The organism is Nocardia coffeae (genome assembly GCF_019890715.1).
In the GTDB taxonomy this organism is placed as follows: domain Bacteria; phylum Actinomycetota; class Actinomycetes; order Mycobacteriales; family Mycobacteriaceae; genus Nocardia; species Nocardia jiangxiensis.
In genome coordinates, this window is the sequence record NZ_JAINZY010000003.1 from 400,122 (window position 1) to 515,464 (window position 115,343).

105 protein-coding genes (2 of these 105 cut by a window edge) are annotated in these 115,343 nt (G+C 67.4%); 59 read left to right on the plus strand and 46 right to left on the minus strand.

What is annotated here, in order from left to right; all coding sequences use genetic code 11:
- The 3 genes in view from K7711_RS15250 to K7711_RS15260 are tightly spaced (at most 28 nt apart) and all read left to right on the plus strand, a layout consistent with a single transcriptional unit that may run on beyond the window.
- Window positions 1-944 carry the 3' portion of an alanine racemase gene (locus K7711_RS15250; protein ID WP_222969922.1) on the plus strand. It extends 394 nt beyond the left edge of the window, so 944 of the gene's 1,338 nt are visible here — the last part of the coding sequence; its start codon lies off the left edge, out of view; the stop codon is at window positions 942-944.
- Window positions 945-972: 28 nt separating this feature from the next.
- Window positions 973-2,043: a PLP-dependent cysteine synthase family protein gene (locus tag K7711_RS15255; protein WP_222969923.1), complete on the plus strand. Its 1,071-nt coding sequence runs from the start codon at window positions 973-975 to the stop codon at window positions 2,041-2,043.
- Window positions 2,043-3,431: an MATE family efflux transporter gene (locus K7711_RS15260; RefSeq protein ID WP_222969924.1), complete on the plus strand. Its 1,389-nt coding sequence runs from the start codon at window positions 2,043-2,045 to the stop codon at window positions 3,429-3,431. Before K7711_RS15255 ends, K7711_RS15260 begins: the two co-directional genes overlap by 1 nt.
- 241 nt (window positions 3,432-3,672) lie before the next feature.
- Here K7711_RS15260 and K7711_RS15265 read toward each other — a convergent pair whose 3' ends face one another.
- Window positions 3,673-4,341 (minus strand): response regulator transcription factor, encoded by a 669-nt coding sequence (locus K7711_RS15265; protein ID WP_040819040.1) that lies wholly within the window; start codon window positions 4,339-4,341, stop codon window positions 3,673-3,675.
- A gap of 108 nt (window positions 4,342-4,449) precedes the next feature.
- On the opposite strand from K7711_RS15265, the gene K7711_RS15270 reads away from it, so the two are divergent.
- Together K7711_RS15270 and K7711_RS15275 are read left to right on the plus strand one after the other, a co-directional pair.
- Complete coding sequence (locus K7711_RS15270) at window positions 4,450-5,826, plus strand: sensor histidine kinase (protein ID WP_235747205.1); 1,377 nt, start codon at window positions 4,450-4,452, stop codon at window positions 5,824-5,826.
- A gap of 309 nt (window positions 5,827-6,135) precedes the next feature.
- Window positions 6,136-7,449: a cytochrome P450 gene (locus tag K7711_RS15275; RefSeq protein ID WP_222969925.1), complete on the plus strand. Its 1,314-nt coding sequence runs from the start codon at window positions 6,136-6,138 to the stop codon at window positions 7,447-7,449.
- Between the two features lie 16 nt (window positions 7,450-7,465).
- Here K7711_RS15275 and K7711_RS15280 read toward each other — a convergent pair whose 3' ends face one another.
- From K7711_RS15280 to pdxR, 6 genes are all read right to left on the minus strand, one after another.
- Window positions 7,466-8,305: an ABC transporter permease gene (locus K7711_RS15280; protein WP_222969926.1), complete on the minus strand. Its 840-nt coding sequence runs from the start codon at window positions 8,303-8,305 to the stop codon at window positions 7,466-7,468.
- Window positions 8,302-9,039 (minus strand): ABC transporter ATP-binding protein, encoded by a 738-nt coding sequence (locus tag K7711_RS15285; RefSeq protein WP_222969927.1) that lies wholly within the window; start codon window positions 9,037-9,039, stop codon window positions 8,302-8,304. The genes K7711_RS15280 and K7711_RS15285 overlap by 4 nt, the downstream gene beginning before the upstream one ends.
- A gap of 15 nt (window positions 9,040-9,054) precedes the next feature.
- Window positions 9,055-9,537, minus strand: coding sequence for an MTB12 C-terminal domain-containing protein (locus K7711_RS15290; protein ID WP_222969929.1), 483 nt, complete (start codon window positions 9,535-9,537; stop codon window positions 9,055-9,057).
- 97 nt (window positions 9,538-9,634) lie between these two features.
- On the minus strand, window positions 9,635-10,441 hold the full coding sequence (locus tag K7711_RS15295) for an SAM-dependent methyltransferase (protein ID WP_222969931.1): 807 nt from the start codon (window positions 10,439-10,441) through the stop codon (window positions 9,635-9,637).
- Window positions 10,442-10,458: 17 nt separating this feature from the next.
- Window positions 10,459-11,526, minus strand: a complete 1,068-nt coding sequence (locus tag K7711_RS15300) for a hypothetical protein (RefSeq protein WP_222969933.1) — start codon at window positions 11,524-11,526, stop codon at window positions 10,459-10,461.
- Between the two features lie 88 nt (window positions 11,527-11,614).
- Window positions 11,615-12,985, minus strand: coding sequence for a MocR-like pyridoxine biosynthesis transcription factor PdxR (gene pdxR / locus K7711_RS15305; RefSeq protein WP_222969935.1), 1,371 nt, complete (start codon window positions 12,983-12,985; stop codon window positions 11,615-11,617).
- A gap of 69 nt (window positions 12,986-13,054) precedes the next feature.
- Here pdxR and K7711_RS15310 point away from each other — a divergent pair, with 69 nt between their 5' ends.
- Window positions 13,055-13,729 (plus strand): pyridoxamine 5'-phosphate oxidase family protein, encoded by a 675-nt coding sequence (locus K7711_RS15310; RefSeq protein WP_222969936.1) that lies wholly within the window; start codon window positions 13,055-13,057, stop codon window positions 13,727-13,729.
- Window positions 13,730-13,922: 193 nt separating this feature from the next.
- Here K7711_RS15310 and K7711_RS15315 read toward each other — a convergent pair whose 3' ends face one another.
- Entirely contained in the window at window positions 13,923-15,164 is a 1,242-nt protein-coding gene (locus tag K7711_RS15315) for a hypothetical protein (protein ID WP_235747206.1), read from the minus strand.
- Window positions 15,165-15,379: 215 nt separating this feature from the next.
- A complete protein-coding gene (locus K7711_RS15320) occupies window positions 15,380-16,147 on the minus strand; it encodes a crotonase/enoyl-CoA hydratase family protein (protein ID WP_222969939.1) in 768 nt (255 codons plus the stop codon).
- A 93-nt stretch (window positions 16,148-16,240) separates the two neighbouring features.
- Between K7711_RS15320 and K7711_RS15325 the strand changes: the two genes are divergently transcribed.
- The 3 genes from K7711_RS15325 to K7711_RS15335 all read left to right on the plus strand — a co-directional run bounded on the left by K7711_RS15325 (window position 16,241) and on the right by K7711_RS15335 (window position 20,016).
- Window positions 16,241-16,915, plus strand: coding sequence for a TetR/AcrR family transcriptional regulator (locus tag K7711_RS15325; RefSeq protein WP_222969940.1), 675 nt, complete (start codon window positions 16,241-16,243; stop codon window positions 16,913-16,915).
- A gap of 9 nt (window positions 16,916-16,924) precedes the next feature.
- Window positions 16,925-18,547 (plus strand): acyl-CoA dehydrogenase family protein, encoded by a 1,623-nt coding sequence (locus tag K7711_RS15330; RefSeq protein WP_222969942.1) that lies wholly within the window; start codon window positions 16,925-16,927, stop codon window positions 18,545-18,547.
- Window positions 18,548-18,636: 89 nt separating this feature from the next.
- Window positions 18,637-20,016, plus strand: a complete 1,380-nt coding sequence (locus K7711_RS15335; protein ID WP_222969945.1) for a DUF1731 domain-containing protein — start codon at window positions 18,637-18,639, stop codon at window positions 20,014-20,016.
- A 10-nt stretch (window positions 20,017-20,026) separates the two neighbouring features.
- On the opposite strand, the gene pgi is transcribed toward K7711_RS15335, so the two are convergent.
- Both pgi and K7711_RS15345 read right to left on the minus strand, forming a co-directional pair.
- Window positions 20,027-21,664, minus strand: a complete 1,638-nt coding sequence (gene pgi, locus K7711_RS15340; RefSeq protein WP_222969947.1) for a glucose-6-phosphate isomerase — start codon at window positions 21,662-21,664, stop codon at window positions 20,027-20,029.
- A gap of 100 nt (window positions 21,665-21,764) precedes the next feature.
- A complete protein-coding gene (locus tag K7711_RS15345; RefSeq protein WP_222969949.1) occupies window positions 21,765-22,061 on the minus strand; it encodes a hypothetical protein in 297 nt (98 codons plus the stop codon).
- Between the two features lie 219 nt (window positions 22,062-22,280).
- On the opposite strand from K7711_RS15345, the gene K7711_RS15350 reads away from it, so the two are divergent.
- Window positions 22,281-23,732 (plus strand): NAD-dependent succinate-semialdehyde dehydrogenase, encoded by a 1,452-nt coding sequence (locus K7711_RS15350; protein ID WP_222969951.1) that lies wholly within the window; start codon window positions 22,281-22,283, stop codon window positions 23,730-23,732.
- Between the two features lie 89 nt (window positions 23,733-23,821).
- On the opposite strand, the gene K7711_RS15355 is transcribed toward K7711_RS15350, so the two are convergent.
- Window positions 23,822-24,115, minus strand: a complete 294-nt coding sequence (locus tag K7711_RS15355; RefSeq protein ID WP_222969953.1) for a chorismate mutase — start codon at window positions 24,113-24,115, stop codon at window positions 23,822-23,824.
- A 355-nt stretch (window positions 24,116-24,470) separates the two neighbouring features.
- Here K7711_RS15355 and pcrA point away from each other — a divergent pair, with 355 nt between their 5' ends.
- Window positions 24,471-26,939: a DNA helicase PcrA gene (gene pcrA, locus K7711_RS15360; RefSeq protein WP_308014784.1), complete on the plus strand. Its 2,469-nt coding sequence runs from the start codon at window positions 24,471-24,473 to the stop codon at window positions 26,937-26,939.
- Window positions 26,940-26,986: 47 nt separating this feature from the next.
- Here the strand turns inward: pcrA and K7711_RS15365 are convergent, their stop codons facing one another.
- Window positions 26,987-28,141: a M23 family metallopeptidase gene (locus tag K7711_RS15365; RefSeq protein ID WP_222969957.1), complete on the minus strand. Its 1,155-nt coding sequence runs from the start codon at window positions 28,139-28,141 to the stop codon at window positions 26,987-26,989.
- 605 nt (window positions 28,142-28,746) lie between these two features.
- Here K7711_RS15365 and sucC point away from each other — a divergent pair.
- From sucC to purH, 6 genes are all read left to right on the plus strand, one after another.
- The gene (sucC, locus tag K7711_RS15370; RefSeq protein WP_222969959.1) at window positions 28,747-29,913 is read left to right on the plus strand and encodes an ADP-forming succinate--CoA ligase subunit beta; all 1,167 of its coding nucleotides are present in this window, start codon (window positions 28,747-28,749) and stop codon (window positions 29,911-29,913) included.
- A 12-nt stretch (window positions 29,914-29,925) separates the two neighbouring features.
- Window positions 29,926-30,840 (plus strand): succinate--CoA ligase subunit alpha, encoded by a 915-nt coding sequence (gene sucD, locus K7711_RS15375; protein WP_222969961.1) that lies wholly within the window; start codon window positions 29,926-29,928, stop codon window positions 30,838-30,840.
- A 379-nt stretch (window positions 30,841-31,219) separates the two neighbouring features.
- Window positions 31,220-32,326, plus strand: a complete 1,107-nt coding sequence (locus K7711_RS15380) for a DUF5336 domain-containing protein (RefSeq protein ID WP_222969963.1) — start codon at window positions 31,220-31,222, stop codon at window positions 32,324-32,326.
- Between the two features lie 346 nt (window positions 32,327-32,672).
- Window positions 32,673-34,319: a cell division protein PerM gene (locus K7711_RS15385; protein ID WP_222969964.1), complete on the plus strand. Its 1,647-nt coding sequence runs from the start codon at window positions 32,673-32,675 to the stop codon at window positions 34,317-34,319.
- Window positions 34,320-34,421: 102 nt separating this feature from the next.
- Window positions 34,422-35,042 (plus strand): phosphoribosylglycinamide formyltransferase, encoded by a 621-nt coding sequence (purN, locus tag K7711_RS15390; RefSeq protein ID WP_222969966.1) that lies wholly within the window; start codon window positions 34,422-34,424, stop codon window positions 35,040-35,042.
- A complete protein-coding gene (gene purH, locus K7711_RS15395) occupies window positions 35,039-36,667 on the plus strand; it encodes a bifunctional phosphoribosylaminoimidazolecarboxamide formyltransferase/IMP cyclohydrolase (protein WP_308014736.1) in 1,629 nt (542 codons plus the stop codon). The genes purN and purH overlap by 4 nt, the downstream gene beginning before the upstream one ends.
- 788 nt (window positions 36,668-37,455) lie before the next feature.
- Here the strand turns inward: purH and K7711_RS15400 are convergent.
- From K7711_RS15400 to rpmB, 5 genes are all read right to left on the minus strand, one after another.
- The gene (locus K7711_RS15400) at window positions 37,456-37,917 is read right to left on the minus strand and encodes a hypothetical protein (protein WP_222969968.1); all 462 of its coding nucleotides are present in this window, start codon (window positions 37,915-37,917) and stop codon (window positions 37,456-37,458) included.
- Window positions 37,918-38,027: 110 nt separating this feature from the next.
- Window positions 38,028-38,282: a 30S ribosomal protein S18 gene (gene rpsR / locus K7711_RS15405; RefSeq protein WP_222969970.1), complete on the minus strand. Its 255-nt coding sequence runs from the start codon at window positions 38,280-38,282 to the stop codon at window positions 38,028-38,030.
- 40 nt (window positions 38,283-38,322) lie between these two features.
- Window positions 38,323-38,646 carry a 30S ribosomal protein S14 gene (gene rpsN / locus K7711_RS15410; protein WP_222969972.1) on the minus strand — a complete coding sequence of 108 codons (324 nt, stop codon included), beginning with the start codon at window positions 38,644-38,646 and terminating at the stop codon, window positions 38,323-38,325.
- The gene (rpmG, locus tag K7711_RS15415; RefSeq protein WP_222969974.1) at window positions 38,646-38,810 is read right to left on the minus strand and encodes a 50S ribosomal protein L33; all 165 of its coding nucleotides are present in this window, start codon (window positions 38,808-38,810) and stop codon (window positions 38,646-38,648) included. The genes rpsN and rpmG overlap by 1 nt, the downstream gene beginning before the upstream one ends.
- Entirely contained in the window at window positions 38,810-39,046 is a 237-nt protein-coding gene (rpmB, locus tag K7711_RS15420) for a 50S ribosomal protein L28 (RefSeq protein WP_222969976.1), read from the minus strand. Before rpmB ends, rpmG begins: the two co-directional genes overlap by 1 nt.
- Window positions 39,047-39,146: 100 nt before the next feature.
- Between rpmB and mrf the strand changes: the two genes are divergently transcribed.
- Genes mrf through rpmF form a run of 3 tightly spaced genes read left to right on the plus strand, consistent with a single transcriptional unit; the run spans window position 39,147 to window position 40,961 of the window.
- Window positions 39,147-40,502 carry a ribosome hibernation factor-recruiting GTPase MRF gene (gene mrf / locus K7711_RS15425; RefSeq protein WP_308014737.1) on the plus strand — a complete coding sequence of 452 codons (1,356 nt, stop codon included), beginning with the start codon at window positions 39,147-39,149 and terminating at the stop codon, window positions 40,500-40,502.
- Window positions 40,499-40,786, plus strand: a complete 288-nt coding sequence (locus K7711_RS15430) for a type B 50S ribosomal protein L31 (protein ID WP_222969980.1) — start codon at window positions 40,499-40,501, stop codon at window positions 40,784-40,786. The genes mrf and K7711_RS15430 overlap by 4 nt, the downstream gene beginning before the upstream one ends.
- A 1-nt stretch (window position 40,787) precedes the next feature.
- Entirely contained in the window at window positions 40,788-40,961 is a 174-nt protein-coding gene (gene rpmF, locus K7711_RS15435) for a 50S ribosomal protein L32 (RefSeq protein ID WP_222969982.1), read from the plus strand.
- Window positions 40,962-41,274: 313 nt separating this feature from the next.
- Here rpmF and K7711_RS15440 read toward each other — a convergent pair whose 3' ends face one another.
- Complete coding sequence (locus K7711_RS15440) at window positions 41,275-41,670, minus strand: hypothetical protein (protein WP_040819093.1); 396 nt, start codon at window positions 41,668-41,670, stop codon at window positions 41,275-41,277.
- 303 nt (window positions 41,671-41,973) lie between these two features.
- On the opposite strand from K7711_RS15440, the gene K7711_RS15445 reads away from it, so the two are divergent.
- On the plus strand, window positions 41,974-42,168 hold the full coding sequence (locus K7711_RS15445) for a hypothetical protein (RefSeq protein ID WP_222969984.1): 195 nt from the start codon (window positions 41,974-41,976) through the stop codon (window positions 42,166-42,168).
- Entirely contained in the window at window positions 42,162-42,683 is a 522-nt protein-coding gene (locus K7711_RS15450; protein ID WP_222969986.1) for a hypothetical protein, read from the plus strand. Before K7711_RS15445 ends, K7711_RS15450 begins: the two co-directional genes overlap by 7 nt.
- A 134-nt stretch (window positions 42,684-42,817) precedes the next feature.
- On the opposite strand, the gene K7711_RS15455 is transcribed toward K7711_RS15450, so the two are convergent.
- The 5 genes from K7711_RS15455 to K7711_RS47585 form a co-directional block, all read right to left on the minus strand.
- Complete coding sequence (locus K7711_RS15455; protein WP_222969988.1) at window positions 42,818-43,645, minus strand: MHYT domain-containing protein; 828 nt, start codon at window positions 43,643-43,645, stop codon at window positions 42,818-42,820.
- Window positions 43,646-43,899: 254 nt separating this feature from the next.
- Window positions 43,900-44,487 (minus strand): GTP-binding protein, encoded by a 588-nt coding sequence (locus tag K7711_RS15460; protein WP_308014740.1) that lies wholly within the window; start codon window positions 44,485-44,487, stop codon window positions 43,900-43,902.
- Window positions 44,468-44,839 carry a DUF742 domain-containing protein gene (locus K7711_RS15465; RefSeq protein WP_040819095.1) on the minus strand — a complete coding sequence of 124 codons (372 nt, stop codon included), beginning with the start codon at window positions 44,837-44,839 and terminating at the stop codon, window positions 44,468-44,470. The genes K7711_RS15460 and K7711_RS15465 overlap by 20 nt, the downstream gene beginning before the upstream one ends.
- Window positions 44,840-44,846: 7 nt before the next feature.
- Complete coding sequence (locus K7711_RS15470; protein ID WP_222969992.1) at window positions 44,847-45,257, minus strand: roadblock/LC7 domain-containing protein; 411 nt, start codon at window positions 45,255-45,257, stop codon at window positions 44,847-44,849.
- On the minus strand, window positions 45,254-48,439 hold the full coding sequence (locus tag K7711_RS47585; protein WP_235747209.1) for an ATP-binding protein: 3,186 nt from the start codon (window positions 48,437-48,439) through the stop codon (window positions 45,254-45,256). The genes K7711_RS15470 and K7711_RS47585 overlap by 4 nt, the downstream gene beginning before the upstream one ends.
- 442 nt (window positions 48,440-48,881) lie before the next feature.
- Between K7711_RS47585 and K7711_RS15480 the strand changes: the two genes are divergently transcribed.
- From K7711_RS15480 to K7711_RS15505, 6 genes are all read left to right on the plus strand, one after another.
- Window positions 48,882-49,574 carry a response regulator transcription factor gene (locus tag K7711_RS15480; RefSeq protein ID WP_040819097.1) on the plus strand — a complete coding sequence of 231 codons (693 nt, stop codon included), beginning with the start codon at window positions 48,882-48,884 and terminating at the stop codon, window positions 49,572-49,574.
- A gap of 143 nt (window positions 49,575-49,717) precedes the next feature.
- Window positions 49,718-51,097: a HAMP domain-containing sensor histidine kinase gene (locus tag K7711_RS15485; protein ID WP_083895446.1), complete on the plus strand. Its 1,380-nt coding sequence runs from the start codon at window positions 49,718-49,720 to the stop codon at window positions 51,095-51,097.
- A 203-nt stretch (window positions 51,098-51,300) separates the two neighbouring features.
- Window positions 51,301-53,277 carry a S1C family serine protease gene (locus tag K7711_RS49300; RefSeq protein ID WP_372460141.1) on the plus strand — a complete coding sequence of 659 codons (1,977 nt, stop codon included), beginning with the start codon at window positions 51,301-51,303 and terminating at the stop codon, window positions 53,275-53,277.
- Between the two features lie 95 nt (window positions 53,278-53,372).
- On the plus strand, window positions 53,373-53,867 hold the full coding sequence (locus K7711_RS15495) for a MogA/MoaB family molybdenum cofactor biosynthesis protein (protein WP_083895422.1): 495 nt from the start codon (window positions 53,373-53,375) through the stop codon (window positions 53,865-53,867).
- A 659-nt stretch (window positions 53,868-54,526) separates the two neighbouring features.
- Complete coding sequence (locus K7711_RS15500) at window positions 54,527-55,204, plus strand: MspA family porin (RefSeq protein WP_222969994.1); 678 nt, start codon at window positions 54,527-54,529, stop codon at window positions 55,202-55,204.
- Between the two features lie 66 nt (window positions 55,205-55,270).
- Window positions 55,271-55,951 (plus strand): MspA family porin, encoded by a 681-nt coding sequence (locus tag K7711_RS15505; RefSeq protein WP_222969996.1) that lies wholly within the window; start codon window positions 55,271-55,273, stop codon window positions 55,949-55,951.
- Window positions 55,952-56,041: 90 nt separating this feature from the next.
- On the opposite strand, the gene mscL is transcribed toward K7711_RS15505, so the two are convergent.
- From mscL to K7711_RS15525, 4 genes are all read right to left on the minus strand, one after another.
- Window positions 56,042-56,479 carry a large conductance mechanosensitive channel protein MscL gene (mscL, locus tag K7711_RS15510; RefSeq protein ID WP_222969998.1) on the minus strand — a complete coding sequence of 146 codons (438 nt, stop codon included), beginning with the start codon at window positions 56,477-56,479 and terminating at the stop codon, window positions 56,042-56,044.
- A gap of 144 nt (window positions 56,480-56,623) precedes the next feature.
- Window positions 56,624-57,340, minus strand: coding sequence for an SAF domain-containing protein (locus K7711_RS15515; RefSeq protein ID WP_222970000.1), 717 nt, complete (start codon window positions 57,338-57,340; stop codon window positions 56,624-56,626).
- Window positions 57,341-57,459: 119 nt separating this feature from the next.
- Window positions 57,460-57,777, minus strand: a complete 318-nt coding sequence (locus tag K7711_RS15520) for an FmdB family zinc ribbon protein (RefSeq protein WP_222970369.1) — start codon at window positions 57,775-57,777, stop codon at window positions 57,460-57,462.
- Window positions 57,778-58,091: 314 nt separating this feature from the next.
- Entirely contained in the window at window positions 58,092-58,703 is a 612-nt protein-coding gene (locus K7711_RS15525; RefSeq protein ID WP_308014786.1) for a 5-formyltetrahydrofolate cyclo-ligase, read from the minus strand.
- Window positions 58,704-59,105: 402 nt separating this feature from the next.
- Between K7711_RS15525 and K7711_RS15530 the strand changes: the two genes are divergently transcribed.
- The 4 genes from K7711_RS15530 to sepX all read left to right on the plus strand — a co-directional run bounded on the left by K7711_RS15530 (window position 59,106) and on the right by sepX (window position 63,452).
- Window positions 59,106-60,044 (plus strand): UTP--glucose-1-phosphate uridylyltransferase, encoded by a 939-nt coding sequence (locus K7711_RS15530; RefSeq protein WP_222970004.1) that lies wholly within the window; start codon window positions 59,106-59,108, stop codon window positions 60,042-60,044.
- Between the two features lie 57 nt (window positions 60,045-60,101).
- On the plus strand, window positions 60,102-61,355 hold the full coding sequence (glp, locus tag K7711_RS15535) for a molybdotransferase-like divisome protein Glp (RefSeq protein WP_222970006.1): 1,254 nt from the start codon (window positions 60,102-60,104) through the stop codon (window positions 61,353-61,355).
- A gap of 13 nt (window positions 61,356-61,368) precedes the next feature.
- Window positions 61,369-62,019, plus strand: a complete 651-nt coding sequence (locus K7711_RS15540; RefSeq protein WP_222970008.1) for a GNAT family N-acetyltransferase — start codon at window positions 61,369-61,371, stop codon at window positions 62,017-62,019.
- Window positions 62,020-62,339: 320 nt separating this feature from the next.
- Complete coding sequence (sepX, locus tag K7711_RS15545; RefSeq protein ID WP_222970010.1) at window positions 62,340-63,452, plus strand: divisome protein SepX/GlpR; 1,113 nt, start codon at window positions 62,340-62,342, stop codon at window positions 63,450-63,452.
- A gap of 80 nt (window positions 63,453-63,532) precedes the next feature.
- Here the strand turns inward: sepX and K7711_RS15550 are convergent, their stop codons facing one another.
- Window positions 63,533-64,078 (minus strand): DoxX family protein, encoded by a 546-nt coding sequence (locus tag K7711_RS15550; protein ID WP_222970012.1) that lies wholly within the window; start codon window positions 64,076-64,078, stop codon window positions 63,533-63,535.
- 279 nt (window positions 64,079-64,357) lie between these two features.
- Here K7711_RS15550 and K7711_RS15555 point away from each other — a divergent pair, with 279 nt between their 5' ends.
- Complete coding sequence (locus K7711_RS15555) at window positions 64,358-65,239, plus strand: CHRD domain-containing protein (RefSeq protein ID WP_222970014.1); 882 nt, start codon at window positions 64,358-64,360, stop codon at window positions 65,237-65,239.
- On the opposite strand, the gene K7711_RS15560 is transcribed toward K7711_RS15555, so the two are convergent.
- The 5 genes from K7711_RS15560 to K7711_RS15580 form a co-directional block, all read right to left on the minus strand.
- Window positions 65,240-66,541, minus strand: coding sequence for an enolase C-terminal domain-like protein (locus K7711_RS15560; protein WP_222970016.1), 1,302 nt, complete (start codon window positions 66,539-66,541; stop codon window positions 65,240-65,242). It lies immediately after the preceding gene.
- Between the two features lie 245 nt (window positions 66,542-66,786).
- A complete protein-coding gene (locus K7711_RS15565) occupies window positions 66,787-68,241 on the minus strand; it encodes an aldehyde dehydrogenase (NADP(+)) (RefSeq protein ID WP_222970018.1) in 1,455 nt (484 codons plus the stop codon).
- A 45-nt stretch (window positions 68,242-68,286) separates the two neighbouring features.
- Window positions 68,287-69,423, minus strand: coding sequence for an L-talarate/galactarate dehydratase (locus K7711_RS15570; protein ID WP_222970020.1), 1,137 nt, complete (start codon window positions 69,421-69,423; stop codon window positions 68,287-68,289).
- A 14-nt stretch (window positions 69,424-69,437) separates the two neighbouring features.
- Entirely contained in the window at window positions 69,438-70,352 is a 915-nt protein-coding gene (kdgD, locus tag K7711_RS15575; protein WP_222970022.1) for a 5-dehydro-4-deoxyglucarate dehydratase, read from the minus strand.
- Between the two features lie 50 nt (window positions 70,353-70,402).
- Complete coding sequence (locus K7711_RS15580; protein ID WP_235747211.1) at window positions 70,403-71,311, minus strand: LysR substrate-binding domain-containing protein; 909 nt, start codon at window positions 71,309-71,311, stop codon at window positions 70,403-70,405.
- Between the two features lie 230 nt (window positions 71,312-71,541).
- On the opposite strand from K7711_RS15580, the gene K7711_RS15585 reads away from it, so the two are divergent.
- The 8 genes from K7711_RS15585 (at window position 71,542) to K7711_RS15620 (ending at window position 80,762) form a co-directional block, all read left to right on the plus strand.
- Window positions 71,542-72,381: an IclR family transcriptional regulator gene (locus K7711_RS15585; protein ID WP_222970024.1), complete on the plus strand. Its 840-nt coding sequence runs from the start codon at window positions 71,542-71,544 to the stop codon at window positions 72,379-72,381.
- Window positions 72,382-72,427: 46 nt separating this feature from the next.
- The gene (locus K7711_RS15590; protein ID WP_222970026.1) at window positions 72,428-73,231 is read left to right on the plus strand and encodes an NAD-dependent epimerase/dehydratase family protein; all 804 of its coding nucleotides are present in this window, start codon (window positions 72,428-72,430) and stop codon (window positions 73,229-73,231) included.
- Window positions 73,232-73,389: 158 nt separating this feature from the next.
- Complete coding sequence (locus K7711_RS15595) at window positions 73,390-74,790, plus strand: sugar porter family MFS transporter (RefSeq protein ID WP_222970028.1); 1,401 nt, start codon at window positions 73,390-73,392, stop codon at window positions 74,788-74,790.
- Window positions 74,787-75,809: a lactonase family protein gene (locus tag K7711_RS15600; RefSeq protein ID WP_222970030.1), complete on the plus strand. Its 1,023-nt coding sequence runs from the start codon at window positions 74,787-74,789 to the stop codon at window positions 75,807-75,809. Before K7711_RS15595 ends, K7711_RS15600 begins: the two co-directional genes overlap by 4 nt.
- A gap of 104 nt (window positions 75,810-75,913) precedes the next feature.
- Window positions 75,914-76,705 (plus strand): aldose epimerase family protein, encoded by a 792-nt coding sequence (locus tag K7711_RS15605; protein ID WP_308014741.1) that lies wholly within the window; start codon window positions 75,914-75,916, stop codon window positions 76,703-76,705.
- A 412-nt stretch (window positions 76,706-77,117) separates the two neighbouring features.
- Complete coding sequence (locus tag K7711_RS15610) at window positions 77,118-78,101, plus strand: AraC family transcriptional regulator (protein ID WP_222970032.1); 984 nt, start codon at window positions 77,118-77,120, stop codon at window positions 78,099-78,101.
- A 355-nt stretch (window positions 78,102-78,456) separates the two neighbouring features.
- Window positions 78,457-80,259, plus strand: coding sequence for an FUSC family protein (locus tag K7711_RS15615; protein WP_222970034.1), 1,803 nt, complete (start codon window positions 78,457-78,459; stop codon window positions 80,257-80,259).
- A complete protein-coding gene (locus tag K7711_RS15620) occupies window positions 80,256-80,762 on the plus strand; it encodes a MarR family winged helix-turn-helix transcriptional regulator (RefSeq protein ID WP_040819130.1) in 507 nt (168 codons plus the stop codon). Before K7711_RS15615 ends, K7711_RS15620 begins: the two co-directional genes overlap by 4 nt.
- A gap of 112 nt (window positions 80,763-80,874) precedes the next feature.
- Here the strand turns inward: K7711_RS15620 and K7711_RS15625 are convergent, their stop codons facing one another.
- The 3 genes from K7711_RS15625 to K7711_RS15635 form a co-directional block, all read right to left on the minus strand.
- Window positions 80,875-82,047, minus strand: coding sequence for a glycosyltransferase family 4 protein (locus K7711_RS15625; protein WP_222970036.1), 1,173 nt, complete (start codon window positions 82,045-82,047; stop codon window positions 80,875-80,877).
- Between the two features lie 407 nt (window positions 82,048-82,454).
- Window positions 82,455-83,951 (minus strand): sodium:solute symporter family protein, encoded by a 1,497-nt coding sequence (locus K7711_RS15630; protein WP_222970038.1) that lies wholly within the window; start codon window positions 83,949-83,951, stop codon window positions 82,455-82,457.
- Between the two features lie 37 nt (window positions 83,952-83,988).
- A complete protein-coding gene (locus tag K7711_RS15635) occupies window positions 83,989-84,279 on the minus strand; it encodes a DUF3311 domain-containing protein (protein WP_222970040.1) in 291 nt (96 codons plus the stop codon).
- Window positions 84,280-84,715: 436 nt separating this feature from the next.
- Here K7711_RS15635 and K7711_RS15640 point away from each other — a divergent pair, with 436 nt between their 5' ends.
- The 5 genes from K7711_RS15640 (at window position 84,716) to K7711_RS15660 (ending at window position 87,284) form a co-directional block, all read left to right on the plus strand.
- Entirely contained in the window at window positions 84,716-85,096 is a 381-nt protein-coding gene (locus tag K7711_RS15640; protein ID WP_040819135.1) for a hypothetical protein, read from the plus strand.
- A gap of 116 nt (window positions 85,097-85,212) precedes the next feature.
- Window positions 85,213-85,887 carry a F0F1 ATP synthase subunit A gene (gene atpB, locus K7711_RS15645; protein WP_235747298.1) on the plus strand — a complete coding sequence of 225 codons (675 nt, stop codon included), beginning with the start codon at window positions 85,213-85,215 and terminating at the stop codon, window positions 85,885-85,887.
- A gap of 45 nt (window positions 85,888-85,932) precedes the next feature.
- The gene (locus K7711_RS15650; RefSeq protein WP_040819136.1) at window positions 85,933-86,190 is read left to right on the plus strand and encodes a F0F1 ATP synthase subunit C; all 258 of its coding nucleotides are present in this window, start codon (window positions 85,933-85,935) and stop codon (window positions 86,188-86,190) included.
- 6 nt (window positions 86,191-86,196) lie between these two features.
- Complete coding sequence (locus K7711_RS15655) at window positions 86,197-86,706, plus strand: F0F1 ATP synthase subunit B (protein WP_222970044.1); 510 nt, start codon at window positions 86,197-86,199, stop codon at window positions 86,704-86,706.
- Window positions 86,703-87,284: a F0F1 ATP synthase subunit B family protein gene (locus K7711_RS15660; protein WP_051192723.1), complete on the plus strand. Its 582-nt coding sequence runs from the start codon at window positions 86,703-86,705 to the stop codon at window positions 87,282-87,284. The genes K7711_RS15655 and K7711_RS15660 overlap by 4 nt, the downstream gene beginning before the upstream one ends.
- Window positions 87,285-87,616: 332 nt before the next feature.
- On the opposite strand, the gene K7711_RS15665 is transcribed toward K7711_RS15660, so the two are convergent.
- The gene (locus tag K7711_RS15665) at window positions 87,617-88,747 is read right to left on the minus strand and encodes a metallophosphoesterase (protein WP_308014743.1); all 1,131 of its coding nucleotides are present in this window, start codon (window positions 88,745-88,747) and stop codon (window positions 87,617-87,619) included.
- 423 nt (window positions 88,748-89,170) lie between these two features.
- Between K7711_RS15665 and K7711_RS15670 the strand changes: the two genes are divergently transcribed.
- The 3 genes from K7711_RS15670 to K7711_RS15680 all read left to right on the plus strand — a co-directional run bounded on the left by K7711_RS15670 (window position 89,171) and on the right by K7711_RS15680 (window position 92,520).
- Window positions 89,171-89,728: a TIGR03086 family metal-binding protein gene (locus K7711_RS15670; RefSeq protein WP_222970046.1), complete on the plus strand. Its 558-nt coding sequence runs from the start codon at window positions 89,171-89,173 to the stop codon at window positions 89,726-89,728.
- A gap of 100 nt (window positions 89,729-89,828) precedes the next feature.
- Complete coding sequence (locus K7711_RS15675) at window positions 89,829-91,331, plus strand: alpha/beta fold hydrolase (RefSeq protein WP_222970048.1); 1,503 nt, start codon at window positions 89,829-89,831, stop codon at window positions 91,329-91,331.
- 220 nt (window positions 91,332-91,551) lie between these two features.
- Window positions 91,552-92,520: a DUF8017 domain-containing protein gene (locus tag K7711_RS15680; protein WP_222970050.1), complete on the plus strand. Its 969-nt coding sequence runs from the start codon at window positions 91,552-91,554 to the stop codon at window positions 92,518-92,520.
- 6 nt (window positions 92,521-92,526) lie between these two features.
- On the opposite strand, the gene K7711_RS15685 is transcribed toward K7711_RS15680, so the two are convergent.
- The 3 genes from K7711_RS15685 to K7711_RS48915 form a co-directional block, all read right to left on the minus strand.
- Complete coding sequence (locus K7711_RS15685) at window positions 92,527-93,585, minus strand: alpha/beta hydrolase (protein WP_372460143.1); 1,059 nt, start codon at window positions 93,583-93,585, stop codon at window positions 92,527-92,529.
- Window positions 93,586-93,694: 109 nt separating this feature from the next.
- Window positions 93,695-93,997, minus strand: a complete 303-nt coding sequence (locus K7711_RS15690) for a WXG100 family type VII secretion target (RefSeq protein WP_222970051.1) — start codon at window positions 93,995-93,997, stop codon at window positions 93,695-93,697.
- A gap of 60 nt (window positions 93,998-94,057) precedes the next feature.
- The gene (locus tag K7711_RS48915; protein WP_040819153.1) at window positions 94,058-94,381 is read right to left on the minus strand and encodes a WXG100 family type VII secretion target; all 324 of its coding nucleotides are present in this window, start codon (window positions 94,379-94,381) and stop codon (window positions 94,058-94,060) included.
- Between the two features lie 671 nt (window positions 94,382-95,052).
- Here K7711_RS48915 and K7711_RS15700 point away from each other — a divergent pair.
- Window positions 95,053-96,126 carry a glycosyltransferase gene (locus K7711_RS15700; protein ID WP_222970053.1) on the plus strand — a complete coding sequence of 358 codons (1,074 nt, stop codon included), beginning with the start codon at window positions 95,053-95,055 and terminating at the stop codon, window positions 96,124-96,126.
- A 19-nt stretch (window positions 96,127-96,145) separates the two neighbouring features.
- Here the strand turns inward: K7711_RS15700 and K7711_RS15705 are convergent, their stop codons facing one another.
- The 4 genes from K7711_RS15705 to K7711_RS15720 form a co-directional block, all read right to left on the minus strand.
- A complete protein-coding gene (locus K7711_RS15705) occupies window positions 96,146-97,735 on the minus strand; it encodes a serine/threonine-protein kinase (protein WP_222970056.1) in 1,590 nt (529 codons plus the stop codon).
- Between the two features lie 98 nt (window positions 97,736-97,833).
- Complete coding sequence (locus tag K7711_RS15710) at window positions 97,834-99,078, minus strand: DUF7373 family lipoprotein (protein WP_222970058.1); 1,245 nt, start codon at window positions 99,076-99,078, stop codon at window positions 97,834-97,836.
- Entirely contained in the window at window positions 99,075-100,271 is a 1,197-nt protein-coding gene (locus K7711_RS15715) for a DUF7373 family lipoprotein (protein WP_222970060.1), read from the minus strand. Before K7711_RS15715 ends, K7711_RS15710 begins: the two co-directional genes overlap by 4 nt.
- Window positions 100,272-100,386: 115 nt before the next feature.
- Window positions 100,387-101,598 carry a DUF7373 family lipoprotein gene (locus K7711_RS15720; RefSeq protein WP_222970062.1) on the minus strand — a complete coding sequence of 404 codons (1,212 nt, stop codon included), beginning with the start codon at window positions 101,596-101,598 and terminating at the stop codon, window positions 100,387-100,389.
- A gap of 191 nt (window positions 101,599-101,789) precedes the next feature.
- On the opposite strand from K7711_RS15720, the gene K7711_RS15725 reads away from it, so the two are divergent.
- Window positions 101,790-103,100 (plus strand): FHA domain-containing protein, encoded by a 1,311-nt coding sequence (locus K7711_RS15725; RefSeq protein ID WP_222970064.1) that lies wholly within the window; start codon window positions 101,790-101,792, stop codon window positions 103,098-103,100.
- Window positions 103,101-103,471: 371 nt separating this feature from the next.
- Here K7711_RS15725 and K7711_RS15730 read toward each other — a convergent pair whose 3' ends face one another.
- Window positions 103,472-104,911, minus strand: a complete 1,440-nt coding sequence (locus K7711_RS15730) for a neutral zinc metallopeptidase (protein ID WP_222970066.1) — start codon at window positions 104,909-104,911, stop codon at window positions 103,472-103,474.
- A 109-nt stretch (window positions 104,912-105,020) separates the two neighbouring features.
- On the opposite strand from K7711_RS15730, the gene K7711_RS15740 reads away from it, so the two are divergent.
- From K7711_RS15740 to K7711_RS15775, 8 genes are all read left to right on the plus strand, one after another.
- Window positions 105,021-107,960 (plus strand): FHA domain-containing protein, encoded by a 2,940-nt coding sequence (locus tag K7711_RS15740; protein WP_235747212.1) that lies wholly within the window; start codon window positions 105,021-105,023, stop codon window positions 107,958-107,960.
- Window positions 107,961-108,069: 109 nt separating this feature from the next.
- On the plus strand, window positions 108,070-109,815 hold the full coding sequence (locus K7711_RS47595; RefSeq protein ID WP_268929291.1) for a hypothetical protein: 1,746 nt from the start codon (window positions 108,070-108,072) through the stop codon (window positions 109,813-109,815).
- A 201-nt stretch (window positions 109,816-110,016) separates the two neighbouring features.
- On the plus strand, window positions 110,017-110,460 hold the full coding sequence (rplM, locus tag K7711_RS15750; protein ID WP_040819166.1) for a 50S ribosomal protein L13: 444 nt from the start codon (window positions 110,017-110,019) through the stop codon (window positions 110,458-110,460).
- Window positions 110,457-110,984, plus strand: coding sequence for a 30S ribosomal protein S9 (rpsI, locus tag K7711_RS48410; protein ID WP_222970068.1), 528 nt, complete (start codon window positions 110,457-110,459; stop codon window positions 110,982-110,984). Before rplM ends, rpsI begins: the two co-directional genes overlap by 4 nt.
- 488 nt (window positions 110,985-111,472) lie before the next feature.
- Window positions 111,473-112,840 carry a phosphoglucosamine mutase gene (glmM, locus tag K7711_RS15760; protein WP_222970070.1) on the plus strand — a complete coding sequence of 456 codons (1,368 nt, stop codon included), beginning with the start codon at window positions 111,473-111,475 and terminating at the stop codon, window positions 112,838-112,840.
- A gap of 132 nt (window positions 112,841-112,972) precedes the next feature.
- The gene (locus K7711_RS15765) at window positions 112,973-113,296 is read left to right on the plus strand and encodes a hypothetical protein (RefSeq protein WP_040819171.1); all 324 of its coding nucleotides are present in this window, start codon (window positions 112,973-112,975) and stop codon (window positions 113,294-113,296) included.
- Window positions 113,293-114,744 carry a hypothetical protein gene (locus K7711_RS15770; protein WP_222970072.1) on the plus strand — a complete coding sequence of 484 codons (1,452 nt, stop codon included), beginning with the start codon at window positions 113,293-113,295 and terminating at the stop codon, window positions 114,742-114,744. The genes K7711_RS15765 and K7711_RS15770 overlap by 4 nt, the downstream gene beginning before the upstream one ends.
- On the plus strand, window positions 114,731-115,343 hold the 5' portion of the coding sequence (locus K7711_RS15775) for a DUF8176 domain-containing protein (protein WP_222970074.1). Its footprint extends 380 nt past the window's final position; the window shows 613 of its 993 coding nt (coding positions 1-613); its start codon is at window positions 114,731-114,733; the stop codon falls past the right edge of the window. The genes K7711_RS15770 and K7711_RS15775 overlap by 14 nt, the downstream gene beginning before the upstream one ends.

Consider the following 115,343-nt stretch of genomic DNA (forward strand, 5'->3'; position numbering starts at 1 on the left):
CCGCCCGGCACGAATGCCTGATCGCGATCGACGATCTCGATGAGCTGGAGCGGCTCGTCGACGTCGGCCTCGCCGCCCGGATTCTGCTGCGGGTACTGCCGCCCACCGGTCCGAACAGCCGATTCGGGTTGGATCCCGAGCAACTCGACCGCGCCCTGGAACGTTGTGTGCAGCTGCGCGAGGACATCACGATGGACGGGTTCTCCTTCCATCTCGACGGCTACCTGCCGCAACCGCGGGCCGAACTGGCGAACGAGCTGATCGACCGCTGCCTGGACGCGCGGGCGCGCGGACTGGCCGCCACGGCGATCGACATCGGCGGCGGATTCGCCTGCGACTACGTCGATCCCGAGGACTGGCGACGTTTCCAGGACGACTATTCCGACGAATGGTTCCACGCCGCAAAGCAATTCAACCGCTTCTACCCCTACCATCAGGCGCCGGTCGGGGCGGATATGCTCACCGCCGTCCTGGCACGGGTCGGAGCGCGTTTCGTCGAGACCGGCACCCGGCTGCTGTGCGAACCCGGGCGGGCGCTGCTCGATCAGGCGGGGTTCACGGTGTTCCCGGTGCAGGGGTGCAAGGCGCGCGGTGATCATTTCGCGGTCACCGTCGGCGGACTCAGCATGAGCATCTCCGAACAGTGGAAGGGCAGTGAATTCCTGCCCGATCCGCTGCTGTGGCCCGCCGCCGGCTCCGCCACCGCCGATGGCCCGATCGCCGCCTTCATCGGCGGTTCCAGCTGCCTGGAGTACGACGTATTGACCTGGCGCAAAATAGCTTTCGAGCGAGCGCCGCGATACGGCGACCTGATCGTCTACCCCAACACCGCCGGATATCAGATGGACAAGAACGAGAGTGGCTTCCATCAGTTGCCGCTGCCGCCCAAGGTCCGCGTCCACACCCGGGACGGTCGGTACACCTGGTCGATCGACTCCCACTGATACCGCCGCGATTCGGAGGAACGCCACCATGCTGACCACGCTCAGCCGATCGACCGCCGCCATCGCGGATCACGCTTCCGCGCTCGTCGGCGATACGCCCCTGCTGGAGCTCACCCGCACCGGTTCGGGCACTCGGTTGCTGCTCAAACTCGAACAGTTCAACCCGACCGGCTCCGGCAAGATCCGGATGGCCCGGCAGATGGTTCTCGCGGCCGAACGCACCGGCCAGTTGCGGCCGGGCGGTCACATCGTCGAACCGACCTCCGGCAACACCGGTCTCGGACTGGCCATGATCGCGCTGGAGCGGGGATACCGCTTCACCGCGGTGGTGGACGCGCACGCCGCACGCGACAAGTTGCGGGCCATGGCCGCGATGGGCGCGGAACTGGTCCTGGTCGACAGCGATGCCACCGGCGGGCCGAGCACCGTGGAGCGCCGCCGGGTCGCGGACGAGATCGCCGCTCGCACCGGGGCCTTCCGCCCCGATCAGCACAACAATCCCGCCAACAACGACGGATACGCCGAACTCGCCGGGGAATTGACCGACGCGCTCGATCGGATCGACTATCTGATCGGCGCGGTCGGCACCGGCGGATCGCTGTGCGGTACGACCCGGGAACTGCGCAGCCGCGGCGTGCCGGTCACCACCATCGGGGTCGAGCCGGTCGGTTCGATCATCTTCGGCGGTCCCGGCGGCAGCTACTGGCAGACCGGCGCGGGGAGTCCGCCCGGATTCACCGTGGGCAGCAATGTCGACTACGGCTGCATCGACGAAGGCGTGCCGGTCGGGGATGTCGCGGCCTTCACCACCGCACGGGTCGTGGCTCGCCGCACCGGTCTGCTGATCGGCGGAACCGCCGGCGCCGCAATCAGTCTCGCACTGCGCCGCCTGGCCCTGGTGCCGGCCGGAAGCACGATCGTGGTGCTCGTCTGCGATGCCGGGGAGAAATATCTGGACACCATGTACGACGACGACTGGCTCCGCGCGCGCGGACTGCTCGACGAGGCCGCCCATCGGCGGCTGCACCGGCTGCTCGACGCCTACGCCGATTCGGTGGACATCGCGGCCGCCGATCTGTGCCGGAAGGCGGGCGCGTGATGTCCGCACTGCTCGGCAATCCCACGGGCCGATTGCGCGAATACCGGCCCGTCATCGCGCTGGCCTCTCCGATCGCGGGGATCCAGCTGGCCCAAGTCGCCTTGACCACGGTCGATCTGGCGATGATGGGCCTGCTCGGCGTCACCGCCATCGCCGCGGGCGGGATGGCCATCCTGCTCTACAACCAGTTGCGCACCATGAGCGTCGGCATGGTCACCGGAATCGGCAATCAGATCGCCGGTGCGGTCGGTCGGGGTGAGAAGCGCACCGGCAGTGACGAACTCGACGATGAGGCGCGCACCGAGATCCGGGAACTGGTCCGCGCCGGACTGTTCGTCGCGACGCTGGTCTCGATGCTGGCCGCGGTGATCCTGATCGGGCTCGGATTCGCGCTGCCGCTGTTCGGGCAACGCCGCGAAGTGGTCGACATGGCGCGGCCGATGATGATCGCCCTGGCTCCCGGGCTGGTGCCGATGCTGTGGCTGAATGTGTTGCGGCAGTTCACCGTCGGCATGCGCCGACCTGGGTCGCTGCTGCGCGTCACGCTGGTGTCGATCGTGGTCAACGTGCTGCTGGACGCCGCGTTCATCTACGGCTGGCTCGGCCTGCCCAAGCTCGGGGCGACCGGTATCGGCCTGGCCACCACGCTGGTTCAGGTGTTCACGCTGGTCTCGCTGTACCTGCAGATCCGGCGGGACGCGCAGCTGACCGGACTGCTCGCGCTGAATCTGTGGAATGTCGACCGGGCGACCGTGCGCCGCGTCGTCAAGATGGGCACCCCGATCGCGTTCACCTACGGCAACGAGGCCGCGATCACCTCCGTCGCGACCGTGCTCATGGGCATCTTCGGCCCGGAGCTGCTGGCCGCGAGCAATATCGTCAACCAGCTCGCCTATATCGTGTATCAGCTGAACATCGGTCTGTCCCAAGGATCTTCGATACTGGTCAGCCGCAGCGTGGGGCGCGGTGACCGCGACGAGGCCGGGCACATCGCGCGCCGGGTGCTGACCGTGAGCGTGGTGACCATGACGGCGTTCGGACTGCTGTACTGCCTCGCGCCTCGGGCGGTGCTGGCTCCGTTCCTGCACAACGACAGCGCCGCAGTGGTGGCCACCGCGAGCGCGTTGCTCTGGTTCGCCATCGCGCACCAATATCTCAAAGGCGCGCAGAACATCTGCGTCGGATTGCTGCGCGGTCTGGGGAACACCACCTCGAGTCTGCGCATCACGCTGATCAGCTATTGGGGCGTCGGAATTCCGGTCATGCTCATCGCCGCCTATCTGCTGCACTGGCGCGGATACGGGATCTGGCTGGGCTTGTGCGCCGGATTCGGGGCGACCGCGGTGCTGCTGCTCAGGCAGTTCCGCGCCGATCTGCGCGCCGAGTAGACCAACCGCCCGTCGGTCCGGAGTCGAGTGAAGGTGTTCGGTGTCGAGTGTGCTTTCGGCGCCGACACTTTCGCCGTAGCCGAGCCGGACCGTGGGCGGTGCGCGATCGGTCGGTTGAGGGGCCGCTGTACGGAATTCGGCCGGGTGCTGCCCGGTTCGCGTCCCGGGGCAGCGGCGATGAGATCGGTCGCGGCCATATCCGTCGCGGGTCGCGGATGCCGGTTGCCCGACTGTGCCGGATCTAGTCGGCCAACTGGTATCCGACCCCGCGATGGGTCTTCAAAGTCGTTCTGTCGAAGGGGATATCGATCTTGCTGCGCAGGTACCGGATGTAGACGGCCACCACGTTGTCCGGACCGTCGTAGTGGCTGTCCCAGACGTTGCGCAGGATCTCCGACTTGCTCACCACCGCGCCGGGATGTCGCATCAGGAATTCCAGCAATCCGAATTCCCTTGGTGTCAGAGACAATTCGACCTCACCGCGACGCACCGACCGTTGGCTCGGGTCCAGGGCCAGATCGCCGACGGTGAGAATCTCCTGCTGCTGTGGTGACTGCCGCCGCATCAGGGCGCGCAGCCGGGCGATGAGCACCACGAACGAGAACGGTTTGGTGAGGTAGTTGTCCGCGCCCATGTCGAGGGCGTCGGCCTCGTCGAGATCGCCGTTCTTGGCGGTCAGCATGAGCACCGGCGTCGTGACGTCCCCGGCGCGGATTCCGCGCAGGACTTCGTATCCGCTCAACCCCGGCATCATGATGTCGAGCACGATCGCATCGAAGTCGTACTCGGTCGCCATCCACAGTCCGTCGACGCCGTTGCCCGCGATGTCGACGTGAAACCCCTCCTGCTCGAGGCCGCGGCGAACGGTTTCCGCCAGACCCGCCTCGTCCTCGACTACCAGCACACGCATGACCCGTGCACCCCTTTCCGGCCCCGCAAACCCCCTGATGGTGACTCGACCCGACGTTTCACCTTAACTTAGGCTAAGCAAACTGTGCACGTGTGGTGAGGAGTCGGTATGCGACGGCAGATGCGAATCCGCGAACGCCTCGCGGGGTTGTGGCCGCCGTCCCGCTGGGGGTTGCGGCTGCGCTCGGCGCTGGTCGCCACGGCCGTCATCACGATCGTGCTCGGCTTCGGCGAGGGGCTCATGCTGGTGCTGCTGGGGCGATCGCTGCTCGGCACGGTCGACAGCGCCGCCACCGCACGGCTCGACGACGTCACCGCGCAATTGCGCACGACCCCGCCGATGACCGCGAGTCCGGCGCTGCTGGTCCCCAACGGATATGTCAGCATCGTCGAAATCTCGGACAGCTCAGGGCGATTGCTGCGATCCTCCGCGCGGCCCGGCACCCACCCACGGCTGGTTCCGGCCGCGGACGACGTCGTCGGGCAGTCGCTGGGCAGGGATTCGGATCTGCGGCTGTCCGCGCGTCGGGTCGACTCTCCGTGCGGGCGCGTCACGGTGCTGGTCGCGGCTGATATCCAGCCCATCGAGGACACCATGGGGGAGGTGGCGCTCGCCTTGGCGATCGGCACCCCGGTTGTCGTCGCGGTCGCCGCCGGAGCGACCTATGCGCTGGTCGGGCGTTCGCTGCTGTCGGTGGAGGCGATCCGTTCGCGCGTCGCGGGGATCGGCAGTACCGGGCTGTCCGAACGGGTGCCGGTGCCCTCGGCCCGCGACGAGGTCGCCCGGCTGGCCGCCACCATGAACGAGATGCTCGGCCGGATCGAGGCCGGCCACCTTGCCCAGCGGCGTTTCCTGTCCGACGCGTCCCACGAACTGCGCAGCCCGCTGGCCACCGTCCTGAGCGGACTGGAACTCGCCCGCGACCATCCCCGGGCATTCGACACCGACCTCGCCGCCCGCACACTGCTTCCCGAGGCGGAACGGATGCGCTACCTCATCGATGACCTGCTCATGCTCGCCGCCGCCGACGAGAACGGCCTCACCGTCCCGCTCACCGACGTCGACCTCGACGATGTCGCCGCCATCGCGCTCGAGGCGACGCGTCATCCCGCCGATGTGACACTCGCCAGACAGTTCAACCCGGTCAGAGTGCGCGGCGACGCACGATCGCTGACGCGGGTCGCCCGCAATCTGCTCGGCAACGCCATCACCCACACGCGCTCGATCGTCACCATCCGCACCGTGCGAACCCTGTCCGGCGCGCAGTTGATCGTCGACGACGACGGTCCGGGAATCCCGGTGTCCGAACGGGAACGGGTCTTCGAGCGCTTCGTCCGCCTCCAGGACGACCGCGGCCGCGACAGCGGCGGAACCGGGCTCGGACTCGCGATAGTCGCGGAAATCGTTGCCGCACATCGCGGTACCGTCACCATCGAGGATTCGCCCTACGGGGGTACGAGAGTGGTCGTGAAGCTCGGTACTTGAAACTCGAGCTCGGGCCGGGCCGAGGTCCCGGCTGATGTAACGTATTGATGGACAACAGGCCTCAGTGATCCAGCTCGGTTGTCACCTATCAGGAGTCTTCGCGTGGACGATCGGAGAAGTCCGAGACCGAGGCAGGTTTGCCGGGGGTTGTGCGGAGATCGTTGCCCGACACGCTGATCCAGGAGTTGGCTATGACCGATCTGGTCGGAAGGCCCGCTTCTCGTAGCCGAGGCGTCCAGCGGCATCGGCCGGACCGTGGCACAGCGTTGTGCCGCCGACGGGTTGGTGGTGCAAGAAAGGCGGCATGCAGTGGATCTTCGTGACGTCCCGTGCGGGCCCGGACGTTTGCCGGTTCTCGGACACGGTTGGAGAATATGGCGTGATCCGGTCCAGTTCATGGTGGATCTGGCCAGCGTCGGGAAAATAGCACGTGTCGATATCGGCAATCTCGTCGTCTATGTCATTACCGACTTCGAACTACTCCACAGGGTGTTGGTGGAGAACTCCGACGCCTACGAGCGAGGGCTCCTCTTCGAACGCATCCGGCTCATATTCGGGGAATCGTTGATCGTCGCGGATGGTCAGCGACACAGGGATCTTCGTCGTATGCTCCAACCCGCGTTCCATCGAACAGAGTTGGAAAGCTATGCGCACGTCGTAAAGCGTAACGCGGATGCGTTGGCGAGTTCGTGGCAGCCAGGCCAGATCATCGAGGCCCGTTCCGTACTGTTGGATTTGGTGATCGCCGACCTGCTCGGGTCGATGTTCTCGCACGAACCCGATACCGAAGAGCTGCAACTCATCTCGAGTCTGGTCGGGGACATAGGCGCAGGTGCCGTAGTGGGCAGTGTGCTGCCGAAGAGGGTTGCGAGTCTGCCATTGCCGGTGAACCGCAAATTCCTGTCGGCCGGAACGCAACTGCGGGAGTACTGCCAGGGCCTGCTTGTCGCGCGCCGGAACAGCGGTGACCGCCGGAACGACCTGATCGACATCCTGCTGAGTTCGTCAGATGATGAATCGCGTAGTGACAAGTTCCTGGCAGAGCAGGCCGTGACCATTCTCTTCGGCGGGATCGACGCCTCGACCGCCATGTTGACCTGGGCTCTGTACGAGTTGTCCCAGCGTCCGGAGGTGGCTTCGAAACTGCGGCAAGAGATCTCCGCCGCGGGAGATATCGGCCCCCGAGGCCTCGACCAGCTCGACTACCTGAACCGGTTCCTGAACGAGGTCACGCGGATCCATTCGCCACTGCTGCAGACCAGACGCAGCGTCACCACGGTCGAACTCGACGGTTTCACATTTCCCGCTGGAACCGATATCGGCTACAGCATTGCGGCGATTCACCGCAACCCGCATATTTTCGCCGATCCGAACACTTTCGACCCCGATCGGTGGTCGGCCTCCCGCTCCGGGGCGAAATGCAGGAGCTTCGTTCCGTTCAGCATGGGCAATCAGATGTGTATCGGCAACAATTATTCCTGGATGGCACTGCAGACGACTCTGCACAGTCTGCTGTCGAAGTGGGAGTTCCAGCCGGTGACAACCAAGAAGCTCCCGCGAGCCATGGGTCCGATCCCGGTGATGGGAAGGCTTCCGCTCGAGGTTCGTCCGGTTTCTGTGTGATCGCGCGGGGCTTGGCTCAGGTTGTGCTTGATCTGGTGAGCGTCGTTCTGCGATATCCGGATATCCGGCGAATGAGGACCGGTAGGACGGCTGTGCCGACGAAGAGGGTGACGGCGATGAGGATGAAGTAGAGCAGAGATCCATTGCGGCCGAAGCGAGGGAGGAAGGCGACTTCCTGGCCGGTTGCGGCGACGGCGTTGAGGAACGGCGCGTAGGCCTGCAGGGTGTACCCATGGGGTAGCAGATTGATGGCGTTCTCGGCCACATAAACCCAGAACAAGAGGACGGCGACGGCGGCGGACGGCGTGCGAATCAGTGACCCGACCGCGACACCCACTCCACATGCGGCGAACGCGTAGCTCGGGACGGTCCAGAGGAACCGGATACCAGCGGAGTCGGTGATGTCCACTGCCCCATAGATTTGCGGGAACTGGTGTGGCAGCGTGACCATGACGACGACGAGCAGGACGACTGTCATTATCGCCGTGATGACGCCGTAGTAGATCCACCGGGCCAACGCGACCGGCCAGGACCGGGGAAACAGGAAGGCATTGAGATCGCTTGTCTGACCGCGCCATTGGGTGGCGTGGGCGTAGGCGGTGGTGACCATCATGACCGACACGGACAACGTGATCACCCAGTACACGGAGTTGGTGGTGGAGGCCTTGGCTACGTAACTCTGTCCGGGGAGGGTGGCGAGTCGTTCTGCGACAGCGGCGATTCCGAAGGTGATGACCAGCGGCAGAACGAAGGTGAGGGGGACGGCGGCGGTCCACAGGAAGCTGCGTCCGGTGGTGCGGGTCCATTCGGCGGCGATGCCGCGGCGGATCAAGGTGGCCGGGCCGGGACCGTTCATGGGGCCACTCCGAACGCGACATCGGCCGGCAGTCCGGCGATTCGCAGGTAGGCGTCTTCGAGGCTGGTCTCACCAGGACCCAGGGTTTTCATGAGCTGGGCGAACGGCTGGTCGGTCAGAATGCGCTGGTTGCCGAGGACGACGATGTGGTCGGCGTTGCGTTCGACCTCATCGAGCAGGTGCGAGGCAACCAGGACACAGGTCCCGGCATCGGCGAGGTGGCGCAACAGTTCACGTATCCAGCGGATGCCCGCGACGTCGAGACCGTTGAGAGGTTCATCGAGCAGCAGGGTTCGAGGCTCGGAGAGCAATGCGGCGGCGATGCCGACACGTTGGAGCATGCCGAGCGAATAGTGCCCCAGCCGGCGATCGGCGACCCGGACGAGGTCGACCATCTCGAGGACGTCGCCGACCCGGCCGGTGGGCAGTCCACGAGCGCGGGCGATCCAGCGCAGGTGCCGACGTGCGGTGTGGCGTGGGTCGAAAGCTCGGTAGTTGAGGTGCATTCCGAGAGTTGCCGGTGTGGTGTGATGGGCCCGGATGAGGGTGTCGTCGACCCGGACGGTGCCGGTAGCTGGCGCGATGATGCCGCAGATACACCGCAGCAGCGTGGTTTTGCCGGTGCCGTTGAGACCGATCAGGTAGGTGAGTGCCCCGTCTGCCACGGTCAGTTCGGGGACTTCGAGGACGGTCACGCCCGAGTAGCTCAGGGTGAGGTCACGAATATCGATCACGGCGCACGGAGCCGATCAGAAGTCGCAGGCCATCGCCAGCCCCACGGCCTTGACGCCCTCGCACACGGAACTGTTGGACAGCTTCCAGACACCATCGATACGCTTCCAGACCACGCGCGCAACCAGATCCGGTCGTCCCGCTGTCTTGCTGCGCAGCATTGCGGTGTGTACGTTGCCGTTCTGGGTTTCGGGACCGGTGATCTGATTCGATCCGAGCGGAGCCCGGAACAGACCGAGGTTGTAGAGGGTGCGCGCGACCACGACCGCCTTCATGCCGCCTTCCAGATTGGCGGCCTTGGCCTCGTCGGAGGCGGGTGTTTCGATCAGGAACGCGACTTGGGCGTGGAGATCCTCCAGGGTGGGGACCTCTCGGGTGATGAGGAACTTGCCGGGATCGGCGAAGGCGACAGGGGCACCGACAACCGAGGTGCCGGTCGTGACGATGGCGACCGCTGCGATCGTCGACACGACACCAGCGACAGTTTCGAGGGTCTTCATCACGTCATCCTCTGATCGACTGGGAAAGCACCTGATGCACGCTCGAATGTGCAGGCGGCCAACAAGTATTCGAGACTACTCCTGTTCCTGTCGGCCCTCAGGGTTTGCGGCCGATGGCACCGAGCATGACCATTCGAGTCTCCGGCAAGTCGGGGCGCAGCCACTGCTGCACCGGCACCACGCCAGGTTCGAGCAACTCGAAGCCGGCGAAGAATGCCTCCGTCTGCGCTGTGGACCGAAAGGCGACCTGGGCTGAACTGTCATTGGTGCCGGTGAGCACCTGGAGTATCGCCGGGTCGGAATCGAGGGAGCCATGACCGATCGCCAGGTAACTGCCTGGTGCCAACTGATCCCGGAAGGCGGCGACGATCTCGGCGGGGTGTTCGGAGTCCATCACGTAATGCAGCACACCGATGAGCGTGATTGCCACTGGCTCGTTGAAATCGATCAGGGTGTGGTTCTTCAGCTGATCGAGGATGTCGTCGGGACGACGAATGTCGCCCAGCAGCGCAGAGACATCGCGTGGTTTTGCCAGCAGCGCGTCGCAATGGGCGTGCACGACCGGGTCGTAGTCGACATACACCACCCGCGCTGACGGCTCGATCTTCCGAGCCACCTCATGCACGTTGGGCGAGCTCGGGATCCCCGAGCCGAGATCGAGGAACTGACGGATACCGGCTGCCGCGGCCATCTCGACCGCTTTGAGCATGAAACTCCGGGTGAACCAGGCCAAGGTCTTGAGTTCGGGTGCGCGAGAGAGCATTTCATCGGCCATGTCGCGGTCGATCTCGCGATTGTCCTTTCCGCCCAGCAGATAGTCATACACCTTGGCAGAGTTCAGCTGACCGGGGTTGAACGGCTGCGGCGTTCGGTTGTTCTCCGCCGCAACATGATCCGAATTCATAGGTTCTTCCGGCCGTTTCACGAATCTGTTTCAGCCAAGGCGACTGCGTGTGCTACGGCGGACCGCGCCCGGTCGACGGTCGTATAGCGGCCCAGACCGCATGGGGACGCGACGTCCAACAGACCGCCGTAGGCCGACTCCGCCGCTGCCAGTGCCTGTCGTGCTTGCGCGAGCGGCTGCGCCGGATGTGCGAGCCCGGCGATGACACGCGTGCCGGCAGGCAATTCGAGGCGTTCCAGGGGCGCGTAGTACCGCGGCCGAACCGGCGCCTGTTTGCCGTCGCCGATGGGGAGGTGGACGAAATCGAGATGCCTTCCCGCAGGCCAGTATCGCGCTATCGCGTTGGCCAGCGCGACGACCGAGGCCATCGATCTCGGCGCCACGGCCGGCTTGTCGTCGAGGCTCCCGTAGCACAGGTGCACACCGAAGCGGGCGTTATGGGGTGCCCGTGCGACGAGGCGTGCGATCGCGCGACCCGCCACGGTGGCCGGGCCCTGCCGCACGCCCGCAGGTGTTTGTGCGCACAGAAGCGTCTCCGCTGCCAGTTCGAGTTGGAATACGACGTTGTCCCGCAACGCCTCATGGATACGGACGATCTCCCTGACGGTGGCGTCGACGATCGGGCGGTAATAGGGGAAGCCTCGGTCACCACGGCCGGCCGAGCCTCGCCGCCACATGAGCATCCGCGCCTCGAAGGCGATGAAGCCGATGACAAGGGGCGTCGGTATGCCTACCTGCAAGCGAAGTCCGGGATCGGTCCGGCGCATGTCGACCAACGCGTCCATGGCACGCCTGGCCTCCTGCGCATAGCCGAGCGCGTGGTCGATATCGTCTTCGCCCAGTGATCGGCCCCCCCGAAGCCGAAAGGTGTCGCGGGAGCGCAGTGTCGACCAATCACCGCGGCGCGCGGGCGCCAGCGCCGGGACGCTGTCGAACCGGTCGATGATGGGTCTGACGTACCACTGGGCGCGATATGGATCCGCCTCACCGCCCGGAACCATGCCGTCCAGGAATTCACCGGCTGTGTCGACAGCGAACGCCATTGCCTTGTCTGGACTGTCCAACTCCGCGGGCAAGCTGCCCACGAAGTGAACCCTACGCTTGGGCTGCACCGCGCCAGTGTCGCACATCGGCCATCCCTGAGACATGGGCGTTCCCCGGCTATTTCGGCGATCATGCGCTTGCGATGCAGTCGGCGGCGATTCGGGCTGCGGTGGCCAGGTCGGCGGGTGGAAGGGTGGCGTAGCCGAGGGGGATGCCGAATTCTCGGGGTGGGCCGCTGTGGTGGCGGGCCAGGCCGTCGAGCAGGACGCCGTGGGTGCGGGCCGCGGCGACGGCGCGTTGTTCGTGGGCGGCGGTGGGGAGCGGCACGGTGACGTGGGAGCCCGCGTCGTCGCCGCTGACGTCCAGGCCGTGCGCGCGCAGTTCGTCCACCAGAAGCGCTCGGCGAGGGGGCATTTCGCGGCGGAGGCGGCGCAGGTGGCGGGCCAGATCGCCGTGGCGGGCCAGCTCCACCAGAACCCGCTGTCCGGCGGGAGCGGGATGGGTGCCGATCCATTCACGTTGTGCCACTACGGCATTCGCGATCTCCGGCGTCGCGACCAGCCAGCCGACGCCCAATGTGGTGGACAGGATCTTCGATGTGGTGCCCAGGTGGATCACCACATCGGGAGCCAGTGTGGCCAGCAGTGGGAGCGGAGCGGTGTCGTAGCGCAGTTCGCCGTCGTAGTCGTCCTCGATCACCAGGGCTCCGGTGCGGCGGGCGAAGTCGACCAGGGCGACGCGGCGGGTGGCGGGCAGGCGCGCGCCGAGCGGAAACTGGTGTGCCGGTGTGCAATACACGGCGCGAACATTCGGCGGTATCAGGTCCACCCGGAGGCCGTCGGCATCGAGTGGGACGGGCACCACCCGGATGCCCGCGGCCCGCAGCGCGCCGACCGCACGCAGATATCCGGGTTCCTCCACCGCCACCGCATCGCCGGGGCGCAGCAGCGCGGACGCGAGTTCGCTGACGGCCGAGCCGGTTCCATTGGTGGCCAGCACCACGGTTTCACTGCCCGCGCCCAGGCCGCGGTGCCGCAGCAGATGTTCCGCGACGACCTCGCAGTAATCGGGCTCACCCGCTCTGTTCTTGTGCGCCGCGGGAATTCGATCTCCGGCCGCGCGCCACGCCCGTCGCCAGGCCGCTCGGTCGATCGCCGCGACGCACGGGGTGCCCGGGACGAGGTCGAGCAGATCCGCGGCCGGATCCTCGGCGGTGACGGAAGCGGGGCTGTGCGGTGCGGCGGCGGGCGAGGCGGTGAGATAGGTGCCCGAACCGTGGCGACCGCTGAGCCAGCCCTCGGCGTGCAACTGGTCGTAGGCCGCGGTGATCACCGTGCGGCTGACGCCGAGCTGGGCGGCCAGCGTGCGCGAGGAGGGCAGCCGGTCGCCGCCGCGCAGTCGGCCCTCGGTGGCGGCGCCGCGCAGGCCGTCGGCGACCTGCACGGCCAGCGGTGTCGCCGACGTGCGGTCGATCAGGAGTGGCAGATCCGGCTGGCCCATTAAGTGGTCTTTCGAAAGAGTGCGTAATTGGCCATTCGATAATGCCACTGGTGCGAGGAGTCTGAAAGTATGACCGAGTCAGTCGCCACCCGCACTCCGCTCTCGCCGACGCCCCGCAGCACCCTGACCCGGTACCGGGGCCAGCGCGACGCCACCGACCGCGCCGCGCTGGACGCGATCCTCGACGCCGCCACGATCTGCCATCTCGGCGTCCTGATGCACGGCGCTCCGGTCGTGCTGCCCACCATCTACGGACGCGACGGAGACACTCTCTACCTGCACGGATCCACCGGAGCGGGCAATCTGCGCGCGGCCATGACGAGCGATGTGTCGGTCGCGGTCACCCTCGTCGACGGCATCGTCTACGCGCGGTCGGCCATGCACTTCTCGATGAACTACCGCTCCGCGGTCGTGCACGGCCGCCCGGTCGAACTCACCGATCACGACCAGCGCCTGCACGCCCTGCGCGTCATCGTCGAACACGCCGCCCCCGGCGCCTGGGACACCGTCCGCTCACCCACCAAGAAGGAACTGGCCGCCACCACCGTCCTGTCCCTCGACCTCACCGAAGCCTCGGTGAAAACCCGCGCGGGCGATCCCGGTGACGACGAATCGGACCTCACCGCGAACGTCTGGGCGGGCGTCCTGCCCACCCGTCAGATCTTCGACGCACCGATCCCCTCCGCCGACCTGGTCCCGGGCATCGAGATCCCGCAGCACGTCCTGGACCGCCTGGGGCAGTAGCCCATTCGTCGATCGCCGACGGTCGCTCGGGCTGCTGGGCAGCGTCCCTCGCGGAAACCGGATGCGCATCGTCCGATCGCCCCGGCGCTGCGCTGGGGACTTCGCGGATCGTAGCGAGTCGGGGCACGTCGCCGGTGAGATCCACCGCTGCGTGCGGGGACTGCGGCGGCCGGGTCGATCGTGTTCGGACGGGCTACCAGAAGGTCGGCGTCAGGTCGTGCGTCGCGAGGACGGATCGGGCGAGATCGCTCAGGGCCCTGGGGGATCGGATGTGGGCGGGGTCCAGCGAGGTGAGGGCGAGGGTGTAGGTGTCGGCGAGGCGGGAGAGGTAGGCGGACAGGCGGGTTCGGGGGAGTGGGGGTGTGAGGCCGGGGTGGATGGCGCGGGCGGCGACGCCGCGGCAGTGATGTGGGCCCAGGTGGGACAGGGTGTTCGGCAGTCGTCCGATGTTGGAGCACAGGATGTCGCGTTCCCCGGCGCCGCGGGTCAGAGCGTGGGCGGCGCGGGCGGGGAGGACCTGGAGGATCTCCTCGGGCATGCCGCCGGGGCTGGACATGCGGTATTCGTATGCGGCACGGCACTTTTCGCGCAGAGCGGCGACGGTGTCCGAGCGGGTGACGGTGACCGAGGTCATCGCCATGTCGTTGTCGACGCGCGGTTCGCCCCGGGTATCGACCGGAATACTGGCCGAGATCTCCGAACCGTCGAATCCACTGTCCCACAACATCTGTGCGATCAGGTGGACGAACAGGCTGTTACCCGTCGCGGCGCGTGCGGTGGCGGCGAGTTCCCAGTCCGCCACCGGAATCTCCAGTACGACACCGCAGGTGTCGGCCGGGTCCGAGCGGCTCGGTGCGGTGCTCGCGCGTTCCGGCACACCCTGTCGCAACGCCCGCGCCGCACCGCTCAGAACGATGCCCCACTGTCGTCGCGCGTCCACCCAATCCGACTGTGGTGCTGTGACTTCCGCTGACGCGGCGCCCGAGAGCGCCTGATCGACCGCGATCGTCAGACCGCGCCCGTCGGCCAGGACGTGGGAGCAGGTCAGTGCGACGACCGAACCCCCGTCCGCGAGCGCCGCGGTGGCCAGTCGCCACCCCGGACCGTATTCCGGATCCAGATCGAAACCCTGGGTATCGGCCCAGTCGAGCACCTCGTCCGCGCGCAGCACCCGCTCGGCGATCTCCAGCGGATGCGCGCTGAGATTCGCCCGCCAATACGGCCGCGCCCCCGGAATCCGAGCCCGCACCACGCGCCGACCCAGCGGCCCCGTCCGCAGGGCGGCATGCACCTGTTCCAGCACTTCCGGCCCGACCCGATCGGCGGTCCGCCACAGCCCCTGCAACGCGATCGGCGTGCCCATACCCCGATGGGTGCGCAGAAAGATCTCGTCGACGACGCCGAGTCGGCTCATCGGGCGCTGATCGGCAGGCATGTCGTCATCGTGCCATCGCCGCACGCCGTGCGTTCGGCGGGATGTCGCCTCCGGGCCGCGCAGTCGTATCTCGCGTCACACGCGCCGTCTCGGACGGCCGTAGCTGGGCTCATGGCGGTTCGGTGGGCGTCGAGTCCGTCGTGTCGCTGGGCATCGGCGTCGGGGCGTTGTCCCGTGCGTTGTTCGGCCGAATGTCACCCTCGACGCCGACCGGGTCAGGCAGGGCGGCCGTGGCGGCCCTCGCCGGAGGCGAAGCGTTGTGCGCCCGCGAGCGCGCCGTCGGCGTCGGACAGGGCGTTCATGCCGTGGCGGAATTCGTTCGCGATGGCGGAGGTCTCGTCCAGGCCCTGCTGTTCGAGTGCGGACATCCGGTCCGAGCGCAGGCAGGTCTGCGGGAGCGCGGCCAGCTCTCGTGCGAGATCCTCTGCGGCACTGCGTGATTCGCCATTGGGTACGACGCGGTTCACCAGGCCCGTCTGCAATGCCTCGGTGGCGCCGACGGCGCGGCCGGTCAGGATCATGTCCATGGCCCGGCCCTCGCCGATGATGCGCGGCAGCCGAACCGTGCCGCCGTCGATGAGCGGAACGCCCCAGCGTCGGCAGAATACGCCGAAGGTGCTGTCCTGCTCGGCAATTCGCAGATCGCACCACAGCGCCAGTTCGAGTCCGCCGGCCACCGCATACCCCGAGACCGCGGCGATCACCGGTTTGGACAGGCGCATCCGGGTCGGGCCCATCGGCCCGTCGCCGTCCGGCGTGACGTGATTGGACCGCTCGGTGCCCAGACCCTTGAGATCGGCTCCGGCGCAGAAGGTTCCGCCCGCACCCCACAGCACCGCGACCGCGGCCGCCGGATCGGCGTCGAACTCCCGGAACGCATCCGCCAGCGCGTCCGCCGTCGGACCGTCGACCGCGTTGCGAGCCTCCGGCCGATCCAGAACGACGGTGAACACCGGCCCGCTGCGCTCGATTCGGACGCTCACGTTTTCTCCTCGCTGGTTGTCCTGCCGACACCCCGACGATACGTCCCCGAACCGCCCTTGCGTCAAGAAATGAATTTGTGATTCACTTCTTGTGTGGCCTACCGCAGAACCCCCGCTGTACAGGCCCGTCTCGACAAGCAGGCGGGTGTGATCGTGCATGCCGCCACGCGGGTGCTCTCGCGGGAGGGCTTCGCCGGGCTGTCGATGGCTGCGGTCGCGGCCGAGGCGGGCGTGGCCACGGGCACGGTGTACAAGCACTACAGCGGTAAGGCCGAACTGGTCACCGCGGTGTTCCGCGAGGTCGTGGGGCGTGAGGTGGCCGCCGTGGCCGAGGCGGGCGGGTCGGGTGGCGTCGTCGAGCGCGTCACCGCATCCGTGGAGACCTTCGCCGGGCGCGCGTTGAAGAATCCGAAACTGGCGTACGTCCTGCTCGCCGAGCCGGTGGATACCGCCGTGGACGCCGAACGGCTGCGCTTCCGCCGCGCCTTCGCCGAGATCTACGAAACCGCCGTCGCCGAGGGGGTGGCCGGTGGCCAGTTGCCGCCGCAGAATCCCCGTGTCAGCGCCGCCGCACTGGTCGGGGCCATCGGCGAGGTGCTGGTCGGGCCGCTCGCGGAGGCCCGGCAGAGTGAGTCGGTGATTCCCGAACTGGTGGATTTCGCCTTGCGCGCGTTGGGATTTCACGACATTCGCAATACGGACAGCGCGCGTGGAGATGCGCGCATCCCGCAGACCCGCGACGACCGCACTCCGGCGTCGCCCGAATAGGAGTTCCGCATGCCCACCCACGAGGTGTTCAACCAGGTTCCGAATATCGTTCCGTTCGACAACTCGCACAATCCGGCGCTGATCGAGGGCCTGCACCGGGAGGGCGCTGGCTGGGTGGAACCCGAAGTGCGCGAATTGGGCGCGCTCGCAGGCGGATTCGAGGCCCAGGAGTGGGGCCGGGTGGCCAACGAGTACCCGCCGGTGCTGCACACGCACGACCGCTACGGCAATCGGGTCGACGAGGTGGAGTTCCATCCGTACTGGCATCGGCTGATGGACGTCGCGGTGACACACGGCCTGCACGGCTCACCCTGGCTGGACGAACGTCCCGGCGCGCACACCGCCCGCGCGGCCAAGTTCTACACCTGGGGCATGGCCGACGCCGGGCACATGTGCCCGATCTCGATGACCTACGCGATCGTGCCCGCCCTGCGGCACAATCCGGAGCTGGCCGCCCGCTACGAGCCACTGCTGGGTTCGCGCACTTACGATTTCGGCCTGCGCGAGCCGTCCACCAAGGCCGGTCTGATCGCCGGAATGTCGATGACGGAGAAGCAGGGCGGCTCGGACGTCCGCGCGAACACCACCGCCGCCACACCGCAATCCGACGGCAGCTACCGCCTCGTCGGGCACAAGTGGTTCACCTCCGCGCCGATGTCGGACATGTTCCTGACCCTGGCTCAGGCGCCGGGCGGGCTGTCCTGCTTCCTGCTGCCGCGCGTCCTGCCCGACGGCAGCCGCAATGCCCTTCGCCTGCAGCGTCTCAAGGACAAACTGGGCAACAAGTCCAATGCCTCCTCGGAGATCGAATACGAGAACGCCGTCGGCTGGCTGGTCGGCCAGGAGGGCGCGGGCGTCAAGACCATCATCGAGATGGTCAATATGACCCGGCTGGACTGCGTGATCGGTTCGGCCACCGGCATGCGCGCCGGGCTCGTACAGGCGGTGCACCACGCGCGCCATCGGGAAGTGTTCGGCGCCAAGCTGATCGATCAACCCGCGATGCGCAACGTGCTGGCCGATCTGGTGATCGAATCCGACGCGGCCACCACCGTGATGATGCGTCTGGCCGGGGCCACCGACCGGGCCGGGAGTGATCCCGCCGAGGCGGCGCTGCGCCGGATCGCGCTGGCGGTCACCAAGTACTGGGTGTGCAAGCGCGCCCCCGCACATGCCGCGGAAGCGTTGGAATGCCTGGGCGGCAACGGATATGTCGAGGATTCGGGCATGCCCCGGTTGTTCCGCGAGTCCCCGTTGATGTCCATCTGGGAGGGTTCGGGCAATGTCGCGGCGCTGGATGCGTTGCGCGCCATGGGACGTCAGCCCGAGAGCGTGGAGGCGTACTTCAACGAGGTCTCCCTCGCCCGTGGCGCGAATCACCACCTCGACGACGCGATCGACCGAATCGGCAAGGAACTCACCGACCTCGGCGAGATCGAATACCGCGCTCGCCGCGTGGTCGAACTGATGGCGCTGGTCCTGCAGGGCGCGCAACTGGTTCGCCACGGCCATTCCGCCGTCGCGGATGCCTTCTGCGCCAGCAGGTTCGGCGGTGACTGGGGTATCGCCTTCGGCACCCTGCCCACCGGTGTGGACACCGCAGCCATCCTGGCACGCGCCTACGTCGACTGACCGGGCGCGCGGCCCGGCATGCCGCTGCCCGGCGACACGTGAGCAGCGACACGCTTCCTGGCTTGTACCAGGGGGATTAGCGTCGGGGTATGGCACGTACAACGGCGTACACACAATTCATCGCGCTGCCGCCGGAACGATTGTGGGCGGTGCTGGCGGATCCGGTTCGCTGGCCGGAATGGAATCCAGCCGTCGTCTCGGTGCGGCTGCGGGAAGCGCCCGGGGTGGGAGTGCAAGGCGATTATCTGCCCAGCGGCCGGGTGAACGCGGCCGTGCACGGCAGGCTGGCCCGGCCCTTCACGATCACGAGTTTCGTACCCGGCCGGGAACTGGTCGTGCAGCAGCCGGAACCGGCCGGGGTGATGCGGATCTCCTGGACGTTGACGCCCCGCCCCGGCGGCACCGAACTGGTCCAGCGAGTCGGCCTCGTCGGTGCCGGCGCGCCGATCTTCTGGTCCGTCATCGGCGGGCGGTTGCAGGCGCACGCCCGGGTCGGTTTCGCCCGGCTGGCCCGGCTCGCCGGGATCACCCCGGCCGACGGCGCGCTGACCGTCGTGATCGCCGGCGGCAGTGGGGCTCTGGGACGCAATATCGCGGCCGATCTGACCTGTCGTGGGCTGCGGGTGCGCATTCTGACCCGTCGCCGCGATCCCGAGCTGCCGTTCGAACAGGTGGAATGGGACGGCCGCAGCGTCGGGGATTGGGCAGGCGCGCTGCGTAATTCGGGCCCCACCGCAGTGATCAACCTGGCCGGGAAGCTGGTGGACTGCCGCCCGACCGAAGCCAATGTCGTCGAATTGCGCCGCAGCCGCGTCGATCCGACCGCGGCCCTGGTCGCCGCGTCCGCGACGCTGGACCGCCCGATCGCTCACTGGATCCAGGCCAGCACCACCGCGATCTGGTCCGACGCCGGTGAGATGCGGTGCACCGAAACGACTCCACTTCCGCAGGGACTGCCGCAGATGACCGGCGTCGCCCGGCCGTGGGAGCAGGCTTTCGAGGGCGCGAACGCCGAACACCACACGATCCTGCGCACCTCGATCGTGCTGGACTCGGATTCCCCTGCCCTGCAACGCCTGTGCGATCTGACCCGCGCCGGGCTCGGCGGCCGCGTCGGCCCGGGTGACCAGTGGTTCAGCTGGATCCACGTCGAGGACTGGCTGGCCCTGATCCGCGCCGCCCTCGGGCTCGACCCCGAGGTGCGCCTACCCGACGGAATCCTGGTCGCCGCAACGGATTACCCGGTCCGCAACCGCGACCTGATGATCGTGCTACGGCGTCACCTGCACCGTCCGCCCGCGCCCCCGACCCCCGCACCGCTGCTGAAGCTCGGTGCGGTCTTCCTGCGCACCGACCCGGCCCTGGGCCTCACCGGTCGTCATGCGACCTCGGAAGTCCTGCCGCACACCGGATTCCGATTCCGCTACCCGACCCTGGACGAAGCCCTGGGGAATCTGCTCCCACACTGAAACTCCGCGATCAGCGGTGCTCGCGGTACCAGCCGATGAGGGCGTCGGTGGACGAATCTCCCTGGGAGGCAGGATCTTCGTCGGAGGTGAGCAGCGGGGCCAGTTCGAGCGCCTGCTGTTTGCCGAGTTCCACGCCCCACTGGTCGAAGCTGTCGATGCCCCAGATGGTGCCTTCCACGAAGACCTGATGTTCGTAGAGGGCGATGAGCTGGCCCAGGACCGAGGGGGTCAGCTCGGGGGCGAGGATGGCGGTGCTGGGCCGGTTGCCGGGCATCACCTTGTGCGGCACCACGTTCGGGTCGGTGCCCTCCGCGGCGATCTCCTCGGCGGTCTTGCCGAACGCCAGCACCTTGGTCTGCGCGAACAGGTTGCTCATCAGGATGTCGTGCATGCTGCCGGTACCGTCGCGGGTCGGCAGATCGTCGGTGGGCCGGGCGAATCCGATGAAATCGGCCGGAATCAGCCGGGTGCCCTGATGCAGCAGTTGATAGAAGGCGTGCTGGCCGTTCGTGCCGGGCTCACCCCAGAAGATCTCACCGGTGGAGGTCGTGACCGGGGAGCCGTCCGCGCGCACCGATTTGCCGTTGGACTCCATGGTCAACTGCTGTAGGTAGGCCGGGAAACGGGCCAGATCGTTCGAGTACGGCAGCACCGCCCGCGACTGCGCACCGAAGAAGTTCGAGTACCACACGCCGAGCAGACCCAGCAGCACCGGCGCGTTCTCCGCCAGCGGCGTATGCGCGAAATGCTCATCGACACTGTGCATTCCGGCCAGGAACTCCGCGAATCGCTCGCGTCCGATCGTCGCCATCACCGACAGTCCGATCGCCGAATCCACCGAATAGCGGCCGCCGACCCAGTCCCAGAAGCCGAACATGTTGGCGGTGTCGATGCCGAACGCCGCCACCCGCTCGGCGTTGGTGGACACGGCGACGAAATGTTTGGCCACCGCGTCCTCACTCAGTGCCGCCACCAGCCAGCGGCGCGCGGCGGTGGCGTTGGTGAGCGTCTCCAGCGTCGAAAAGGTCTTGGAGGCAATGATGAACAGCGTCGAGGCCGGATCGAGGCCGTCGAGTTTCGCGGTCAGATCGGCGGGGTCGACATTGGAGACGAACCGCGCGGAGATTCCGGCGTCGACGTAGTGCCGCAGTGCCTGGTACGCCATCACCGGGCCCAGATCCGAACCGCCGATGCCGATGTTCACCACCGTCGTGATGCGCTCGCCGGTCGCGCCGCGCCACTGCCCGGAGCGCAGCGAATCGGTGAAATCGCCCATGGCGCGCAGCACTTCGTGCACTTGCGCGCCCGCGTCCTCGCCGTCGACGAGCTGCGCGGTCCCCGGCGGCAGCCGCAGCGCGACGTGCTGCACCGCGCGATCCTCGGAGGTGTTGATGTGCTCGCCGCGGAACATCGCGTCGCGGCGCTCGGCCACCCCCGCGACCTCGGCCAATTCGACCAGCAGATCGAGGGTTTCGCGGGTCACGCGGTGCTTGCTGTAGTCGATGTGCAGATCCGCGATCTGAACTGTCAGCTCGCGGCCGCGCTCGGGATCCTGGGCGAAGAGATCCCGCAGTGTCCGGTCGGCGATCGCCGAGAAGTGATCGTGCAGTTTCCGCCAGGCCGCCGTCGCGGTGATGTCGCTGCTCACCGATCCGACATTACCGCCAGACCCGGGCCCGCGTCGGCAATGCATCCGATGTCGCCGGCCGCGGCGACGGGGTCGTCGCGGCCGAGGCGATCGCTCGGTCCTACTGGCAGACCCACATCCAGTGCGTGCCGTAATGCTCGGCGGCACTGCCGTCCAGATGGACCCAGGCCTTGTGGCCCGGCTTGTTTCCACCGGCCCGGCACGGGTCGCCGACGTGCTCGCCGTTGGGCGGCGCGGGTGGGGTGCTGCTGTCCGGCGGAGTCTGGGTGCCCATCCCGCCGCTCCCGCTGGCGATGGGGCCGAGGTCGATTCCGGCGATGGTGGCGGCACCAGCCGCGCCCGCCGAGAAGGCGGCGAGGGCGAGGGTCATGACTGCTACGGCAGCCGTTTTCTTCACGATTGGATCTTCTCCTCACACGATCTTCGTTCGATCTTCGTTCGGTGTTCATCCCGGGCCGCGAACGCTGTTCGACAGGGCAGAGCGCATCCGGGACCGACTGCCATCAGACCACGATCGAGGCCGGTCCGCAGTAACGACGACGTCGGGCCGGACCCCGCCGACCGAGGCGCATCCGAACCTCCCGGAGGGTTGGACAACCGGGCATAGGCTGGTCACATGGTGTCCGAACGTGAACTACTCGCATCCGTCCCCACACAACTCTGGATCGGTGGCCCGGTGGATGCCACCGGTGGTGCCACCTTCCCGGTCGAGAATCCGGCGACCGGCGAAACCCTCGTCGAGGTAGCCGACGCATCGCCCGAGGACGCGATGCGCGCCCTCGACGCCGCGGTCGCGGTGCAGGACGAATGGGCCGCCACCCCGGCCCGTCAGCGCGGTGAGATCCTGCGCGCGGTCTACGAGCGGATCATCGAGCGCACCGAGGATTTCGCGCTGCTGATGACCCTGGAAATGGGTAAAGCCCTGCCCGAGAGCCGCAACGAGGTGCGTTACGGCGCGGAGTTCTTCCGGTGGTTCAGCGAGGAGGCCGTGCGTATCCACGGTCGCTATCAGACGGCGCCGACCGGCACCGGTCGCATCATGGTGCACAAGCAGCCGGTCGGGCCGTGTCTGGCGATCACGCCGTGGAACTTCCCGCTGGCCATGGGAACTCGCAAGATCGGCCCCGCGCTCGCGGCGGGCTGCACGATGATCGTCAAACCGGCCTCGGCCACTCCGCTGACCATGCTGCTGCTGGCGCAGCTGTGCCGCGAGGCGGGCCTGCCCGACGGTGTGCTGTCGGTGATCACCAGCCGCCGTTCCGGCGCGGTGACCGCACCGCTGATCAACGATCCGCGGCTGCGCAAGCTCACCTTCACCGGTTCGACGGAGGTCGGCAAGAAGCTGGTGGAGTCCTCCGCGCACGGTCTGCTGCGCACCTCGATGGAACTCGGCGGCAACGCCCCGTTCGTGGTGTTCGACGACGCCGACGTCGACGCGGCGGTCGCGGGCGCGATGCTGGCCAAACTCCGCAACGGCGGGGAGGCGTGCACCGCGGCCAACCGCTTCCACGTGCACAACTCGGTGATCGAGGAGTTCACCGAGAAGTTCGTCGCGGCGGTCCAGGAGACCAGACTCGGTGCGGGTGCGGATCCGGACACCACGCTGGGCCCGCTGATCAACGCCGAGCAGCTCGACACGGTCAGCGAACTGGTCGAGGACGCGGTGACCAAGGGTGCGCAGGTGCGCACCGGCGGTAAGGCGCCCGGCGGTCCCGGATACTTCTACCCGGCCACCGTGCTGTCCGATGTGCCCTCGGACGCCCGCATCCTGAGCGAGGAGGTGTTCGGACCGGTCGCGCCGATCATCGGCTTCGAGACCGAGGAGCAGGGCCTTGCCGCGGCCAACGACACCGAATACGGCCTGGTCGCCTACGTCTACACCCGGGATCTGGATCGGGCGCTGCGGATCGCCGAGGGTCTGGAGAGCGGCATGGTCGGCATCAACCGGGGCGTCATCTCCGATCCGGCCGCACCCTTCGGCGGGGTGAAGGCATCGGGCTTCGGCCGCGAGGGCGGCACCGAAGGTATCGAGGAATATCTCTCGACCAAGTACATCGCACTGCCGTAGCCGGACAGCGAAAACCGCCCCGGGACCCGTGCCCGGGGCGGCCCGATGCGAAATCTTTTGTCGCCGAGTCGATCTCGGCTATCGTGGACTCAGCGGCCGAGACGGCCGCGGCCCAGGCGCAGCAGCAGCATGGCGAGCGTGTGGCCCTCCTGGCCCAGCTCGCTGAAACGCTCGAGGACCTTCATCTCGCGGGAGTGGACCAGCCGCGTACCGCCGTTGGCCATCCGGGTGCGGCCGATGATGCGCGAGATCTCGGTGCGCCGCTTGATCGCGGCCAGGATCTCGGCGTCGAGCCGGTCGATCTCCTTGCGGAGCTTGTCGATCTCCGCCTCGCCGCTGGGCAGCGCGGCATCGGACCCGGTCGTAGTCGTAGAGGTGCTCATACTTCTTCTCCTCGTGTCAGAACTTCGATCGGCGGGTGACCTCTGGCCGTTACCGATGGGTTCCTTCACCGTGAATCAGGCCCGGTGGGCCATATATTCCCCCCTTCGACACCCATACACTCAAATGCGAAATCGGCGACCGGGGTGGACAGCGGTCAGCCGGGCTGCAGTGGTTGCGCGAGCGCTGGACATGTGGTCAGTCTGCCATGCTCGGCACAGGGGCTACAACCTTGTCGGTGCTCGCCGGTAGCGTGGTAGGGCGATGGAGACCACGGTGGCTGACAAGAGGCATCCGCAGGCGCGGACGGGGCAGACAGAGGATGCGGGGCATGCGGCGGACGCCCCGCACGATGCGGTGGCGGAGGCGGTCGAGCGGCTACTCGAGGGCCTGAATCCGCAGCAGCGCGCGGCGGTGGTGCACAGCGGCACACCTCTGCTGATCGTCGCGGGCGCGGGTTCGGGCAAGACCGCCGTGCTGACCCGGCGCATCGCCTATCTGCTCGCCGCCCGCGGCGTCACCCCGGGCCAGATCCTGGCGATCACGTTCACCAACAAGGCCGCCGCCGAGATGCGCGAGCGGGTGGCCGGACTGGTCGGCCCGCGCGCGGCGAGTATGTGGGTGTCCACCTTCCACTCCAGCTGCGTGCGGATCCTGCGCACCCAGGCCGCGCTGCTGCCCGGCCTGAACACCAACTTCTCCATCTACGACGCCGACGATTCGCGCCGGCTGCTCGCGATGATCGGCCGCGATCTGGAGCTGGACGCGAAGAAGTACACCCCGCGCCTGCTCGCCACAGCCATCTCCAATCTCAAGAACGAGCTCATCGATCCCGAGCAGGCCACGATCGATGCGGAATCCGACGAGAGTCAGCTGCCCCGCATCGTCGCGCAGGTGTACACCGAATATCAGCGTCGGCTGCGCGGCGCCAACGCGATGGACTTCGACGACCTGATCGGCGAGACGGTCGCACTGCTGCAACGTCATCCGCAGGTTGCCGAGTACTACCGCCGCCGGTTCCGGCACGTGCTGGTGGACGAGTACCAGGACACCAACCACGCGCAGTACGTCCTGGTCCGCGAGTTGGTCGGCCATCACGCGGCGGGTCCGGCCACCGAGGCGGACGATGCGGATGCCGGTGCGGCAGCGGTGGATCCGGAGTTCACCCCGGCTCGGCGCGAGGACGCGGTGGCCCCGAGCGAGCTGTGCGTGGTGGGCGATGCCGACCAGTCGATCTACGCCTTCCGCGGTGCGACCATCCGCAACATCGAGGAGTTCGAGCGCGACTTCCCGGATGCGGAAACCATTCTGCTGGAACAGAACTACCGCTCCACCCAGCACATCTTGTCCGCGGCGAACGCGGTCATCGCGCGCAACGAGGGCCGCCGCGAGAAGAAGCTGTGGACCGATTCGGGTGAGGGCGATCTGATCGTCGGCTACGTCGCGGACAACGAGCACGACGAGGCGTCGTTCGTCGCGCGCGAGATCGATCGCCTGGTCGATCAGGGCGATTACAACTACGGCGAGGTCGCGGTCTTCTACCGCACCAACAACAATTCCCGTGCGCTGGAAGAGATCTTCATCCGGATGGGGCTGCCGTACAAGGTGGTCGGCGGTGTCCGCTTCTATGAGCGCAAGGAGGTTCGCGATATCGTCGCCTACCTGCGCGTCCTGGAGAATCCGGAAGATGCGGTGAGCCTGCGCCGGATCCTGAACACCCCGCGCCGCGGCATCGGCGATCGCGCCGAGGCGTGTGTGGCCGTGCATTCCGAACAGCGCGGCATCGGTTTCGGCCAGGCGTTGCGCGATGCCGCCGACGGCAAGGTGGCACTGCTCAATACGCGTGCCCAGCGCGCCATCGCCGGTTTTCTGGATCTGCTGGAGGAGATCCGCGCGGCGGGCGTGCAGGAGGATCTGGATTTCCCGGATGTGGGAACCGTGGTCGAGGCGGTGCTGGACCGCTCCGGATACCGCGGCGAACTCGAGGCGTCCGACGATCCGCAGGACGGCGCCCGCCTGGACAACCTCAATGAATTGGTCAGCGTCGCACGAGAATTCAGCTCGGAGGCGCGCAACAGTGTCGAGGCCGCCACGGCGGAGGGATTGTTGCCCACCGCCGCCGAGGGGGAGCCGGATCCGGGGTCGCTGGCCGCATTCCTCGAGCGGGTGTCGCTGGTCGCCGATACCGATCAGATTCCCGACGAGGGTACGGGTGTGGTCACCATGATGACCCTGCACACTGCCAAGGGGCTGGAATTCCCGGTCGTCTTCGTCACCGGCTGGGAGGACGGCCAGTTCCCGCACATGCGCGCCCTGGGTGATCCGACCGAACTGGCCGAGGAACGTCGCCTCGCCTACGTCGGCATCACCCGTGCTCGCCGCCGCCTGTACTTGTCCCGCGCGGTGGTCCGCTCCGGCTGGGGCCAGCCGGTTTCGAATCCGGAATCCCGTTTCCTCCAGGAGATTCCGGGTCATCTGATGGACTGGCAGCGCCTCGAGCCGGCCAACTCGCCCGGTCTCCGCGGCATGCGCCGCCGCGGCGAGAGCGACGGTCCGGGGCGGGACTGGACTCGCGGCGACGGCTGGTCCGATCGTCCCGGCGTGCGCGGCGGCGACCGCCGCCCCGCCCCCGGCGGCGCCAAGCGTGGCAACACCAATCTCGTTCTGGCCGTGGGCGATCGGGTGAACCACGACAAGTACGGACTGGGCCGGGTGATCGCCGCCGAAGGTACGGGCCCGATCGCGAGCGTCACCATTGATTTCGGCACCGCGGGCAAGATCCGACTCATCCCGCAATACAGCGGCGGGGTGCTGGTCAAACTGTAAGAGGTTCCCGGCCGGGGGCGTTCACGTCCCCGGCGGGATTTCTCCGCTCAATCCTCTTCGGGGCCCAGGGAAATGCCGCGACTCGCCAACCAGGGCAGCGGGTCGATGCGATCGGTCCCGTGCAACCACACTTCGAAGTGGCAGTGCGGGCCCGTGGAGAAGCCGCGGTTGCCGATGGTGGCGATCTGATCGCCCGCCATCACGTGCTGGCCGACCGACACCGTGGTGGTGTTGACGTGCCCGTAGACAGTGATGGTGCCGTCCTCGTGCCGCACCCGCACCCACATGCCGAAGCCCGACGCCGGCCCCGCGTCGATGACGGTGCCGTCCATGACCGCGTAGATCGGGGTGCCGATCGGGCCCGCGATGTCGACCCCGGGATGCAGCACGCCCCAGCGGGTGCCGTACCCGGAGGTGAAGGTGCCGCTGGCGAACTTCACGAAGACCGGCCGGAGTTTGGCGGCGGCCTGGGCGGCGAGGCTCTCGGCGAACTGCTGCCCGTGGTGCAGCACATCCTGGAACTGGCTGATATCGGTCACCGGAGCGGCGTCGAGCAGCTGCGGCGATTGAGTCGCACTCGCGGCGCCATTGGTGGGTGCCGAGGCCGCGACCTGACGGATCTCACCGGTCGTCGGCGCGTCGGCGGTGGCGGGGTGCTGACCTCCGAGATGTTGCGCACCGGCCTGACCAGCGGCTACGACCGCGCCCGCGGCGACAGCCACGACGGCCGCGCGGCCCTTGAGGGCTGCGGGCGGAACGGGCATCCGGTGCGCGCCCGGGACACGGGCGGGCCGGTGATCGGCATTGCCGCGCAGGCCGCGGGCGCCGAGTGCGGTGGGCGGGAACGGTTCGTCGGGCTCGTCGTAATCGGCCTGCTCGGCCGCGGACGGCTCGTCCGAACCCCAGGGGTCCCACTGCGCATCCTCGGAAGGCTGTGCACCCCAGTGGTATTCGGGGGACTGCTGCCACTCGTCGGGTTCGGGGGCGCCCCACGCATCCACGGGCGCATTCCACGTGTCACCGACAGGCACGTCCCAGGTGGCTGCCGTGCCCGAGCCCGACCAGCTGTCGGCGCGGCCCGCGGGCGCGGCATAGCCGCCGAACGAGGCCGCATCGCCGAGGTTGTTCAGACCATCGCCCTCGCGCCGGTAACGCAGGGCGGACGGAGCGCGATGTCCTGGCTGAAACGGATCGCCGCTCATTACCGAATTCCCGAGGAGAAGTGCTGCCGTGCTGTCGACGGGTCGCCTGCGACGCGGCTCTCTACCTGCGGAGCGCTGTGCTGCAACAAGCCTGCCGTCCTCCTGTACCCGTCAGCGGCGGAATGTGGTCGCCCGGTGTAACCCGGTCGGGAGTACAGAGACTACCGCGTCGGACGCCCTCGTTCATGCCGGTCCTGTGACCTTGTTGTGACATCGGTCGCATCGACGGTAACGAAACGATTGCGACCCGGCAAGCGCTCCCGGGCATCTCTGTCCGCATGTGAGATTCATCACAGGTTTTCCTGGGAATAGCGCGTTCGGCGCGATGGTGGATATGTCGGATTTAAGTACGACGCCACGTAGTATTCCGATCGCCGCGAACCGCTCGAACCCGTGGTCCCGCCGCCGCCGCGGCAACCTACTCGCCAGTAGCAGTGGCCAGCGGTTTTCCCCTCCCGGGTGCGGGCCGGTGACCTGTGCCACTTAGGCTGTATGCGGCTGATTTCCCGTGCTCGCGAGTGATTAGAGTCCGATTCGACCCGCCCTGGAACGACGGGACGCCAACAAAGTCGTTGTCACCACAACGCAGACGAGACGGTGAGTACATGGATCTCTTCGAATATCAGGCGAAGGAGCTCTTCGTGAAGCACGGAGTGCCTTCGTCGGAAGGCCGGGTCACGGACTCGGCCGAGGATGCGCGTGCGATCGCGACCGAAATCGGCAAGCCGGTCATGATCAAGTCCCAGGTCAAGGTCGGTGGCCGTGGTAAGGCCGGTGGCGTCAAGTACTCCGCGACCCCCGACGACGCCTTCGCCAACGCCCAGAACATCCTCGGGCTGGACATCAAGGGCCACGTCACCAAGAAGATCCTGGTCGCCGAGGCCAAGGACATCGCGGAGGAGTACTACATCTCCTTCCTGCTGGACCGCTCGAACCGCACCTACCTGGCGATGTGCTCGGTCGAGGGCGGCATGGAGATCGAAGAGGTCGCCGCGACCAAGCCCGAGCGGCTGGCCAAGGTGCCGGTGGACGCGGTCAAGGGTGTCGATCTGGCCTTCGCCCGCTCGATCGCCGAGCAGGGCCACCTGCCCGCCGACGTCCTGGATGCCGCCGCGGTGACGATCCAGAAGCTGTGGGAGGTGTTCATCGGCGAGGACGCGACCCTGGTCGAGGTGAATCCGCTGGTTCGCACCCCCGAGAACGAGATCCTGGCTCTGGACGGCAAGGTCACCCTCGACGAGAACGCCGAGTTCCGCCACAAGGAGCACGCCGAGTTCGCCGACATCGACGCGACCGACCCGCTCGAGCTCAAGGCCAAGGAGAACGACCTCAACTACGTCAAGCTGGACGGTGAGGTCGGCATCATCGGTAACGGCGCCGGCCTGGTCATGTCGACCCTGGACGTGGTCGCCTACGCCGGTGAGAACCACAACGGCGTCAAGCCCGCCAACTTCCTGGACATCGGCGGCGGCGCCTCGGCCGAGGTGATGGCCAACGGTCTGGACGTCATCCTGAACGACGCGCAGGTCAAGAGCGTGTTCGTGAACGTCTTCGGTGGCATCACCGCCTGTGACGCGGTCGCCAACGGCATCGTCAAGGCGCTGGAGATCCTGGGCAGCGAGGCCAACAAGCCGCTGGTCGTCCGTCTCGACGGCAACAACGTCGACGAGGGCCGCCGGATTCTCGCCGAGGCCAACCACCCGCTGGTGACCCTCGCGCAGACAATGGACGAAGGCGCCGACAAGGCCGCCGAACTGGCCGCGGCCAAGTAAGGAATCAGGGCAATGTCAATCTTCCTCAACAAGGACAACAAGGTCATCGTCCAGGGCATCACCGGCGGCGAGGGCACCAAGCACACCGCCCTGATGCTGAAGGCAGGCACCAACGTGGTCGGCGGTGTCAACGCGCGCAAGGCGGGCACCACTGTCAAGCACGTCGACAAGGACGGCAACGACGTCGAGCTGCCGGTGTTCGGCTCGGTCGCCGAGGCCATCGAGAAGACCGGCGCGGACACCTCGATCGCGTTCGTGCCCCCGGCGTTCTCCAAGGACGCCATCATCGAGGCCATCGACGCCGAGATTCCGCTGCTGGTCGTCATCACCGAGGGCATTCCGGTGCAGGACAGCGCGTACGCCTGGGCCTACAACGTCGAGAAGGGTGGCAAGACCCGGATCATCGGCCCGAACTGCCCCGGCATCATCACCCCCGGTGAGTCGCTGGTCGGCATCACGCCGAACAACATCACCGGCAAGGGCCCGATCGGTCTGGTGTCCAAGTCCGGCACCCTGACCTACCAGATGATGTACGAGCTGCGCGACTTCGGCTTCTCGACCGCCATCGGCATCGGCGGCGACCCGGTCATCGGCACCACCCACATCGACGCCATCGAGGCGTTCGAGAAGGACCCGGAGACCAAGGTCATCGTGATGATCGGCGAGATCGGCGGCGACGCCGAGGAGCGGGCCGCGGCCTACATCCAGGCCAACGTCAGCAAGCCGGTCGTCGGCTACGTCGCGGGCTTCACCGCTCCCGAGGGCAAGACCATGGGTCACGCGGGCGCGATCGTCTCCGGTTCGGCCGGTACCGCCGCCGCGAAGAAGGAGGCCCTCGAGGCCGCAGGCGTCAAGGTCGGCAAGACGCCGTCCGAGACCGCCGCGCTGGCTCGGGAGATCCTGGAGAAAGCCAGCATCGAGGCCTGATAGCGGCGCGCAGCGTCTCCGTTGAGGGTGGTGGCGGGGACGAGGCGGGCCTGATCCGGCCCCAGCGCACTTCGATTCACGAAGGCCGCCAACCGAATTCGGTTGGCGGCCTTCGTCGTTGCCGGACAGTGTTCACGGTGCTGGGAATACGTGGCACAGACCCAGGGCGCGGACCACGGTGCAGAACATTTCCGAAAGATTCACGGCAAACCTCCTTTTTCTCCTCCCCTGGGCACGATCCACGTGCTCACCTGGTTCATCGGGCATATATCCGGCCGACTGCGCGGTTTGCGGTAGCCGTGACCCGGGCGGTTTCGTGCAGTAGCGTCAAGAGCAGATTCAGTCTTGACAACGAGGGACTCGACAAGGAGACGACGACATGTCATACCCGTCCGGGGGCTCCGGGTACAACGCACCCGCGCCGACACCACCCACTTCCACGCCCGGTTTCGCGCAGCAGCCGGCCGCTGGTTCCGGCAGTAAAGCGGGTAGCCCGGAATCGGGTGCCATGGGGTTGCCGTTCTACCTCACGGCGGGTGCCGCGGTGCTCGGCATCATCAACTTCCTGTTGGGTTTCGGGCCGTTCTTCTCCACGAGCGAGGGGTCTTCCGGCGGCGGGACCGGCCTGTTCACCCTGTTCGCCGCGTCGGCGCTGATCGCGCTGGTCGCGGGTGGTCTGCTGGCGGGACTGTCGTTGCTGCCCAAGCAGAATTGGCTCGGAGCCTCGGCGGGGATTTCGGCGGCCGGTTTCCTCGGGCTGATCTTCCTGATGGTGAAGCTGCCCGACGGGGTCAGCGTGGGCTGGGCTGCGTGGGTGGTGCTGTTCCTGGCGCTCGTGCAGACCGTCGCGATCGTCGTCGTGGTGCTGTTCGAGAGTGAGATCCTGTCCGTGCCCGCACCGAAACCGGCTGCGCCGCAGGCTGTTCCGGGTGCTCCCGGGGCGCCCGGATACGGCCAGCAGAGCTATGGTCAGGCTCAGCAGGGGCAGTACGGTCAGCAAGGGCAGCAGGCCCAGTACGCGCAGGCTCAGCAGGGGCAGAGTCAGCCGTCCTACGGGCAGTACGGTCAGCAGCCGGGGCAGGCGCAGTCCCCCTACGGTCAGGCCCAGCAGGGCGGTCAGTCGCCGTACGGGCAGCCCGGTCAGCCGTATCCGCAGTACGGCCAGCAGCCCGGTCAGGCGCAGTCGCCCTACGGTCAGCAGCAGTACGGCCAGCAACAGTACGGTCAGCAGCCGGGTGGATACGGCGCTGCGCAACAACAGCAGCAGGCGTCGAATCCGAGCGGCGAGGCCGCCGGCGGCCAGCAGCCGCAGTACGGCTCGCTCAACTTCGGCCAGCAGCAGGCCGGTCAGGGTGCCGCGGCCGGTCAGTCCGGGCAGTCGGCGAGCACACCCAAGCCGGCCAACCCCTTCGGTGAGGAGCGGCCCGCCAACCCCGCCGCCGACCCCACCACCGCATTCCGCCCCGGCGACGACGACAAGAAATAGGCTGTATTTTCGGCCTTCGCTTCGCTCCGGCGTGTTCGCGGCCCCTGGAGTCTCACCGGTCGGCCTCGGGTTGGGTACTCGTTCCTCGCACCCGCCACGCGTCCGACCCGCGAGACGGGCCGCGAACCTCGGAGCTGGTGTTGTCCAGGGGTATTGGAGCCAGGTGGGTGAGGGTTGGATCGGCGAGTCCGGTGCGCTTCGGCGCGCCTGACTCGCCGATGTCGTGGAAGGTGCCACCCTGGGGTGTCGTGAGGTAGCGCTGTGGTGAAAGTTGGCGCGCCGACCCGTCGTGAGGGGAAGTCGTGACAGTCGCATCCGATGCCGGACGTCGCGGGAGAGTCGGACCGTGAAAGCTTCTCCCGTCCGGTGGGATCCCCGCGATTCGCGCCCGCCGCGTGACGAGAACGGCCGCGGCGCAGGGCGCTCGGGGCCCGAGGACAATCTGTTCCTGTCGCTGAGTCCGGATCGGGCTCGGGTACTGCTCATCGTCGCCGCACGGGCGACCAGTTACACGATCGTGGTGATCGTGGCGCTGGTCCTGGTGACGTTGTTCGCCTCGGGCAGCGCGATGACCGGAGCCTCGGGCGCGATCGCCGCGGGTTGGCTTGCGGTACACCAGGTTCCGCTGGTGATCGGCCGGACGACGTTGAGTCTGCTGCCGCTGGTCCCGACCGGCCTGGTGTTGTGGTTGACCACCCGCGACTGTGCCCGCGCGGTGGAACCCGAATCCTCCCGCGCGGACCTGGGCTGGATCCTGGGTGCGGCGCTGGCGGGACCGCTGCTGGTCACCGCGGTCTGTCTCGCGGTGGCCGAGGACGCGGCATCCGTGGTCGCCCTGCAGCCCCCGCAGGCGCTGGCCGCTTTCGCCTGGGTGGGCGGGTTGCATCTGGTTGCGGCCCTGGTCGGCCTGGCCGTACGGCCCAATCCGTTGCGCGACCGGGTGATCGCGCGAATTCCGCTGTGGGTCGAGTCCGCGACCCGGATCGCGGTGCGCGCGGTGTGGCGGCTGCTGCTGTGTGCGGCGGTGCTCACCGTGTTGTCCTTCCTGCTGCACTGGTCCCGGATCGGGGAGACCTACCGCGCGTCGGGGAACTTCGGCGGTGTGGTCGGACTGTCGCTGCTGTCGCTGGCCTATCTGCCGAATACGGTGATCGGCGCGACGGGACTGCTGATCGGCGCGCAGGTGCACATCGGCGTCGGCGGGCTGAGCGTGTTCTCGGTCTCCGGTGCGCCGGTTCCCGCGCTGCCCATCCTCGCCGCGGTGCCGACCGGTCCGGCGGCCGGATGGTGGCCGATCGTGTTGGCCGTGCCCGCCGCGGTGGGTGTGCTGACCGGGCGGGATTGCGCGCGCGGCACCTACGATCAGCCGCTGCGGCCCTGGGCGACGTTGACCGCGGCGGGGGTCGGCGCGGTGATCCTGGGTGTGCTCGGCGGGATCGCCGGCGGTGAGGTGGGTTCGTTCGATGAGATCGGGACGGGCATCTTCCTCTTCGGCGGTGTGAGTTTCGCCTGGCTGGCGGTCGCCGGATATCTCGGCTTGATCGGTTCGCGCTGGTTCCTGGCCATCCCTGCCGCCGAACTCGTCGACGAGCATGAATACGTGCATGCGGGATATGCCGACGAGGGTTATCACGACGACGAATACGGCGAGGAGTACACCGAGGACGGCTATCCGGACGAGGTCTATTACGAGCGCAGCGGTGACGAATCCGGGGAATACGAACTCGACCGTGGTCGTGACGACCGGGATTACGACGACCGCGGCTACGACGGCCGAGGTCAGGATGGCCAGGGTTACGACGAGAGCGGCTACCACGACCTCGACTACGACGACTACGCCCGGTACGGCGGCCCGCACGCGGTCGAGGAGATCGACGGTGAAGTCGTCGAGGAGCAGGCAGCGCTCGAACCGGCCGTCGATCCGGACGACATTCTGGACGCCGAGGTGGTGGAGACGGACCTGCCGGAAGGTCGCCGGTGGGACGGTAGCTAGGCTCTACAGCGGCGGTCCTCGCATCCGCCGCAAATCCTGCAGTCTCGACGCACAGGGAGTAGAGCGCTGACGACTCCGCCCGCCCAATTGGTGCCCGCGGCCGTGCCCGCGACCGTCGTCGTGCTCGCCTCGGGGACCGGATCGCTGCTGCGTTCGCTGATCGAGGCCGCCGCGGAACCCGGTTATCCCGCTCGCGTGGCCGCCGTCGCCGTCGACCGGGCTTGTGCCGCAACCGATCACGCGGACGCCGCCGGGATTCCGCATTTCCGTGTCGCGCTGGGGGATTACTCCGATCGTGAGTCCTGGGATGCGGCGCTGACCGAGGCGGTCGCCGCGCACGCACCCGATCTGGTGGTGTCGGCCGGTTTCATGAAGATCCTGGGTCCGACCTTCCTGGCCCGTTTCGGCGGCCGCATCATCAACACCCATCCTGCGTTGCTGCCCTCGTTTCCGGGCGCGCACGGCGTGCGCGACGCGCTCGCCTACGGGGTGCGGGTGACCGGCTCGACCGTGCATCTGGTCGACGCGGGCGTCGACACCGGGCCGATCCTCGCGCAGGAGGCGGTCGCGGTGCAGCCCGAGGACGACGAGGACTCCCTGCACGAGCGGATCAAGGTCGTCGAACGGCGGTTGCTGGCGCAAGTGGTCGCCGCTGTCGCGACGCGAGGCATTGTCTCCGATGGACGAAAGGCAGTTATCCCAGATGAGCGAGTACTCCGGTGAGTGAACGCAGCGAACGACCCGCGAATGAGGCCGAGCGCAGGCCGATCACCCGGGCGCTGGTGAGCGTCTACGACAAGACCGGACTCGTCGAGTTGGCCAGTGGGCTGCATGCGGCGGGCGTGGAGCTGGTGTCGACCGGTTCGACCGCGGCGCGGATCGCGGACGCGGGTGTCCCGGTGACGAAGGTCGAGGATCTGACCGGTTTCCCGGAGACGCTGGACGGCCGGGTCAAGACACTGCATCCGCGGGTGCACGCCGGGATCCTGGCCGATCTGCGCAAGCAGGAGCATGCCGATCAGCTGGTCGAGCTCGGTGTGGAGGCGTTCGGTCTGGTGGTGGTGAACCTGTACCCGTTCACGCAGACCGTGGCCAGTGGCGCGAGTCCGGACGAGTGCGTGGAGCAGATCGATATCGGCGGTCCGTCGATGGTGCGTGCCGCGGCGAAGAATCATCCGTCGGTGGGCGTGGTGGTGAACGTCGCGGATTACGATCGCGTACTCGATGCGGTGCGTTCGGGCGGATTCACCCTTGCCGAGCGAACCGAGCTGGCGGCCAAGGCATTTCAGCACACTGCGAGCTACGACGTCGCGGTGGCCAGCTGGATGACGAATGTGCTGACCGCGGACCAGGATTCGGCGACACAGGAGTCGGCCGAGTCGGATTCGGTTGCCGCAGTGCGGTTCCCGGCGTGGCTCGGTGCGAGCTGGACCCGCGAGTCGGTGCTGCGTTACGGGGAGAATCCGCATCAGGCCGCCGCCCTGTACACCGATGCGGCCGGTGCGCCGGGTCTGGCGCAGGCGAAGCAGTTGCACGGCAAGGAGATGTCGTACAACAACTACACCGACGCCGATGCGGCGTGGCGGGCCGCGTGGGATCACACCGCGCCCGCCGTGGCGGTGGTCAAGCATGCCAATCCGTGCGGCATCGCGGTCGGTGAGGACATCGCGTCGGCGCATCGCAAGGCGCACGCCTGCGATCCGGTGAGCGCGTTCGGCGGGGTGATCGCGGCCAATCGCGAGGTGACCGTCGAGATGGCCGAGCAGGTCGCGGAGATCTTCACCGAGGTGATCGTCGCGCCCGGCTATGCCGATGGTGCGGTGGAAGTGTTGCAGCGCAAGAAGAATGTGCGCATCCTGATCGCCGAGCCGCCCGTGCGCGGCGGTGTGGAACTGCGGCCGATCAGCGGCGGGGCGCTGCTGCAGCAGCGCGATATCGTCGACGCCGAGGGTGACGACCCGGCCAACTGGACCCTGGCCTCCGGCGAGGCCGCCGACGCGGCCACCCTGGCCGACCTCGAATTCGCCTGGCGCGCCTGCCGTGCGGTGAAGTCGAACGCGATCCTGCTGGCCCATGACGGTGCCTCGGTGGGCGTCGGCATGGGGCAGGTCAACCGGGTCGACGCAGTCCACCTCGCGGTCCTGCGCGCCGATGATCGCGCCAAGGGTTCGGTAGCCGCCTCGGACGCCTACTTCCCCTTCCCGGACGGCCCCCAGCAGCTCATCGCCGCGGGCGTGAAAGCCATTGTGCAACCGGGAGGTTCGGTCCGCGACCAGTTGACCATCGACGCCTGCCGCGAAGCCGGCGTCACGATGTACCTCACCGGCGCCCGCCACTTCGCACACTGAGCGAACTCCGGCCCGGGGACGAGACCCCGGGCCGGAGAAGCGGGAAACCCGAACGGACACAGCCGATTCCGAGGCCGCGTGATCCGAAGTGATGAGCTGCCAACTGCGCATACACCCAGGTTCGCGCACCTCGGAAAACGCCAACTCCAAGGCCCGTGTGCCCAGTTGATTCCAGCCCGGCTCAGCGCCCCATTCGAGGTTACTGAGGCCCGTTCACCCGAACCACGGCACTCCGGTGATCACCTGGCCTCGTTCGCCTCGAACAACGGCACTCCCCTGATCACCCAGGCCCGTTCACCCTGGGTAACGCCAACACCAAGGTTCGCGGCCCGTCTCGCCGGTCGGACGCGTGGCGGGTGCGAGGAACGAGTGCCCGACACGGGGCCGAACGGTGAGACTCAGGGGCCGCGAACACGCCGCAGCGAAGCGGAGGCAGAAAATACAGACCACCCCTGCGCGGGGCTGCGGTTCCCGCGCAGGGGTGCTCTTTTCATCCAGGCACCGGGCCGTATACATCCCGGGTCCCGGGTTTCGTCATCCCGGCGGACGCCGGGAATCGGTCTGGGGTTCCCCTTGTGCCGGACGGGAATTCGGAGTAACTCGACGGATGCGTCGCGAGGGGGAAGTGCGTGACATGAGTGCTCTGTGGGTGTTGGACGGCCTGGAGTTTCTCTACGTAACGCTTATGTCACGCAACGTATCACTTCCGAAGTATTGGCGCTTCAGATAATTCTGCTATAACTGCTGGTGAGAATGTTTTGTGATCGACATCACAGTAGCTGGCGAACTTATTGTGCGCTGAGTACTTTTCGGTTGCCGAGGGGTTGCTTCAGCTGGACGTCGAGGGTGCCGAATACCGCGATCATGGTGCACATGCGGCCTTGCGCCTCCGGCAGGCGACCCGAGCGCAGGGCGATGGTGACGGTGCTCGAGGTCTCGGTGGTGGTGACGTCGACGCCGAAGCAGTCCGGCGATCCGATCTGGAAGTTCACCGCGATCCGATCGGCGGCCAGCGGGCTCCAGCTGTCGAAGGTCATCGCGTGCGCGTCGACGATGGCGGGATTCGCGGTGAACGTGCGTCCCGGATCGGGGGTGGCCTGTTCGGTCGGGGTGTTCGGCCCCGAGGACGTGCTCGTGGTCGTATCCGCCTGTGTGCCACCGTTGTTCGCCTGTTCGCAACCGGCCGCCAGCAGCGCCAGCAGGGTTGCGGCGGCCGCGCCGGCGCGGCGCGGTCCCGAATTCGCCTTCATGCGCCACACCCTAGTGGGCGATGTCGCCGAGCCCGTGGTGCGCACGGCGCGGCGCAACGCGAAGAGCCCCGGTGCGCACCGGGGCTCTTCGCGTCTGGCCGAGGGGGCGGTCAGCGACTGGTGAACGGCAACAGGGCCATCTCGCGGGCGTTCTTCACCGCGATGGCGACCTGGCGCTGTTGCTGCGGGGTCAGGCCGGTGACCCGGCGGCTGCGGATCTTGCCGCGGTCGGAGATGAACGTGCGCAGCAGGTTCACATCCTTGTAGTCGACCACCTCGACGCCCGCGGCGATCAGGGGGTTCTTCTTCGGACGCCGCGCCTGCTCGGCCCGGATCTTCTTGGACGGTGCTCGTTTGACTGCCATATCAGTACCCTCTCTCGGTGCGAGCTCTGGGCTGGGTGGTCTACCAACTCGATTTGTGCACACCAGGCAGTTCCCCGCGATGGGCCAGCTCGCGCACACGCACTCGGGAAAGGCCGAACTTCCGCAGATACCCACGTGGGCGGCCATCCGTAGCATCCCGATTGCGCAATCGTACCGGACTGGCGTCACGCGGAAGCCGCTGAAGCGCTGCGTACATGGCCTCCGCTTCGCTGCGACCGCGAACTGGTGCTTCGGCAGCGGCAGCGCGGCGGGCGGCCTCCTTCAGTTCGGCGCGTCGCTCGGCATTGCGGGCGACGACCGCGGCGCGCTGGGAGTTCCGGGCGATCTTGGACTTCTTGGCCATTACCTGTCCTCCCGGAAGTCGACGTGCTTGCGCAGGATCGGATCGTATTTGCGCAGCACCATCCGGTCCGGATCGTTGCGGCGGTTCTTGCGGGTGATGTAGGTGTAGCCCGTGCCCCCGGTGGAGCGCAGTTTGATCTTCGGGCGAATCTCGTTGCGGGCCATCAGATCCGGACCCCCTCGCGGCGCAGTCGCGCGACGACCGATTCGATGCCCTCGCGATCGATGGTCTTGATGCCCTTCGCCGAGACGGTCAGCGTGACGCGCCGGCCCGCACTGGGCAGGTAGTAGGTCTTGCGCTGGACGTTGGGGTTCCAGCGGCGGTTGGTGCGCTTGTGTGAATGCGAGACAGCCTTGCCGAATCCGGGCCGGCGCCCGGTGACCTGGCAGTGTGCCGACACGGTGATCCTCCTGAAGATGAAAATCATTTTCGACATTGGACGTCGGACACTGTACCGTTGGCGGCCTGTAAATGAAAATCATTGTCGAAAGGGGGCTCCGGTGGCCGCACCTCCCGAGCGCCGCACACCCGTGGTGTTACTGGCCGACGCGTCCAACGAAGCCGAACCGGGCGCACCCGTGGGCGCGGGTCTGGCCCGCACCGCCCGCGCGATGCTCGATACGCCCGGCACGGTGGTCATCCGCCACGACCTGACCGCCCTGCGCGAGGGTATCGTGCACCGGACGGTGTGGTACGGCACGCCGATCGGGCACGATGTCGCGAATCCCGCCGTGGATCACCACGCCGTGACGTCCGTGCACGAACTCGCGCACGGCTGCGTGTCGTGCACGCTGCGTGCCGATCTGCTGCCGCTGCTGTGCCTGCTGGCCACGCGGGATTCGGTGCGGCGCATCGTGATTGCCCTGGATCCCGCCTTCGAGGCCGAGGCGGTGTGTCATGCCATCGAGCACGTTCCGGTGGTCGGGGTCGCCGGTCGGGTGGACGGGCCCGCCGGGCGCAGTGTGCGGATCGAGGCCGTGGTCACCGGTCTGGACGCGCGGACCTGGCTGTCCGACGCCATCGGCGCGGAGACTCTCGCCGAACGTGGTCTGGGCCCGGAAGACGAGCGCACGGTGGCTCAGGTCGCGGTGGGACAGGTCGAATTCGCCGATGCTGTCCTGGTTTTCGGCGGACAGGCGGTGGCCGGTGCGGATCGCGCGCGCCTGACCGCGATCCTGGATCGGCTGATCCCGCAGGCCCCGATCGATTGGGCGCACGGTTCGGTGATCGAGGAGCAGGCGCGGATCGGTCGTCTGCTCGCCTGCGTACCGGCCGATTCGCGGCGCGGCCGGATCTTCGGCGCGCACGCGCCGCTGTTGCGCGGCCGACCCCCGCTGCACACCGAATTCGGGGTCACCCTGGTCGAATTCGCCGCGGGACGCCCGTTCCATCCGGCCCGGCTGCACGACGCGCTGGATGTGCTGTTCGAGGGTGTGGTCACCGCGCGGGGCCGGGTGTGGCTGGCCACTCAGCCCGACGAGGTGGTGTGGCTGGAATCCGCGGGCGGCGGCCTGCGGGTCGGCAACGCGGGCCCGTGGCTGGCCGTACTGCCGCCTGAGCAGGCCGCCGCTGCCGATCCGGACCGCCGCGCTCTGGCCGCGATGCGCTGGGACGAGCACTTCGGCGATCGCGACGTCTCGCTGACCGTCCTGGTCTGTGACGCCGATCCGGACGAGATCCGGCACGCGCTGCACTGGGCTCTGGTCGACGATGCGGAATTCCATCTGGTGCGCACCGCGCCCGAGGTCGTCGCGCAGTGGGACGACCCGTTCGGCGACTGGCATGAAGACCCTTGTGAGACCACCGAATCCACCGTGACGCCGCAGGGCGTCCAGGACAGGAAGGCAGATCAGTGAAGGCAGGTACCCACCCGGATTATCATCCGGTGATCTTCGAGGACGTGAGCACCGGCAAACGATTCCTCACCCGATCCACCGCCACGAGCGTGCGCACGGCGGAGTGGACCGACGGCAACAGCTATCCGTTGATCACCGTCGAGGTCAGCGCCGACTCCCATCCGTTCTGGACCGGTGCGCATCGCGTCCTGGACACCGCGGGACGGGTGGAGAAGTTCGAGCGCAAATACGGTCGGCGCACGCCGGGCCGTCGCGGCGGCGAGCAGAAGGGTGCGGTGAGCTGAGATGGCGGTTCCCAAGCGGCGGATGTCCAGATCGAATACCCGTAGCCGGCGGGCGAATTGGAAGGCGACGCCGCCGGATCTGGTGCCCGTGCGCGTGGGCGGCGCGGAGTATCGGGTGCCGCGGCGGCTGGTGGTCGCGGTGCAGCGGGGTCTGATCGATCCGGCTCGGCTCTAGATCGCGTCGCGAGATCCGGTGTGGCACTGGAGGTTGTTCACGGTGTTTGTCCGGATTCGGCGACCTGCGGGCAAATGTCGAGATGGGTTCCAACAGTGCTTGTCTCGTCAATTATGATTGCGATGAAGTAGCTGTCGGGTGAACTACCTACTGCCAGTTGGTTTTTGAGTGTGAAAAAGTCCACGTGAAGTGATGAATTCGTGCTCTTGTGCCGGTAGCCTCATTCGGGAGGGCGGGTTCCCTCGGAAATCCTGGGAACCCGCTCATCGCCATTTCTGGGGGGGAGTTCCCGCGAAGACGCCCGCGGTCGACGTTACGAATGTTCCGATCCGCCGCCGCGTCCGAGCGTCTCGGGCAGCAGCGCTTCCAAGCGGGCGACCTGTTCGGCCAGCAGCGTCAGCGGCCCCTCCGCCAGGGAGAGCGGCCACGGCAATCGCGGCTGCGACAGACCTCGCACCTGCTCCTCGAGTTCGGCGATCGTGGCTTCCAGATCGCCGACTTCCGTGCGCAGTTCGGAAATCTGCGTCAATGCGGCGGCGACGGCGTCGACCAGGGATCGGTGCCGACCGTCCTCGTCGGTGCCCAGCTGTGGCCATCCGGCCAGGTCGGGGCCGCGCAGCTGAGTCTGGATATCGCGGAGTACCGCCACGTGATCCTGGGGTGCCTGCGACGCGTCGGTCTCCTCGGCGTCATCCGGGCGGGATTGCATGAGGCCACTGTAATTCGCTCCGTCGGTGCGGCGCTCGGGATCGGTTGTGCCCCTGCCGGTCCGGAGCGGGGGGAGGCTGACGATCCGCCGCATCCGGAGATACCCCGAGGAGGTATTCGAACTGCGGTTTTCTGTCGCGGTTGTCCGAATTTGCAGGTTATTAACATGATTGCGGCAATTTTGCCGACTTATTGACGGGCAATGTTACAGCTTCGTAATAAGCACAGGCGACTCTCTGTCTGGGTCGCATTTCCGGACCCGCGTCCCCGGCCTCCGGGGGCGTGCACTGCGAGGAAAACACTGATGGGGATCGTTATGAAGAAGATGACGTACGCGGTATCACTGGCGACGTTCGCGACGACCGCCGCCGTTGCACTGGCCACGGGTACCGCGTCGGCCGCCACTCCCGGCGCGGATGCGCCCGTCGTGGATCCGCACACGATGAGCGTGCCGATCTGCAGTACACCAGCAACACCACCGACCGGTCCACGGTGCTGACCACCCCGCTCGGGACGCTGACCACGCTGGGTGGGCAGATCCAGCTGAACGACGCCAAGGGTGCGACGGTGTACGGGCAGAAGACCTTCACCGCGCTTCCGAAGGCCGCCAGCACCCTGCCCGCGGCGCCGAACGCGCCGACGGCCCATCAGGTCGACGCGGCCGTGCCCTCGCCGAAACCGGTCGACGCCTCGGCGCACGATCCGCAGGCGGACTTCAACAGCGCCCTGGGTACCGCGGCCACCCAGTTCGGCCTGGCCACCGGTGTCGGCGGCATGGTCGGCGGTGTCGGCGGAGCGCTCATCGGCTGCCCGCTCGGCGTCGTCACCGGCGGCGTGCTGACCTCGGCCACCATCATCGGCACTCCGCTCGGCATCATCGGCGGCTGCATCCTCGGCGCCTCTGCGGTCGGCGGGGTCGGCGCGATCCTCGGCGGCGCGACGCTGGGCATCCCGGTCGGCATCGCCAGCGGTGTGCAGATGTACAACACCCTGCACGCGCAGGGCGACGTCTAGAACCAACCGAAATACCAGGGCCGCAACGGTTTCGGTGACCAGCGGCCCGACGGGTTCGGGCCGGATCGCTCTGCCGGGGGCGATCCGGCCCGATTCGTTCTGTTACCGCTCTCGGGACCGTCCGGGCGAGCCGCTCAGCCGACCGGTTCGGTCTTGCGGGCGGTGTCGGCAGTGCGATTCGGGCCGGCGATGCGGCGCTTGCGCGGGTCCTTGGGCACCCGTTTGGTGCGCGCCTCGGGCTGCAGCCGCCCGGTGCGGTCCGGTGCGACCAGGACCGCGGTGATCGGGATCGCGAGTGACATCGTCGCGACGACGAAGATCGGGATGAACATGGTGAACAGATCCCGCCCCGCGGGCTGCGACATGGCCGGATCGATGTGGACCGACAGCCCGGACAAGCCGAGATAGTGGATGGCGATTATCACGCCCGCATACACCACGGACACCCCGACCAGGGCCGTCGTCACGCGCATCCGCGTCGCCCACAGCAGTCCGGCGGCCAGCGCCAGTAGCAGTACGCTGCATCCGGCGATGATCGAGGGGCTGATCGTGGTGCTGCCCTGCACCGCCAGCGAACTCAGGCCCAGATAGTTCATCAGCGCCAGGCACAGTCCCGCGACCAGCGCACCGAGCGCCAGGCGCACGGGCTTGCGATCGTCGCCCGCGATGATCAGTCCGGCCAGAATTCCCACCGGCGCCACCACCAGCGCGATGATGCGCTGCATCACGTCGTAGCGAACCACCCCGCTGGACAGTCCGACGCCCAGCATCGCGACCGACATCGCCACCTGCGACCCGATCGCGCCGATGCACACCGCCGCGGCGGTCAGCCACACGAGCCGGAACTTCGCGGTCACCGACAGCCTCGACTGCCGGATACAGATCAGGCCCACCAGGGTGCCCGCCCACGCCACACCGAGCGCCAGCACGAGCACCCAGGTCCCCATGGTGAAGTACTGCACGCAAACCCCCTACTCAGGTCGAATGAATTCTCTTCTGCTTACCTACGTTCGGACCGCCGACCACCGGTCGCCGTCCCGAGTCACCTTGCCATCTCCACCGCGCCGTCTCCGCCGCAATGCCATGGTGACAACTGATTTCGTGAGCACATGGGTAACTCCCCGGGCACGTCCAAAAGGTGATTTCACCTGAACCGCCGGCCCGAAACGCAAATCCTCGACTTCCCAACGACACGCTGAAGTCTCGGAGAGGCGGTCTAGCGCTCCGTGAGGCGGGCGATGGCGTATTCGGTTACCGCTGCCAGGGACTGGCGCACCTGGACCGGATCGCGGGCGTCGATGTCGACGATCGGAACGCCCTCGCGGATGGACAGCGCCTCGCGCAGTTCGGTCGCCGGGAACCGGGGCGAATCGGGAAAACGGTTGACCGCCACCAGGAACGGCAGCTGCCGCGCCTCGAAGAAGTCGACCACGGCGAAACTGTCCTCGATCCGGCGGGTGTCCAGCAGCACCACCGCGCCGATCGCGCCCCGCACCAGGTCGTCCCACATGAACCAGAATCGGCGCTGGCCCGGGGTGCCGAACAGGTACAGGGTCAGATTGCCGGGCAGGATGATGCGGCCGAAATCCATGGCGACCGTTGTGGTCTCCTTGCTCGGTGTGGCCGACAAGTCGTCCACGCCGTCGGAGTAGCCGGTCACCATGGCCTCGGTGCGCAGCGGCACGATCTCCGAGACCGCGCCGACGAAGGTGGTCTTACCCGCGCCGAAACCACCGGCCACCACGATCTTCGTGGAGGCGGTGCGAGTTTCGGCGTCCGAGACGTCAGAGAGCGCGGAGTCCACGCAGGGTCCTCTCCATGAGCGAACGGCGCTCATCGTACGTGGCGTTTTCGCTGAGCGTGGTGTGTACCCGCAGCGTACCGGCGACGACCAGATCACCGATGACGACGCGGACCATACCCAACGGCCGCTGAAGATGGGCGGCGATCTCCGCGACCGAGAGCCTGCCACCGCCGAGGCGCAGGATATCGGTCCGGACATCGCCTGCGGGCCAATCGAATCGACTCGCATACGGCAGGGTCTCCACGACTGCCTCGAGCGGCAGGTCGACCGCGGGCTGGGTGCGCCCGGCGGTCAGCGCATAGGGGCGGACGCGTGTTGTCGGCCGGGGATCGGCTCCGAAGGAACTCGACATCGCACCGTCAGACCGACGAACGGGCAGTGGCCTGGACGACCGCTCCGACCCGATCGGACAGTAGGGCCATCTCGTAGCCGATGCGGCCGATATCGTGCTGCTTGTTGGCCAGCACCGCCAGGTGTGACCCGTTGCCGACGCTCATCACCAGCAGATAGCCGCGTTGCATGTCGACGATCGACTGCATCACCTTGCCGCCGTCGAACAACTGGGCGGCCCCGGAGGACAGGCTGGCCAGTCCGGCGGTCACCGCGGACAGCTGTTCGGCGCGATCGGACGGCAGGTGCGGGCTGGTGGCCTGCAACAGGCCGTCGGCCGATACCAGCACCGCGTGCGAGACGCCGGGGACCTCGCGCGTGAAGCGCGTCACCAGCCAGTTGAGATTCTCGTCGGTGGGGGGCTGCTCGGTATCGGTCATACGTGTCCTCCATCGTTGTACTGCGCGTCGTGATGTTCGAGCCCGCCGCCGGACCGAGTTCCGTTGTACCCGTTTTCATCGCCGTACGACGCGAGGCCCGCGCGTCCGCTGCGCACACCGCTCAGGTGCCGGGACAGGTTGCTGCGGATTTCCTCGGGATCGGGGGCGCCGGTGTCGGAGGGAGGCGTCAGGCCGCCCGGAACGAGCTGTGCGCCCGGGTTGCGGATGGGAAGTCCACCGGAGGTGCGATGGTCCATGGTCGGTTTGCTGGCCTCTTCGGCCGCGGCCCAGCCCGCATCGGCGGGGGAGGACCAGGCCGCGCCCGTTTCGTTCGCCGACGGCTCGACCAGCCACTCCGAGACCATGCGCTGGTAGATGGGTGATTCGGCCGGTTCGGGTGTGCCGGGCTGCTGCACCGGCAGGGTCGCGGTCTGCGCCCACAGGTCCGCGGGCTCGGATTCCCAGGACGGGGCGCGTGCCGGTTCGGCGGGCGCGGGGGCCGGGACGTTGGCGGGCATCGGCGGGAATTCCCCCGAGGGCCAGGGCTCCGCCGCCGGGCGGCGGCGTCGCGGGCGCAGGATCTGCTCACCACCGAGGCCGGGCCGGGATTCGGTCGTCGAGTTCGCGGAATCCGTCCTGCCCCATGGCTGTTCGGATGCCGGGCTCGGCTCGGGGCGCGCGTCGGCCCAGAACTGTTGCGCCGGTTCGGATCCGGTCTCCTCCCAGCGCACCGCGCCGGACCACGAGTCGCCGCTCTTCCAGCGGGCGACATCCGGACCCTGCTGGTACTGCGGCTCCTCGGTATCCCAATCCTGCTCCGCCGAAACCGATTCCGGCGGCGTCCAACTCGATGCCGAGTTCGACCAGTCCTGCACCACCGGCTCGTCGTCGTCCTCGTCCCGGTCCGCCGGCGACAACGCCGATCGATCCGGGACCGCCCACGGGTCGCGCGCGGTCTCGCCCGCGTGGGCGAACGGGTTCTGCTCCTGCTCCTGCGGCTGGTAGCCGATCACACCGTCGGCGGCCGGCTCCGGATCCTGATGCGAGACGAACAATCCGGTGGGTTCGTCGTCGGGGACCGGTTCCGGATCGTGTTGCGAGATGAACAATCCGGTGGGCTGGTTGTCGGCGCCGGGCGATTTCTCCGGGCCGGCGGAATCGCCGGAGTCCTCGCGTGCCGGGCGGCGTTGCGGGAGCGGAGTCACCGAGGCCGAGGAACCGAACAGCGGCACCGGGGCCGGGATCTCCTCGGGCGCCGCATGAGCCGGGGTCGAGGTCGGCGCGGCGGGCAGCGGGGCGCCCGGGAATTCGCCGGACTCCGGCTTGTCGGAGACGATCAGCGATTTCGGCAGATGGATCGTGGCGGTGATGCCGGGCTGCTGCGCCATCGTCGAGGTGCGGCGCAGGCTGACGGTGACCGTATGCCGCTTGGCGAGCCTGCCTACCACGTACAGGCCCATGCGGCGGGCGGTTTCGACGGTCACCTCACCGCCGGAGGCCAGCCGGTCGTTGATCTCGTGTAGATCGTCACCCGACATGCCCAGGCCGCGGTCGGTGATCTCGATCAGATAGCCGCCCTCGGGCGCCGCGGACACCGACACCGCGACCGGAGTGCTCGGCGGCGAGTACCGCAGCGAGTTGTCGATCAGCTCGGCCAGCAGATGTTCGATGTCGACCGCGGGCTCTCCGGCGACGATGCCGTCGGGCACCGCGCCGATCTCCACCCGCTGATAGTCCTCCACCTGGGAGACCGCACTCCAGAGCATGTCCGAGAGCGGAACCGGGGGGAGTTGGCCGCGGCGCAGCGCGGTTCCGGCCAGCACCAGCAGGTTGTCGCCGTTGCGGCGCATGCGGGTGGCCAGGTGGTCGAGGCGGAACAGGCTCTGCAGGCGGCCCGGATTCTCCTCGTCGCGTTCGAGATCCTCGATCAGCGTCAACTGCTGTTCGACCAGCGATTGGCTACGCCGCGAGAGGGTTTCGAACATGCTGCTGATCAGCAGTCGCAGGCGGGCCTGGTCGGCGGCCAGGTGCAGCGCCTGCCGGTGCATGTCGTCGACCGCGCGGGCGAGCTGGCCGATCTCCTCGGTGGTCTGCACGTCGACCGGGAGAATCTCCGGGGTCGCACCGCCCTCGCGCACCACCGACAGCTCGGCGGGCAGGTCGACGTGGGCGACCTGCAGTGCGCCGCGACGCAGTCGCCGCACCGGCACGACCAGTGAACGCGCCACCGCCAGCGCCAGCGCCAGACCCGCGAGCAGGGTCAGGACCACGGACGCGACGTCACGCAGCACGGTGCTACGCGCATCGATCGAGGTGCGGCTCAGACCGGAGGTGATCAGATCGTCGACATGGCTGATCGCCTCGGTGTAGGTGGCGGTGCTGCGCTGCAGCGAATCGTTCACGCCGACGATCATCATGGGCTCGGCCGAGCTCTGGCTCAGCGCGCGCAACCGGGTCTGCTGAGCGTCCAGCAGGATGTCCGGCTTGTACGCCGAGGTGGGCTGGACCACGGCGTACTGGTTGATCATGGTGAGTTCGGAACCGGTCGCGGTGAGCGCCTGCGCCCGCATTGCCGGATTGTTGCTGATCTCGCCGCTGCCGATGATCAGCTGCTGCTGCAGGAACATCCGACGAGCGATGGTGAGATCGCCGAGCTGGGTGTAATACCGCTCGAGGACCGTCTCCTTGGGCGTGATCAGCGTGGTGACGGCGTTGCTGATGTGCGTCGCGACCTCGTCGGCCTGGGTGCCGACCACCTGGGCGGCGCTGCCGTGCAGGCTGTTGCGCATCCCGCGTCCGGTGGACAGCGCATCGCTGATCTCGGTGCTCACCTGCTGATCGACGCGGGCCAGCGGAAGTGCCGACTGCAGATTGGCCGCCGCCTGGTCGAAGCGTGCGGAGACCTGGTCCAGGGTCGCCTGCCCGATGTGGTCGCCGACGCCGCCGGTCCCCGCGGCGACCGCGAGATCATCGGCGGCGGAACCGAAGTCGAGCAGCGGCCGGATGATCTGCGCCTGCTGCGTCGCGGTGTTCAGCTGGGAGATGGTGCCCAGCTCGTCCCGGATTCGTAGGACGGCGAAGACCGAGGCCAGCACGACGGGCAGGAGCAGCACGATGCCGACCTTGCTCGTTACCGAGAGGTTGGACAGATTTCGCTGCCATGGTCGCGGTCCAGTTCCCATCCCGCTTCCGTCGCCTCCGCTCGCGCATTCGCCCTGCGAGTCCCACCGCGGCCGGTTCCCGGCTCACAGTCTCACCTCGCAGGTGCTCGGCCGCGCTGTGCCGAAGGCGCTGTATCCTCGGCCAGCTCTCGAGCTCCCTCGCGGTAACGCAGATCCGGTAGTGCTCGAATTTGCGCAATGTGAACTGACGTTCTTCGGGTCCAACCGCCGGAGAACCGACTGCAGGTCTTCTTTTACGGCAGGCAACATACCGCGTGAACTTGGCCACGGCAATTCGGACTTCCCCGCTCTGAAATTCGCTAATTTCGCCACGCACAAGGTGTTTCATGTGCTTGCCTCCGCGCGAGCGGGTAAAGCGACTGGTCATCGGCTCGCGGTGGATCGGCGTGTCGAATGGGGGCTTCTCAGTGGACTCTCAGTCGGTACGGTCAGACTGGACCGCATGCGCATTCTGGTAGTCGACGACGACCGCGCGGTGCGGGAATCACTGCGGCGGTCGCTGACGTTCAACGGCTACTCCGTCGAGCTGGCCGTGGACGGGCTCGATGCGCTCGAACAGGTGGCCGTGCAGCGGCCCGACGCGCTGGTACTCGATGTCATGATGCCCCGGCTGGACGGCCTCGAAGTCTGCCGCAGACTGCGCAGCACCGGCGACGACCTGCCGATACTCGTTCTCACCGCACGGGATTCGGTCTCCGAGCGCGTCGCGGGCCTGGATGCGGGAGCCGACGACTACCTGCCCAAACCGTTCGCCCTCGAGGAACTGCTGGCCCGGCTGCGCGCGCTGTTGCGCCGCACCTCCGCCGATCCGGCGGGCGCCGAGGAATCCGAGACGATGACGTTCGCGGATCTGTCGCTTGACCCGATCACCCGCGAGGTGTCCCGCGGCGAACGCGCCATCAGTCTCACCCGCACCGAGTTCTCACTGCTGGAAATGTTGATGGCCAACCCGCGCCGGGTGCTCACCCGCAGCCGCATCCTCGAGGAGGTCTGGGGCTACGACTTTCCCACCTCCGGCAATGCTCTCGAGGTGTACATCGGCTATCTGCGCCGCAAGACCGAGGCCGAGGGCGAGCCGCGGCTGATTCACACCGTGCGTGGCGTCGGCTACGTGCTGCGCGAGACCCCGCCGTAGCAGTGGGCGTCATCGTGGGAAGGCATGTTCCGCGTTCGGGCGCGCGAGGCTCGGCCGGCCGGGGACGGGATGCGAACGGACGCGGCCGTGACGTCGTGGCCGGATTGCACGCGGGCGCGGACACCCCGGATCTGCGGCCGCCGATGCCGCTGACGCGGTCGGTGTCGCTGCGCTGGCGGGTGACACTGCTGGCGGCCTCGGTCGTGGCGATCGCCGTGGCGGTCACCTCGATCGCCGCCTACGCGGTCGTGGCGCGCGCGCTGAACGCCGATGTCGACAAACAACTTCGGACCCGGGCGACCGGCATGATCGACCAGCGCCTGGACGCGCTGGACTATCAGGAGGTGTTGCAGCTCGGCGCGCTGTACTCCAACGACGTGTCCATCGCGCTGAACTATCCCGGCAGCGATCAGTGGGTTTCGTTGTCCCGCAACTCCACGTCGCCGATCGGGGCGCCCGAGGTCGCGGTGGCGCACGGCCAGTCCTCGTTCTCCCTGCGGACCAGCAGGAATCAGCGAATTCTCGCCGAACACATGGAATCCGGTGCGACGCTGGTGATCTGGCAGTCGCTGGAACCGACCCAGGAGGTACTCGATCGGCTGGCGCTGCTGTTGTTCGTGGTCGGCGGCTGCGGCGTGGTGGTGGCCGCCGCAGCGGGAGCCGCGGTCGGCCGCACGGGATTACGGCCGGTGGCGCGGTTGACCGCGGCCGCCGAACGAGTCGCGCGCACCGACGATCTGGCGGCCATCCCGGTCACCGGCGACGACGAATTGGCCCGTCTCACCGAGAGTTTCAACACGATGCTGGTAGCGCTGGGCGAATCTCGCGAGCGGCAGCGACGTCTGGTCGCCGACGCCGGTCACGAACTGCGCACGCCGCTGACCTCGTTGCGCACCAATATGGAACTGCTGATCGCCTCCTCCCGTCCCGGCGCGCCGCGGATTCCCGAGGACGATATGGCCGAGTTGCGCGCCGACGTGGTGGCCCAGATCGAGGAGTTGTCCACCCTGGTCGGGGATCTGGTGGATCTGGCCCGCGAGGACGCCCCGGAGGACGTCTACGAGCGGGTGGACGTCGGCGCGGTGACCGAGCGCGCGCTCGAGCGGGTGCGCAGAAGACGCGCAGGAGTGGAATTCGTCGCCGAACTGTGTCCCTGGTTCGTCTACGGCGACGAGGCCGGACTCGAGCGGGCCGTGCTGAACGTCCTGGACAACGCGGCGAAATGGAGTCCGGCCGGGGATCAGGTGCGGGTCACGATGGCCGAGACCGGGCCCGGATTGATGGAGATCGGCGTCGACGACGCCGGACCGGGCATTCCGCCCGCCGAACGCCGCCTGGTCTTCGAACGTTTCTATCGGACCATGGCCGCCCGATCCATGCCCGGTTCGGGCCTGGGCCTGGCCATCGTGCAGCAGGTGGTGACCAAACACGGCGGGACGATCACCATCGAGACCTCCGAACGCGGTGGCGCACTGGTCCGGATCGTCCTACCCGGCGAGAACGCCGTGCTGCAGGCGCAATAGCGCCGGGCCGCAAGGGGGAATACGCCTGTGCAGTGGGCCGAATGTCATCGACGGGGATTCTCGCGGGCCGGTAGGTTGAGCATACGAAGGCGGCCCGCTGCCCACGATCGCGGAAGAACTGATGGAGAACTGAAAGCGCCGTCTCAGTTCGCTCTCAGTCGATGTCATCAGTCTGGTCGGCAGACGTGAGGAGAAACGAGAAGATGACCGAGGACCCGAAGGACAACCGGGAACAGCCGCAGCCGTCGGCGAACTCGGAGTTGCGGGCACAGACGCCCGACGCACAGCCGACCGAGCAGAAGTCCGCCGAGCCGGGTCGTCCGGCGGGGGCATCCGAGGATCAACCTTCGAAAGAGCCCGCGCAGCCGTCCGGGTCGGGGACCGGAACTCCGGAAGCGAGTACGCCGCAGCCGGGCACAGCGCAGCCGCAGGCCCAGCAGCCGGCGGCCGCGGGTTCGGGCGCGGAGGCCGGATGGCCGGGATCGGGTGGGTCGCAGTCGCCCTACGCCCGGTCCGCCCCGGCGCAGTCACCGTGGGGGCAGCCGCCGTCGAGCGGGTCGGATTCGCCGTTCGGGCAGCCGATGCCCGGTCAGCCGGGGTCCACATCCCAGGGATCGGCCGTGCCGCGGGCGCCGTTCACGCAGCCGGGCGCGGAGCAGTCGTCGTTCGGGCAGCCGACCCCGGGCGGGCCGACGCCGTCGGATTCGCCTTTCGCGCCGTCGCCGTTCGGGCAGTCCGGTTTCGGGCAGCAGCCCTCGCCGTATGCCCAATCGCCCTCCCCGTACGCGCAGTCCGGGCCGCAGCCGGTCACCGGTCAGTTCCCGCCGGCCGACCAGCTGACCGGCTCGGGTTCGGTGCCGCCGGAATACTCCCCGTACGCGTCCCGGGAGACGCCGACCCAGCACACCACCCCGATGCCGCCGTATCCGCACGCCTACGGCTCCGGTGGCGGGCAGCAACCGCCCACCGGTCCCGTGCCGACCGTCGCGGGTTCGCCCTTCGGCTCCGAACACAACACCGGCGCCTATGCGAGCGCTCCGTACGCGACCGCGGCGCCGCCGCGTCGCGGCCGGGGTGGACTGGTCGTCGGTGCGATCGTGCTGGCACTGGTCGCGGGCGGAATCGGCGGTGCGGTCGGCGCGCTGGTCGCCGATTCCGGCGACGGATCCTCGATCAGCGCGCTCGACAGCTCTTCACCGAATGCGAATCCCGCCTCGGTCACCGCGCCCGCCGGGTCGGTGCAGGCCGTCGCGCAGAAGGTCGTGCCGAGCGTGGTGATGATCAAGGTGGCCGGCGATCGCGCGGAGGGTGAGGGCTCGGGCGTCATCCTGTCCTCCGACGGGCTGATCCTGACCAACAACCACGTCGCCAGCGGCGCGGGCCCCGACGCGAAGATGAAGGTGCAGTTCAAGGACGGCAGCACCAGCTCCGCCTCGATCGTCGGCGTCGACCCCATCTCGGATCTGGCGGTCATCAAGGCGCAGAACAAGACCGGCCTGACGCCGATCGACCTGGGCACCTCCAAGTCGCTTCAGGTCGGCCAGCCGGTCGTCGCGATCGGCTCCCCGCTGGGCCTGGCCGGGACCGTCACCACCGGTATCGTCTCGGCGCTCAATCGGCCGGTGTCCACCAGCGGCGAGTCCGGTTCCACCGGCACCGTGATCTCCGCGGTGCAGACCGACGCGCCGATCAACCCGGGCAACTCCGGTGGCGCGCTGGTCGACATGAACGGCAAGCTGATCGGCATCAACACCGCCATCGCCACCCTGGGCGGCGGCGCGGACAGCAGTCAGCAGAGCGGTTCGATCGGCCTGGGCTTCGCGATCCCGGTCGATCAGGTGCGCCGGGTGGCCAACGAGCTGACCAAGACCGGCCACGCGACCTACGCCCAGATCGGCATGACCGTGCTCAATCAGGCGCCCAGCAACGTCAACGCCAACGGCGCGGTGGTCAAGGACGTCGCTGCCGACGGCCCGGCCGCCAAGGCGGGCATCCCGTCGGGCGTGGTGGTCACCAAACTCGGTGATCTGGTGATCGACAACGGTGACGCCCTGGTCGCCGCGGTTCGTTCGCATCAGCCCGGTGACAAGGTCTCGCTGACCTACACCGACACCAACGGACAGAACGAGAAGACGGTCCAGGTGACCCTCGCCGGAGCTCCCGCGGACGGTGCCCATTGAGCCGCCCGCCCCGCACCCTGACTCTCCTGACGGACCGCCACTCCGGCAGCGGGGGACCGGATTTCCTGTCACCCCCGGACGCTACGGTTAGCGATATGGAAATCGATGCTCCTGTGGCGGGTCGTGCGCTCGTGGTGATTGTGGACGACCGGTCCGCTCATGGCGGGGAGGATTCGCTGGGTCCGCTGGTGACCGAGTTGCTCACCGAGGCCGGATTCCTGGTCGACGCCACGGTCCTGGTGGCGGGTGACGAGGTCGAGATTCGCAATGCGCTCAACACCGCCGTCATCGGCGGTGTCGACCTGGTGATCTCGACCGGCGGTACCGGCATGTCCCCGCGTGATGTCACCCCCGAGGCCACCTCCGAGGTGCTCGATCGCGAACTTCCCGGGATCAGCGAGGCACTGCGTTCCTCCGGTCTGGCCGCGGGCTCGCTCGACGCCGGTCTGTCCCGCGGGCTGGCCGGTATCTCCGGCAGCACGCTGGTGGTCAACCTGCCCGGGACCAGGGCCGCGGTGCGCGATGGCATGGCCACGCTCGGCCCGCTGGTCAGCCGGGTCATCGATGAGCTGTCCGGTCTGGACGAGTAATGAGCTCCACCCCGAACGAGGACGATCGAACCCCCCGCCCGCGCCGGGCGGGGGGTTCCGCGCGTTCGGCGGCCGATGCCGCGAAGTTGGCGCGCATCTTCGGCGAAACCCTCCCGCAAACCACCAGCGATGAACGCGGTACCGACGGCGAATCCCCAACTGTGGGAACATCATCGGAGGATTGGTTGCGGTCGCAGGTTCCGCCGCATCACGGATGATCGGTCCGTCAGCACAATTGCGTCGCTCTGGCGTACTCGAGCCGCGTCTTGCGCCGGTTCCATTTTGCGAGCGCTAACACGGTTTTTGCAGGACGTGTAGTATGCAGACTTGCTAATGTGATTTAGATCACAACATGTTTACATGAGCTTACGTTGTCAGCGTCTCCTCACTGCGTTTAATGTTCGCCTTTGGGCTATACCACAGCGGCTCTTTTGGGCCCGGGAACGGCGTCTCGGCGTTGGTCCCGGCGGAACGTAGCCCGGTTCCGACAGGTTGGTCTGGCGGTAGCGCGACGAATGTCGCCGGTTAGGCGGCGGCAACATGCTGGCGAATAGACTGAGCTGGGCCCGGTAACGGGCCGCGTTTCCAGCCCCGGTGGTCGGGGTCGGAAATCAGCCTCGGTGGTCGAGGCTGACTGCTATAACCTGATGAGGGGAAATATGAGCGAGAACCGCACCAGCGGTGCGCGTCGCGGTGCCCGTTTCGCGGGTATCGGGGCGGCGGCAGCCGTTGCGATCGGATTGCTATCTACCGGCGCTGCCAACGCCGACACCTTCGTGCCGTTGCCGGACGGCCAGAAGGCAGGACCAGATGGTGTATTGATCACCCGCACGCACGAGCATGCGAACATTTCGACTTCCATGGCAGCCAACGGTGCCGGCCGTACTGTCTGGGTGTCGGGTATCGCGTCGGCGGATGTACCCAATGCGCCTGCTGCCACCGTGGGACCGAACAACGGACAGTTGAACAGTCCTGGCTCCAACAATTCGTCGACCCATGGCGCATCCCAGCTCAACTCGGGCTACATCGTCGGATGCCAGGTCGACATCGGTACTGACGCCATCTCCGCCGGAGTCTCCGGCAGCGTCAGCCTGACCGACGCGTCAGTCGGTGGATCGATCGGCTTGAACCTCGGCCCCGGCCAGGTCAAGTTCGTACAGATCGACTCGATCGATATCACCCACCCCGGCCACTTCTCGGTGGAGTACCAGGATGCGGAGATGCAGATCCAGGGTTGTGCGGGTTACGCGCAGGCGCGCGCCTACACCGTTGTCGAGGTCGTCGGCAACCACTACTCGAAGACCACCCTCTACGGGCAGCCGTTCAGCATCGGCTGACCTTCGTGGTCTGATCCGCCAATCCCATTCTCGCGCATAGCGATTCATCTTTGAGGGAACCGAAATATGAACATCCGTAAGTCTCTGGCCCGTGTGGCCGGCGTCGGTGCTGTCGCCACCGCCGCACTAGGTCTGCTCTCGACCGGCGCCGCCAACGCCGACACCTTCGTCCCGCTGCCGGGCGGAAGCATCGTCCGGCCGCTGAGCGACGGCACCAGCGTCCACGTCTGGATGGACGGCGAGTCGGCGAACATCAACCCGTCCTTGGGTTCGACTCCGCTGCACCGCAATTCGTGGGCCTCGGGTACCGCGCACGTCCACATCGATGGCAAGACAACGGCCAAGGGTGGCAACATCTACCCGGGTTACGTCGTCGGCTGCCAGGTCAATATCTCCGGTGGTGGCGTCAATGCCGCTCCGAGCGTCGGCGGCAGCTGGGACAGCTCCGGCAACGTCACGCCCAGCGCCTCGATGGGCACCGGCGGCAACCTGACTCTCGGCCCCGGCCAGGCGCAGGCGTTCTACGTCCTGGATCTGGAGCAGAAGGACGACTTCGGCGCCGATACCCACAAGACCCGCCTGGCGTTCACCGGTAACGACGGCTCGGTCTCGTGGGCGGACGAGACCATCGGTCTCACCGGCTGCGCCGGCTACGCGCAGGCGCGTTCGTTCATCAGTGCCGAAGTCCAGACCGACAGCGTCATCAGCTGGGTGACGTTGTGGGGTAAGCCGTTCAGCCTGGGCTGATCGGATTCTTTTCCTCCGGCACGACGGTGGGCCCGGCGTATCTTGCGCCGGGCCCACTGCGGAAATCGGGAAGCGGCGTATCCCGTTCTGCTACAGGGTGTCTCGCTCCTTGGAATCAAGTCCGGCCCGGGATTCGTGGCGACCGCCCGTGCTCCTGTTTCCGTCGGCGAGCAGGTCGCGGATCTCGGTCAGCAGTTCGGCTTCGGTTTGTGCATCGGCCTTGCCCCAGCGCTTCTTGGCGTGGGTGGCCGGTAGTACCAGCGCGAAATAGACCACGGCCGCGATGATGACGAAATTGATCGCCGCGGTGATGATCGGGCCGAGCGCGACATAGGTTGCGGGTTTATCGGCGATGATTCGGAATCCGAGGCCCAGATCGCCGGTTCCGCCGAATATCTCGATGAGTGGTTTGACTATTCCGTCGGTGAACGCCGTGACGATGGCGACGAATGCGGTGCCCATCACGACCGCGACCGCCAAGTCGATCACGTTACCGCGAAGAATGAAGTCCTTGAAACCCTTCAGCATTTGCTGCTCCTGTCTCATCGGCGTACCCGGCCAGTGTCGAATGGTCTGGTCATAGCGGTGGACACCCATGATCACCGCTCATAGTTCGGGTATCGGGGATGCTAGAGGGATTTTGCGGCAAATAGTTGGCGAATCGAATGAACGCTACTGAAAAATCACCGTGAGCGCGGTGCGCAGGGATGCTGCGGCGACGGTTGTGGCGTGCGCGGAATCGAGTGCGATCAGTACGACGCGATCCTCCGATCGGGGTGATTTCCCGGTGTCGGATCTCTCGGGTATCGACACCACGACAGCTCCCGAGGCAAGAGTGCGGGCGGGGGTCGCGGTCGGAGTGTCGGGTTCGGCCGCGGCGACCACATCGACCCGGTCACCGGTGCGCAGTATCTCGGCAACGGCATTGTCCGCCAGGCGAATCGGGACGATCCGGGCATCGGGTGCGGCGGTGGCGGCCGCGGCCAGGCGCGGCCCGAGCACCCGCAGATCGGTGAAGATCTCACCGGCCCGCATGGGCGCGGACAGGGTGGCCCCCAACAGTGGTGCGGGTTCGTGGATCGCGCCGCCGGGCAGACTGTTCGCGGTGAAGGCGGCGATGCGCAGATCGGCGGCGGCCACCGCGCGACCGGGCGGCAGATCGTGCGCGGCGACCACGACCTCGACACGCTGTGCCGCAGGATTGCCGCGCAGGAGCAGGAATGCGGCCAGCACCGTGAGCGCGGCGGCCAGGATCCGGCGGGCCAGAGTGCCGTCCAGCCAGGCGGGGCGGCGGTGCCGCAACCACTCCCAGCGAGGGATGCGGCCGAGGTCGAGATCGCCGCGGCGGGATCGAGCCGACCTGCCTCGGCCGGACGCGCTGTACGTCATGTCCAGGACGCTACGGCTCGTCGAACGCCTCTCCGGCCGGAAAACAGCTGGTCAGAATTGGGCTGTGGATAACTCGGAGGCTGTGGACAACACCGTGTGCGTCCACTGCGGCCGATATGTCAGGCAGCCGGCGAGCTCGTGGCTGTGCTGCTGGTGGACGAGCTGCTCAAACTGCTCGAGGAGCCGTCCGAGGAGGAGTTGCTCGACGAGGACGACGAGGATGCCTCCGCCTTGGCGGGCTCGCTCGCGGTGGTCGAACCGCTGCGGCTGTCGGTGCGGTAGAAGCCGCTGCCCTTGAACACGATCCCGACCGAATTGAACAGCTTGCGCAGCTTGCCGTCGCATTTCTCACACGTGCTCAGCGCATCGTCCGTGAACTTCTGAACGATGTCGAACTTATCGCCACACTGCGTGCACTGATACGAGTAAGTAGGCACAGGAACCTCCACAGTCTCCGTCGTTAGCACTCTACAGCCGACAGTGCCAACAACACTAATCGGAATTAAATTCCATATCTTTGGCCTCCGCTTCGCTCCGGCGGGTTTGCTGTGTCTTTGGCCTCCGCTTCGCTCCGGCGGGGTTTGCGGCGCCTGAAGGCTCACCGCCCGGCCCCGTGTCGGGCACTCGTTCCTCGCACCCGCCACGCGTCCGGGCGGCGAGCCGCGCCGCAAACCAGGTGTCGGCGTTCTACGGGGCTGGTGAAACTGGGTGTGCGGGCTGGTGTCTCCATGGGATAGGTGTCCCGTTGATGTCAGGTGGCCGTCGACAGGGGAGTCAGGCCCGCGGCGGGGGTCAGGGCCCAGCCCATGCGGCGGTCGTGGGGTTCCTCGGGGAGTTGGTCGAGGAGTTCTTCGTCACGGACGATCGCGATGAGGCGGGCATCCGAGCGGGCGGCGGGCAGGGTGCGGTCGTAGTAGCCCGCTCCGCGCCCGAGTCGCACGCCGCGTCGATCCACCGCGAGGGCGGGGATCAGGATCGTGGCGGCGCGGGTGATCGCGGCGGGGGACAGGTGTGGGCCGGTCGGCTCCAGTAGGCCGTAGCGGCCGCGGTGCAATGCCGCTCGTCCGGTGTATTCGGCCCAGTCCAGGGGGCCCGGCGGGCCTGTCACCGGCAGCAGCACCCGCGCGCCCGCGGTGCGGAGGGCGTCGAGCATGGCCACGGAGCCGGGTTCGCCGTGCACCGGGACGTAGGCAGCCACCCAGACCTCCTCGGCGTCGTCGAGCGGCAGCCGCGACGCCGCGGCGGCCAGGGCTGCCGCTTCCGACTCGTGGACGGCGGGGTCCACCGCCGCGCGCCCGGCCAGCAGCCTCGCGCGCCACTCACGTTTGTCCAGCTGACCAGCGATCTCCACGCGGACCACGATATGCCGCCGATACTCGGGCCGCGCTCGCCTGCCGCCGCACCCACTCCGCACGGTCCCCTTGCTCATGGATCCGGCTCCTGCCGCTCGCCCGCAGGTTCCGACGCCCGTCCGCCGGAGTCGGGAAGCTCACGTACAACCAGGGTTTCCCGCTCGGTCCGACGGGGAACTGTTGCAAGCACGCTGGTGGTGGACGGTCGCGTCGCGTCGCGGTGCGGTGTGGAACTCGGCGAGCGGTCGCAGAGGCCGCCCCCTAGGCTTCCCGGTGTGCCGCGCCGGGGCGAAGCCCGTCCGGTCGACGAAACTGATGGATAGGGTGTGCTTATGACAGCATCGCGCAGCGATTCCGTGAGGGGTGGCGGTCGGACGACGAACGGGTCGGCCGAGGCTGGATCGGACACTACGGTGCAGGGATCCGCGACCGCGAAATCCTGCTTCCGTACCGCTGTGGTCCCCGCGGCAGGACTCGGGACGAGGTTTCTACCCGCGACCAAGACCGTGCCGAAAGAGCTGCTGCCGGTGGTGGATACGCCCGGTATCGAGCTGGTCGCCGCCGAGGCGGCCGATTCGGGCGCGGCGCGCCTGGTGATCGTGACCTCGCCCGGAAAGGACGGTGTGGTCGCGCATTTCGTCGAGGACCTGATGCTCGAGAACACCCTCGAGGAGCGCGGCAAGTTCCATCTCCTGGAGAAGGTGCGCAAGGCGCCGGGCCTGCTCGATGTGACCTCGGTGGTCCAGGAGGAGCCGCTGGGTCTGGGTCATGCGGTGGCCCAGGCGGAGAAGGTGCTGGACCCCGACGAGGACGCCATCGCGGTGCTGCTGCCCGACGATCTGGTGCTGCCCTCGGGCGTCCTGGACGTGATGAGCCGGGTGCGGCGCAAACGCGGCGGTTCGGTGCTGTGCGCCATCGATGTGCCCAAGGAGCAGGTCAGCGCCTACGGCGTGTTCGACGTGGCGCCCGTGCCCGACGCCACGAACCCGAACGTGTTGCGCGTCAACGGGATGGTGGAAAAGCCCGCCCTCGCCGATGCGCCGTCCACCTACGCCGCGGCGGGCCGCTATCTGCTCGATCGCGCGATCTTCGACGCACTGGGTCGCATCGAACCCGGCGCGGGCGGTGAATTGCAGCTCACCGATGCCATTTCCCTGCTGATTTCCGAAGGACATCCGGTCCATGTCGTCGTGCACCGTGGGTCGCGCCACGACCTGGGCAACCCGGGCGGCTATCTTCGAGCTGCGGTCGATTTCGCTTTGGAGCGTGACGAATACGGGCCGGCCTTGCGTGAATGGCTGGAGCACCGACTCGCCCCCGACTGGGATCCGCAGCTGACCTCGCCGGAGTAGTCTGGCGGGCAGCCGAGCGAGCGCCGCATCGGACACGGAACGTGAGGGAAGGGCTGCATGCGCTCGGTGGAGGATCAGCAGATCAAAGTGACCGCGGCGGCTGTTGCGCCGAGACCGGTCCGGGTCGCGATCTCCGAGGCTCAAGGTCTGCTGTGTGCCGAGGATGTGGCCACCGAACGTCCGTTGCCGGGTTTCGATCAGGCGGCCATCGACGGTTATGCGGTGCGCAGTGTGGATGTGCAGGGGGCGGGTGCGGACATCCGGGACGAGAACGGTGATCCGGTCGATCTGACCCTGCCGGTCGTCGGCGAGGTCGAGGCCGGTTCGCGGCAGCCGATCCGGTTGCAGCCCCGGCAGACCGTGCGGGTGGACACCGGCGCGCCGCTGCCGACTCTCGCCGATGCCGTTCTGCCGGTGGACTTCACCGACGGCGGTCGCGCCCGGATCAAGGTCTACGAGCCGGTGCGCACCGGTGATTACGTGCGTCGCATCGGCGACGACGTGCAACCCGGCGATATCGCGGTCCGGGCGGGCACCATCATCGGCGCGGCGCAGGTGGGTCTGCTGGCCGCGGTGGGCCGGGACAAGGTTCTGGTGCATCCGCGTCCGCGGCTGTCGGTGATCTCGATCGGCGGTGAGCTGGTCGACATCGACCGCACGCCCGGTCCGGGGCAGGTCTACGACGTGAACTCGTACGCGCTGGCCGCGGCCGCGCGGGACGCGGGCGCGGATGTGAACCGCGTCGGCATCGTCAGCGCCGACCCGAAGCGCCTGCGTGACGTGGTGGAGGGGCAGCTGGTCCGCTCCGAGGTGGTGGTGATCGCTGGTGCGGTCGGCGGCTGGGCGTCGGATCAGATCCAGGAGGCGCTCGAGGGCTTGGGCGAGTTGACGATCGATCGGGTCGCCATGCATCCCGGTTCGGTGCAGGGCTTCGGCCGACTGGGCCGGGACGAGGTGCCGACCTTCCTGCTGCCGTCGAATCCCGTTGGCGCACTGGTGGTTTTCGAGGTGATGGTGCGTCCGCTGATTCGCATCGCCCTGGGCAGGCGGCATCCGATGCGGCGAGTCGTGCGGGCGCGCACCATCATGCCGATCAGTTCGATGGCCGGGCGGCGCGGTTATCTGCGGGCGCAGTTGATGCGCGACGAGCAGACCGGGGATTATCTGGTGCAACCGCTGGGCGTGAACGGTTCCTCACACCTGCTCTCGACCCTGGCCGAGGCGAACAGTCTGATCGTGCTCGAGCCGGAGATCACCGAGGTTCGCACCGGTGACGAGGTCCAGGTTGCCTTTCTCGCTCAGCGTGGCTGAAACAGTTATGGACATGAATGTTTTTCGGGCCGCGCAGCATCCCGGCTGGCCTGCGCATCTGGGACCCGTGCGGGTGGCTGCCGGGCAGGTGACCCTGCGTCCGGTTCGATTGCGCGACGCGTCGGCGTGGGCGCGCATCCGGGTGCGCGACCGCGATCATCTCGAACCGTGGGAGCCGACGGGTCGCGGAGCGTGGGAGGCGCGCAATCATCCCTCGAACTGGCCGTCGCTGTGGTCGAGTCTGAAGGCCGAGGCGCGGCGCGGGGCGATGATCCCTCTGGTGATCGAGGTGAACGGCAGCTTCAGCGGGCAGTTGACGGTCGGCAATATCGTGCGCGGCGCACTGCGTTCGGCGTGGATCGGGTACTGGGTCGCGAAGGATGTCGGCGGCCAGGGGGTCGCGACCGCCGCCTTGGCGCTAGGGCTGGATCACTGCTTCGGCCCTGTCGGGCTGCATCGCGTGGAGGCGACCGTACGTCCCGAGAACCTGCCCAGCCAGGCGGTTCTGCGCAATGTCGGCTTCCGCGAGGAGGGCATGCTGCGCCGCTACCTGGACGTCGACGGAGCCTGGCGCGATCACCTTCTGGTCGCCATGACCGTCGAGGACCTGTCCGGCACCGTGGTCGATCGACTCATCCGATCAGGCCGCGCCACTCCCACATGAGCTGTCCACGGCGGAGAAGAGAGTCCTGATGTGCGACGGTTCCACCCCGATCGCCTTTACCCGTGTTACTCGTGGGGCAGGTGTTGACGGCGCGCCTGCGACGGATTTCGCGGCGGCCGAATTAGCCTACGGACGTCGGTGGTGCGTCCTGCATCGCCGGAAGGGAGCCGGTGCAGTGGCTCGACGACGCGGCGGTGCAACATCTTCCGCCGTTCCGGGACACGGTGCGGGAACGGTCGGCAGCATGTCGGCGATGTATGAGCAGGTTGCGAGATCTGTCGCAGGGTCGACAGCCAGGCGGGGACGGAGGTGCGGGCGCAGTGCCGAATTCGATCTTGTGGGTCGGCCTGGTGGTCCTCTGGGTCTTCGTGCTGTTCCCGATGCTCGCCGCGCGGTATCCACGCATTCGGCGTACCACCGATACCGCTCTGGCCACCCGGGTACTGCATCGGGGCGATTCCAGACGACGCGCCAAGTCGGGGCCTGCCTCCGGGCACGACTCGGACCCGGACTGGGTACCCATACGAGCGCAGAGAAGGCTTTTACACGGCAATGATGCGGAGGATCGGATGACGACTTCGGCCGATGAGCCCGTCACCGAGCACGACGACAGCAGCGGTACCGGCGCGGGCGGCGTCGGCGGCGAGGTCATCGAGGCCGAGGTCGACGAGTTGAACGAGGCCGAATTCGGCGGTGCGGACGGAGCGGACATCTCGGGTGAGGATGCCGGCGCCGCAGCGGCCGAGGTCGCGGACGTCGAGTCGGATGTGATGGACGATTCCGGAGCGGCCGAGGACGAACCGGCCCCGATGAACGCTCGAATTCCCCCGGCGCGCACGGTATCCGGGTCGCGCCGGGCGGCGGATCCGCCCGAGGCCGAGGAGGTCGCCGCCGCGGCTGCTGAAGCGGATCTGCTCGAGGACGAATCCGGTTCCGGCTCAGGCCGTTTCGTGCCCAACCGGCGAGGCCGCGGCGGCTACGATCCGGAAGCCGATGCGGTTGCCCGCGCGGCTCGCTACCGGTACCGGCAGCGGATGACGCTCGCATTGGCGTTGAGCGCCTTGCTGTTCGGTGGTTTCGGGCTGGCGGTCTCGCCGCTGCTGTGGTGGGGATGCGGTCTGTCCGCCCTGGTGCTCGCGGGGTACCTGTTCTACCTGCGTCGGCAGGTGCGTTTCGAGGAGGACATCCGCCGTCGCCGGTCGTCCCGGCTGTCCGGTGGCGCGCGGCCCGCGCGGGCCCGCGACTCCGCGCGTGCCGCCGACCCCGATCTCGGCCGGGACGACGCCGGCGATCTGCGCCGCCGTGCGGTCGTCATGGATATCGACGACGAGGACCCGGCGTTCGACTTCCTGGAGACCTTCGACGCCGCTGCGGCCCGCGCCACTCGCGCCCGTGCGGCGGGCGGGGAAATCCCCCGCGCCGCAGGAGAATAGGCGCCTGATACCGAATCGGCCCGGCCACGGAATCATCCGTGGCCGGGCCGGCTGCATTGCGGGAGACTGTGCCGGGGTGACTACCTGACAGCCAAGGTGATCAGCGCGGCCACTACTGCGAGGACGACCGCGCCCAGCCCCCACGCGGCACCCGAGCGCTGCCAGGGGCGGCCGTGGTCGAGGGAGATGCGGCCGGGCCCGGCGAAGGCGATCGCGACGACGGCGAGGGCATAGACCAGGGGCAGTTCGTATCCGCCCGAGAAACCCTGGCTCCAGCTCGCGTGGACGGCGTTGATCATGGTGCCCAGCGCGATGGCGGCGGCCAGCGGGGTGAGCAGGCCCAGGACCAGCAGGACGCCGCCGGTGACCTCGCTGAGTCCGGCCAGCGTCGCGAAGAATCGGCCCGGGGTGTAGCCCATCGAACCGAACCCCTTGGCGGTCGCGCCGAGGCCGTAACCGCCGAACCAGCCGAACAGCTTCTGGGTGCCGTGCACGACGAGCAGCGCGCCGAATGTGACGCGCAGGATCAGCAGGCCGATATCGGAGCCGAGCCGGGCCGAGCCGTCCGCGGATTCGAGCGCGGCGGTGTCGGCGGTGGTGGCTTCGGTATTGGTCGTTGTCGTCATCGAAAAGGTATCCATCTCGGGTCGGCGATCGCTCCCGGCGGTTGCCGGAGGCGAAACGGACTGCGGTCCGATTATGTATCGGATGGAGTCAACCGTCGACTTCTCCCCGGTATTCCGGGTGAAGGGTTGTGCTGAACCGTGTGGTGACTATCGTCTTCGTGGTACAGGCATGTGGACGACGTCCGCGGGATCCGTGCAGCGCGATGTGCGTCCGGATTCCGTTCGATCCCGCGGCCGGTTCGCGGCTGGCGGGCCGACTACCGAACAGGGTGGATGGATATGCACAGAAATGCCGTATTGTGCTGTGCCGCAGCAGTTCTGCTTGCCGCGGCGACGGCCTGCTCGTCATCCGGTTCCAACTCCTCTACCACGTCCGCGGCACCGCCGACCACGGCGAAGGGGTCGGCCGCGAGTGTGCCGCTGCGCGCACAACCCACGGGCAAGGTCGTGCTGACCTGGAACCCGGGCACCAAGGTGGTCAGCGCGGCGGTCGATCTGTCCGGTCTGACCCCCGGCAGCTCGCACGCGATGCATGTGCATCCCGGCACCTGCGCCGATCAGAGCAAGCCCCCTTCGATCCCGTTCCCGGACATCACCGCGAACGCCGGCGGCGTGGCGAAGCAGACGGTGACCAGTGAGCCGGTGGCCTCGGGCATCCCGACGGGGGCGTATGTGAACGTGCATCTCGCGCCCAGTGCCACGCTCGGCAATCCCGGTCAGCTGAATTTCACCTCGATCGCCTGCGGTGACATCCCCGCCGGAGGGTCGTCGGGTTCGGGCCCGGTGACCGTCACCATGGCCGCGCCGACGGTCCAGGAGATGCCCCCGGCCGGGACCGTCGCACTGTCCTACGATGCCGCCGCGCACAGCCTGCACGTCGACCTCACCGCGACGGGACTGTCTCCGAACTCGACCCATGGCGTGCACATCCACTCCGGAAGCTGCACCGCCCAGGGGCCGGTCGTCCACGAACTGCCGGATCTGCGGACCGACGCCTCGGGCAAGGGGACGTTGAACGCGACCGTCGACGGCGTCACCCAGGCCCCGCCGGCCACCGGTTGGTACGTCAACGTGCACAAGGGCCCGATGGCGCAGATCCTCTCCGATGAGAAGCCGACGCTGCTGTTCGCCCCGATCCTGTGCGCGAACCTGCCCGGCTGATCAGTATTTCGGGATGCCCGGGTCCTGATATCCCGGGTCCGCCCGGCGCATGGCGGCGATGTCGTCGCGGTCGTGCAGGTGCGGCATGGCATTCCAGCGTTCGTGCAGCCGGGCGACGGCGTCGCGGTCGAGCGTGACGCCCAGTCCGGGCGCGTCCGGGACGGTGACCGCGCCTTCGGTGAAAGTGATCCGCTCGGTGATCACGTCCTCGCTCTGCCACGGATAGTGGCTGTCGCAGGCGTATTCCAGGTCCGGGACGGTGGCCGCGACGTGGGTCATCGCGGCCAGGCTGATCCCGAGGTGGGTATTGGAGTGCATGGAAAGGCCCCGGCCGTACGCGCGGCACACCGCGGCCAGATCGCGGGTGGCGAACAGGCCGCCCCAGTAGTGGTGGTCCGAGAGCACGATCTGCACCGCGTCGTGGTCGAAAGCGGGTTTCACCTCGTCCAGGGCGGTCACGATCATATTGGTGGCCAACGGGATTCCGGTGTGCCGATGCACCTCGGCCATATCCGCGACCGTCACCGCGGGATCCTCGAGATATTCGACGACGCCGGTCAGCTCCTGCGCGACGTGCAGCGCGGTCGGCAGCGCCCAGCCGCCGTTGGGATCCAAACGCAGTGGCATACCCGGGAATTCGGCCGCCAGCGCCTTGATCGCCGCGATCTCCTCGTCCGGCGGCATCACCCCGCCCTTGAGTTTGAACGAGCGGAAACCGCCGTACTCGAAGAACTTTCGCGCCAGCTGCACCACACCCGCCGGATCCAGCGCCGCACCCCAGTCGTCGGCGGGCGCGTCGTCGACCGGATGCTCGGCCCATTTGTAGAACAGATATCCGGAGTACTCGACGCGATCGCGCACCTTGCCACCCAGCAGGGTGTGCACCGGTACGCCGAGATGCCGGCCCAGCGCGTCGAGCGCGGCGACCTCGAACGCGGACAACACACTCAGCCGCACCTTGTCCGTGGTCAGCGCACCCCGCAAGCCGCTGGCCGCGGGCTGCGCGTCCAGCAGTGTGCTCGCACCCCGGCCGATCCCGCCGATCGAGTTGACCGCGCCGATCGACCGCCCGATCAGCTCGGGCGCGAGTACTGCGGCCCGCTCGAAATACACCGTGTCGCCGTAGGTTTCACCGACTCCGACGATCCCGCCCTCGATCTCGACCTCCACGATCAACCGCGGCGTATACGGCTGATGTACCCCCGACAGATTCAGCAGCGGCGGATCGGCGATCAGAATCGGCGTCAGCCGCACGTCGGTGATCACGGGAAGTGTTGTACCGGTGCCTGGTTCGGCGTTCATCGGCGTACTCCATCGATTCGTCGCGAGGGGTCGCGCCCTCGATCTTCGGTAGCGACTGCCCCGCAACGAGATCCGGCGGTGTGATCCGCGAGGAATGCTGTACGAGTCGCTGATTCGCAGTCCATGAGCGGATCCTGTCGATGTGCCGAGTGGGTTCGGCACATCGACAGGATCGGCTCAGGCGGGGCTTTCGCGCGGGTGTGCGTAACCGCTCATGGGAAACGTTGTGTCAGTGCGTGTTCCGTTCAGCGCGCCCCGTCGACGCGCTGGGGCAGATTCCACGGATTCGCGTCCTGGAGCGGGGGCGGCAACAGGGCTTCCGGGAAGCCCTGCCAGGCCACCGGACGCAGGAAGCGGTCGATGGCGGCGGTGCCCATGGAGGTGAACTGGGGGGATGTGGTGGCGGGGTACGGGCCGCCGTGCTGCTGGGCCCAGGACAGGGTGATGCCGGTGGGCCAGCTGTTCCAGATCAGGCGTCCGGCCAGGCCGGTGAGCGCGGGCAGCAGGGCGCGGACGGTGTCCGCATCCGAGTCCTGGGCGTGCACCGTGGCGGTGAGGCCCGGTTCGAGGTTGCGCAGCAGGGTGCGCAGTTCGTCCGGCCCCGCGTATTCGACGATCAGCGAGACGGGGCCGAAGCATTCCACATCCAGGGATTCGGCCTGCGCGAGGAAGTCCGCGCCGGTGACCTTCAGCAGCGTCGGGCCGAATTCGGTCGTACCGGGTTCGGGCGCGTACAGCACCGTGATCGCGGGATGCGCCCGCAGCCGGTCCAGGCCGTCGCGGTAGCCGTGTGCGATCCGATCGTTGAGCAGCTGTTGTGCCGGAATCGCGGTGACCGCGTTCAGCAGTGCCTCGTCCAGGCCGTGATCGGCGGGCAGCAGCAACATACCGGGTTTGGTGCAGAACTGTCCGGCTCCCAGCGTGAACGATCCGACGTACCCGCTGGCCACCTCGGCCCCGCGCTCGCGCACCGCGGTCTCGGTCACGACCACCGGATTGACGCTGCCGAGCTCGCCGTAGAACGGGATCGGCCGCGGCCGCGCGTTGGCGATGTCGAACAGGGCCCGGCCACCGGCCTCGGATCCGGTGAACGCCGCCGCCGCGATACCGGGATGACGCAGCGCGGTCACACCCGACTGCACCCCGTAGACGATGCCGGCGGTCCCTTCCGGCGCGCCCGCGCCGAGCAGTGCCTCGGACAGCACCGCGAAGGTGCGCGCGGACAGTTCCGGATGCCCGGGATGCGCCTTGATGACGACCGGACATCCGGCCGCGAGCGCCGCGGCGGTGTCGTGCCCGGCGACGCTCAGCGTCAGCGGGAAGTTGCTCGCGGTGAACACCAGCACCGGTCCCATCGGAACGGTCATCCGCCGGATGTCCGGCCGCGGCCCCATCGGCCAGTCCGGATCGGCGTGATCGACTGCGGCGCGCAGGAATTCACCGTCGGCGAGCACCTGCCCGAACAGCCGCAGCTGGAATACGGTGCGCACCATCTCCGACCGCAGTCGCGGCTGCTCGGGCAGATGGGTTTCCTTCGCCGCCAACGTGACCAGCTCGTCCGAAGCCTTCTCCAGCGCCTCGGCCGCGGCCTCGAGCCAGCGGGCGCGCTCGGCGGGCGTGGTCTGCGCGAGCTGTTCCGCGGCGTCCACCGCCGCGGTGACGATGCGATCGATGTCCTCCGGGGACGTCTCGGTAGTCACTGTGTCCTCCACCAGTAGTCGGAATCTGTGGTCGGCGAGCGGAATTCAGGCACGAATCCGGAACTCGTCGACGGTCCAGGCGCGCGCCTGATCGCTGAGGGTCACCCCGAGGCCCGGACGTGACGACAGGTGCATACGTCCGTCGCGGATCTCGAGCCGTTCGTTGAACAGCGGGTCGAACCATTCGAAGTGTTCCACCCACGGCTCGATCGGGTATGCCGCGGCGAGGTGGACGTGCACCTCCATCACGAAATGCGGTGCCAGCTGCAGATGTTCGCGACCGGCCAGGGACATCACGTCCAGGAATCGGCTGATGCCGCCGACGCGCGGCGCATCGGGCTGCACGATATCGATTCCGGCCCTGATCAATTCGCTGTGCTCGGCCACGCTGGTGAGCATCTCGCCGGTGGCGATGGACGTGTCGAAGGTCTGCGCGAGCTGTGCGTGCCCGGCGAAATCGTAGGCGTCCAGCGGTTCTTCGATCCACACCAGGGACAGCGGGTCGAACGCCCGGCACATCCGCCGTGCGGTCGGCCGGTCCCACTGCTGGTTGGCGTCGACCATCAGCGGCGTCCGGTCGCCGATCTGCTCCCGCACCGCGGTGACCCGCGCGAGGTCCACCGCGTTGTCGGGATGGCCGACCTTGATCTTGATACCGCCGATCCCGGACTCCAGCGAAGCGGTGGCGCGGTCGAGCACCTCCTCGATCGGGGCGTGCAGGAAACCGCCGGAGGTGTTGTAACAGCGCACCGAATCACGGTGCGCACCCAGCAGTTTCGCCAGCGGCAGACCGGCCCGCTTGGCCTTGAGATCCCACAGCGCGACATCGAAGGCGGCGATCGCCTGCACGGACAGCCCACTGCGGCCCACCGAGGCCCCGGCCCACATCAGCTTGTCCCAGATCTTGCCGATATCGCTGGGATCCTCGCCGATCAGCACCGGCGCGATCTCCCGGGCGTGCGCGAACTGTCCGGGCCCGCCCGCACGCTTGGAATAGCTGATGCCGATACCTTCGAGTCCGGCCTCGGTGGTGATCTCCGCGAACAGCACCGCGACCTCGGTCATCGGCTTCTGCCGTCCGGTGAGGACCTTGGCGTCACTGATCCCGGTGGGCAGCGGCAGGGTGACCGAGGAGAGCGTGACGCCGGTGATCCGGTCGAGTACGGAGGATGGGGTGGACATGACGGATCTCCTTGTCAGGCAATGCTCTTGACGAGCTCGGTCAGCTCGGCGACCTCGTCGGCGGCCAGATCGGTCAGCGGCGGGCGCACCCGGCTCGACGGGCGGCCCACGGCGGTCAGGCCCGCCTTGATGATCGATACCGCGTATCCCGGGCGACGATCGCGAATGTCCAGGTAGGGCAGGACGAAGGTGCGCAGTCGCCGGTACACCTCGTCGCGGTCGTGCGCGCGCACCGCCTGGTAGAACTCCAGCGCGAATTCGGGCGCGAAGTTGAAGATCGCCGAAGAGTATGTGGTGACGCCCATTTCGATGTACGGCAGCGCGAAGGTCTCCGCGGTGGGCAGCCCGCCGATATAGGTGAGCCGGTCGCCCATCCGCGCGTAGATGCGGGTCATGGTCTCGATGTTGCCCACGCCGTCCTTGAATCCGACGAGGTTCGGGCAGCGTTCGGCCATACGCGCGACGGTGACGTCATCGATGCGGGCATTGGCGCGGCTGTAGAAGATCACGCCCAGTGAGGTGGCCGCACAGACCGCGGCGACATGTTCCACCAGACCGTCCGGCCCGGCCTCGGTCAGATAGGGCGGCAGCAGCAGAATGCCCTGCGCCCCAGCGGCTTCGGCATTGCGCACCTGTTCGACCGCGACGGCGGTTCCGGCAGTGGCCGGGGCGATCACCGGCACTCGGCCCTCGGTCTCGGCGACCGCGGCGCGCACCACCTGATCGATCTCGGCGGTGGTCAGCGAGAATCCCTCACCCGTGCCGCCCGCGGCGAACAGCCCGGCCACGTCGTATTGCGCCAGCCAGCCGATGTGCTCCCGATACGCGGCCTCGTCGAACGCCAGAGCGTCGTCGAAATGCGTGACCGGGAACGACAGCAGCCCGCGGCCCAGCGCGGGGCCGAGATCTTCGGCAGATATCTGTGACACGGGTTTCCTCCTCGGGGAATGACATTCGCGGGCGGTTGCCCTGGCCGGACTCAGGAGTCCGGCCAGGACTCCAGTAGGTCGATGACCCGGCGCAGGGCCGGATTCGCGGGATGTCGCCGCCAGACCGCATACAGTTCGGCGGGTTCGCGCACCCCCGACAGCGGGCGGTAGCGCACCCCGTCGGGATGCAGGTGGCTGGCGGTTTCGGGGACCAGGGCCAGACCGCGTCCGGCGGCCACCAGCGCGAGCATGGTGTGCACCTGGGTCAGCCGGTCGGCGGGATCGTAGGAGATCCCGGCCAGGGTCCTGGTCATCAGTTCGGCGAAGTAGCGGGCCGGGCCGGGTGCGTACACCAGCAGCCGTTCGCCCTCGAGTTCGTCGAGCGACAGCGGGGTCTGCGCGTCCAGGCGATGCCCTTCGGGCAGGGCCAGCACCAGCGGTTCGCGATGCACCAGTCGCGCGTCGAACTCGGCGCGGTCGAAGGGCGGGCGGGCGAAGGCGAGATCCAGTTTGCCGCTGGACAATTCCTCGAACTGCACGGCGCTGACCTGTTCGGCGAGCACGAGTTCGATCTCCGGCAGCGACCGGGAGATCTGGTTGAGGAATCGGCCCAGGAAGCCGAATCCCGCGGTGGCGGTGAAACCGATCCGCACGGTTCCGGTGCGGCCCGCCGCGACCAGTCGTGCGGTGCTGGGCGCGGCCTCGGCCAGGGCGAGCAGCCGACGCGCCTCGGCGAGGAAAACCTCACCGGCGGGGGTCAATTCGACCTGTCGCTGGGTTCGGTCCAGCAGCAGTACGCCGATATCGCGTTCGAGCTTCTGGATCTGGCGGCTCAGCGGTGGCTGGGTCATCTGTAATCGTTCGGCGGCGCGGCGGAAGTTGCCTTCCTCCGCGACGACGACGAATCCGCGCACCTGTTCCAGGGACAACATGGCGGACAGCTTGCCGTCGCCGGTCATGGTTGCTCCTCGGTGGTGCGGGCGGGTTGTGTGGGCATCGGTTTCCTTTGCAGGCTAGGACGAGTCGGTGATACCCGTCCAACATCGTTTCAGCATCACAATATGCCCAAGAGGTATCACTCGTGATTCATATATCTGAATACTTTCCGAAAGCCGGAGGTATTCGGGATTGAGAATGCGGAGGCGCCTGGATAGCCTCCGAGACACGGATCACCCACCGAAGGAGTGCCATGCAGCGCCGCATCGGCAGTGAGCATCTGCTCGAATCCGGATCCGACCCCGTGGCAGGGACCGGTTCCACGGCCGAATCCGCGACCGGGGTCAAATCCGCGCGACGCGCGATCACCCTGCTGGAGGTGTTCGCCGCACAGCAATCCTGGTTGTCGCTGGCGCAGTTGCACGCCGCCACCGGATTTCCCCGATCGAGCCTGCACGGTCTGCTGCGCACCCTGCGCGATGCGGGCTGGATCGAGACCGACGAGACCGGCACCCGATTCCGGCTGGGGGTGCGGGCATTGATGTGCGGCACCGCCTATCTCGACCGCGATCCGGCGATGCCGTTCGCCACCGAAACGCTCGAGCGGCTGCGCGAGCAGACCGGATTCACCACGCACTACGCCCGGCTGGCCGGCGCCGAGGTGGTGTATCTGGAGACTCGCGAATCGCGCAGCTCGGGACACCTGATCTCCCGGGTCGGCCGGGCGCTGCCCGCCCACGCGACCGCTCTGGGCAAGGCGCTGCTGGCCGAACTCGCCGATGCCGAACTCGGCGAACTGCTGCCCGCACGGCTGCGCCCGCTCACCGAGCACACCATCACCGATCGCGACGCCCTGCACGCCGAACTGGGCGTGGTGCGCGAACGCGGCTACGCGACCGAGCGGCAGGAGGGCACCGCGGGCGTGGCCTGCGCCGCCGCGGCGGTGCCGTACCGGATTCCGGCCACCGACGCGCTGAGCTGCTCGATGCCGATGGACCAGGTGACCGAGGGGGAGCAGCGCCGCATCGGCGAGGTGTTGCGCGAGGCCGCCGCCGAACTGGCCATGCGGCTGCGTCGCGCCGGAATCCGTTGACCCGCCGCGATTTTCGCGGCATGCACCACAGCGAGGAGTTTCACCCATGTCGGATCAGCGCATTCTCATCACCGGCGCGGCGGGCATCGTCGGGACGCTGATGCGTCCCCGGCTCGCCCGTCCCGGCCGCATCCTGCGACTGCTGGACATCGCACCGCTCGAACCCGCCGCACCCGGTGAACAGGTCGAGATCGTCAGCGGATCGGTCACCGATGCCGAGGTCGTGACGGCGGCCTGCCAGGGTGTGGACGCGGTGATCCACCTGGGCGGGATCAGTCGCGAGGACAGCTGGGAGCGCATCCTCGAGGTGAATATCGACGGCACGCACACCGTGCTCGAGGCCGCACGGGCGGCCGGGGTGCCCCGGGTGATCCTGGCGTCCAGCAATCATGCGGTGGGCTTCCGCCGGATCGGCGAGGCCGGTCCCGCCGGGCTGCCCGCCGACAGCAGCGCGCGTCCGGATACCTACTACGGCGTGAGCAAGGCAACCATGGAGGCGCTGGGCAGTCTGTACCACTCGCGGTTCGGGATGGATGTGAGTTGTCTGCGCATCGGCAGCTGTTTCGACCACCCCGTGGACGTTCGCCAGCTCTCGCTCTGGTTGTCCCCGCAGGACTGCGCGCGGTTGCTGGAGGCCTGCCTGAGCACGGCCGAGCCGGGATTCCGTGTGCTGTGGGGCATGTCCGCGAACACTCGCGCGGTGGTCTCGCAGAGCGAGGGGGAGCAGATCGGCTATCGGCCCGTCGACGACGCCGAGGTCTTCGCCGATCGGATGCCTCCGGGTGAGCTGCCCGGCAATCTGGGCGGTGCGTTCTGCGATATTCCGCTGGGGCAGCACAACCCGCTGTGACGCCGGAGTTCCGGCCGGGCCGGGTGCTGCGCATGCGCTCAGTGTTCACATATGTGACAGCATGACGCGATACCGAATGGGCATCGTCATGTGTATTGCGTCCACTTATCGAGCATGTGACCCTGAGCACACTTGTTTGGTAGTGAAGGAAGCAGCACATGCAGCACTCGGCAACGGCGCCGGAACAACGGCGCCGGATCAGCATCTCCTACCTGTACTTCTTCGGCGCGCTCGGCGGCATCCTGTTCGGATACGACCTGGGCGTGATCTCCGGAGTGTTGTTGTTCATCAACCCCCTGTGGCATCTGAGCTCGTTCGCGCAGGGTGTCGTCGGCGGCTCGGTCGCCTTCGGCGCGATCTTCGGAGCCCTGTTCGCCGGCCGGATCACCGACCGGTGGGGGCGGCGGCCCGCCATCGTGGTCGCGTCCGTCGTCTTCGTCATCGGCGTACTGGGCTGCACGTTCGCACCCGGATTCGGGGTGCTGGTGGTGGGGCGGTTCATCACCGGCGTCGCCGTGGGATGTTCCTCGGCGACGGTGCCCACCTATCTGTCCGAACTCGCGCCGACCCGGGTGCGCGGCAGGCTCTCCACGCTGAATCAGCTGATGATCGTCTCCGGCATCCTGATCGCGTACATCATCGACTGGGCGCTGTCCGGCGCGGGCACGGCCAACTGGCGAATCATGTTCGCCATCGCGGCGATTCCGGCCGTGGTCCTGTTCGTCGGCCTGATGTTCATGCCGGAGACCCCGCGCTGGCTGGTCAAGGCCGGACGCGAGGCCGAGGCGCGCGAGGTGCTCACCCAGACCCACCGCAACGACGACATCGACGCCGAACTGGGCAGTATCCGCGAGGTGATCCGGATCGATTCCGAACAGCGCGGCACGTTGCGCGATCTGATCGCCCCGTGGGCGCGGCCCGCGCTGGTCGTCGCGTTGATTCTCGCTGTGGGACAACAGTTCGCCGGAACAAATGCGGTGAATCTGTACGCGCCCACCATGTTCAAACAGCTCGGCCTGGCCACCTCGGGTTCGCTGCTGGCCTCGATCATCATGGGTGCGGTCAAACTGGTGTTCACCGCCTGGGTGTTCCTGGTCGTGGACCGCTGGGGCCGCAAACCGCTGCTGCTGATCGGCAACGTGCTGATGGCGCTGTCGCTGATCCTGTTGGGCGCCTGCGTACTCGGACTGGGTAAGGGCACCGGCACCGGCATCATCGCCCTGTTGCTGCTGTGCCTGTACTGGGTCGGCTACGAACTGGGCTGGGGCGCGGTGGTCTGGGTGATGATGGCCGAGATCTTCCCGCTGCGGGTGCGCGGGATCGGCATGGGCGTCGGCAGCACGGTGTTGTGGGCGGCCACCTTCGCCATCACCTTCCTGTTCCCGGTGATGAGCGATCATCTCGGCCTGGCCGCCTCGTCGTTCATCTTCGCCGGTGTCAGTGTCGTGCTCTACGTTCTGGTGACGAAGTTCGTCCCGGAGACCAAGGGGCGCAGCCTGGAACAGATCGAGATGGATCTGCGCGGCCGTGTCCCGGGCGCCACCCAGGAGGCCGCGTGAGTGGAGATTCCGCGTCGACGATCGTCTACGTGTCCAATGCGGGCAGCGCCGAGATCTCGGTGCTGCGACTGGAGGACGACGGCGCGCTGAAACCGGTGCAGACGGTGGATACCGCGGGGGCGGTGATGCCGTTGACGACCGGGCCGGGCCATCGTCACCTGTACGCCTCGCTGCGGTCCGAGCCGTATTCGGTGGTCTGCTACGAGATCGACTCGGGCACGGGCGAACTCACCGAACAGGCGCGAGTCCGGTTGCCGGACAACATGGCCTATCTGTCCACCGACCGGCACGGTCGGTTCCTGTTCGCCGCCTCCTATTCCGGCAACGTCGTCTCGGTGAATCCGATCGGACCGGACGGGATCGTCGGGTCCGAGCCGAGCGTGGTGCTCGCCACGCCGCCGCATGCGCATTCGGTCGTGGTCGATCCGTCGAACAGGTATCTGTTCGCGGCCTCGCTCGGCGGCGATGTGCTGCTGCAATATCTGTTCGACCAGGTCACCGGGGTTCCCATTCTGAACGTCCCACCGCGCGTCCCGACCCTGCCGGGCGCCGGGCCGCGGCATCTGGTGTTCCATCCGGACGGTCGGTGGGTCTATGTGGCGAACGAGCTGGACGGAACGGTCGGCGGCTACGAATTCGACACCGGCACCGGATGTCTCACGCCGATCGGCACATATTCGGCGATTCCCGAGGAGTGCGCCGAGCCGTGGGCCGCGGAGGTACGGCTCACCCCGGACGGCCGCTATCTGTATGTGTCCGAGCGACGTTCGAGCACGCTGGCGGGATTCCGGGTGGCCGCCGACACCGGCGCGCTGGAACCGCTGGGGCACACCGCGACGGAGACCTGCCCGCGCGGATTCGACATCGATCCGAGCGGACGGTACCTGCTCGCCGCCGGGCAGGAGTCCGACGCGCTGACCGTCCACGCCATCGATCCCGATACCGGGGCGCTGACCATCTGCGGACGTCAGGAGCTCGGGCGCGATCCGAACTGGGTGGAGATCGTCGAACTCCGCTGAGCTCGACGTGTCGGTGGGCTGTGCAATGCTGATGAGGGGCACAGCCCGCCGATCCCGGCGCGGCGGCGTGAGGACTGGAGGCAAGGGTGGCCGAGGAGAACCCGGTGACGGACGAGCTGCGACTGAGCGCCGGTGAGGCGCTGATGACGGTGAACCCGGCGACGGGCCGAGTGGCCCGGTTCCGCGTGGGTGCGCACGATCTGTTGCGCGTCGGCCCGCGATTCGGCTGCTTCCCGATGGCTCCCTGGTGCGGCCGGATGCGTGCGGGCGTCCTCGAATTCGCCGGGCAGCGGTATCAGCTGCCCCGCAACGCCGAGCCGCACGCCATCCACGGCACGGTGCGGGACCATCCGTGGGAGGTGGTTCAGCACTCCGACAGCAAACTCGTTCTCGCACAGGATCTTCGCGAGCCCTGGCCGTTCCCCGGCCGGGTGACCCAGTCCTTCGAACTGGGCACGCGGACAGCGTCGTTCGGGATGACGGTCGAAGCGGCCGCGGAACCCTTTCCGGCACAGGTGGGCTGGCATCCGTGGTTCGAACGCCGCCTGATCGCCGACGGCGCGCCCGTCGACATCGACTTCACCCCGGCGTGGCAGGAGGAGCGCGGTGCGGACTACCTCCCGGACGGGAACCGGATCGCACCGAAGCCCGCCCCGTGGGACGACTGCTTCGGCATGCCCGACGGGGTGTCGGTCACGCTGAACTGGCCCGGCGCACTCGAGTTGACCGTGCGCAGCCCACTGCGATGGGTGGTCGTCTACGACGAACCGGCCGACACCGTCTGCGTCGAACCGCAGTCCGGGCCGCCGAACGGACTCAACACCGATCCCTCGATCGTCGGGCCCGATGCACCGCTGACCGCCGAGATGTCCTGGGTCTGGCGGGATCCGGCCTAGGGGGTATCGGCCGGAGAACGGGTCACGTGACGGATCGAAGGATCGGCGCGGGGGCCGTAAGGGTCAGTGCACCCGGGACGAGTCGGGCACTAGGTGTCCGACTCGGATCAGGGTGCGTACCGCGGCCCGCCGACGGGGGCATTCGTCGGTCCGGCAGTTCAGATGCATCTGCATGATGGAGTGTGCACGTTCGGTGGTGAGCCCGATGGGCTCGACCCAGCAAGTACTGAACCTGTCCACGATCCCCTACCCTTCCTCATAGACGTCGGGTATGACGCCGCCCTGAAATGAGACTAGAAGCTGTTTTCGGGCCGAAGAATGTGACGATGGGACCTTTTGTTGGTAATTTCGGACGGTGGTTCCTATCGGAAGTCCGTTCGGCGCACTCCCTCGCAGCAGCGCCAGTGTGCGAATGATGATCGCGGTTGGGCGTGCGCACGGACTGGATGATTCAACGCTATTACGAGGCACAGGAATTACCGGGCAGAATCTGGCTGACGAGTTTGCCCAATTCTGGGCGGATCAGGAATACGACGTCGCGCGCAACCTGCTTCGCGCATTGGGGGACAAGCCCGGACTCGGCGTGGAAACCGCCCGTCACGCCACGCTCGGCAAGGCCGGGCTGGCGGGCCTTGCGGCATTGGCCAGTGCGACCGTCGGCGCGGTGCTCAATGTCGCGATCCGTTACCAGGATCTGGTTCCGGTCGCCACGCGGTACTCGCTCGACGAGGGCGACGACGAGATCGTGATCATCGTCGACGGCCAGGCGGTTCCGGAGGATGTGCGGGCCTATTTCGTCGAGCGGGACCTCATGCTGGTCTTCATGGCCGGAGAGGTACTCGGCGTCGACATTCCGGTGCGTGAGATCGGGTTGCGCGATCCGGCCGAGCGGGTCGCGCAACTGACCTCGGTGGCCCCGTTCGATCGCTGTTCGGTGCTGTCCGGGCAGGTCCGCAACAGTATCGCCATTCCGCGGGCATTCCTGCATCAGCCCATGCCGCAGGCCGATGCGCACACCGCGGCGATGGTGGAGCGGCAACTCGGTGAGGCGCTGCGTCAACTGGTCGGCACCGGCCGCGGGCTGACCGCGGCGGTGTGCGATCGGCTGCTGCGCGATTCGGGCGTGGTGCCCACGATGGCCGAGGTCGCCGGGGAGTTGCACATCACCGCACGCACCCTGCGCCGCCAGCTCGCCGCGGAGGGATCGACATTCCGCGGTCTGCTCAACAATGTGCGCGAGAGTCGAGCTGCGGAGTTGCTGCGTGGCGGGTCGACCGTCGAGGAAGTTGCCCGGCTGCTCGGTTATGCCGAAACCGCGAACTTCACGCACGCATTCACGCGCTGGCGCGGTATGTCGCCGCGGGCGTTCCGGCAGTCTCTCACGCGTCGCACATAACGCGATTATTCCCGCGAGATGCACGATATTTCGGCCGATCCGGTCGGCCGAAAAGTGAGGTCTGGATTAGTCAGAAATCATCATAGTTCACAATTGGCGACGTCGTCGGCGGAACTGTGTCACAGGACCGGGCAATCGGCCGTCGGAATAGTTGAATTACGAGTTATTTCACGGCACTCGCCATTTCCGTGACTCGCACCCGGAAATCCGCCCGAGAGACTTCTCGCTGCAACCTCGGCGCGGCCCGACCGTCATCCCGGAGACTGTAGCGCCTCGAGATCTCGCTGCGGACACGAGTCGTGAGACGCCGCACATCAAGATATTTTCCTGGTAAAACATCTGCTAACCTTCTCGTATGTTCCCGCCACCCCACATGCATCTGCGCCCGGTCGATCGCTCGGCTCGGACGCTGTGGCGCGCGTGGCAGGTGCTCTCGCTGCACGGGGTGTTCCGGATGCGCCCGGCCGCCGATACCTGGCGTCGGTCCGCGGTCAGCGGGCTGATCGCACTGGGCGTGCCCGAGGTGGTGCTGGTGGCCACCGGACATCTGCCGCTGGCGTTCTACACCTGCGCCGGCGGGCTCTGCGCGCTCTACGGGCACGGTCTGCCCTATTCGGCGCGGGCGCGCGCTCTCGGCTGGGTGGTCTTCGGGATGATCGCGGGAGTGGGCGTCGCGCTCACCACCGCGGCGCTGACCGAGTCCGCTGTGGTTCGGGTGCTGGTCCTCGCACTGCTCGCGGGCCTGTGCAAGTTGATCTGCGACGCCTCGCGGATCGGCCCGCCCGGCAATGTCATCTTCACCTTCATCATCTCTGCCGCCGGATTCCTGCCGGTGCGTCTGGCCGAGGTACCGGCGCATCTCGAACTCGTCCTGTCCGGCGGCGTGCTGGCATGGGTGGTCTGCATGGCTCCGGCGCTGGTGCGCCCGCACGCCCCGGAGCGGTTCGCCGTCGCCCGAGCGCTGAGTGCCACGGCTCGGCTGGTGCGGGCGCCCGCGGGCGATCCGGTCGCGGCCCGCGCCCGATACGACGCCGCGGCCGCGTGTCATGCCGCCTGGCACACCGTTCGGCTGGTTCCCTGCGACACCCTGCAGGGGGCTGCCGAGATCACCGCGCTGATCCGCCTCCTGGTTCGCGCCGAATCCCTCGCCGCCGCAGCGCAATCCGGTTCATCGGACCGTGACCGGTCCGAATTCTCCACCACCGCTGGATATCCCGAGCGCACTACCACTCCTTCGGACGGCTCCCGGCACACCGATGCGGCCGATCGAGCCGCCGAGGCCGATCTGCTCACGGACTGGGCGCGCGAATTGCGCAGCGGGCGTGCGGTGCCCGAGGTCGACTGCCTGCTCACCGAACGAGACCAGATTCGCGGTATCGCGTTGCAACGCGACGCGGAACGCACACCGAGCGGAATACGCCGGGTGCTGAGGGCTTTCCGGCCCACCGCGCCCGGATTCCCACTCGCGGTACGAGTTTCGGTGGGCGCGGCCGCGGCCGGACTGGTGTCCGTCGCCCTGGGCGTGGACAGACCGTACTGGGCGGTCATGACCGCCGCGGTGCTGATCGTCGCCAATACCGTGATGTCCTGGCATCGCACGGTGCAGCGGCTGCTGGGCAATCTGATCGGGGTCGGCTTGTTCACCGCCCTGGTCCCGTTGACCGTCCATCCGGTGGCACTGGTCGCCGTGGCGCTGGCCTGCCAGCTCGTGGTCGAGGCGACGATCTCCCGGAACTATTGGGTAGCGTCGGTATTCGTGACACCGATGGCATTGGTGATGGTCGAGTTCGCCGGGGCTCAGCCCGCCGGGCGGCTCGCGCTGGACCGCTGGCTGGATACCTGCGTGGGCGCCGCCGTGGCCGTGGTGATCTGTTTCGCGGTACCCAACCGGCGCGCCTTCGATCGGGTGGCGCTGGCCCTGCGCGAACTCGACGCCGTACTCGCCCGTGCGCGCGAGTCGCTGAGCGCCGGGCGTCCGGATCACGACGTGCGTCGTCGGCTCGCGACCGCACTGGTGGAGGTGCGCGAATCCGCCGATATCGCCACGGGGGAGTGGTGGAGCACCGAGGTGCCCGAGGAGCGGATCGTCGCCTCCGAACGAGCGGGACATCGACTACTGGCGCAACTTCCGGTCCGGCTGCCGGTGGTCGTCCGATGACGGAGGATGCGGTGGCAGGCGTGCTGCGTCAGTGGGAGGTCGTGTATCCGGAGCTGAATCTGGGCCCGATCGCGGTGCTCGGCCGCCTCAACCGCTGTGCGGCGCTCCTGCAACGGGTTGCCGACGCCCCGTTGGGCACGGCCGAGTTGAGTCGCCCCGAATTCGACATCCTGACCGCACTGCGGCGCATCGGCGGTGAGCTGACACCCGGTCGCCTGGCTCGCGAGACGTTCGCCTCACCGGCAGCGGTCACCAAACGGGTGCAGGGGCTGGAGAAACAGGGCCTGGTTCAGCGCCGCATCGATGAGCGCGATCGCCGGGTGGCTCACCTCACGCTCACCGACGCCGGTCGGGAGCTGATCGATCGTCTTTTTCCGCAACAGCTTTCCTACGAACAGGCGCTGCTGTCCCGGCTGCCCGGGAGCGAACAGGGCGAACTCGCCCGCATCCTGGGAGATCTGCTGCTCCTGCTCGAGGGCCAGCTGGGCAGTGTCGACTACTGATCCGCCGAGCCCGTGCCCCATCCAGTCGGACACGGGCACCTGCCGATCGGCGGATACATCCACGTTCCCTGATTCGTACCCCGTCGGGCACGGGATACGAATCAGGTCGGAATCAGTGATTCGCGGCGAAGGACATGGCCGGGGAGAACTGCGGAATGTCCGCCGGAATCTGCGGCACCGAACGGGAATCCAGCGCCGCGTAGTAGGCGGCCTCGTATCCGGCCCCGAGTCCGTCCACCGAGAACCGCTCCATCACGCGACGTCGGCAGTCGAGCGGATCGATGCGCCGCACCTCGGCGATGGCCGCGGGCAGCTCCGACGGGTCGTCACAGATGATTCCGGTGACCCCGTCCTCGACGACCTCCTCGACCGCGCCACCGCGCAGCGCGACAACCGGCGTGCCGCAGGCCATCGCCTCGATCATCACGATCCCGAACGGCTCCTCCCACCTGATCGGGAACAGCAGACACCGCGCCGAGGACAGCAGCAGCCGCTTGGCCACCGCATCGGCCTCACCGAATACGCAGTCGCGATCGGTCAGCAGCGGGCGCACCGCGGAATTGAAATACTCCCGCTCGGGCGGTTCGTTCATCTTCGCCGCGAGCACCAGCGGAATATCGGCCGCATGTGCGGCCTGCAGGGCCAGGTCCGGCCCCTTGTAGGGTGCGTATCGGCCCAGGAAGAGGGCGAAATCCTGCTTCTCCAGCCGCAGCGGCCATTCGGCGGGCCGCACCGCATTGTGCACTCGGCTCAGCCAATTCAATCCGGGGGCCAGGGACCGCTGCCGATCGCTGATCGCGATCAACTCCGCCGAGTTGCCCAGCGCCCGGTAGTAATCCTGTGGTTCACCATCCACCGGACCGTGCACGGTCACCACGGTCGGGATGCCCAGCGAGGAATACATCGGTGCATTCAGCGGCCCGGCGAAGGTATGGTCGTGCACGATGTCGATGCGCTCGGTGCGTGCCAATTCGGTGACGATGCGCCGCACCTTCAGCGCGTGCAGTACCTCGGGAAATGGATCGCCGAGACGTTCCGCGAGAATGTCGTCCCACACCTTGACGAACCGCGCGGTGGTTCCCGATCGTCCCGCTCCCAGGAGTGTGACGTGGTGTCCGCGGTCGGTCAATGCGTCCGTGAGCTGCGCAACCACTGCCTCGACGCCGCCGTACCCCGACGGTGGAACTTCGAAATACGGTGGTGCGACCATGACGATATTGAGCGGCGCGACGGACTTTCGGAATCCCACAATGCGTGAATCGGCATCGGACGGGATGGAACTCATGGTACTGCCTCCTCAACGTGTGAAGCTGCGACCAATCGGAACTTCAGGTAGATAAGCCTCACCTGAAGCAGGAGCTTGCGCTCCTGTATCGGGGCGTCCATGTCTCACCGGGCGCGATCCCAGGCTGAGACATACCCAGCATTCAGCTAGCTAATCATGTGTCCGAAAATCTTACGGAAGTGCCCGGATTGCACCGATAGAATGCGGCTCTTGCTCGCTGCCGGCAGATAAAGTGCGCATACATAGACCTCTTGTCTGTATACCGCATGACCAGTTCGGAAGGTAGCGCAAAGGCGATTCCACCCCGGCCGCCCCGGACGAAATCGGGGCACCGAGACCGAGGCGAAATCCGTTACGAGACACAACTGGCTCTATAACCGTTTCACATACGGTCACCTGTTATCTTCTCATCCTTCGGTAATCGGACGCAAGGGATCATTCGGCGAACCCGTGCGTGACGGTGCGAATGTCGAGACGATCGCCGCGACCACGAGATTCGCCGCCAGTGCGAACAGTCCGCCGTTGACGCCCCACAGCGGATCCAGGCCCGCGGCGTGCAGGGCGAGCACGATCACGGTGCCGGTCACCAGCCCCGACGCCGCCCCCGCGGCGGTCAGGCGCCGCCAGTAGAGCCCGAACAACACCGCGGGCAGCAACTGTGCGATGCCTTCGTAGGACAACACCGACAGGTTCACCAGCAGTTTCGGATATCGCAGCGCGCCGCCCAGGGCGATCGCACCGGCGATCAGGCAGATCAGCCGTGACCATTCGCGTTGCCGGTCGCCTGAATTGCCCGTTTCGGCGGTCGCACTCCGCGCCGCGCCGGCCAGACCGCCACCGAGAATCGTTCTGCCCCACAGTGTTCCGATCGACACCAGGAATACGCTCATCGGCACGATGGCCGACAGCGCCCCCGCGATGCCGATGATCGCCACCACCGTGGGCGGCAGCGAATCGGTCACCAGGGTGAACAGCGCCAGATCGGGATCGGTCAGCTTCGGCGCGACGAAGAGTGCGGCCGCGCCGATGAACATCGGAATCACCAGGAGCAGTTGATACCACGGCAGCAGAATCGAATTGCGCCGCAGCGCAGTGGGACCGCCGGCGGAGAGATACCCCGCGACGGTCGTGGGGAAGATGCAGATGGTCATGACGTTCAGCACGATCGTCGAGATGAACCAGGCCGTGCCGAAGGTTCCGCCGCCGGCGCCGGGAAAGGTGAGCCACTGCGGATGCTCGGTGACCAGCCGGTCCAGCAGTCGGCCCGGACCGTGGAAGTAGTGCCACGGCACGTAGATCGTCAGGAACACCACCGACAGCACGGCGAGCGCATCCTTGAGCACGCTCACCCAGGCCGATCCGCGCAGGCCCGAGGCCAGGATGAACGCCTCGGCCACCACGAACGACACGACGGCGGCCACCTTCAGGTCGATCGCCCCGTAGGACATCGCGTTCACTACCACGCCCATCCCCTGAATCTGCAACTGCACGTAGGGAATCAGGAAGATCGTGCAGATCACCGCGACGACGACGCCCAGCGCGCGTGATCCGAACCGGAATTCGGCGATATCGGCGATCGACATCAGCCCGTGCCGGGCGCAGTAGGTCCACAGCAGCGGCGCGACGAAGTACGCGGCGACCAGTCCGGTGCTCAGGTAGGCGATCAGATAGAAGATCGGCACGCCGTATCGATAGGACCAGCCCGCCGCGCCCAGGAACGAGAAGCTCGTATAGGACTCGCCCGCCATCAGCAGCAGGACGAACAGGGTGCCCAGGCCGCGCCCGGACACCGACCACTCCGACATGGAACGTTCCCGGCCGCGTCCGGACAGCACCCCGATCGCGACGGCGACGACCATGGCAACGGCGAACAGGGAGACGGCCACCGCCGCCCGAGCACTCACGACCGCACCCCGGCGAACCTCGGTTCCGCATGCAAACTCATGCGTGCTCCGCCGGAGGTTCGGGGTGGTCGTCGACGGGCACGTATTCCGGTGCGCCCGCACGATGAGCCGGATCGAACCGGGCCACCAGGCCGACCACCGGTCCGGTCAGCACCGTCACGGCGAGCAGATAGACGACGAGGAAGGGGACTCCGGCCACGCGCGGTTCGATGCGGTTGGCCACGAAGGGGGCGAGACAGTAGAGCACGCCCGGTAGTGCGAGCAGCCACAGCATTCTCCCGCGCCTGCGCAGGGGGATGGGTTCGGGCGCGGTCGGGGATTGCGGCATGGTGTCGCCTCTCGGTGAGGTCCGGCGATCGTCTCACTCACCTTGGCCGATGCCGGGGTCGCGCGCCAGAGTCCGGCACGTGTCGGCCGCGGCCGATGTTGCCGCCGAATCCGCCCCCGGAGAGCCCGATCCAGCCCCGAATCTCATGTTTGTATTGCGACATTCCACCGAAAACCCCTCCCTCATAATGGCGTGGCGCCGGTTTTGCCGGACCGACGCCGGATAGTGTTGTGTCACCACCGAATTGCCGGATATGGGCTATTTGTCCCGATAGCTGGCGAGTCGCTGGAAGCTCGTTCCGATGCGTTTTCGAGACATATCAAGATCATCTGTGTGAAGATCAAAATTGTTGCTACGCAACGTCGTTGAGTATGTGTAAGCTGACGGACAATCATGACCCACTACGAGGTGGGACGACCGGCGAGGCGGTGTCACAGTGAATGTCGACAGACTCCGGATACGCCGCGCGGCCTATGTTGCGACCGCGTTCGGTGTGCTGGCTCTGGTGGTAGCAGGTCCGCTTGACCGGTTGTTGCTGGGTACGTTCATCTGCATCGGACTCGGGCTGGGCTGGCTGAATGCTCAGCTCACCTGGAAGTTCATCACTCACCAGATTCGCTCGGAGACGCCCAGCAAACAGGGGTTGCTGTTATCCTCCGCGGTCCGCCTGTTCGGGCTGACGGCACTGTCGATCCTGGTGGCCTACCTCGCCCGGCCTAACGGCATCGGCGTCTTCTTCGGATTGGCCCTCTTCCAGGTCATCCTGGTTCTTCACACTGTCCTGCCCGAGTGGAAAGCGATGCGCCAGCTGTCATGACGATCCACGCCTCGTTGACCGGTATCCCGAGTTCGATCGCCCGGTCAGAACTCCCGCTTGCCGATTCCGGCGCCAAGATCAAAGTCGGCGAACATGCCGTCGCGCATTTCTGGGGCATGGACTTCAACGTCGACACCATCGTCTCGACGTCGGTCGCCGCACTCATCGTGATCGCGCTGGCGATCTTCCTGCGCATCAAGCTGACTTCCGGTGTGCCCAACGGGGTTCAGCTGTTCTTCGAGGCCATCACCGTGCAGATGCGCGATCAGGTGGAATCGGCGATCGGCCTGCGGGTCGCGCCGTTCGTCCTGCCGTTGGCGGTCACGCTGTTCACCTTCATCCTGCTGTCCAACTGGCTCTCGGTCCTGCCGGTCCAGTACGGCGAGGGTGAGCTGGTGTCGCCGCCCGCCTCGGACGTCAACTTCGTCTATGCCCTGGCATTGTTCGTGTTCGTCTTCTACCAGGGCGCGGGTATCAAGCGCCGTGGCGTCGGCGGCCACTTCAAGGCGCTGTTGAAGGGGCACACCGGATGGGGTCCGATGGTGCTGATCAACGTCATCGAGGAAATCGCCAAGCCACTGTCGCTCTCGCTGCGACTCTTCGGCAATATGTTCGCCGGTGGTGTGATGATCGCGGTGATCACGCTGTTCCCGGTGTGGATCAGCTGGGGCCCGAACGCAATCTGGAAAATGTTCGATCTGTTCGTCGGAGCGATTCAGGCGTTCATTTTCTCGCTGCTGACCGTACTCTACTTCAGCCAGTCGATGGCGCTGGAGCATGAAGACCACTGATCGGCGCCGCCGGTCGGAGTAACTGTTCGAGAACAGGAAGTGAAAATGGCAGATCCAGCAACCGCTCAGATCGTCCAGGGTGCCCTCATCGGTGGCGGCATCATCATGGCCGGTGGCGCTATCGGCGCCGGTATCGGTGACGGCCTGGCGGGTTCCGCGCTGATCAACGGTGTGACCCGGCAGCCCGAGGCCGAGGGCCGGTTGCGCGGTAACTTCTTCCTTACCGTTGGTCTGGTGGAGGCCGCGTACTTCATCAACCTTGCTTTCATGGCGCTGTTCGTATTCGCCACTCCCGGTAAGTAATACGAGATGTCTCCGCGAACCGATGTGGAGGCCGCAGGGAACTTCCTCATTCCCAACGGAACCTTCTTCGCCGAGCTGCTGATCTTCCTGATCGTGCTCGGAGTCATCTGGTTCTTCGTCGTTCCGCCGATCCGCAAGGTCCTGACGGAGCGCGAGGAGCGGGTCGATAAGACCTCGGCGAACAACAAAGAGGCCAAGGAAACGTTCGCCGAGGCACAGGCCAGATATGAGTCCGCGCTCGAGAAGGCACGCGCCGAGGCCGCCGATATCCGCAACGAGGCACGCGCCGAAGGGCGGAACATCCTCGAACAGTTGCGCGGCGAAGCGCAGCAGGAGGCGGACAACATCGTCGCGGAGTCCGCGGCGCAACTGCGGGCCGAGGCCGACCAGGTCGCCGCGGAGCTGCGTGAGGCGGTCGAGCCGCTGTCGCAGTCCCTGGCCGATCGCGTGGTGGGCCGCGACGAAGGGCACGCCGGTACCAGCTCCGGCCAGCGAAGGGGACGGGCTACTTCATGATCAATACGAGCGGTGTGCTCGCTGAGGGCCCCTATCACATCTCGTTCGACTGGCCCGTCTTCTTCAGCCAGTTGTTCGGCTTCGTGGTGATCATCTTCGTCTTCGTGAAGTGGATCCTGCCCCCGCTGCGACGGATGATGGCCAAGAGCCAGGACGCCATCGCGCGCCAGCTCGAGGAGAGCAGCAAGGCCGCGACCCGGCTCGAAGAGGCCAAGCAGTCCTACGACAACGCTCTGGCCGAGGCGCAGGTCGAACTCGAGCGGATGCGCGGCGACGCCCGCGCCGATGCCGACCACATCATCGCGCAGATGCGCGAGGCGGCGACCGCGGAAGTCGAGCGGGTGCGCAAGCAGGGGCGCGATCAGATCGCCCAGCTGCACCGGCAGCTCGTGCGCGATCTGCAGGCCGAGCTCGTCACCAATATGCTCGATCGCACCGAGGAGCGGGTGCGTCAGCAGGTGGCGACCCTGCAGGCCAAGGCCGACAGCGTCGAGAACTTCCTGGAGGACCTCGAGGTGATGGCCAACGCGCACGCCTCACCGGCGGTCAAGCGCCGCGCGCAGTCCCGCTGGAACTGATCACGGCCCTCTGCCGTAGATCCGGCTGATCCGCACTGCGACAGTCCGATTCGCGGTCGGCCCTGCTCGACACAACAGAATCTCGATACAGCACAACGGGTCCGGAGTTCCGGACCCGTTGTGCTTTTCGGCCTCGGCATGCCGAACGAAAATGCTTCTGCCGCAGACCTTTCCAAGTACGACTCGAGGGTGAACGATTAACGGCCGAAGTCGTAGGATCCCAGCCGTGCTCGGCCACAACAGCCGGATGCCCGGTTCGTCATGCGCGGTGTATCGCTATCCCGCCGAGGATTTTTCGGTCGCGGTGGTGACCAACGTGTCCCCGGCACAGCTCATGCCGACGCCGGATGCAGTGTCAGCACGGTGATCTCGCTGGGAGCGAACAGACGCAGTTGTGGGCCCCAGAAGCCGGTGCCGCGGCTGGTGTAGAGGCGGGTGTGGTCGCCGTGTTCACTCAATCCGGCGACCACCGGCTGCTCGAGCCGGACCAGGTAGTGGAACGGCCAGATCTGCCCGCCGTGGGTGTGTCCGGAGATCTGCAGGGCGACACCGGCTTTCACCGCATCGGCCACCTGCCTGGGCTGATGGGCGAGCAGGACGACCGGTAGCTGCGGATCGGCGTCGGCGAGGGCGGCGGGCAGATTCGGGCCGTGACCTTCCAGGCCGGTGCCGGTCGGGTCGTCGATACCTGCCATCACCAGGCTGTCCCCGCCGCGGGTGATGATCTCGTGCTGATTGCGCAGCGGCTGCCAGCCCAGTGCGGTCATATGCTCGAGCCAGCCGGGTGCGTCGCCGAAGTATTCGTGGTTGCCGGTGATGTAGAAGCGGCCGAATCTCGCCTCGACCTTGCCCAGCGGGTCGACCTGCGGATGCCGCTTCGCGACCGAACCGTCTGCGAGATCGCCTGCGTGACAAGCAATATCGGGCTGCAACTCGTTGACGATCTCGACCACCCGCTCGGACCAGCGCAGCCGGTTCAGTGCCGCGTAGTGGGTATCGGTGAGCACCACCAGCCGAAGTCCGTCCAGACCCGGTCCGAGTCCGTGGATCGGCACATCGACCTCGCGGACCCGGGGCACCCGCCGCGCCTCGCGAATGCTCCACGCCACCAACACCGCCGACACCGCCAGCACGCCGACCGCGACGATCCGCGAACGCGCCGGATCGTGCACCCCCGCCAGGGCGAGCACCAGACCGGCGACATTCCCGATCACCGACCAGGTGAAGAAGACCCACATCACCCCGAGCAACGTGTCGCCCACGATCGACCCGACATCGGACTGCGCGGGCCCGTGCCCGAAGAACATCCCCGCGGGCAGGCTGAAGTAACCCAGCAGGAAGACTGCCGTGCCGACCCAGAACGCGGGTCCGGTCGTGACCGCCCCGATCACCGTCCACCACGGCAGTGCGAACAGGATGGCGGGAATCGCCAGAAACATGATCAGGCGGGGAATGTATTTCACCAGGGTTGTCCTCGTCCGTGTGAGCGCAGGGCACCACACCCGGCCCAACCGACCATACCCTGCACGAACACCCCCTTTCCTCGACGGAGATTCCCGAGTCGGATCACCTCCGTTGCCCGTTGCCCGTTGCCCGTTGCCCGTTGCCTGTCGCCTGTCGCCTGTCGCCTGTCGCCTGTCGCCTGTCGCCTGTCGCCCGTCGTGCGTTGCCCGTCGCGTGTCCCGTGTCGCCGTCGTGCGTTGCCCGTCGCGTGTCGCCGTCGTGCGTTGCCTGTCGCGTGTCGCGTGTCGCCCGTCGTGCGTTGCCCGCCATGCGTCGCCTGCTGCCCGTCATGTCGATCCGCCTACTCGGCCGACGCGCGCGGAATCGCGGGCCGATCGGGCTACTCGGTTTACCGGTGGCGGGAGTGGCCATAGGGTCGCTCTATGACATCGGATCCTGTTGCCGACCTCGGACGGGCCTTCGAGGCGGTGGGTGAGTTGATCGCGCGGATCGAACCGCGGCAGTGGGAGGCGCCCACGCCGTGCACCGAATGGACGGTGCGCGACGTGGTGGCCCATCTGGTCGGGTTGAACCTCGTGTTCACGGCGTTGCTGGAGGGTGGTCCGATGCCGGATCGGCAGGCCGATCATCTGGGGGCCGACCCGCTTGCGGCCTATCGGACCTCTGCCGCGGCGGTGACGGCGGCGTTCGGCGCTCCCGGAGTGCTGGACAAGACCTTTTCGGGTCCACTGGGCGATGCCACCGGCGTGGGACGGTTGCGGATCCGGATGGCGGATCTGCTCACCCACGGCTGGGATCTGGCCCGTGCCACGGGACTTCGCGCCGATCTGCCGCAGGATCTGGTCGAGGAGTCCCTCGCGTACATCAGGATGCAGATGGCCGAACATTCCCGAGCCGGGCGTTTCGACGACGAGCAGCCCGTCCCGCAGGACGCTCCCGCTCTCGACAAACTCGCCGCGTTCACCGGTCGCGTGGTCTGAGGTTCTACCGCAAGTCGGGCGCGTCTCGTCGCATGCCGGGTGAAGAACCTGTACCTGTAGATGAGGTTCGCACAGGGGTGGCTTTCTGCGAGGAGTACCGATGCCGACACGGTGGTTTCGCTGGCTCGTTTCGACGATGGGGATTGTGCTCGTGGCCGGGCTCACCGCGGGTCCTGCACACGCGCAGGACCCGCTGGACCGGTTCTACCAGCAGCGACTGGACTGGCAGCCCTGTCACGACGGCACGCTCGACGCGGCGGGTGCGTCGTGTGCGGGTGTGCTCGTCCCGTTGAACTACAGCCACCCCGACGGGCGGACGCTCACCATCGCGATCTCGCGGATCGCGGCGACCGATCCGGCGCGGCGGCGCGGGGTGCTGCTGTCCAATCCGGGCGGGCCCGGCGGCGCGGGACTGCAGACGATGGCAACCGTGCAGAAGGGGATGACCCCGGATGTGCGGGCGCAATACGACCTGATCGGCATGGACCCGCGCGGTATCGGCCGCTCGAATGCGGTGCACTGCGCGATACCGCTGCCGACGATGCTGTTCTCGTCCGGATTCGACGTGTTCGGCTATGCCCGCGACACCGGACTGGCCGCCGTGCTTGCCGCGTCCTGCCTGGTCGGGGACATCGACAAGCTCCGCAACATCACCACGCGGAACACCGCTCGCGATATGGACGTCATCCGGGCGGCGCTGGGCGTCCAGCAGATCAGTTATTACGGCGCTTCGTACGGCACCTACCTCGGCGCGGTGTACACGCAGATGTTCCCGTCGCGCACCGATCGGATGGTGCTGGACAGTGCGGTGGATCCCGATCGCTACTGGGTCGGGATGTACCAGGACATGGGCCCGATCAACGAGTACGCCCTGGACGACTGGGCGGCGTGGGCCGCCCGGCACGACGACCAATACCACTTCGGCGCGACCCCGCAGCAGGTGCGCGCATTCGTGGAGGACATGATCCATCGTGCTGCGGCGCATCCGGTGATCAGCCTCGGCTCCGGATATCTGGTCGACGAGCACACCGTGCCGATCATGCTGCTCGCACTGCTGTCGAACCCCAAGATGAACGCCGGCCTGGCCGATGTCGTGCGGCTGCTGTCCGACGGCGTCGACGGTAAACCGCTGGACGTGTCGAAACTCAAATCCAAGATCAGCGGAGCTGCGCCGGAGGCAGCCGGAATGGCGGCGGTGATGTGCGGTGATCGGGCCGCGCCCCGCAATCCGGCCTGGTACTATCGCAATATCGAGGCCGCCCGGCCGACCCAGCCGGTATTCGGCGCGTTCGCCAACAACATCACCGCCTGCGCCTACTGGCCCGATCCGCTGGAACCCGCGACCCAGGTGCACAACGCGACGCCGGCGCTGATCCTGGCCGTGGTCCACGACACCCGCACCGCCTATCCGGAAGGTGTAGCGCTGCACCGTGATCTGTCGGCCTCGCGCCTGGTGACCCTGGCTGACACCCGAATTCACGGTTCCTTCCGCCCCGGTCTGAGCCCGTGCGTGAACGATTCGGTCAACACCTATCTCGCCACCGGCGCTCTGCCCGCCACCGACGTCACCTGCGAACCCGACCCGGAGTTCTTCCCGAATTAGCCATCGCGTCGGACCGCGTGAGTGTCGCCGGGGACGGGTTGTGCGGGCATCATGGGTGCCAGGCAACAGCCGCGCGGATCAGGAACGAATTGGCGTGAGAGACGAGAGCTGGGGGGAAGGTTCGGGGGCCTCGGGCGAGGAGAATTCGGATCCTGCTGTGCAGCAGGTAGTTTCGGATTTACAGCCGGGCGATGACTCCGTGGGAGTTGATGAGCAACAGGTGGCCGCTCCGGGAGGGGCCGCATCCGAGTCGGGTGCGGGGGCGTCACCCGGGGCGAACGGGCAGTACGGGGCCGCCGGGTGGCAGGTCAGTTATGCGTTGGCGGGTGTGCGGCAGCCGGGGGAGCACGTGGATGCCGGTCAGGCGCAGCCGGACGCGACGCGGTTCGGGGATCGGCCGACGTCGAAAGTGCAGCACTCCGGGGCGGGGGCCGAGAAAGTTTCGGAGTCCGCGAACGTTGTGCCGCAGTCCGATTCGAGGATGCGGTGGTTGCGCGGGAAACGTGCCGGAGTCCTCGTCGTGGCCGGGGTGGCGCTGCTCGTGGCGGTCGTCGCAGGTGCGACGGTGCTGAACAGGTTGCCGCATCGGGCAACGGCCGCGCAGCGGAGCGTGCCACCCTCGCGGACCGAGGCGACGCTCGGCCCGGACACCACGACCACCGATGCGATGGTCCAGGGATATCAAGGGGTTGCGGTGCCGGCCCTAGGGATCGGTTACGACGTGCCGACCGGGTGGATCATCGAACCTGCGAGCACCACCTGGACGATCGGCGGATTCACCGGACACGGCCAGGCCGATGAGGGTGCGCACTACTGCCCGGGATCCGGATTCCGGGCGGTCGCCACCCTCACCGATTCTGGGCAGGGGGATCCGGCCCAGGCGGCGACGGCGGTCGGCACCACTGCGGCACAGACCAGTTACGGCGGTTCGGGCGGCGGTACCGCGGCGCCGGCCGCCGAGCTGACCACCCGCAGCGGGATCACCGGACAGTACGTGGAGACCTCCGGCGCCTGGACGCCCAGCCGATCGGGTTGCAGCACAACGACATTCTCGGTGTACACCTTCGCCTTCCGCGCCCCGTCGGGTTCGGTGCTGGTCCTTGCCGTCCTCGCGGACCGCGGCACGGCAGGAGAGCTGACGCCCGCCCAGGCGCGCGAAATCCTCACCAGCGTGCGCGAACTGCGCTGATCGCGATTACAGACCCAGCCCGCGGGCCAGGGTGGGCCAGGACTGTTTCAGCGCGTCCTGCCAGTAGCCCCAGGAATGCGTGCCGGTGGCGGTGTAGTCGACCGTGACCGGGATGCCGAGCTGGTTCAGGCGATTCTGCAGGTTGTGCGCGCAGGTATTGGTGCCTGCCTCGAGCAGGCCGCCCACCAGCAGCTGATTCGCCAGCGATACCGGACCCGGATGCAACAGGAACGGGCTGTTCAGCGTGTCGTACCGGCCCGGGATACCGCTGCCCGAGGACAGGAACAGGTTGATCCCGCGCAATCGGTCGGCATGGACGAACGGATCGTTCGCCACCCACAGCGGACTCGAGTCCGCGCCCCACATGTTCGCCGGATTGCCGTCGCCCCACACCGATATCGCCGTCTTGACCACTTCCCGTCCCAGCGGGTCACTGGTCTGCGCGCACCCGCTGTAGGAGGCGACGCTGCGATACAGACCAGGTTGGGCGATGGCCAGGGCCAGCACCGAGGTGCCCGCCATGGACAGACCCGCGATGGCGTGGACGCCGTCGGTGCCCAGGGACGCATCGATCAGCGGTGGCAGCTCCCGGGTGAAGAAGGTCTTCCATTTGTTGCGGCCCAGCACCGGATCGTCCTTCAGCCAATCCGTGTAGTAGCTCCACGCGCCGCCGATCGGCTCGATGACGTTGGCGTTCTTGTCGGCGAGATAGGGCAGCGCGTCGGTGTTGCGCTGCCAGGTCGCCGCATCCTCGCCGCCGCCCGCGCCGTTGAGCAGATACAGCACGGGCCGGGGGACCGAGGTGTCGGGTGGACGCTGCACCTCCACGGTGATGTCCTGATTCATCGCGGCCGAATGCACGCGCAGGGTCAGGTGGCGAGCGTCGCGGAGGTAGTACGCGCTGATCTTCGACCCGTCGGCCGTGGTGGGGGAGGCCAGCAGATGTTTGGAGGCGATGATCGGATCGGCGGAACCGACTCCCGCACCCGTGGTGACCGACAGCGCGGTCAGGACAACGGTGGCAGCGGCCGCCGCGGCGGTACGGATCCTCGATCGGCGACGCAATGTGAAACCCCTGAGTGCTCTGCGTGATTCGGGTGGCACCGTAGAAGATAGCGCGAAAACGACTGAGCCCCGGCGAAAGTCGCCGGGGCTCAGTTGCGTTGAACTCGGATCAGAACAGGCCCGCGAGCGAGGAGTCGCGAGACTGCAGGTCGGAGTTACCGGTGTGCACGAGCTGAGCCGCACCCTGCAGGGTGGTGTTCAGCTGCATGATGTTCTGGTTCCACTGGGACTGCAGCTGCGAGAACGCATCGTTCGCATCACCCTGCCAGTGGTTGGTGACGAAGTCGGTGACCTGCTTGTGGAAATCCTCCAGGTCGGACATCAGGCTGCGGGCGCGGCTGATGAACGCGTCGGCACCTGCGGCGACATCGCCGAAGTTGGCGGAAATCCGCGAGGGATCGTTGGCGGCCATGAAATGCTCCTTCTGAACGTGGTGATCTTCGAGGCCCGAACGTGAATGAGCCGGGCAGGATCAGATGGCGGGCAGATCCAGGCTGGAGTTCTGCTTGGAGATCTGCTGCTGGAAGTCCTCGTCCTGCTTGGAGTAGTTGTCAGCGGCCTTCATCAGGCTGTCGACCGTGGTGGACAGCTTGTTGTTCATCGCCTGCGCCTGCTCGTAGTAGCGCTCCATGAACTGATCGAAGGCGGAACGAGCCTGACCGCTCCAGCTGGCGGTGGTCTGTTCCTGATCCGCCTTGGTGGACTGGATGTGGGTGATCAGCTTCTGATGCTGGTCCTCCATGTTCTTGGAGAACGTGTTCATCTGATCGACATTGGCTTCGAGCTTGCCAGCCACAGTGTGCTCCTCTCGGGTCAACGATCGACGACGGTCGTCTGCCGTGATCGGTATGTCTGATTGGACGCATACGACGTCCGTTCGGTTCCATCTACTTCTGCCCAAGTATGAAGGGCACCCCCCAGGCGATGAAGCCGATCTGGTGTGCTCACGTGACGCGAGATGCCACTGTGTGGACGTCATCCCGCCCGTGCCGTCGGAGCAACCGGCTCTGGTACCAGGGGCAAACGAGGCCGCCGAGGCCTCGAATCCGGACCCTCCTTCCTAGTGCTTCCCGCAATGTAGTCCGGCCGGACAGCCGGAAGCGCGAAACCCCGCCGTGCCCAAGGGACTCGATCGCCTACAGGTATTTGGACGCAGCATGCGCTGATTCGGTTCCATCGATCGTCGAGGAAATTCTTCCGATCGAATTCCGCGCGATGGGAATCGGCCGCCTGAGACACCCCCTGCGGCAGGCATCGCGCGCGGTGACAGCGTATGTCCTCCTTCCCCCGAGGTGCCGCTGTACCCAGTTGACGGGCATGACTGCCGCTTTACCCTACCAATCGCGCGGCGCGGGGGCCACAGCTGCCGGTCCGCCCGCCGTTCGTGGGACGGCCGGCGATGGCGTCGTAGGGTAGCGTTCGCCACGTCGTCACGGGAGAGTTGGTCGGGTAACTGAAGTGTCCACGATGCGTTTTCACGTCGTCAATCTGCCGCACACACAGACCACTCGGTCGTATTCGCCCTGTGCCTACACCCAGAAGGTGCGCCGATTCTGCGACATGATGTCAGCCCTCGGGCACGAGGTGTTCCTGTACGCCTCGCAGGAGAACGAGGCGGCCTGCACCGAACTGATCACCATCGTGACCAAGGACGAGCAGCGAGAATGGTTCGGCAACAACGATTTCTTCGAAGGCCCGATCAACATCACCTGGGGTAAGAACGACAAACACTGGGTCATCACCAATGGCAGGGCCGTCGCGGAGATCGCCCAGCGGGCCGAGCCACGAGACTTTCTGTGCATCATCGGCGGCACCTGTCAGGAGGCGATCGGCGCCGCGCTGCCGGAGATGATGACGGTGGAATTCGGCATCGGGTACAGCGGTGTGTTCGCGAAATACCGTGTGTTCGAAAGTTATGCGTGGATGCACGCGGTGCACGGCGCGCATACGACACTGCCCGGAATCATGAGCGATCGCGGGCGATTCTTCGATCAGGTGATCCCCAATTACTTCGACGTGCCGGACTTTCCGTTCTCCGCGGAGAAGGACGACTACTATCTGTTCATCGGGCGGCTGATCGAGGCCAAGGGGTATCAGATCGCCGTGGACACCTGCCGCACCCTCGGGCGCAGGCTCGTGATCGCCGGCGCCGGAACGCCGCCGGAGTTCGGCGAGTACGTCGGCGTCGTGGACCCCGCGCGGCGCGGTGAGCTGATGAGCCGTGCCCGAGCGGTTTTCGTGCCCTCGCTGTATCTGGAGCCGTTCGGCGGAGTGCACGTGGAGGCGATGCTGTGCGGAACTCCGGTCATCACCACCGACTGGGGAGCGTTCAGCGAGACCGTGCAACAGGGCGTCACCGGATTCCGGTGCCGTTCGCTTCGTCAGTTCTGCGATGCCGCGGACGCGGTCGACGAGCTGGACTATCAGGCGATCCGCGATTACGCCGTCGGCCGATTCTCCACAGATGTGGTCGCGGCGCAGTACGAGGACTACTTCCGTCGTCTGGAAACCCTGTGGGACAAGGGTTTCTACACGTTGTGATCGCCGGTGCCGGATCGGCTCACTGAATGTGGTTGTGCAACACCGGAACCAGCTTGCTCAGCTCGGTCTTCTCCGAATCGGCTGCCCAGTTCCGCATGGCCGCGACCGCGGTCGGATCGTCCAGCGGGATCACGGTCGCCTTCGATGTGCTGATCTCGTACGGCAGGCCCAGCAGACCTCCGCCCCCGGCGGCCTTGTCGCTGCGTACGGCGATGACGTAGCTGCCGTCGGCGGCGTTGAGACTGTCGTAGTCGCTCATCGGTTTCGGGGAGGTGTCGTTGCCCTTCTTGGCGTAGGCGAGGTTGTAGACGAAGCCGAGCCCCTGCAGGAATTCGGTCTGCGGGGTGCCGCCCAGATAGATCGCGACCTTGTTGTCGTCGGTGACGTCCACCATGGTGATGGTCTTTCCGGCGAAGCCCGGGTTCTGCTGTTTGGCCTGCGCCACCGAAGTCGGTGCGGCCGCGACGCTGGTTGTCGTGGTGGGGGTGGACGGTTGGCTGCCCCGGGTCGCCCAGATCCCGATCCCCGCGGCGACGGCCACCACGACCACGCCGGCCACCGCCGGGATCAGCCACCGGCGACGACCGGGCGGCTTGGCCAGCAGCGCGGAAAGATCCGGTTCGCCCGGACCGGAATTCGTCATCCGCGGACCGGTATTGCCCTGCGCGGTATAGGAACCCGAGATATTCTTGCGCGGGTCGGTGGACCGACCGGGCACCTGGATCGGATACGTCGGCGAGGTGGAGGTGCGCACCGGGTTGTACCCGGGCACCAGGGCGCTGGTGGCCGCCTCGATGAACTCCCGGCAGGTGTTGAACCGCTCGGCCGGATTCTTCGCCAGCACCCGGGCGAAGACCTGATCGACGGCCTCGGGAAGTCCGGGGTTCAGGGCGGTCGCCCGCGGCGGCGGCTCGTACAGATGGCCCATCATGACCATCGCCGGTTGCATTGCCGGATAAGGGTTCTGGCCGGTCAGCAACTTGTAGAAGGCGCAGCCGAGGCTGTAGATGTCGGCGCGGTGGTCCACCGGATTGCCCTGCAACTGCTCCGGCGGGGCGTAGGCGATGGTGGCCACGAAGCTGCCGGTCTGGGTCAGCTCACCCGGATCCTCGGTGGATTTGGCGACACCGAAATCGGTGAGCAGCACCCGTTCCTCGTCGTCGCCGTCACTGGCGGAGAGCAGGAAATTGGCCGGTTTGACGTCGCGATGCAGCAGCCCGCGGCGATGCGCGTAGTCCAGGCCGCGGCCGACCTCGGCGACGATGCGCAGCGCCCGCAGCGGCGTCATGGCGTGCCGGTCGCGGGACAGTTCGGCCGAGGCGTCGGTGCCCTGGACGTACTGCATCGCGATCCAGAGCTGCCCGTCCTCCTCGCCGCGGTTGTACACCGAGACGATATTCGGATGATCCAGTCCCGCGGCCAGATTGGCCTCACGCTCGAATCGCCCGCGGAATTCGGCATTGGCCGACAGTTCGGTGCCGAGCACCTTGATCGCGTCCATCCGCGGCAGGCTCGGATGTCTGCCCAGATATACCGTGCCCATACCGCCCGCACCGAGCACTCGCTCGAGCCGATACCCACCGACGATGGTGCCGGGACTCATCGCCATCTGTCACAAACTCCTGGTCGAAAAGTGGGTGGAGGGTGCTCGCGTCGGTCGGCCCGTGCTCTGGCGGAGCATACCGGCCCCGCCCGAACACGGTCGAGCTACGGCTCCCATTGGCTGTTGGCCAGCAGCGCGTATTGCGCGGCGGCACGCTGATGCGCATCGATCAGCTGATCGGATTCGACGTAGCCGACGTAATTGCGGTATGCGACCAGGCAGGTGAAACGTTTTCGGTCGGAGAAGATATCGGTCTCCGTATCGTTCTGCACACAGGCCGAATCGGAGATCTTCGGCACCGCGGCGGCATCCGATTGATGTGGTTCCGGGGTGAGTTTGTCGTGCACGGCCTTGTCCGCCGACGCGTCGTCCTCGGTCCGGACTACCAGTGCGGCATCGGTTCTGGCGAATTTGACCGCGTTCATCGCGGTGAAGGTCTGCTTCGCCTGCGCCCGGTAGCGCATGTAATGCATGATGCCGCGAGGGCCGAAGGCGGCGTTCTCGTCGCCGAAACCGATGGTGGTGAAATTATCCGGATTCAGCGTGCGGCTGATCATGTACTCCGGATCCCAATCCAATCGCACGGTGTCCTCGTCCGAGATCGGTTGCAGTTTGTCCAGGACCGGGAATTCCGTGTCGTAGGTCTTCTGCACGAGGGTGGTGAGATTCTGCTGGTCGGCCGTGGGCGCGAAGGCCGCCACCGCAGCAACGTAGGAGCCGTGCGCGAGGAACGACCGGATGACCGCGCTGCCCGGCCGCCAATTCGCGTGCGCGTCCGGATATTTGCCGATCGGGAGTGGTTGATTCTTGGTGATGCCGATATCGGTGTCGGAGAAGTCCGTGGCCGCGCGCTGCGCGGTGGCGGCATCGGGGAACTGCATCACCATCAGATCGATGGTGGTGGCGTTCTTCGCCGACTGGGACGGCCAGTCGCCGGAATTCAGGAAGCTGTCGGTATCCGATCCCACGGATTCGAAGCCGAAATACATGTTGTCGCGCTTGGCGACCGCGCTCATGGCCGCGTCGTTGCCGAGCGAGTCGGCGACGACCCCGCTGGTGAAGGACGCGGAGGTCAGGCCCCTGGTCAGATGGGGGTCGATATCGTAGGCGTCGACCACGTACTCGCCCAGTCGCAGGCCGCCGACCTGCAGGCCGTGCAGCAGGCCCGGCGGATGGTCCAGGTGGATGTCGGTCGGATCGACCGGGTAGGGGCCGATATCCAGTGTGCGGACGTCGATTTCGGCCGGTCGCGCGGTCCCGCGGTCCGTACCGCAGGAACTCAGGGCGGCGACGGCCGCGATGCTGCCGAGGACGGCGAGGCATTTGCGGGTGCGGGACGCGGTGCTCATTTCGCCCTCACCAGGATCGCGTACTGCGCCGAAATGCGTTGCTGCGCATCGAGAAGCTGTTCGCCCCAGGACTGCGCCGCGTAACGCCCGTAGGCGACCGAACAGTAGAAGTGCACGGCATTGGATGCCGGGCCGTGGTACTGACGGCATTTGGCGATCGGGAGATTCCGCGGCGGTGCGGCGGATTTGAAATGCTTGGCCGGATCACCCAGCTGATCACGAATGTCCTTCGCGCCGTCCGTATCTCGGGCGCGATAGAGGTTGTTGCCGTATTCGGCGTACAGATCCACGCCGTCCTTCTGGAAGATCTTCTGATCCGCGATCGGATCGGTGGTCCAGCCCAGGGCGGCGTGCGCGTGGAAGACGACGGGCGGGTTGAGCCATTCGCCCGCCGCCGCCTTCGGCCGGACCATCGTGCGGCCCAGCATGCCCTCGATATCCATCGTCTTGTCGGTGAGTTGGTCCACCGGGGTGGGGGTGTATTTCGCGACGGCCGGGACGATCGTGTCCAGGCTCTTGGTCACCATGGCGACCAGGGCGGGCAGATCGGTGTGGTGGAACCAGATCTTCGTGTGGTCGTAGTCGGAGGTGAACACCACCAGTTTCCCGGTGGCGTACCAGCTGTCGATCGACTGGTTGCCGGGTTCCCAATGAGCATGTGCGGCAGGATATTTGGGTATCGGTACCGGCTGGTTGTCCGGTTTGGCGATGAAGTCGCGGTGTTCGAGCGCGGTGGCCGCGTCGGCGGCCTGTTTCTCGTCGGGGAACAGCAGCACCGCATTGAGCAGTTCGATACCGTCGTTGTTCCGGCTGTCCATCCCGTAACTGATGTAGCCGCCGATGAAATTGGGTGCGTCCTCGGCGAAGTGGTTGAAGTCGCCGAAATTGTGCAGCTGCGAATCCTTGGGATCCTCGAAGACGAGGGTGCCGGAATTTCCGCCGTAGGTCAGAGCCGGGTCGATGTCCATCGCGAGCGGCACGACGTCGCCGAGGCGTTCGGCCTCGAAATCGCGTGCCTGAAAGATGTTCTTGGGCTTGCCCATCTCGTGCGGAGTGGCGTCGTAGGGGCCGAAATCCAGTTTCGCGAGGTCGATGACGGGGTCCGGCGGCGGGTCGTCGTGGCCGGATCCGCAGCCCGCGGCGCAGGCCGTGACCAGCAGCATCGCCGCCACGAATACCTTCGACCTGCGCATAGCTCCCCTCCCGTGGAACCGGCCGTCGCACGATCCGCGCGGCCATGGCCCGCCGGTAGTGTACACACGGGGGTGCATGCCGATGCCAGTGATTTGCCGCCGCCCGCGAGCCTGCTCACATACTGTTCGCCAGGAGTGCGTACGCCGCCGAGGCTTTCTTCTTCATATCGGATTGGTCATTGCTGATGACCACCTCGACATATCGGCCGTGCGGAATATAGCAGCGGAATGTGGCCGAATTCGAGTGCACGCTGGAGCTGCTCAGCTGCAGGCATTTCGCCCCCGGGAGTTTGTCCGGTGCGTCGATCGGGCTGTAGCCCGATCCGGAGGCCGAGACCAGACCGGTGATCAGCCGGCCACCCGCCGCCGCGTCGCGCACCCGCATCACCGTGCTGGTATCCGCGATACCGACCGCGTCCAGGCCGGTATCGGCGACGAGCCGCTGGCGAACGGTCTCGTCCGCGGCGATGTTCACGAAATCGTTGGGACCGTAGCTGGCGAAGCGGTCTCGATCCGGGGTGTGCTTGTCCCGGTCGCGCACCACCGCGCGGGCGAGCAGCCCATCCGGATCGACCGGGAGACCGGAGAACTGGTCCTTCGGCGTGGCCCGGAATTTGTCCAGTGCCGGGATCTGCGCGTCGAGCGCCTTCTGCACCCACGCCTCCAGATCGTCCTGCTCGGGCTGGGGACGTTGGATGAACAGCGAGATCACGAAGTTCTCGTGCGCCAGGAAGGCGCCGACGTTCGAGACGCCGGGACGCCAATGCACCAGCGCGTCGGGGTATTTCGACAGCGACAACTTCTTGTTGATATCGGGTGCGACGCCGAAGTCGGCGTCCTCGAGTTCCTGCGCGGTCCGCTTGGCGGTGTCCGCGTCGGCGAAACGCATCACGAAATCGGTGACCGAGGTGGTGTCGGAGGTGGAGATGGAGGTGCCGGGATCATCGGACTTGTCCGCCCCGGAGGCGGTGTAGCCGGTGAGCAGGCCCTCCCTGTCCAGGATCGGTTTGGACACCGCGGCGAGCAGGCGGGTGGTGGCCTCGGTGTTGTCCAGTACGACGTGGCCGCTCTGCCCGACCTTCAGCGACGGATCGATCGCCACCGCGGGCACCACCGCCCGGGACATCCGCATACCTTCCACCAGTGCGCCGTTGTCGTCGGCGGTCTGGTGGTAGGTGTGTGCGTCGACCGCGTAACTGCCGACATCGAGTGTGCGCACATCGATCTCGCCCGCGACCGGAGTGCCCTTCACCCCGCACCCGGCCAGTACCGCGACCGCGGCTGCCGCGGTGCATACGATTCCTGCGCGACGTGTCGTACGAACCATCGGCCAGCCCCCGTATCTCCAGCAATCAGCTCACAAATTACCGGACCGGCGGCATCCGCGGGAACAGTCCGCGCGCTGCGATCGGCGTGTGCCGAGACGACGCGGGCGGTCCGGGGACCGATGCGGATCCGTTGCTCTAACCTGGTGCGTGTGGTGACGACCGCATACATGGTCCGCGGAGGCCGATTGCGTTGAGGGATCGGCAGGTCGAGGTTGTCTCGGGCAACCATGTGGTGGTCCGGGTGGCAGGTGCGCTCGTATTGGTCGCCCACCGTGCACCCGGACCGGTGCGGGAGGACTCGGCCGCGATGCGTGTGGCCGAAGCGTTGTCGCAGTTGGTCTTCGAGGCGACCGAACAGGCTCCCGGTGGGCCCGGCCGCCTGGTCGCGCGGGAGGCGACGAACTGGCTGATGCGCGATGCCGAGCAGCTCAGCCCCGGCATGCCGGTCGATCTGGGCATCCTGTCGCAGGCCGAGACCGGCGGGCTGGCGATCTTCCTGCACGGCGCGGTCACCGCGATGGTGGTCGACGCGGAGGGCGTCGAGTACCACCACGGCGTGGAGGCCGCGTTCACCGTGGATCGAGTGGCGTCGACACCCGCGCGGGCGGCCGCGATCTTCGCCGACGACGAATCGGCCGGCGATCCGGAACTGCCCGACCGTGGTATCGGTGCGCTGGGCGAGGGAGTGGCGCCGGCGTCCGGCGCGGTCGTCTGGTTCGAAGGTCGGCGTTCGCGCGCCCGCGATCGGGACGAGGAGCCCGGCGGGCAGCACCGTCCGGCGACGACCGGTTCGGTTCCGTTCGCCGATGAGCCGCAGCCCCCGCCGCTGCCGAGTCCGGGACCGAGCGGCGATTCCGTTCTGCCGTCGGCGGCCCCGACTCCGCCGCCCCTGCCCTCGGTCCCGCCGCCGCTGCCGAACGCCGGGCCCGATATGGCCGCGCGGCTGGCGCAGACGCAGCTGGGGCGGCCGAGTTCGGTTCCGCCGCAGCCAACTCCGGAGCCCACGCCCGAGCGCGGTGCGGCGTCCGGCATCCGGGTGCTCGGATTCAAGTGCGCGCGAGCGCATCCCAGCGATCCACGATCGGCGTTCTGCACCGTCTGCGGTATGCCGGTGGATCAGACCCAACCGCCGTCCGATGTGCTGCGCCCGCCCCTGGGGGTACTCGTCCTGGACGACGGCACCACGTTCACGCTGGCCGCCGACGCCGTCCTCGGCCGTGATCCGCAGAATTCCGATGCCGCCCAACGCGGTATGACCCCGTTCAAGATCGAGGACAACTCCGGCGGCATGTCCCGCGCCCACGCCGAGATCCGACTGGTCAACTGGGACGCCACCATCGTGGACCGCGGCTCCACCAACGGCACCCGCGCCCGCCTCCCCGGCTACCAGGACTGGATCCACCTGGTCCCCAACCAGCCCCTGGCCCTGATTCACGGCACCGAACTGATGCTCGGCAACCGAGTCCTACGCTACGACCCCGCAGCCGCCCCGCCGTTCTGAGTTTTTGGACTGAGTCTTTGGCCTCCGCTTCGCTCCGGCGGGTTCGCGGCCCCTGGAGTCTCACCGATGAGCCCCGTGTCGGGCACTCGTTCCTCGCACCCGCCACGCGTCTCATCGGTGAGACGGGCCGCGAACTGTGTTTGATTGCCTTCGCTTCGGTGGTTCGCGGCCTCGGGGGGTTTCGCTGTTTGGCCCCGTGTCGGGTACGTGTTCCTCGCACCCGTCACGCGTTCGACCGGCGAGACGGGCCGCGAACCTTTGTGTCGGTGTTATCCGGTGCTGGTGGAACCAGGTGCGCGGGTTGTGTCTTTCGCGGAACCGAAAGGTGTTGTCCTGGGGTGGATCTGGCTGGGGGTGTGGGCCTGCGCTGGTTAGGCGTAACGGGATTCGCAGGTCTGCTGGTTGCCCAGGACTCCGGCGCGGAAGGCGTCGACGCGCGAGAAGCCGCTCGGGACGGTGTTTCCCGCGATATCGCTGGCGGCCAGGCCGTCGGTCAGCAGGCCGGAGACGGCCTTGTCCAGATCGCCGGGGGACAGGGCGAGATCGCCGTTGGCCACCGTGCGGGTGGGGCTGGCGAGTTTCGCGGTGATCACGCCCGACAGGCAGGACGCGCGCAGCCCCGTCTTCGCACCCGAGAGCTGCTGATGCAGATTGTTCTGCACCGCAAGGGTATAGCGGGAGATGAAGACGATGTAGGCGTTGTAGTCGCCGCCGATGTGGGTCGGGAAATCGGCCTGAACGTCGGTGTTCGCCTTGGCGCGGGCTGCCAGGGCGGCGACGTCGGTGCCGATCGTGTTGGTGGCCGGGCAGTAGGTGACCGGTTCGGTGTCCGTGGCGTCCGGGCAGCCCAGTTTCGCGCCGCGAAAGTCGTAGGCGGGCTCGGTGGACACCGGCATGATCGAACTCATCGCCTTGCTCAGTTCGACGAGATTGTGCTGGCTGACGCTCAATTCACCGTGATCGGCATCGCTGCCGTAGGACTGCGGGAGATTGTTGCGGCGGCGGGTGATGTCGTTCATATCGATGGCCGCGCACCCCTTCGGGCCGTCCGTGAAACCGATCTGCACGGCGGTCACCCGCTCGAAGGCCGAACCGTGCACCGAATCGGGATCACTCGTATCCGCGTCGCGGATCGCCACCGTCGCCGCCAGCACCTTGTTCAGGCCGTCGGCGGTGTTGATGGTGAAATGCTTTGCCGCACCTTCGGCTACATGCCGCATGAACGCCCCGGCGAAACAGTCGGCCTGCTGCTCCTTGACGATCACCGGGGTCCGGCCGGTGGCCAGTTCGGCCATGGTCTGCACGGCGTGGCCGTACTCGTGCGCCAGCACCATCACCACCGACATCTTGCCGAACGCCTTCGTCATCGTCGGCAGCAGAACGCCGCGGTCCCAGCCGATGGAATTGTCCAGGCGGCAGTACGCGGCGTTGACCAGATGCAGAGTGGTCTGCTGACAGAACTGGCCGTCCTGAGTCTGCTTGGCATCCCAGGAGTAGAACTTCGGAACCGGCGCGAACGTCCCGTGGAAATCCTTGGAATACTCGCTCTGCCAATAACTTTGGATGTCGTCGATGGCGTTGAGTGCCAGCTTGTCGTACTCGTCGCCGGTCGCGCCGGAGGCGGTCAGGCTGCTGTCGGGGACGCCCGTGCGCGGTCCGCTGGGGCCGCTGGTGGTGGGTAGTCCGGCCACCTGGAACGGATCCTCGTAGATCGAGACGGCCCGGCCGCCGACGGTCGAGGTACAGCCCGTCAGCGTGAGGATTGTCAGAACCAATGCGGAGACCACCGTTGTCACCTGGCGTTTGGCCACACCTACTCCCTCCCCTGGGCGGTCCTGGTTCAGTTACGCGCCCGCACACCCTATGCCCGTGGGAAATTGCGGTGCCCCGACACCCGGGCTTTCGCATAGTATCCGGCACATGTCATCACCGGGGGCGCAGAAGATCACCGTGCGCCATGAGGGAATCGATCGGGGTTTCGAAGCGGGGCAGCAGATCACCATCGGCCGTGCGCCGGAGGTGACGCTGTTCGTCGACAGCCCATTGGTTTCCCGTGTGCACGCGACACTCAGCTGGCAGGGCAGTACCTGGGTACTGTCCGACAACGGCAGTACCAATGGCGTATTCGTGGACGCGCAACGGGTCACGGGTCCACTTCCGATCGGTCGGCCGATGCAGGTGCGGTTGGGTGACGCGGTCACCGGGCCGCTGCTGCAGCTGACACCGCAGGCGGGGCAGCATCCGCAGATGCCGCCGCAGCAACAGATGCCGCCGCAGCAGCGACCTGGGCCTGCGCCGCAGGATCGGCAGTCGGGGGTGCGTCCGGTGGCGCCGATGCCGCCGCAGGGTGTGCCGCCGGTGCCGGGGCAGGTAGCGCCACCGCAGGTGGGGCAGGCGGTTCCGCCGCAACGTCCGCCGATGCCGCCGCAGCCGCCCGCGCAACAGCGTCAATCCATGCCGATGCAGCGTCCGCCCGCCCCGCCGTCGCAGGGGCAGGCGGTTCCACCACAGCGTCCGCTCACGCCGCCGCAGGCTCCGAGTGTTCCGCCGCAGGCGCAGTCCGGTCCGATGCAGCGGCCACCGGCTCCGCAGCAGCAACGTCCGATGACGCCGCCGCAGCAGAACCCGCAGGCGCAGCCCCCGCAGGCGCCGCCGCAACATCCGGCGCCACAACATCCCGCGCCGCAGCGCCCCCCGATCGATCGACCGAATTTCGCACCGCAACAACCGGTTCCGCCGCAGCCAGTTTCTCCCCAGCAACCGGCTCCGGTCCAGCAATCGGCCCCGGCGCAGCAGTCGGCCGCGGCCAATATCAATATGACCGCGAAGGCCGACGCATCGATGCTGCCTCCGCCGGTGCGCACCCCCACCTCCACCGGTCCGCTCGCTCGCGCCGACCGAATTCCCCCGCAGGGCTTGAATATCGGCCGCACCAGCGACAACGAGATCGTGGTGAACGATCCGCTGGCCTCGCGTCGGCACGCGCGCCTGGTGAAGGCCCCCGAAGGGCTGGTTGTCGAGGATGCCGGCTCGGCCAACGGCACATTCGTCAACGGCCGCCGCGAACAGCGCGTCGCACTGCACGAGCGGGACATCGTCACGATCGGCAACATCGACTTCCTGGTGCAGGAAGGCACGCTCGTCGTGCGCCAGAAGCCGGTCACCGAGCAGGGGCTGGACGTGCACGGCGTCGGGTTCACCGTCGAGGGCAACAAACAACTGCTGGTCGATGTGAACATGCAGGCCGGGCGCGGCACCCTGACCGCGCTGATCGGCCCCTCCGGTGCGGGCAAGTCCACGCTGTCCAAACTCGTTGCCGGAGCGACGCATCCGTCCGCGGGCGCGGTCACCTTCGAGGGCCGCAACCTGCACGCCGAATACGAGGCCATGCGCAGTCGTATCGGCATGGTCCCGCAGGACGACGTGCTGCATCGTCAGCTCACCGTGCGGCAGGCGCTGGGTTACGCCGCCGAGCTGCGGCTGCCCCCGGACACCTCCAAGGCGGACCGTCGCGCGGTCATCGACGGTGTGCTGGAAGAACTTTCGCTCACCGAACATGCCGACACGCGCGTCGACAAACTCTCCGGCGGTCAGCGCAAACGCGCCTCGGTGGCGCTGGAGCTGCTCACCGGCCCGGCCCTGCTGCTGCTCGACGAGCCGACCTCGGGTCTGGATCCGGCGCTGGACCGTCAGGTGATGACCATGCTGCGGGAACTGGCCGACGCCGGACGCACCGTCATCGTGGTCACCCACTCGGTGGCCTGCCTGGACATGTGCGATCAAGTGCTGCTGCTCGCGCCCGGCGGTAAGACCGCGTACTTCGGTCATCCGGGCGCGGTCGGCACATTCCTGGGCACCAGCGACTGGGCGGAGATCTTCGCGCGGGTCGCCGCGGATCCTGATCGCGCCTTCGCGAACTACCGCGCGAAACAGGCCGCGGTGCCGCCGCCGCCACCGCCCGCACCACGCGGCGATCAGGGCAAGCCGCCGAAATCCAGTGCGCGCAAACAGTTCTCGACGTTGTCACGGCGGCAGTTCCGGCTGATCCTGGCCGACCGCGGGTATCTGATATTCCTGGTGCTGCTGCCGTTCGTCCTCGGTGGACTCTCACTGGTGGTGCCCGGCACCAACGGTCTGGCCATCGGCCCGCTGTCCCAGGTGAGCGACGGGAAGGGCAGCATCATGTTCGTCCCCGACGGCGGTCGGGAGAGTGAACAGCTGCTGGTGGTGCTGATCCTGGGCGCGTGCTTCATGGGATCCACGCTCACCGTGCGCGATCTGGTCGCCGAACGGGCGATCTTCCTGCGCGAGCGCGCGGTCGGGCTGCGCCCGTGGTCGTATCTGATGGCCAAGGTCGCCATCTTCGGCTTCGCGGCGCTGCTGCAATCCGCGGTCATGGTGGCGATCGTCCTGATCGGCAAGAAGCAGCCCGGCCACGGCACGGTGATCCCGTCGGGCAATGTGGAGTTGTACGTCGACATCGCGGCCACCGCCATCGCCTGTGTGCTCATCGGTCTGGCGCTCTCGTCCGTCGCGAGATCGAACGAGCAGGTGATGCCGTTGCTGGTGGTGGTGATCATGGTCCAGCTGGTGATGGCGGGCGGCGTGATCCCGGTGACCAATCGCGTCGTGCTGCAGCAGATCGCCTGGCTGTTCCCCTCGCGATGGGGATTCGCCGCGGGCTCCTCGACGGTCAACATGCCCGCGCTGAATCCGCTCGACAGCAGTGCGGCCACCGATACGCTGTGGAAGCACACTTCGCACGTCTGGTGGCTGGATATCGGCATGCTGGCCGTGCTCACCCTGGTGCTGATGATCGTCACCTGGTGGCGGTTGCGATTGAAGAAGTCCTCGGCATGAACGGTATGAGCGTCAGTTGTTGTTGTCCGCATCCCGCGAAACGGCGGCGACCAGGCAATAAACCCGCCCGGTCGCGCGTGTCGCCGACAAAGAAGGCACACTTGTGCGTGTGACGGCTCGAATTGGGGCGGTGCATCTCGGATGGGATGTGGTGTCCGTGGCCGGCGGTGGCGGTGGTACGCCGATCCGCCCGGTCCAGGTGGAAGGAACATATACGCCGCCCGCATACCTGCTGGCGGACGCGTCCGGTCGCCTGCATACCGCGGGCGCCGATCGGGGGCGTTCCGACCTGGGTATCGCCGTGGCGGACGTGCGGGACATCATCGGCCACAAGCAGATCCGCATCGCGGGTGCGACCTGGCCCTCGGAACTCGTGTTCCGCGCGCGGCTGTACAACCCGCTGGCCGCCATCGGTAAATACGTGCGCGGTAAGCCGGACGTCATCGCGCTGCCGTATCCGGACGACTGGCCCGACGAGAAGATCGACGAATACGCCCGGCTGGTCGAAGAACTGGACGTGCAGAGCGAGCCGCTGCCCGAATCGGTGGCGTTGTCGGGCTACGTGCGCGCCATCGGCCTGGTCCACCCGCCCGACGCCGGTGGCCGGGCCACGAGTGCGACCGGGGTCTACTCCGACGGCCGGATGTGCCTGGTCGTCTCGGTGAACGGCGACGACGAGCAGCCGACCGAATCGGTCGGCGTGCCGATCGCACCCGACGCCATGCGCGACGCGCATCACGCCGACAACGTGGTGATCGAGGTGATGGCCGCGGCCCGCTCGATCGGCGCGGACACCTCGCGGGTGCTGCTCACCGGCAATGTCTGCTTCAACGACGCGTTGCGGCTGGCGTTCCAGAATCATCTGGGTCACCGGCTGCACGTGGCCGACCATCCGATGCACGCCCTGGTGTTGGGCGCGGCGCATCTGCTGGTCACCGACAGCGAATACGCGGACGAGGAGCCCGATCAGGGCTATGGGCCCGAACCGGCACGCCCCGGCGGTCCGGGCCCGATACCGCAGGGGCCCGGACAGGCGGCGACCCCGCCGCGTCCGGATCAGGGTCGTCCGGTCAATCCCGGTCAGCAGGGCGGCGGCCGTGCACCGGGCAATCCGGCGGGCGGCTATTCCGGTTCGACCGGCGGACAGGGCGCGGTGAATTCGGCCGCCGCCCCGGCCGAGGACGATGCCGCCGCACTCGAGGGTGGCGGGCGGCACGGTTGGCGCGGCCCGGAACGGACGGGACAGCTCACGGGTGCGCGTCCGGGCCAGCAGGGCCCGCGGCACGCGGCGCCGGAGGAGGGCGAGCAGACCACCGTCATCGTGCACGACCAGGTCTCGAACGTGCATCCGGGCGTTCCCGCGATGGGCGGCCGCACGACCAGACCGCCGGGCTCTCCGGCCGACACGATGCAGACCACCCGGATGGGTTCGGGCGACGAGCCGGCCGGCCCACGGGCGCGTCATGCCGAGCCGCCGGTGGAGCAGCAGGGTACGGGTGAGCAGTCCGGCCGGGTGTGGAACAAGGTGAAGGACAACCTGTTCGGCGCTCCGACGATCGTGGGCGCGGTGGCGCTGGCGGCGTTGGCGGTGCACGTCGGTGTGGATCCGGGCGGCGCGAGCCGGTCGGGCGTCGCGGCCGTGGCCGGGGAGCGTTCGGCGACGGATCTGGTGGTCCCGTCGGTCCGCCCGGCCGGGGCGCCGCAGGACTGCCCGGGGATTCCGAGCGTCAACGCGGATCCGGGCCCGGGTATCGAACGGGCCGAGGGCTGTGCCCGGTTCGGCATCGATAACCTGCACTATCTCGTGCCGACAATGCCCGAGGACCTCGATCAGGGCCCGCCACTGCACGTCTGAGTCCGAGCGCGGCGCACTCCGCGCAGGTGCTGCGCAGTCCGATTTCGGGCGCGTGATGTCCGACTGGTATCGTGACCCGCTGGCGTGCGATATGTCGCGAGTTCTTCGCGTCGTATCACGAGTCCCGGGTCTCCGCTGGCCGCCGGGGTCGCTCGATCGTCCGCCCGGCCGGTAGAACACGACGACAGACAGGGAAGAACTGTGCCTACGTACAGCCCGAAGGCGGGTGACGTCACCCGCCAGTGGTACGTCATCGACGCCACTGACGTAGTGCTCGGACGCCTTGCCGTACAGGCAGCGAATCTGCTGCGCGGCAAGAACAAGCCGACCTACGCCCCCAACGTGGATGGTGGCGATTTCGTCATCATCATCAACGCCGACAAGGTTGCCGTCTCCGGTAACAAGCGGCAGGACAAGCACCTGTACACCCACTCCGGTTTCCCGGGCGGCCTGAAGTCCCGGTCTGTCGGGCAGCTGCTCGACACCCGTCCCGAGCGGGTCGTGGAGCGCGCCGTGAAGGGCATGATCCCGAAGAACAAGCTCGGCAACAAGATCGCCGGCAAGCTCAAGGTCTACGGTGGCCCGTCGCATCCGCACGCGGCCCAGCAGCCCATTCCGTTCGAGATCAAGCAGGTGGCCCAGTGACCGCTCCTGAGGAATTCAACGAGGAATACGCGGCCGACGAGGTCGCCGCGGAGGACACCTCGGTCGAGGTCGTCGACGAGGGCGCCGGTTACGAGGAGTCCTACGAGGAGTCCGTCTCGGTCGCCCCGATCGTGATCGACCGTCCCGTGCAGACCGTCGGCCGCCGCAAGGAGGCCGTGGTTCGGGTGCGCCTGCAGCCGGGCACCGGCCAGTTCGTGCTCAACGGTCGTCCGATCGAGGACTACTTCCCGAACAAGGTGCACCAGCAGCTGGTGAAGTCCCCGCTGGTCACCGTCGAGCGGACCGAGTCCTTCGACGTGCACGCCCGCCTGGTCGGCGGCGGCCCGTCGGGTCAGGCCGGTGCGCTGCGTCTGGCGATCGCCCGCGCGCTGATCGAGGTCACCCCCGAGGATCGTCCCGCCCTGAAGCGGGCCGGGTTCCTCACGCGTGACCCGCGTGCGACCGAGCGTAAGAAGTACGGTCTCAAGAAGGCCCGCAAGGCTCCGCAGTACTCGAAGCGCTGAGGCTGGATCCTCGGCCTCCGCTCCGCTCCGGCTGTTCGCGGCCCCCGAAGTCTCGCCGTTCGGCCCCGTGTCGGGCACTCGTTCCTCGCACCCGCCACGCGTCCGCACGGCAAGACGGGCCGCGAACCTCGGGGTTGGCGTTTATCCCGGGTTGGCGGGCCTGGGTGAGCGTTCGTGGTACTTGTCGGCCTCATCGCTACGCGTCCGAACGGCGAGACGGACCGCGAAAACTGGCTTGTTGCTGTGATGGTTCGTGCTACGGCAAGACAGGCCGCCGTGAGTTCACGGTGCGTGCAGAGGCATGGTCCGGCTCCCCGGATGGGACAGGTCGGGAGTACGGTCGAGATCGCACCCGTACGAGAGCAGGCACCCGATCCGATTGTCCGCGATCGGATCGGGTGCCTGCTCTCGTGCTGTATCGACAACGGTTCCGCTGACCCCCGACCGGGTGCACCGGAAGCCGTAAGCAGACATTGAGGGGCATTGGAATGGGACGTTTGTTCGGCACCGACGGAGTCCGCGGGCTGGCCAACGGTTCGCTGGGTCCGGAACTCGCACTACAGGTCTCGGCCGCGGCGGCGCAGGTGCTCAGCCGCGGCAAGTCGCGTCCGAGAGCGGTGGTGGGCCGCGATCCGCGGGCCAGCGGTGAGATGCTCGAGGCCGCGGTGATCGCGGGCCTGACCTCCGCCGGGGTGGACGTGGTGTCGGTCGGTGTCCTACCCACGCCCGCGGTGGCCTATCTGACCGCGACCTACGACGCGTGCCTGGGCGTGATGATCTCCGCCTCGCACAATCCCATGCCCGACAACGGAATCAAGATCTTCGCCGCGGGCGGGCACAAACTCGACGACGCGATCGAGGACCGCATCGAGGAGCTGGTGCACCAGCGTGATTTCCTGCGGCCCACCGGCGCCGGGATCGGGCGGGTGCTGAGCCTGTCCGGAATCGATGGCCGGGTCGAGGATCACTACAGCCAGGCCGGCACGCACGAACGCTATGTCGAGCATCTGGTGGAGGCGACCGGTCGCGATCTGAACGGCCTGACCGTCGTGGTGGACTGCGCGCACGGCGCGGCCTCGGACGTCGGCCCGGCGGCCTATCGGGAGGCGGGCGCGCGGGTCATCGCCGTCAACGCCGAACCCAACGGCCTGAACATCAACGACCGTTGCGGCTCCACGCATCTGGACGGGGTCCGGCACGCGGTGCTCGAATACGGCGCGGATCTGGGCCTGGCCCACGACGGCGACGCGGACCGCTGCCTGGCCGTGGACGCGGCCGGTGCGGTGGTCGACGGCGACGCGATCATGGCGGTGCTGGCGATGGGTATGCGTGAGGCGGGCGAACTCGCGCACGACACCCTCGTCGCCACGGTGATGAGCAATCTGGGGCTGCATATCGCGATGCGGGATGCGGGAATCACGGTGCGCACCACCGCCGTCGGCGACCGCTACGTGCTCGAGGAATTGCGCCGCGGCGGGTACACCCTGGGCGGCGAGCAGTCCGGGCACGTGGTCTTCCCGAAGTTCGGCACGACCGGCGACGGCCTGCTGACCGGTCTGCGCCTGCTGGCGCGCATGGCCGAAACCGGCCGCGGCATGGCCGACCTCGCGTCCGTGGTGGAGACGGTTCCGCAGGTTCTGGTGAACGTCCCGGTCTCCGACAAGGTCGCGGTCGCCGAGTCCGGCGAGGTGCGCGACGCGGTGCTCGAGGCCGAGCGCGTCCTCGGCGAGTCCGGCCGGGTGCTGCTGCGGCCCAGCGGAACCGAACAACTGGTGCGGGTGATGGTCGAGGCGACCGATCCGGATCGGGCCCGTCAGTTGGCCGATGACCTGGCCAAACGAGTCGCCGCGGTCTGATCGGCACACCGAACCGACCACGCTGTCCGGTGTGTGATCGGATGATCGGAGAGCGTTTCGGGGCGGCGCCAAGTATGGTGGACTCGACTCATGATGCGACAGCGAGAGCTTGATTTTCCGTGAGGGGGAACAGTGGACGCGCTGAAGCTGGATCCGGCGGCGATGGCCGCCTACAAGACCGTTGCCGACAATGTCTCGCAGCAGTTGGCCTCCGCGGCCGTGGCTGCGGGCGGCGCGGTCAATCCTGATCGGCTCTCCGCCGATCTGGGTTTGGTGGGAGCGGAGTTCGCGGCGCAGTTCACGGCCGCGGTCTCGCAGCATGTGCAGGCGTTGTCCACGGCGGGCCAGCTGGTCCATGCCTACGGCCAGGTGCTGCGCGACTACAACACCGATATGCAGGATTCCGATGCCGGCACCGCGGCCGCCATCGCCAAGACCGGGGAGACACTGGTATGAGGCGAGCACCGGGGCTCAAGCGGCGGCCGATCTCCCAGCGCGCCACGAAACCGGCGACGAAGACCAGCTCCGACGGTGTGGATCCGCCGATCATCGCCCGTCTGGTGCAGCCGATGCTCGCGTTGCGCGCCTCGCTCGGCAGCGGGGTCAGCGTTCCCGACGCGAGTATCGTGCGGGCGCTGACGAATTCGTCCACCCAGGCCGCCGACACCGAGGCCCCGCACCGCGACGGTATGCATGTGCTGGAGTCGACCTGGTCGGGTCCGGCCGCGGATGCCGCGGTTCCGGCGTTGCGCACCACGCAGACCCAGATCGGTGACATCTCCGATCGCGGCCCGCAGTATCTGGCGGTGCTGGGCGATGCGCAGTCCACCAGTTACCGGGCCGCACAGCAGGTCGATGCGATCATCGCCGATTTCCGTCGCGACGCGCGCACCATCCTGAACAACGCCAAGGCCGCCCCCGACACCGATGCGGTGATCAACCGGGCCAGCCAGGCGTTGCGTGCGGCCATCACCGCGGTCGACACCGCGAAGACCGAGATGGCCTCGCACACCTCGAAATTGACGGCGATGGGCCCGCTGACGGTCACCACGCCGGTGGATCTGTCCACGAACCAGTTCTCCGGCGACAACACCTCGAGCTACAACAACGACAACTCGACCAGTTCGAGCAACTACACGCCGAACAATCCGTCGAACAACTACAGCCCGCTCAACAGCGGGACCTCGTTCAACGGCGCTTCGTTCAATGGCACCACGCCCGCGCTGTCCATGAACGGCACCGCTACCGGCCCCCAGCTGGATCCCGCCGCCGCGGCGCAGTTGCAGTTGCAGGAGCAGCTCATCGCGGCGGGCGTGGATCTGGGGTCCTCGGCGATCAGCGCCGGGGTCAATATCGGCACCGAGTTGATCGATAAGATCGCCGAGGTCGGTACGCACGCCATCGATACCGGGGCGCAGGTCGCCGAGCAGGCCATTCCGCAGCTGATCAATCCGAAGGCGTCCACCGACGGGACCAACGGGACCGGCGGCGCGGACGGAACCAGCGGCACCAGTTCGAGCCTGTTCGATTTCGGCGGGTCGCAGTCCACGCCCTCGGCCCAATCGGCGGGGAACTCGCATTCGGTCATTCCGCCGGATGCGGGTGGTTCGGACTCGAGTACGCCCGATCCCGGTACGCCCGCATCCAGCGGCGAGAGTGTGGCGCCCGGAACGAGCGCACCGGCGCCCGCGGCGAAACCGGTGCCGCAACCGGCGACTCCCGCCCCGGATACCTCGGCGCCCAACCAGTCCGGTCCCAGCGCCGGGCTGGCGATGCCGCCCTCGGCGGGCACGGGTGGCGGTGATCCGAAACCGCGGGACGGTCAGCTCGGTGTGACGGCTCCGGCTGCGACCCAGATGGTCCCGACCGCCGTCATCGGCGATCTGGGCGATGACGAGATCTGACTCCGACGAACCGGATCCCGGGCAGGACAATCCGTTCGACCTGGGTCTGCCGATGCTGCGCCCGCCCGCGCGGCAGTCTTCGCGCCGTCGTCCGGGCCGTCGTGGCACTCGTCGACGGCCTCCGCCGTCGCGTCCGGCGCCGATGCCGGTCCCGGGTACGGACGATCGCTCCGGCGATTGGGAGGAATGGCTGAATCAGGGTGCGCGGCAACCGGATCCGCCGCCCGAGGCGCCCACCACCCGGGTGCCGACCAGGGAATACGACTACAGCGACAACGACGGGCCGGTACAGGCCCCGCAGATCGTCGATCGTTCAGGCGGAAGTGCGGGGTCTCGCCTGCGCCGGGCCCGCTCGCGCCGCCCCGACGACGGCCGTAGCCGCGACAAGGTGCTGAGCCTGCTGATCCTGGTCGGCGTCGGGATCGTGGTCGTCGCGGTAGTGCTGACCGTCATACACACCGGCAATCGCAAGACCAACACCGCCGCGGCCGCGAGTGTGCCCGCGGTGGTGGAGGATACGGCTCCCCACGTGGCGCCGCCGACGACCGCACCGGCTTCCCCGGCGCCGATCGCGACCGCGGACTGTGAGCAGCACCGCG

Coding starts and splice junctions, on each gene's coding strand:
- K7711_RS15255 (WP_222969923.1), top strand. CDS start 973: ATGCTGACCACGCTCAGCCGATCGACCGCCGCCATCGCGGATCACGCT.
- K7711_RS15260 (WP_222969924.1), top strand. CDS start 2,043: ATGTCCGCACTGCTCGGCAATCCCACGGGCCGATTGCGCGAATACCGG.
- K7711_RS15265 (WP_040819040.1), bottom strand. CDS start 4,341: ATGCGTGTGCTGGTAGTCGAGGACGAGGCGGGTCTGGCGGAAACCGTT.
- K7711_RS15270 (WP_235747205.1), top strand. CDS start 4,450: ATGCGACGGCAGATGCGAATCCGCGAACGCCTCGCGGGGTTGTGGCCG.
- K7711_RS15280 (WP_222969926.1), bottom strand. CDS start 8,305: ATGAACGGTCCCGGCCCGGCCACCTTGATCCGCCGCGGCATCGCCGCC.
- K7711_RS15290 (WP_222969929.1), bottom strand. CDS start 9,537: ATGAAGACCCTCGAAACTGTCGCTGGTGTCGTGTCGACGATCGCAGCG.
- K7711_RS15295 (WP_222969931.1), bottom strand. CDS start 10,441: ATGAATTCGGATCATGTTGCGGCGGAGAACAACCGAACGCCGCAGCCG.
- pdxR (WP_222969935.1), bottom strand. CDS start 12,985: ATGGGCCAGCCGGATCTGCCACTCCTGATCGACCGCACGTCGGCGACA.
- K7711_RS15310 (WP_222969936.1), top strand. CDS start 13,055: ATGACCGAGTCAGTCGCCACCCGCACTCCGCTCTCGCCGACGCCCCGC.
- K7711_RS15315 (WP_235747206.1), bottom strand. CDS start 15,164: ATGCCTGCCGATCAGCGCCCGATGAGCCGACTCGGCGTCGTCGACGAG.
- K7711_RS15330 (WP_222969942.1), top strand. CDS start 16,925: ATGCCCACCCACGAGGTGTTCAACCAGGTTCCGAATATCGTTCCGTTC.
- K7711_RS15335 (WP_222969945.1), top strand. CDS start 18,637: ATGGCACGTACAACGGCGTACACACAATTCATCGCGCTGCCGCCGGAA.
- K7711_RS15350 (WP_222969951.1), top strand. CDS start 22,281: ATGGTGTCCGAACGTGAACTACTCGCATCCGTCCCCACACAACTCTGG.
- K7711_RS15355 (WP_222969953.1), bottom strand. CDS start 24,115: ATGAGCACCTCTACGACTACGACCGGGTCCGATGCCGCGCTGCCCAGC.
- K7711_RS15365 (WP_222969957.1), bottom strand. CDS start 28,141: ATGAGCGGCGATCCGTTTCAGCCAGGACATCGCGCTCCGTCCGCCCTG.
- sucC (WP_222969959.1), top strand. CDS start 28,747: ATGGATCTCTTCGAATATCAGGCGAAGGAGCTCTTCGTGAAGCACGGA.
- sucD (WP_222969961.1), top strand. CDS start 29,926: ATGTCAATCTTCCTCAACAAGGACAACAAGGTCATCGTCCAGGGCATC.
- K7711_RS15380 (WP_222969963.1), top strand. CDS start 31,220: ATGTCATACCCGTCCGGGGGCTCCGGGTACAACGCACCCGCGCCGACA.
- K7711_RS15400 (WP_222969968.1), bottom strand. CDS start 37,917: ATGAAGGCGAATTCGGGACCGCGCCGCGCCGGCGCGGCCGCCGCAACC.
- rpsR (WP_222969970.1), bottom strand. CDS start 38,282: ATGGCAGTCAAACGAGCACCGTCCAAGAAGATCCGGGCCGAGCAGGCG.
- rpsN (WP_222969972.1), bottom strand. CDS start 38,646: ATGGCCAAGAAGTCCAAGATCGCCCGGAACTCCCAGCGCGCCGCGGTC.
- rpmG (WP_222969974.1), bottom strand. CDS start 38,810: ATGGCCCGCAACGAGATTCGCCCGAAGATCAAACTGCGCTCCACCGGG.
- rpmF (WP_222969982.1), top strand. CDS start 40,788: ATGGCGGTTCCCAAGCGGCGGATGTCCAGATCGAATACCCGTAGCCGG.
- K7711_RS15440 (WP_040819093.1), bottom strand. CDS start 41,670: ATGCAATCCCGCCCGGATGACGCCGAGGAGACCGACGCGTCGCAGGCA.
- K7711_RS15445 (WP_222969984.1), top strand. CDS start 41,974: ATGGGGATCGTTATGAAGAAGATGACGTACGCGGTATCACTGGCGACG.
- K7711_RS15465 (WP_040819095.1), bottom strand. CDS start 44,839: ATGTCGAGTTCCTTCGGAGCCGATCCCCGGCCGACAACACGCGTCCGC.
- K7711_RS15470 (WP_222969992.1), bottom strand. CDS start 45,257: ATGACCGATACCGAGCAGCCCCCCACCGACGAGAATCTCAACTGGCTG.
- K7711_RS47585 (WP_235747209.1), bottom strand. CDS start 48,439: ATGGGAACTGGACCGCGACCATGGCAGCGAAATCTGTCCAACCTCTCG.
- K7711_RS15480 (WP_040819097.1), top strand. CDS start 48,882: ATGCGCATTCTGGTAGTCGACGACGACCGCGCGGTGCGGGAATCACTG.
- K7711_RS15485 (WP_083895446.1), top strand. CDS start 49,718: ATGCCGCTGACGCGGTCGGTGTCGCTGCGCTGGCGGGTGACACTGCTG.
- K7711_RS49300 (WP_372460141.1), top strand. CDS start 51,301: ATGACCGAGGACCCGAAGGACAACCGGGAACAGCCGCAGCCGTCGGCG.
- K7711_RS15495 (WP_083895422.1), top strand. CDS start 53,373: ATGGAAATCGATGCTCCTGTGGCGGGTCGTGCGCTCGTGGTGATTGTG.
- K7711_RS15500 (WP_222969994.1), top strand. CDS start 54,527: ATGAGCGAGAACCGCACCAGCGGTGCGCGTCGCGGTGCCCGTTTCGCG.
- K7711_RS15505 (WP_222969996.1), top strand. CDS start 55,271: ATGAACATCCGTAAGTCTCTGGCCCGTGTGGCCGGCGTCGGTGCTGTC.
- mscL (WP_222969998.1), bottom strand. CDS start 56,479: ATGCTGAAGGGTTTCAAGGACTTCATTCTTCGCGGTAACGTGATCGAC.
- K7711_RS15515 (WP_222970000.1), bottom strand. CDS start 57,340: ATGACGTACAGCGCGTCCGGCCGAGGCAGGTCGGCTCGATCCCGCCGC.
- glp (WP_222970006.1), top strand. CDS start 60,102: ATGCGCTCGGTGGAGGATCAGCAGATCAAAGTGACCGCGGCGGCTGTT.
- K7711_RS15540 (WP_222970008.1), top strand. CDS start 61,369: ATGAATGTTTTTCGGGCCGCGCAGCATCCCGGCTGGCCTGCGCATCTG.
- K7711_RS15550 (WP_222970012.1), bottom strand. CDS start 64,078: ATGACGACAACGACCAATACCGAAGCCACCACCGCCGACACCGCCGCG.
- K7711_RS15555 (WP_222970014.1), top strand. CDS start 64,358: ATGCACAGAAATGCCGTATTGTGCTGTGCCGCAGCAGTTCTGCTTGCC.
- K7711_RS15560 (WP_222970016.1), bottom strand. CDS start 66,541: ATGAACGCCGAACCAGGCACCGGTACAACACTTCCCGTGATCACCGAC.
- K7711_RS15570 (WP_222970020.1), bottom strand. CDS start 69,423: ATGTCCACCCCATCCTCCGTACTCGACCGGATCACCGGCGTCACGCTC.
- K7711_RS15580 (WP_235747211.1), bottom strand. CDS start 71,311: ATGACCGGCGACGGCAAGCTGTCCGCCATGTTGTCCCTGGAACAGGTG.
- K7711_RS15585 (WP_222970024.1), top strand. CDS start 71,542: ATGCAGCGCCGCATCGGCAGTGAGCATCTGCTCGAATCCGGATCCGAC.
- K7711_RS15590 (WP_222970026.1), top strand. CDS start 72,428: ATGTCGGATCAGCGCATTCTCATCACCGGCGCGGCGGGCATCGTCGGG.
- K7711_RS15595 (WP_222970028.1), top strand. CDS start 73,390: ATGCAGCACTCGGCAACGGCGCCGGAACAACGGCGCCGGATCAGCATC.
- K7711_RS15610 (WP_222970032.1), top strand. CDS start 77,118: ATGATGATCGCGGTTGGGCGTGCGCACGGACTGGATGATTCAACGCTA.
- K7711_RS15615 (WP_222970034.1), top strand. CDS start 78,457: ATGTTCCCGCCACCCCACATGCATCTGCGCCCGGTCGATCGCTCGGCT.
- K7711_RS15620 (WP_040819130.1), top strand. CDS start 80,256: ATGACGGAGGATGCGGTGGCAGGCGTGCTGCGTCAGTGGGAGGTCGTG.
- K7711_RS15625 (WP_222970036.1), bottom strand. CDS start 82,047: ATGAGTTCCATCCCGTCCGATGCCGATTCACGCATTGTGGGATTCCGA.
- K7711_RS15635 (WP_222970040.1), bottom strand. CDS start 84,279: ATGCCGCAATCCCCGACCGCGCCCGAACCCATCCCCCTGCGCAGGCGC.
- atpB (WP_235747298.1), top strand. CDS start 85,213: ATGGACTTCAACGTCGACACCATCGTCTCGACGTCGGTCGCCGCACTC.
- K7711_RS15650 (WP_040819136.1), top strand. CDS start 85,933: ATGGCAGATCCAGCAACCGCTCAGATCGTCCAGGGTGCCCTCATCGGT.
- K7711_RS15655 (WP_222970044.1), top strand. CDS start 86,197: ATGTCTCCGCGAACCGATGTGGAGGCCGCAGGGAACTTCCTCATTCCC.
- K7711_RS15660 (WP_051192723.1), top strand. CDS start 86,703: ATGATCAATACGAGCGGTGTGCTCGCTGAGGGCCCCTATCACATCTCG.
- K7711_RS15670 (WP_222970046.1), top strand. CDS start 89,171: ATGACATCGGATCCTGTTGCCGACCTCGGACGGGCCTTCGAGGCGGTG.
- K7711_RS15675 (WP_222970048.1), top strand. CDS start 89,829: ATGCCGACACGGTGGTTTCGCTGGCTCGTTTCGACGATGGGGATTGTG.
- K7711_RS15690 (WP_222970051.1), bottom strand. CDS start 93,997: ATGGCCGCCAACGATCCCTCGCGGATTTCCGCCAACTTCGGCGATGTC.
- K7711_RS15700 (WP_222970053.1), top strand. CDS start 95,053: ATGCGTTTTCACGTCGTCAATCTGCCGCACACACAGACCACTCGGTCG.
- K7711_RS15705 (WP_222970056.1), bottom strand. CDS start 97,735: ATGGCGATGAGTCCCGGCACCATCGTCGGTGGGTATCGGCTCGAGCGA.
- K7711_RS15710 (WP_222970058.1), bottom strand. CDS start 99,078: ATGAGCACCGCGTCCCGCACCCGCAAATGCCTCGCCGTCCTCGGCAGC.
- K7711_RS15715 (WP_222970060.1), bottom strand. CDS start 100,271: ATGCGCAGGTCGAAGGTATTCGTGGCGGCGATGCTGCTGGTCACGGCC.
- K7711_RS15720 (WP_222970062.1), bottom strand. CDS start 101,598: ATGGTTCGTACGACACGTCGCGCAGGAATCGTATGCACCGCGGCAGCC.
- K7711_RS15740 (WP_235747212.1), top strand. CDS start 105,021: ATGTCATCACCGGGGGCGCAGAAGATCACCGTGCGCCATGAGGGAATC.
- glmM (WP_222970070.1), top strand. CDS start 111,473: ATGGGACGTTTGTTCGGCACCGACGGAGTCCGCGGGCTGGCCAACGGT.
- K7711_RS15770 (WP_222970072.1), top strand. CDS start 113,293: ATGAGGCGAGCACCGGGGCTCAAGCGGCGGCCGATCTCCCAGCGCGCC.